General features: G+C 50.3%; 139 protein-coding genes, 2 tRNA genes and 2 pseudogenes (2 of these 143 only partly in view). 26 read left to right on the forward strand and 117 right to left on the reverse strand.

Translation table 11 applies throughout. The features are described from left to right. Positions 1-446, reverse strand: partial view of a stalk domain-containing protein gene (locus tag NYE70_RS11150; RefSeq protein WP_341045983.1) — the 5' end (the start) only. The gene continues 979 nt to the left of window position 1, outside the view; only the first 446 of its 1,425 coding nucleotides appear in the window; its start codon is at positions 444-446; its stop codon lies off the left edge, out of view. Between the two features lie 272 nt (positions 447-718). Here NYE70_RS11150 and NYE70_RS11155 point away from each other — a divergent pair, with 272 nt between their 5' ends. The 6 genes from NYE70_RS11155 (at position 719) to NYE70_RS11180 (ending at position 4,396) form a co-directional block, all read left to right on the forward strand. Further along, a complete protein-coding gene (locus NYE70_RS11155; protein WP_211023295.1) occupies positions 719-1,450 on the forward strand; it encodes an ABC transporter ATP-binding protein in 732 nt (243 codons plus the stop codon). After that, positions 1,447-2,481, forward strand: a complete 1,035-nt coding sequence (locus NYE70_RS11160; RefSeq protein ID WP_341045984.1) for an ABC transporter permease — start codon at positions 1,447-1,449, stop codon at positions 2,479-2,481. Before NYE70_RS11155 ends, NYE70_RS11160 begins: the two co-directional genes overlap by 4 nt. A 63-nt stretch (positions 2,482-2,544) precedes the next feature. Next, a complete protein-coding gene (locus NYE70_RS11165; RefSeq protein WP_341045985.1) occupies positions 2,545-3,213 on the forward strand; it encodes a TetR/AcrR family transcriptional regulator in 669 nt (222 codons plus the stop codon). Between the two features lie 148 nt (positions 3,214-3,361). Next, positions 3,362-3,739 carry a PilZ domain-containing protein gene (locus NYE70_RS11170; RefSeq protein ID WP_213656113.1) on the forward strand — a complete coding sequence of 126 codons (378 nt, stop codon included), beginning with the start codon at positions 3,362-3,364 and terminating at the stop codon, positions 3,737-3,739. A gap of 79 nt (positions 3,740-3,818) precedes the next feature. Beyond that, positions 3,819-3,892, forward strand: a tRNA-Gly gene (locus NYE70_RS11175). Positions 3,893-3,967: 75 nt separating this feature from the next. Then, positions 3,968-4,396, forward strand: a complete 429-nt coding sequence (locus NYE70_RS11180) for an EamA family transporter (protein WP_213656114.1) — start codon at positions 3,968-3,970, stop codon at positions 4,394-4,396. A 303-nt stretch (positions 4,397-4,699) separates the two neighbouring features. Here NYE70_RS11180 and NYE70_RS11185 read toward each other — a convergent pair. The 3 genes from NYE70_RS11185 to NYE70_RS11195 all read right to left on the reverse strand — a co-directional run bounded on the left by NYE70_RS11185 (position 4,700) and on the right by NYE70_RS11195 (position 6,554). Further along, positions 4,700-4,773, reverse strand: a tRNA-Arg gene (locus NYE70_RS11185). A 932-nt stretch (positions 4,774-5,705) separates the two neighbouring features. Then, the gene (locus NYE70_RS11190) at positions 5,706-6,092 is read right to left on the reverse strand and encodes a hypothetical protein (protein WP_290408408.1); all 387 of its coding nucleotides are present in this window, start codon (positions 6,090-6,092) and stop codon (positions 5,706-5,708) included. Between the two features lie 147 nt (positions 6,093-6,239). Beyond that, positions 6,240-6,554, reverse strand: coding sequence for a hypothetical protein (locus NYE70_RS11195; protein ID WP_211023305.1), 315 nt, complete (start codon positions 6,552-6,554; stop codon positions 6,240-6,242). Positions 6,555-6,707: 153 nt separating this feature from the next. Here NYE70_RS11195 and asnB point away from each other — a divergent pair, with 153 nt between their 5' ends. After that, complete coding sequence (gene asnB / locus NYE70_RS11200; protein WP_341045990.1) at positions 6,708-8,552, forward strand: asparagine synthase (glutamine-hydrolyzing); 1,845 nt, start codon at positions 6,708-6,710, stop codon at positions 8,550-8,552. Between the two features lie 69 nt (positions 8,553-8,621). Here asnB and NYE70_RS11205 read toward each other — a convergent pair whose 3' ends face one another. The 3 genes from NYE70_RS11205 to NYE70_RS11215 form a co-directional block, all read right to left on the reverse strand. Then, positions 8,622-9,254, reverse strand: coding sequence for an XTP/dITP diphosphatase (locus NYE70_RS11205; protein WP_341045991.1), 633 nt, complete (start codon positions 9,252-9,254; stop codon positions 8,622-8,624). Beyond that, the gene (gene rph, locus NYE70_RS11210) at positions 9,254-10,015 is read right to left on the reverse strand and encodes a ribonuclease PH (protein ID WP_280520397.1); all 762 of its coding nucleotides are present in this window, start codon (positions 10,013-10,015) and stop codon (positions 9,254-9,256) included. The genes NYE70_RS11205 and rph overlap by 1 nt, the downstream gene beginning before the upstream one ends. Before the next feature lie 153 nt (positions 10,016-10,168). Then, complete coding sequence (locus NYE70_RS11215) at positions 10,169-11,242, reverse strand: GerMN domain-containing protein (RefSeq protein ID WP_211023313.1); 1,074 nt, start codon at positions 11,240-11,242, stop codon at positions 10,169-10,171. Positions 11,243-11,433: 191 nt separating this feature from the next. Here NYE70_RS11215 and NYE70_RS11220 point away from each other — a divergent pair, with 191 nt between their 5' ends. Next, positions 11,434-12,006, forward strand: a complete 573-nt coding sequence (locus tag NYE70_RS11220; RefSeq protein WP_211023315.1) for a phosphatidylglycerophosphatase A family protein — start codon at positions 11,434-11,436, stop codon at positions 12,004-12,006. Positions 12,007-12,154: 148 nt separating this feature from the next. On the opposite strand, the gene NYE70_RS11225 is transcribed toward NYE70_RS11220, so the two are convergent. From NYE70_RS11225 to NYE70_RS11235, 3 genes are all read right to left on the reverse strand, one after another. Next, positions 12,155-13,153, reverse strand: a complete 999-nt coding sequence (locus NYE70_RS11225) for an MBL fold metallo-hydrolase (RefSeq protein ID WP_341045993.1) — start codon at positions 13,151-13,153, stop codon at positions 12,155-12,157. Beyond that, positions 13,150-13,905: a class I SAM-dependent methyltransferase gene (locus tag NYE70_RS11230; protein WP_213656119.1), complete on the reverse strand. Its 756-nt coding sequence runs from the start codon at positions 13,903-13,905 to the stop codon at positions 13,150-13,152. Before NYE70_RS11230 ends, NYE70_RS11225 begins: the two co-directional genes overlap by 4 nt. 161 nt (positions 13,906-14,066) lie before the next feature. Continuing rightward, positions 14,067-15,236: a peptidylprolyl isomerase gene (locus NYE70_RS11235; RefSeq protein ID WP_290408413.1), complete on the reverse strand. Its 1,170-nt coding sequence runs from the start codon at positions 15,234-15,236 to the stop codon at positions 14,067-14,069. Positions 15,237-15,452: 216 nt separating this feature from the next. Here NYE70_RS11235 and NYE70_RS11240 point away from each other — a divergent pair, with 216 nt between their 5' ends. Beyond that, entirely contained in the window at positions 15,453-16,808 is a 1,356-nt protein-coding gene (locus NYE70_RS11240; RefSeq protein WP_341045994.1) for a dipeptidase, read from the forward strand. A gap of 64 nt (positions 16,809-16,872) precedes the next feature. Here NYE70_RS11240 and rbsB read toward each other — a convergent pair whose 3' ends face one another. From rbsB to NYE70_RS11340, 20 genes and pseudogenes are all read right to left on the reverse strand, one after another. Continuing rightward, positions 16,873-17,790: a ribose ABC transporter substrate-binding protein RbsB gene (gene rbsB, locus NYE70_RS11245; RefSeq protein WP_341045996.1), complete on the reverse strand. Its 918-nt coding sequence runs from the start codon at positions 17,788-17,790 to the stop codon at positions 16,873-16,875. 16 nt (positions 17,791-17,806) lie between these two features. After that, positions 17,807-18,775 carry a ribose ABC transporter permease RbsC gene (gene rbsC, locus NYE70_RS11250; RefSeq protein ID WP_341045998.1) on the reverse strand — a complete coding sequence of 323 codons (969 nt, stop codon included), beginning with the start codon at positions 18,773-18,775 and terminating at the stop codon, positions 17,807-17,809. 1 nt (position 18,776) lies between these two features. Further along, positions 18,777-20,258 carry a sugar ABC transporter ATP-binding protein gene (locus tag NYE70_RS11255; RefSeq protein WP_341045999.1) on the reverse strand — a complete coding sequence of 494 codons (1,482 nt, stop codon included), beginning with the start codon at positions 20,256-20,258 and terminating at the stop codon, positions 18,777-18,779. A gap of 14 nt (positions 20,259-20,272) precedes the next feature. Further along, a complete protein-coding gene (gene rbsD, locus NYE70_RS11260; protein ID WP_341046000.1) occupies positions 20,273-20,671 on the reverse strand; it encodes a D-ribose pyranase in 399 nt (132 codons plus the stop codon). Continuing rightward, the gene (gene rbsK / locus NYE70_RS11265) at positions 20,672-21,550 is read right to left on the reverse strand and encodes a ribokinase (RefSeq protein WP_341046002.1); all 879 of its coding nucleotides are present in this window, start codon (positions 21,548-21,550) and stop codon (positions 20,672-20,674) included. Continuing rightward, positions 21,543-22,532, reverse strand: coding sequence for a LacI family DNA-binding transcriptional regulator (locus NYE70_RS11270; RefSeq protein WP_341046003.1), 990 nt, complete (start codon positions 22,530-22,532; stop codon positions 21,543-21,545). The genes rbsK and NYE70_RS11270 overlap by 8 nt, the downstream gene beginning before the upstream one ends. 181 nt (positions 22,533-22,713) lie before the next feature. Then, positions 22,714-22,803: pseudogene (locus NYE70_RS11275) on the reverse strand (helix-turn-helix domain-containing protein); the annotation flags it as partial. A gap of 14 nt (positions 22,804-22,817) precedes the next feature. Continuing rightward, positions 22,818-24,404, reverse strand: coding sequence for a recombinase family protein (locus NYE70_RS11280; protein ID WP_341046004.1), 1,587 nt, complete (start codon positions 24,402-24,404; stop codon positions 22,818-22,820). After that, entirely contained in the window at positions 24,388-24,591 is a 204-nt protein-coding gene (locus NYE70_RS11285; protein WP_341046006.1) for a hypothetical protein, read from the reverse strand. Before NYE70_RS11285 ends, NYE70_RS11280 begins: the two co-directional genes overlap by 17 nt. 37 nt (positions 24,592-24,628) lie before the next feature. Further along, on the reverse strand, positions 24,629-25,099 hold the full coding sequence (locus NYE70_RS11290; protein ID WP_341047580.1) for an ArpU family phage packaging/lysis transcriptional regulator: 471 nt from the start codon (positions 25,097-25,099) through the stop codon (positions 24,629-24,631). 62 nt (positions 25,100-25,161) lie between these two features. After that, positions 25,162-25,659, reverse strand: a complete 498-nt coding sequence (locus tag NYE70_RS11295) for a hypothetical protein (protein WP_341046008.1) — start codon at positions 25,657-25,659, stop codon at positions 25,162-25,164. A 37-nt stretch (positions 25,660-25,696) separates the two neighbouring features. Then, entirely contained in the window at positions 25,697-25,999 is a 303-nt protein-coding gene (locus tag NYE70_RS11300; protein ID WP_341046010.1) for a hypothetical protein, read from the reverse strand. Continuing rightward, positions 26,000-26,206 carry a hypothetical protein gene (locus tag NYE70_RS11305; protein WP_341046012.1) on the reverse strand — a complete coding sequence of 69 codons (207 nt, stop codon included), beginning with the start codon at positions 26,204-26,206 and terminating at the stop codon, positions 26,000-26,002. Next, complete coding sequence (locus tag NYE70_RS11310; protein ID WP_341046013.1) at positions 26,181-26,354, reverse strand: hypothetical protein; 174 nt, start codon at positions 26,352-26,354, stop codon at positions 26,181-26,183. The genes NYE70_RS11305 and NYE70_RS11310 overlap by 26 nt, the downstream gene beginning before the upstream one ends. A gap of 18 nt (positions 26,355-26,372) precedes the next feature. Then, the gene (locus tag NYE70_RS11315) at positions 26,373-26,531 is read right to left on the reverse strand and encodes a hypothetical protein (protein ID WP_341046014.1); all 159 of its coding nucleotides are present in this window, start codon (positions 26,529-26,531) and stop codon (positions 26,373-26,375) included. Next, positions 26,528-26,827, reverse strand: a complete 300-nt coding sequence (locus NYE70_RS11320; RefSeq protein ID WP_341046015.1) for a hypothetical protein — start codon at positions 26,825-26,827, stop codon at positions 26,528-26,530. The genes NYE70_RS11315 and NYE70_RS11320 overlap by 4 nt, the downstream gene beginning before the upstream one ends. Then, positions 26,805-26,969, reverse strand: a complete 165-nt coding sequence (locus tag NYE70_RS11325) for a hypothetical protein (protein WP_341046016.1) — start codon at positions 26,967-26,969, stop codon at positions 26,805-26,807. The genes NYE70_RS11320 and NYE70_RS11325 overlap by 23 nt, the downstream gene beginning before the upstream one ends. Next, positions 26,966-27,556, reverse strand: a complete 591-nt coding sequence (locus tag NYE70_RS11330) for a hypothetical protein (protein ID WP_341046017.1) — start codon at positions 27,554-27,556, stop codon at positions 26,966-26,968. The genes NYE70_RS11325 and NYE70_RS11330 overlap by 4 nt, the downstream gene beginning before the upstream one ends. A gap of 1 nt (position 27,557) precedes the next feature. Beyond that, complete coding sequence (locus NYE70_RS11335) at positions 27,558-27,713, reverse strand: hypothetical protein (RefSeq protein WP_341046019.1); 156 nt, start codon at positions 27,711-27,713, stop codon at positions 27,558-27,560. After that, positions 27,713-28,036 carry a hypothetical protein gene (locus NYE70_RS11340; protein WP_341046020.1) on the reverse strand — a complete coding sequence of 108 codons (324 nt, stop codon included), beginning with the start codon at positions 28,034-28,036 and terminating at the stop codon, positions 27,713-27,715. Before NYE70_RS11340 ends, NYE70_RS11335 begins: the two co-directional genes overlap by 1 nt. A gap of 78 nt (positions 28,037-28,114) precedes the next feature. Here NYE70_RS11340 and NYE70_RS11345 point away from each other — a divergent pair, with 78 nt between their 5' ends. Beyond that, the gene (locus NYE70_RS11345; protein WP_341046021.1) at positions 28,115-28,312 is read left to right on the forward strand and encodes a hypothetical protein; all 198 of its coding nucleotides are present in this window, start codon (positions 28,115-28,117) and stop codon (positions 28,310-28,312) included. Between the two features lie 15 nt (positions 28,313-28,327). Here NYE70_RS11345 and NYE70_RS11350 read toward each other — a convergent pair whose 3' ends face one another. The 27 genes from NYE70_RS11350 to NYE70_RS11480 all read right to left on the reverse strand — a co-directional run bounded on the left by NYE70_RS11350 (position 28,328) and on the right by NYE70_RS11480 (position 47,005). Beyond that, positions 28,328-28,585, reverse strand: a complete 258-nt coding sequence (locus NYE70_RS11350) for a hypothetical protein (protein ID WP_341046023.1) — start codon at positions 28,583-28,585, stop codon at positions 28,328-28,330. Continuing rightward, on the reverse strand, positions 28,585-31,092 hold the full coding sequence (locus NYE70_RS11355; RefSeq protein ID WP_341046025.1) for a DNA methyltransferase: 2,508 nt from the start codon (positions 31,090-31,092) through the stop codon (positions 28,585-28,587). Before NYE70_RS11355 ends, NYE70_RS11350 begins: the two co-directional genes overlap by 1 nt. Beyond that, the gene (locus tag NYE70_RS11360; RefSeq protein WP_341047582.1) at positions 31,089-33,002 is read right to left on the reverse strand and encodes a DNA cytosine methyltransferase; all 1,914 of its coding nucleotides are present in this window, start codon (positions 33,000-33,002) and stop codon (positions 31,089-31,091) included. The genes NYE70_RS11355 and NYE70_RS11360 overlap by 4 nt, the downstream gene beginning before the upstream one ends. A gap of 11 nt (positions 33,003-33,013) precedes the next feature. Further along, entirely contained in the window at positions 33,014-33,448 is a 435-nt protein-coding gene (locus NYE70_RS11365; protein WP_341046026.1) for a hypothetical protein, read from the reverse strand. A 19-nt stretch (positions 33,449-33,467) separates the two neighbouring features. Continuing rightward, positions 33,468-34,154, reverse strand: coding sequence for a hypothetical protein (locus tag NYE70_RS11370; protein WP_341046028.1), 687 nt, complete (start codon positions 34,152-34,154; stop codon positions 33,468-33,470). Position 34,155: 1 nt separating this feature from the next. Then, on the reverse strand, positions 34,156-35,295 hold the full coding sequence (gene dnaN, locus NYE70_RS11375; protein ID WP_341046030.1) for a DNA polymerase III subunit beta: 1,140 nt from the start codon (positions 35,293-35,295) through the stop codon (positions 34,156-34,158). After that, positions 35,292-35,636 carry a hypothetical protein gene (locus tag NYE70_RS11380; protein WP_341046032.1) on the reverse strand — a complete coding sequence of 115 codons (345 nt, stop codon included), beginning with the start codon at positions 35,634-35,636 and terminating at the stop codon, positions 35,292-35,294. Before NYE70_RS11380 ends, dnaN begins: the two co-directional genes overlap by 4 nt. 104 nt (positions 35,637-35,740) lie before the next feature. Continuing rightward, complete coding sequence (locus NYE70_RS11385) at positions 35,741-35,989, reverse strand: hypothetical protein (protein WP_341046034.1); 249 nt, start codon at positions 35,987-35,989, stop codon at positions 35,741-35,743. Positions 35,990-36,054: 65 nt separating this feature from the next. Beyond that, entirely contained in the window at positions 36,055-37,371 is a 1,317-nt protein-coding gene (gene dnaB / locus NYE70_RS11390; protein WP_341046035.1) for a replicative DNA helicase, read from the reverse strand. After that, on the reverse strand, positions 37,368-37,601 hold the full coding sequence (locus NYE70_RS11395) for a hypothetical protein (RefSeq protein ID WP_341046037.1): 234 nt from the start codon (positions 37,599-37,601) through the stop codon (positions 37,368-37,370). The genes dnaB and NYE70_RS11395 overlap by 4 nt, the downstream gene beginning before the upstream one ends. Positions 37,602-37,635: 34 nt before the next feature. Then, complete coding sequence (locus tag NYE70_RS11400; RefSeq protein ID WP_341046038.1) at positions 37,636-38,493, reverse strand: replication protein; 858 nt, start codon at positions 38,491-38,493, stop codon at positions 37,636-37,638. A gap of 14 nt (positions 38,494-38,507) precedes the next feature. Next, a complete protein-coding gene (locus NYE70_RS11405) occupies positions 38,508-38,936 on the reverse strand; it encodes an HNH endonuclease (protein ID WP_341046039.1) in 429 nt (142 codons plus the stop codon). Between the two features lie 16 nt (positions 38,937-38,952). Beyond that, positions 38,953-39,600 carry a hypothetical protein gene (locus NYE70_RS11410; protein WP_341046040.1) on the reverse strand — a complete coding sequence of 216 codons (648 nt, stop codon included), beginning with the start codon at positions 39,598-39,600 and terminating at the stop codon, positions 38,953-38,955. 150 nt (positions 39,601-39,750) lie between these two features. After that, positions 39,751-40,509, reverse strand: coding sequence for an MBL fold metallo-hydrolase (locus NYE70_RS11415; protein WP_341046041.1), 759 nt, complete (start codon positions 40,507-40,509; stop codon positions 39,751-39,753). Beyond that, the gene (locus NYE70_RS11420; protein WP_341046042.1) at positions 40,499-40,783 is read right to left on the reverse strand and encodes a hypothetical protein; all 285 of its coding nucleotides are present in this window, start codon (positions 40,781-40,783) and stop codon (positions 40,499-40,501) included. The genes NYE70_RS11415 and NYE70_RS11420 overlap by 11 nt, the downstream gene beginning before the upstream one ends. Beyond that, positions 40,780-41,001 (reverse strand): hypothetical protein, encoded by a 222-nt coding sequence (locus NYE70_RS11425; protein ID WP_341046043.1) that lies wholly within the window; start codon positions 40,999-41,001, stop codon positions 40,780-40,782. The genes NYE70_RS11420 and NYE70_RS11425 overlap by 4 nt, the downstream gene beginning before the upstream one ends. 119 nt (positions 41,002-41,120) lie before the next feature. Next, complete coding sequence (locus NYE70_RS11430) at positions 41,121-42,038, reverse strand: RecT family recombinase (RefSeq protein WP_341046044.1); 918 nt, start codon at positions 42,036-42,038, stop codon at positions 41,121-41,123. A gap of 14 nt (positions 42,039-42,052) precedes the next feature. After that, a complete protein-coding gene (locus tag NYE70_RS11435; protein WP_341046046.1) occupies positions 42,053-42,205 on the reverse strand; it encodes a DUF6906 family protein in 153 nt (50 codons plus the stop codon). A 4-nt stretch (positions 42,206-42,209) separates the two neighbouring features. Next, the gene (locus tag NYE70_RS11440; RefSeq protein ID WP_341046047.1) at positions 42,210-42,482 is read right to left on the reverse strand and encodes a hypothetical protein; all 273 of its coding nucleotides are present in this window, start codon (positions 42,480-42,482) and stop codon (positions 42,210-42,212) included. After that, entirely contained in the window at positions 42,472-44,058 is a 1,587-nt protein-coding gene (locus NYE70_RS11445) for an ATPase (RefSeq protein ID WP_341046049.1), read from the reverse strand. The genes NYE70_RS11440 and NYE70_RS11445 overlap by 11 nt, the downstream gene beginning before the upstream one ends. Positions 44,059-44,074: 16 nt before the next feature. Beyond that, entirely contained in the window at positions 44,075-44,596 is a 522-nt protein-coding gene (locus tag NYE70_RS11450) for an HNH endonuclease (RefSeq protein ID WP_341046050.1), read from the reverse strand. 51 nt (positions 44,597-44,647) lie between these two features. Then, positions 44,648-44,863, reverse strand: a complete 216-nt coding sequence (locus tag NYE70_RS11455; RefSeq protein ID WP_341046051.1) for a hypothetical protein — start codon at positions 44,861-44,863, stop codon at positions 44,648-44,650. A gap of 10 nt (positions 44,864-44,873) precedes the next feature. Beyond that, entirely contained in the window at positions 44,874-45,131 is a 258-nt protein-coding gene (locus tag NYE70_RS11460) for a hypothetical protein (RefSeq protein ID WP_341046052.1), read from the reverse strand. Between the two features lie 200 nt (positions 45,132-45,331). Further along, a complete protein-coding gene (locus NYE70_RS11465) occupies positions 45,332-45,607 on the reverse strand; it encodes a hypothetical protein (protein ID WP_341046053.1) in 276 nt (91 codons plus the stop codon). A gap of 133 nt (positions 45,608-45,740) precedes the next feature. After that, complete coding sequence (locus NYE70_RS11470) at positions 45,741-45,923, reverse strand: hypothetical protein (protein ID WP_341046054.1); 183 nt, start codon at positions 45,921-45,923, stop codon at positions 45,741-45,743. Next, positions 45,916-46,722 (reverse strand): phage antirepressor, encoded by an 807-nt coding sequence (locus NYE70_RS11475; protein WP_341046055.1) that lies wholly within the window; start codon positions 46,720-46,722, stop codon positions 45,916-45,918. Before NYE70_RS11475 ends, NYE70_RS11470 begins: the two co-directional genes overlap by 8 nt. A 22-nt stretch (positions 46,723-46,744) precedes the next feature. Then, positions 46,745-47,005, reverse strand: coding sequence for a helix-turn-helix transcriptional regulator (locus NYE70_RS11480; protein ID WP_341046057.1), 261 nt, complete (start codon positions 47,003-47,005; stop codon positions 46,745-46,747). Between the two features lie 243 nt (positions 47,006-47,248). Here NYE70_RS11480 and NYE70_RS11485 point away from each other — a divergent pair, with 243 nt between their 5' ends. Beyond that, complete coding sequence (locus NYE70_RS11485; protein ID WP_341046058.1) at positions 47,249-47,950, forward strand: helix-turn-helix domain-containing protein; 702 nt, start codon at positions 47,249-47,251, stop codon at positions 47,948-47,950. Between the two features lie 195 nt (positions 47,951-48,145). Continuing rightward, complete coding sequence (locus NYE70_RS26015) at positions 48,146-48,373, forward strand: helix-turn-helix domain-containing protein (RefSeq protein WP_445323770.1); 228 nt, start codon at positions 48,146-48,148, stop codon at positions 48,371-48,373. 476 nt (positions 48,374-48,849) lie between these two features. Here NYE70_RS26015 and NYE70_RS11490 read toward each other — a convergent pair whose 3' ends face one another. The 5 genes from NYE70_RS11490 to NYE70_RS11510 all read right to left on the reverse strand — a co-directional run bounded on the left by NYE70_RS11490 (position 48,850) and on the right by NYE70_RS11510 (position 52,009). Continuing rightward, positions 48,850-49,449 carry a replication-relaxation family protein gene (locus tag NYE70_RS11490; protein WP_341046059.1) on the reverse strand — a complete coding sequence of 200 codons (600 nt, stop codon included), beginning with the start codon at positions 49,447-49,449 and terminating at the stop codon, positions 48,850-48,852. Then, positions 49,446-50,690 carry an FtsK/SpoIIIE domain-containing protein gene (locus NYE70_RS11495; RefSeq protein WP_341046060.1) on the reverse strand — a complete coding sequence of 415 codons (1,245 nt, stop codon included), beginning with the start codon at positions 50,688-50,690 and terminating at the stop codon, positions 49,446-49,448. Before NYE70_RS11495 ends, NYE70_RS11490 begins: the two co-directional genes overlap by 4 nt. A gap of 95 nt (positions 50,691-50,785) precedes the next feature. After that, positions 50,786-51,007 (reverse strand): hypothetical protein, encoded by a 222-nt coding sequence (locus NYE70_RS11500; protein WP_341046062.1) that lies wholly within the window; start codon positions 51,005-51,007, stop codon positions 50,786-50,788. After that, positions 51,004-51,216: a hypothetical protein gene (locus NYE70_RS11505; protein WP_341046063.1), complete on the reverse strand. Its 213-nt coding sequence runs from the start codon at positions 51,214-51,216 to the stop codon at positions 51,004-51,006. Before NYE70_RS11505 ends, NYE70_RS11500 begins: the two co-directional genes overlap by 4 nt. Continuing rightward, positions 51,209-52,009 (reverse strand): ParM/StbA family protein, encoded by an 801-nt coding sequence (locus tag NYE70_RS11510; protein WP_341046064.1) that lies wholly within the window; start codon positions 52,007-52,009, stop codon positions 51,209-51,211. Before NYE70_RS11510 ends, NYE70_RS11505 begins: the two co-directional genes overlap by 8 nt. Positions 52,010-52,194: 185 nt before the next feature. Between NYE70_RS11510 and NYE70_RS11515 the strand changes: the two genes are divergently transcribed. From NYE70_RS11515 to NYE70_RS11525, 3 genes are all read left to right on the forward strand, one after another. Then, positions 52,195-52,419 carry a transcriptional regulator gene (locus NYE70_RS11515; protein ID WP_341046065.1) on the forward strand — a complete coding sequence of 75 codons (225 nt, stop codon included), beginning with the start codon at positions 52,195-52,197 and terminating at the stop codon, positions 52,417-52,419. Between the two features lie 67 nt (positions 52,420-52,486). Beyond that, positions 52,487-52,840 carry a hypothetical protein gene (locus NYE70_RS11520; protein ID WP_341046066.1) on the forward strand — a complete coding sequence of 118 codons (354 nt, stop codon included), beginning with the start codon at positions 52,487-52,489 and terminating at the stop codon, positions 52,838-52,840. Positions 52,841-53,464: 624 nt separating this feature from the next. Further along, positions 53,465-53,704 carry a hypothetical protein gene (locus NYE70_RS11525; protein ID WP_341046067.1) on the forward strand — a complete coding sequence of 80 codons (240 nt, stop codon included), beginning with the start codon at positions 53,465-53,467 and terminating at the stop codon, positions 53,702-53,704. 331 nt (positions 53,705-54,035) lie between these two features. On the opposite strand, the gene NYE70_RS11530 is transcribed toward NYE70_RS11525, so the two are convergent. The 35 genes and pseudogenes from NYE70_RS11530 to glpK form a co-directional block, all read right to left on the reverse strand. Beyond that, the gene (locus tag NYE70_RS11530; RefSeq protein ID WP_341046069.1) at positions 54,036-54,158 is read right to left on the reverse strand and encodes a hypothetical protein; all 123 of its coding nucleotides are present in this window, start codon (positions 54,156-54,158) and stop codon (positions 54,036-54,038) included. A 255-nt stretch (positions 54,159-54,413) separates the two neighbouring features. Continuing rightward, positions 54,414-54,635, reverse strand: a complete 222-nt coding sequence (locus NYE70_RS11535) for a phage holin (RefSeq protein WP_341046071.1) — start codon at positions 54,633-54,635, stop codon at positions 54,414-54,416. Beyond that, positions 54,632-55,528, reverse strand: coding sequence for a glycoside hydrolase family 25 protein (locus NYE70_RS11540; protein ID WP_341046072.1), 897 nt, complete (start codon positions 55,526-55,528; stop codon positions 54,632-54,634). The genes NYE70_RS11535 and NYE70_RS11540 overlap by 4 nt, the downstream gene beginning before the upstream one ends. A 49-nt stretch (positions 55,529-55,577) precedes the next feature. Beyond that, complete coding sequence (locus tag NYE70_RS11545) at positions 55,578-55,964, reverse strand: hypothetical protein (protein ID WP_341046073.1); 387 nt, start codon at positions 55,962-55,964, stop codon at positions 55,578-55,580. 103 nt (positions 55,965-56,067) lie between these two features. Further along, positions 56,068-56,340, reverse strand: a complete 273-nt coding sequence (locus tag NYE70_RS11550) for a hypothetical protein (protein WP_341046075.1) — start codon at positions 56,338-56,340, stop codon at positions 56,068-56,070. Between the two features lie 118 nt (positions 56,341-56,458). Further along, complete coding sequence (locus NYE70_RS11555) at positions 56,459-58,024, reverse strand: tail fiber protein (protein WP_341046076.1); 1,566 nt, start codon at positions 58,022-58,024, stop codon at positions 56,459-56,461. After that, the gene (locus NYE70_RS11560) at positions 58,025-58,639 is read right to left on the reverse strand and encodes a phage tail protein I (RefSeq protein ID WP_341046077.1); all 615 of its coding nucleotides are present in this window, start codon (positions 58,637-58,639) and stop codon (positions 58,025-58,027) included. Further along, complete coding sequence (locus NYE70_RS11565; protein ID WP_341047583.1) at positions 58,575-59,567, reverse strand: baseplate assembly protein; 993 nt, start codon at positions 59,565-59,567, stop codon at positions 58,575-58,577. Before NYE70_RS11565 ends, NYE70_RS11560 begins: the two co-directional genes overlap by 65 nt. A 137-nt stretch (positions 59,568-59,704) precedes the next feature. After that, positions 59,705-60,046, reverse strand: a complete 342-nt coding sequence (locus tag NYE70_RS11570) for a lysozyme (RefSeq protein WP_341046078.1) — start codon at positions 60,044-60,046, stop codon at positions 59,705-59,707. Further along, positions 60,043-60,438, reverse strand: coding sequence for a phage tail protein (locus NYE70_RS11575; RefSeq protein ID WP_341046079.1), 396 nt, complete (start codon positions 60,436-60,438; stop codon positions 60,043-60,045). Before NYE70_RS11575 ends, NYE70_RS11570 begins: the two co-directional genes overlap by 4 nt. Beyond that, complete coding sequence (locus NYE70_RS11580) at positions 60,435-60,836, reverse strand: phage baseplate assembly protein V (RefSeq protein ID WP_341046080.1); 402 nt, start codon at positions 60,834-60,836, stop codon at positions 60,435-60,437. Before NYE70_RS11580 ends, NYE70_RS11575 begins: the two co-directional genes overlap by 4 nt. Before the next feature lies 1 nt (position 60,837). After that, positions 60,838-61,869 carry a phage late control D family protein gene (locus NYE70_RS11585; protein WP_341046082.1) on the reverse strand — a complete coding sequence of 344 codons (1,032 nt, stop codon included), beginning with the start codon at positions 61,867-61,869 and terminating at the stop codon, positions 60,838-60,840. A 2-nt stretch (positions 61,870-61,871) separates the two neighbouring features. Then, a complete protein-coding gene (locus NYE70_RS11590) occupies positions 61,872-62,078 on the reverse strand; it encodes a tail protein X (protein ID WP_341046083.1) in 207 nt (68 codons plus the stop codon). Further along, entirely contained in the window at positions 62,075-64,978 is a 2,904-nt protein-coding gene (locus NYE70_RS11595) for a phage tail tape measure protein (protein ID WP_341046084.1), read from the reverse strand. Before NYE70_RS11595 ends, NYE70_RS11590 begins: the two co-directional genes overlap by 4 nt. 166 nt (positions 64,979-65,144) lie before the next feature. Then, the gene (locus tag NYE70_RS11600; protein ID WP_341046085.1) at positions 65,145-65,495 is read right to left on the reverse strand and encodes a hypothetical protein; all 351 of its coding nucleotides are present in this window, start codon (positions 65,493-65,495) and stop codon (positions 65,145-65,147) included. 20 nt (positions 65,496-65,515) lie between these two features. Then, positions 65,516-66,031, reverse strand: a complete 516-nt coding sequence (locus tag NYE70_RS11605; RefSeq protein WP_341046086.1) for a phage major tail tube protein — start codon at positions 66,029-66,031, stop codon at positions 65,516-65,518. Positions 66,032-66,048: 17 nt separating this feature from the next. Then, positions 66,049-67,497: a phage tail sheath family protein gene (locus tag NYE70_RS11610; protein WP_341046087.1), complete on the reverse strand. Its 1,449-nt coding sequence runs from the start codon at positions 67,495-67,497 to the stop codon at positions 66,049-66,051. A 6-nt stretch (positions 67,498-67,503) separates the two neighbouring features. Continuing rightward, positions 67,504-67,866, reverse strand: a complete 363-nt coding sequence (locus NYE70_RS11615) for a hypothetical protein (RefSeq protein ID WP_341046088.1) — start codon at positions 67,864-67,866, stop codon at positions 67,504-67,506. Beyond that, positions 67,853-68,374 (reverse strand): hypothetical protein, encoded by a 522-nt coding sequence (locus NYE70_RS11620; protein WP_341046089.1) that lies wholly within the window; start codon positions 68,372-68,374, stop codon positions 67,853-67,855. Before NYE70_RS11620 ends, NYE70_RS11615 begins: the two co-directional genes overlap by 14 nt. Before the next feature lie 14 nt (positions 68,375-68,388). Next, on the reverse strand, positions 68,389-68,955 hold the full coding sequence (locus NYE70_RS11625; RefSeq protein WP_341046090.1) for a phage tail protein: 567 nt from the start codon (positions 68,953-68,955) through the stop codon (positions 68,389-68,391). Between the two features lie 2 nt (positions 68,956-68,957). Continuing rightward, a complete protein-coding gene (locus tag NYE70_RS11630; RefSeq protein WP_341046092.1) occupies positions 68,958-69,311 on the reverse strand; it encodes a hypothetical protein in 354 nt (117 codons plus the stop codon). A gap of 10 nt (positions 69,312-69,321) precedes the next feature. Beyond that, positions 69,322-69,513, reverse strand: coding sequence for a hypothetical protein (locus tag NYE70_RS11635; protein ID WP_341046094.1), 192 nt, complete (start codon positions 69,511-69,513; stop codon positions 69,322-69,324). A 21-nt stretch (positions 69,514-69,534) separates the two neighbouring features. Next, positions 69,535-70,575 carry a major capsid protein gene (locus tag NYE70_RS11640; protein ID WP_341046096.1) on the reverse strand — a complete coding sequence of 347 codons (1,041 nt, stop codon included), beginning with the start codon at positions 70,573-70,575 and terminating at the stop codon, positions 69,535-69,537. A gap of 16 nt (positions 70,576-70,591) precedes the next feature. After that, positions 70,592-70,984 carry a head decoration protein gene (locus NYE70_RS11645; protein WP_341046097.1) on the reverse strand — a complete coding sequence of 131 codons (393 nt, stop codon included), beginning with the start codon at positions 70,982-70,984 and terminating at the stop codon, positions 70,592-70,594. Beyond that, on the reverse strand, positions 70,984-72,066 hold the full coding sequence (locus NYE70_RS11650; RefSeq protein WP_341046099.1) for a head maturation protease, ClpP-related: 1,083 nt from the start codon (positions 72,064-72,066) through the stop codon (positions 70,984-70,986). The genes NYE70_RS11645 and NYE70_RS11650 overlap by 1 nt, the downstream gene beginning before the upstream one ends. Positions 72,067-72,071: 5 nt before the next feature. Continuing rightward, positions 72,072-73,748 carry a phage portal protein gene (locus NYE70_RS11655; RefSeq protein WP_341046101.1) on the reverse strand — a complete coding sequence of 559 codons (1,677 nt, stop codon included), beginning with the start codon at positions 73,746-73,748 and terminating at the stop codon, positions 72,072-72,074. Further along, entirely contained in the window at positions 73,745-73,975 is a 231-nt protein-coding gene (locus tag NYE70_RS11660) for a hypothetical protein (RefSeq protein WP_341046103.1), read from the reverse strand. The genes NYE70_RS11655 and NYE70_RS11660 overlap by 4 nt, the downstream gene beginning before the upstream one ends. 27 nt (positions 73,976-74,002) lie before the next feature. Beyond that, complete coding sequence (locus tag NYE70_RS11665; RefSeq protein WP_341046104.1) at positions 74,003-75,784, reverse strand: phage terminase large subunit family protein; 1,782 nt, start codon at positions 75,782-75,784, stop codon at positions 74,003-74,005. A gap of 67 nt (positions 75,785-75,851) precedes the next feature. After that, the gene (locus tag NYE70_RS11670; RefSeq protein WP_341046105.1) at positions 75,852-76,379 is read right to left on the reverse strand and encodes a hypothetical protein; all 528 of its coding nucleotides are present in this window, start codon (positions 76,377-76,379) and stop codon (positions 75,852-75,854) included. A 259-nt stretch (positions 76,380-76,638) separates the two neighbouring features. Further along, complete coding sequence (locus NYE70_RS11675) at positions 76,639-77,088, reverse strand: hypothetical protein (protein WP_341046107.1); 450 nt, start codon at positions 77,086-77,088, stop codon at positions 76,639-76,641. A gap of 62 nt (positions 77,089-77,150) precedes the next feature. Further along, positions 77,151-77,828 carry a hypothetical protein gene (locus NYE70_RS11680; protein ID WP_341046108.1) on the reverse strand — a complete coding sequence of 226 codons (678 nt, stop codon included), beginning with the start codon at positions 77,826-77,828 and terminating at the stop codon, positions 77,151-77,153. A gap of 64 nt (positions 77,829-77,892) precedes the next feature. Next, positions 77,893-78,081, reverse strand: a complete 189-nt coding sequence (locus tag NYE70_RS11685) for a hypothetical protein (protein ID WP_341046110.1) — start codon at positions 78,079-78,081, stop codon at positions 77,893-77,895. A gap of 277 nt (positions 78,082-78,358) precedes the next feature. Next, positions 78,359-78,808 carry a hypothetical protein gene (locus NYE70_RS11690; protein ID WP_341046111.1) on the reverse strand — a complete coding sequence of 150 codons (450 nt, stop codon included), beginning with the start codon at positions 78,806-78,808 and terminating at the stop codon, positions 78,359-78,361. A 113-nt stretch (positions 78,809-78,921) separates the two neighbouring features. Next, positions 78,922-79,074 (reverse strand): annotated as a pseudogene (locus NYE70_RS11695) (LuxR C-terminal-related transcriptional regulator); the annotation flags it as partial. A 116-nt stretch (positions 79,075-79,190) separates the two neighbouring features. Next, complete coding sequence (glpK, locus tag NYE70_RS11700; protein WP_341046112.1) at positions 79,191-80,681, reverse strand: glycerol kinase GlpK; 1,491 nt, start codon at positions 80,679-80,681, stop codon at positions 79,191-79,193. Positions 80,682-80,929: 248 nt separating this feature from the next. On the opposite strand from glpK, the gene efeO reads away from it, so the two are divergent. The 3 genes from efeO to NYE70_RS11715 are packed head-to-tail and all read left to right on the forward strand — an operon-like array spanning position 80,930 to position 84,951. Beyond that, positions 80,930-81,811 (forward strand): iron uptake system protein EfeO, encoded by an 882-nt coding sequence (gene efeO / locus NYE70_RS11705; RefSeq protein WP_341046113.1) that lies wholly within the window; start codon positions 80,930-80,932, stop codon positions 81,809-81,811. A gap of 3 nt (positions 81,812-81,814) precedes the next feature. Further along, entirely contained in the window at positions 81,815-83,101 is a 1,287-nt protein-coding gene (efeB, locus tag NYE70_RS11710; protein ID WP_341046114.1) for an iron uptake transporter deferrochelatase/peroxidase subunit, read from the forward strand. 14 nt (positions 83,102-83,115) lie between these two features. Beyond that, positions 83,116-84,951, forward strand: coding sequence for an FTR1 family protein (locus tag NYE70_RS11715; RefSeq protein ID WP_341046115.1), 1,836 nt, complete (start codon positions 83,116-83,118; stop codon positions 84,949-84,951). A 61-nt stretch (positions 84,952-85,012) separates the two neighbouring features. Here the strand turns inward: NYE70_RS11715 and NYE70_RS11720 are convergent, their stop codons facing one another. Continuing rightward, the gene (locus tag NYE70_RS11720; RefSeq protein WP_341046117.1) at positions 85,013-85,438 is read right to left on the reverse strand and encodes a DUF1801 domain-containing protein; all 426 of its coding nucleotides are present in this window, start codon (positions 85,436-85,438) and stop codon (positions 85,013-85,015) included. Between the two features lie 139 nt (positions 85,439-85,577). Continuing rightward, positions 85,578-86,024, reverse strand: a complete 447-nt coding sequence (locus NYE70_RS11725) for a MarR family winged helix-turn-helix transcriptional regulator (RefSeq protein WP_211023349.1) — start codon at positions 86,022-86,024, stop codon at positions 85,578-85,580. Between the two features lie 200 nt (positions 86,025-86,224). On the opposite strand from NYE70_RS11725, the gene NYE70_RS11730 reads away from it, so the two are divergent. From NYE70_RS11730 to nagA, 3 genes are read left to right on the forward strand one after another with little or no spacing between them, the layout of a single operon-like run. Further along, positions 86,225-87,097 (forward strand): MurR/RpiR family transcriptional regulator, encoded by an 873-nt coding sequence (locus NYE70_RS11730; protein WP_211023351.1) that lies wholly within the window; start codon positions 86,225-86,227, stop codon positions 87,095-87,097. Beyond that, positions 87,090-87,818 carry a glucosamine-6-phosphate deaminase gene (nagB, locus tag NYE70_RS11735; RefSeq protein ID WP_211023352.1) on the forward strand — a complete coding sequence of 243 codons (729 nt, stop codon included), beginning with the start codon at positions 87,090-87,092 and terminating at the stop codon, positions 87,816-87,818. The genes NYE70_RS11730 and nagB overlap by 8 nt, the downstream gene beginning before the upstream one ends. Next, the gene (gene nagA, locus NYE70_RS11740; protein ID WP_341046119.1) at positions 87,818-88,999 is read left to right on the forward strand and encodes an N-acetylglucosamine-6-phosphate deacetylase; all 1,182 of its coding nucleotides are present in this window, start codon (positions 87,818-87,820) and stop codon (positions 88,997-88,999) included. The genes nagB and nagA overlap by 1 nt, the downstream gene beginning before the upstream one ends. Before the next feature lie 122 nt (positions 89,000-89,121). Here nagA and NYE70_RS11745 read toward each other — a convergent pair whose 3' ends face one another. The 9 genes from NYE70_RS11745 to NYE70_RS11785 form a co-directional block, all read right to left on the reverse strand. After that, positions 89,122-90,450, reverse strand: coding sequence for an IS3 family transposase (locus NYE70_RS11745; RefSeq protein ID WP_211026252.1), 1,329 nt, complete (start codon positions 90,448-90,450; stop codon positions 89,122-89,124). A 156-nt stretch (positions 90,451-90,606) separates the two neighbouring features. Further along, complete coding sequence (locus tag NYE70_RS11750) at positions 90,607-91,725, reverse strand: YhcN/YlaJ family sporulation lipoprotein (protein WP_341046120.1); 1,119 nt, start codon at positions 91,723-91,725, stop codon at positions 90,607-90,609. 128 nt (positions 91,726-91,853) lie between these two features. Then, entirely contained in the window at positions 91,854-92,885 is a 1,032-nt protein-coding gene (locus NYE70_RS11755) for a polysaccharide pyruvyl transferase family protein (protein WP_211023358.1), read from the reverse strand. Beyond that, positions 92,882-94,027: a glycosyltransferase gene (locus tag NYE70_RS11760; RefSeq protein WP_341046122.1), complete on the reverse strand. Its 1,146-nt coding sequence runs from the start codon at positions 94,025-94,027 to the stop codon at positions 92,882-92,884. Before NYE70_RS11760 ends, NYE70_RS11755 begins: the two co-directional genes overlap by 4 nt. Position 94,028: 1 nt before the next feature. After that, positions 94,029-94,739, reverse strand: coding sequence for a glycosyltransferase family 2 protein (locus tag NYE70_RS11765; RefSeq protein ID WP_341046124.1), 711 nt, complete (start codon positions 94,737-94,739; stop codon positions 94,029-94,031). 71 nt (positions 94,740-94,810) lie between these two features. Then, positions 94,811-96,337, reverse strand: a complete 1,527-nt coding sequence (locus tag NYE70_RS11770; RefSeq protein ID WP_341046125.1) for a glycosyltransferase family 2 protein — start codon at positions 96,335-96,337, stop codon at positions 94,811-94,813. Further along, positions 96,337-96,537: a hypothetical protein gene (locus tag NYE70_RS11775; RefSeq protein ID WP_211023366.1), complete on the reverse strand. Its 201-nt coding sequence runs from the start codon at positions 96,535-96,537 to the stop codon at positions 96,337-96,339. Before NYE70_RS11775 ends, NYE70_RS11770 begins: the two co-directional genes overlap by 1 nt. Then, positions 96,534-96,959 (reverse strand): hypothetical protein, encoded by a 426-nt coding sequence (locus NYE70_RS11780; RefSeq protein ID WP_341046126.1) that lies wholly within the window; start codon positions 96,957-96,959, stop codon positions 96,534-96,536. Before NYE70_RS11780 ends, NYE70_RS11775 begins: the two co-directional genes overlap by 4 nt. 225 nt (positions 96,960-97,184) lie before the next feature. Next, positions 97,185-97,679, reverse strand: a complete 495-nt coding sequence (locus NYE70_RS11785; protein WP_341046127.1) for a hypothetical protein — start codon at positions 97,677-97,679, stop codon at positions 97,185-97,187. Between the two features lie 192 nt (positions 97,680-97,871). Between NYE70_RS11785 and rfbG the strand changes: the two genes are divergently transcribed. The 5 genes from rfbG to NYE70_RS11810 are packed head-to-tail and all read left to right on the forward strand — an operon-like array spanning position 97,872 to position 102,164. Beyond that, complete coding sequence (gene rfbG, locus NYE70_RS11790; RefSeq protein ID WP_341046129.1) at positions 97,872-98,987, forward strand: CDP-glucose 4,6-dehydratase; 1,116 nt, start codon at positions 97,872-97,874, stop codon at positions 98,985-98,987. After that, the gene (gene rfbC / locus NYE70_RS11795) at positions 98,984-99,532 is read left to right on the forward strand and encodes a dTDP-4-dehydrorhamnose 3,5-epimerase (RefSeq protein WP_211023374.1); all 549 of its coding nucleotides are present in this window, start codon (positions 98,984-98,986) and stop codon (positions 99,530-99,532) included. The genes rfbG and rfbC overlap by 4 nt, the downstream gene beginning before the upstream one ends. A 19-nt stretch (positions 99,533-99,551) precedes the next feature. Beyond that, positions 99,552-100,319, forward strand: a complete 768-nt coding sequence (locus NYE70_RS11800; RefSeq protein ID WP_341046130.1) for a glycosyltransferase family 2 protein — start codon at positions 99,552-99,554, stop codon at positions 100,317-100,319. A 25-nt stretch (positions 100,320-100,344) separates the two neighbouring features. Then, the gene (locus NYE70_RS11805; RefSeq protein WP_341046131.1) at positions 100,345-101,022 is read left to right on the forward strand and encodes a GNAT family N-acetyltransferase; all 678 of its coding nucleotides are present in this window, start codon (positions 100,345-100,347) and stop codon (positions 101,020-101,022) included. Between the two features lie 14 nt (positions 101,023-101,036). Continuing rightward, the gene (locus NYE70_RS11810; protein WP_211023383.1) at positions 101,037-102,164 is read left to right on the forward strand and encodes a DegT/DnrJ/EryC1/StrS family aminotransferase; all 1,128 of its coding nucleotides are present in this window, start codon (positions 101,037-101,039) and stop codon (positions 102,162-102,164) included. 186 nt (positions 102,165-102,350) lie between these two features. Here the strand turns inward: NYE70_RS11810 and rfbF are convergent, their stop codons facing one another. The 9 genes from rfbF to NYE70_RS11855 all read right to left on the reverse strand — a co-directional run. Then, positions 102,351-103,124, reverse strand: a complete 774-nt coding sequence (gene rfbF / locus NYE70_RS11815) for a glucose-1-phosphate cytidylyltransferase (RefSeq protein ID WP_211023385.1) — start codon at positions 103,122-103,124, stop codon at positions 102,351-102,353. Positions 103,125-103,336: 212 nt separating this feature from the next. Continuing rightward, complete coding sequence (locus NYE70_RS11820; RefSeq protein ID WP_445323838.1) at positions 103,337-104,422, reverse strand: CgeB family protein; 1,086 nt, start codon at positions 104,420-104,422, stop codon at positions 103,337-103,339. A gap of 134 nt (positions 104,423-104,556) precedes the next feature. Then, entirely contained in the window at positions 104,557-105,648 is a 1,092-nt protein-coding gene (locus NYE70_RS11825) for a CgeB family protein (protein ID WP_341046134.1), read from the reverse strand. Between the two features lie 185 nt (positions 105,649-105,833). Next, positions 105,834-106,193 (reverse strand): hypothetical protein, encoded by a 360-nt coding sequence (locus NYE70_RS11830; protein ID WP_211023387.1) that lies wholly within the window; start codon positions 106,191-106,193, stop codon positions 105,834-105,836. Continuing rightward, positions 106,183-106,506, reverse strand: a complete 324-nt coding sequence (locus NYE70_RS11835) for a hypothetical protein (protein ID WP_211023389.1) — start codon at positions 106,504-106,506, stop codon at positions 106,183-106,185. The genes NYE70_RS11830 and NYE70_RS11835 overlap by 11 nt, the downstream gene beginning before the upstream one ends. Next, a complete protein-coding gene (locus tag NYE70_RS11840) occupies positions 106,506-106,853 on the reverse strand; it encodes a restriction endonuclease subunit S (RefSeq protein WP_211023391.1) in 348 nt (115 codons plus the stop codon). The genes NYE70_RS11835 and NYE70_RS11840 overlap by 1 nt, the downstream gene beginning before the upstream one ends. 22 nt (positions 106,854-106,875) lie before the next feature. Then, positions 106,876-107,163, reverse strand: a complete 288-nt coding sequence (locus tag NYE70_RS11845) for a nucleoside-diphosphate sugar epimerase (protein ID WP_211023393.1) — start codon at positions 107,161-107,163, stop codon at positions 106,876-106,878. A 318-nt stretch (positions 107,164-107,481) separates the two neighbouring features. Further along, positions 107,482-108,747 (reverse strand): glycosyltransferase family 2 protein, encoded by a 1,266-nt coding sequence (locus NYE70_RS11850; protein WP_213656153.1) that lies wholly within the window; start codon positions 108,745-108,747, stop codon positions 107,482-107,484. Between the two features lie 128 nt (positions 108,748-108,875). Next, positions 108,876-110,000 carry the 3' portion of a GT-D fold domain-containing protein gene (locus tag NYE70_RS11855; protein ID WP_341046135.1) on the reverse strand. 6 nt of this gene lie beyond the right edge of the window, so 1,125 of the gene's 1,131 nt are visible here — the last part of the coding sequence; the start codon falls outside the window, past its right edge — the gene reads right to left on this strand; its stop codon occupies positions 108,876-108,878.

A 110,000-nucleotide genomic window follows, 5' to 3' on the forward strand; every position in this document is an offset into this window, starting at 1 on the left:
GGCAGCAGTTCTCCGCCCAACGCTTCAACTACAGACGACAGTTCGACGTAAACCGTTCCGCCAATTTGTTGCGGGGCCGTTCCGAATTGCCCGGTTTCTCCGTTTACACTGTAATCCTTGGAGCCGATTTTAAGGCTTAATTCGTACTGTTGGGATGCATCCTTGATAACCAAACTGCCTCCGCTAAGCTTGATACCGGCGCCCAAAGCGTTTGCCAGATCCCGTAGCGAGTAAAGCGTTGTTTTCCCGGATGTCACTGCTTTAACGGAGACTTGAGTACCATCGACGGTAAGTTTAACGGTTGCTGTTTTGCTTTGGGCAGCTGTTGCTTTGGTCCCCGCATTCCCGGCTTTTGTACTGACGGCGGCTCCCGCGGTACCGACTGCCGTGGCTGAGGCCAATAGAGCCGTTGTTAGAACCATACCGAGCATTTTACTGTTTTTCATTCAGTTCACCCTTTTTTTATGATTTTGTGTCCGGGTCCCGCAAAGTACGAGATCTGCAGTCGAGAATTTATGTTACTTTGTGGGGTGATGAATAGGTATATTGTGCTATGCCTTGATTGTCGTACAGAATTGTTAATTCAATTCTCCGGGATTGTAATACTTTGTAAAATATTTAAAAAAATCATCTCTTTCATTTACATTTAGCGTGCTTAAGCATATATTAATAGTGAGTACTCACTCATTTTTATGAACACAACTTAGGAGGCTGCTAAATGTCTCATAATGAATCAGTTATTCAAGCGACCCATGTCGGTAAACGTTTCGGAAAGAAAATGGTTTTGAATGATATTTCGCTCGAAGTCCGGCCGGCCGAGACGTTCGGTTTGCTGGGCCCTTCGGGGTCCGGTAAAACCACGCTAGTCAAGCTGCTGACAGGGATTGATACCGTCAGTTCCGGCGAGGTCCGCATATTCGGGACGGTCATGCCCAAGCTGAGCATGCTTCGTCAAATCGGATATATGGCGCAATCCGATGCGCTTTACACCGAGCTAAGCGCTCTCGAGAATCTCGAGTTTTTTGCGGCTCTTTACGGAATGAAAGGTCCTCGGCGCAAAATCAGGATCAGAGAAGTCATGGAGATCGTCGCCCTTGGCGATGATTTGCACAAAAGAGTGGATCAATATTCAGGAGGTATGAAACGAAGATTGTCGCTGGCGATCGCTTTGCTGCATGAGCCTCCGCTGCTCGTCCTCGACGAGCCGACCGTCGGCATCGATCCTCTGCTGCGGCAGTCGATCTGGAGCGAGTTAAAGGCCTTGAATGCCAAAGGCACCACGATTCTCATGACTACGCATGTAATGGACGAAGCGGAGAAATGCGACCGCCTCGGCATGATCCGAAACGGCGCTCTTCTCGCTGCCGATACACCGTCCGCCCTCATCTCGCAGGCCGGCAAACAAACAATCGAAGAAGCATTTATTTACTACGGAGGTGGAGAGTCATGAAAATTTGGGCAATCATGTTACGCATTCTTCGTCAATTTCGCCGTGATAAACGGACGCTGGCCCTCATTTTCATTGCTCCACTCGTAGTATTGACCTTAATGCACCTGGTATTTAACGGGAAAGATTATGAACCGAACCTGGGTATCGTCCAGATCCCCGCCCCTTTAGTCACAAGCCTGGAAAAACAGGGAGCCACGATTTTTACTTATGAGGACAAGGAGAGAGCAGATCAGGCACTCGACGAACGAAAGATAGATGCGATAATCACCCAGTCAGGAAACGGGCTGGACGTTAAGCTGGAAGGAAGCGAACCGACTGTAAACAAATCCGTACTAATGCTTTTGCAAAAGGTGTCAAGAGAGCGTCAGCCGGATGTGAACGGAGCGGCAGATAAGATGAATGTTTCCTATCTTCATGGATCGGAAGATATGACGAGCATCGACCAGTTCGGACCGATCTTGATCGGATTTTTCGTATTCTTCTTCGTCTTTCTTATCGCCGGGGTGTCCTTCCTGCGCGAACGTACAACCGGAACACTAGAGAGACTCCTCTCGACACCGATCAAGCGCTGGGAGCTGGTGGTCGGATATGTCGGCGGCTTCGGCATCTTCACGGTATTTCAGGCACTCCTGATCTCATGGTTCTGTATCCAAGTGCTCGGGATCCTCATGGCCGGTTCCTTTGCCTTCGTCTTGCTGCTGACACTGCTTTTGTCGATGACCGCTTTAACCCTCGGGACATTGCTGTCTGCGTTTGCCAACAACGAGCTTCAGATGATTCAGTTTATTCCGCTCATTATTGTTCCTCAGCTCTTCTTATCGGGTCTTTTCCCGTTGGAAACTCTTCCGGAATGGCTGCAGCAGCTAAAAATTGTTATGCCGCTAACCTACGGGACCGAGGCGCTCAGTGAGGTAATGATTCGGGGCAAGGGATGGGATACGATTGCAGGGAACATATTCGTTCTGATCGGTTTCTCGCTTGTGTTCATGCTGCTGAATGTGCTCGCCTTGCGCAAACACCGCAAGATTTGAATAGATCCCTCCCCCTTATGTTAATATGAGGTAACAATAGTCATTTCCAGGAGGAATCAAGTTATGCCGCAGCAGGAACCCGTGGAGCCCGTCGATCAGTGGATCCAGGAAATCGTTAAAATGAGCGACGAAAAAATGACCGAAAAGCAGCTCAGAATCGTGCAAGCCGCCGTGGAGGTATTTGCCGAGAAGGGATACGCCTCTTCCTCCACCAGTGAAATTGCCCAGAAAGCGGGAGTGGCTGAGGGAACGATTTTCCGGCATTACAAGACGAAAAAGGAGCTTCTGATCTCCATCGTTTCCCCCATGATGAGCAAGCTGCTTGCCCCCTTTGTCTTGAACGAATTTAAAGAGGTGCTGGAGACCGACTACCCTACGCTGGAGGACTTCCTGTACGCTGTGGCGGTCAATCGGATGAATTTTGCCCGTAAGCACCTCAAAATCATCAAAATTATGCTCCAGGAAATTCCGTTTCAGCCCATGCTCCAGAAAGAATTCAAGCAGCATATCGGAACCAGGGTATTCAAGCGCTTCACGGAAATTATTGAACATTTCAAAGCTAAGGGAGAGGTCGTCGACCTGCCTACCCCTGCCTTGCTTCGTTTTGCCTCGACGGCCATGATCGGTTTGTTTGTTACCCATTTCCTGGTGATGCCGGAAGCTCCTTGGGATGAGGAACAGGAAATCCGTCATACGATCACACTGATCATGAACGGCATGGCCGCGAAATAATATAAAAAGGCGTGACTTAAGGAGAATTTTCCTTCGGCCACGCTTTTTGACTTTTTGTTCATTAAATGGGGCGATAGATTCATGTCCAAATCCCCTCTTTTCGCGTATAATCGGAATATCTTGCCTTTTGGAGGTTCAATAACCAGTCATGAATTCCCGCAGAAACGAACCGTTTCGTTATACGATCAACCCGCCGATGACTTGTTGGATCGAGATTAAATCCATTGATCTCAAACCGGTCAATAGCAAACTGGCTGAGGCTGAACTGATTGATATCAGCAAGTCAGGCTGCCGGATACAGACCGGCCTTAATCTTCATGCCGCAGAGCATTCGATCGGTGCCGCGGTCCATTTTCAACTGAGTGAAGAGAGCTACACTTTTCCCGGAGAAATTCGCTGGCAGAACCCTCATGGGCCCGAGTCGTTTCACTATGGCTTATCCTTGCAGCTGACGGTAGAGGAGAAGGAAAAAATTAATGTCGAATTGCGGGCATTAGCTGCCGCAAGGCGAATCGTAGTCATGTAGTGGGCGATTGACGAATTCGGACGGAGAACGGAATACTTGATCTTTTTACTCCGTATGATATAATATTTAAGTCGCTTATGCGGGTGTAGTTCAATGGTAGAACGCCAGCTTCCCAAGCTTGAGGCGAGGGTTCGATTCCCTTCACCCGCTCCATATTACATAACATCAACCCTTTGGATTCCAAAGGGTTTTTCTATATTTATATCTCGAAAGGAGTTGTTTAACCAAATGCCGCTTTGGCTAATTTATGCGTTATTATCCGCCGTGTCCGCCGCACTGGTAGCGATTTTCGGTAAAATCGGATTGCAGCACATCGATGCCAACGCCGCCACGGCCATCCGGGCCGTCATCATGGCGCTATTCCTGCTTGGTGTAGTTGCCGTGCAAGGCAAGTTTACGCAGCTGGCGGACATCATGGCGCAGAAAAAGGCGCTCTCGTTTATCTTCTTGAGCGGTATTGCCGGCGCATTATCCTGGTTGTTTTATTTTCTCGCGCTGAAGTACGGAAAAGTATCCCAGGTCGGCCCGATCGACAAACTGAGCGTAGTCATCGCCGTGATCCTGGCCTTCGTGTTCCTCGGCGAGAAGATTTCCTGGACCGCCGCAGCCGGCGTCGTCCTGATCGCGGCCGGAGCGCTGCTCGTCGCGATCAAATAGCGGGTACGGCGGAGGAGGATACTCGCGCTCCGGCGCGAGACTCCGCTCAGCCTTTTCCGTGGTGCACGGTTGGCCTTGCTACGACGAACCCCTTGGAGGGGTCCTCACCCCCAGAGACGAAAAAAGCCGGTTCGCAATGAACCGGCTCTTGACTACGTCCCAGGAGGTGTACTCGCGCTCCGGCGCGAGACTCCGCTCAGCCTTTTCCGTGGTGCACGGTTGGCCTCGCTCCGACGAACCCCATAAGGGGTTCTCATCCCATGGGACGAAAAAAACTCTCCAAAAGGAGAGCTTTTAACTTTACGTCCCAGGAGGGATTCGAACCCCCGACCGACGGCTTAGAAGGCCGTTGCTCTATCCAGCTGAGCTACTGGGACATATAGTATGTAAAAAAAGGATGCGTTAATTATTATAACGCATCCTTTGGCTTTTTCAAAGAGGATTATTTTGACGATTTTTAACATCGTCTGGAAGAAAGCGACGAACAGGTTGGTGTTTAACACTGTGTCCTGGCATATATGGCTAAATGGCGTTTGGAATTCAGATGCGATCAATGGTAGGAGATTTAACGGACATGGTGGACCTTAAATCGGCTGATTTAGTCCATTTTGATTTCTAACGGACACAGGAGACGCTATTATCGGGAATTTTCCATGCCAAGTTACTTTTTAAGCCAATTAAGGTCTCTGATGTCCGTTAGATTGCAAAACCAACCTTTTTCCCGAGTTTAAGGTCTCTGGTGTCCGTTAGACATTCCCGGTCAGTTCTGTCTGCCAAGTAACTAACTTTGCTGATATGGTCATACATGCTGGCCGATTACTCTTATATGCCGCACCATGCCACAGTACTCTAAACCACGGTGTACCAACCGAGCCACGTAATAGTTTAATTTAGTTAATGTGAGGTAACACGTAACTAGAAAGTTCGGCTCGGATACGATCAATAGTAGAAGATTTAACGGACATGGTGGACCTTAAGTCGGCTGATTTGGTCCATTTGGATTTCTAACGGACACAGGAGACGCTATTACCGAGAATTTTCCATGCCAAGTTACTTTTTGAGCCAATTAAGGTCTCTGATGTCCGTTAGATTGCAAAACCACCCTTTTTCCCGAGTTTAAGGTCCCTGGTGTCCGTTAGACATTTCCGGCCCGTTCTGCCTGGCCAAGTAACTAAGATTTCTGATATGGTCACAGATGCTGGCCGATTACTCCTCCATGCGACGCACGCCAAGCACGCCATGCAATACCACACCGTACCATGCATTCCGAGCCACCCAAGCCACTCCACTCCACGTAATGGTTAGGTTATTACGCCTTGCGACCCAGCTCCTCTTGCAAACGGGAGGCGATGCCGTCGTGCGCAAGGAGTCGCTGCAGGAATTGTTCCCGCTGGGTCTCCGGGGCGGGCCAGCCGGATTCGCAGAAATCCTCTTCGGCAACCACAGCGGTGGCTTGATGCATGCTGTTGTCAAACCAGTCGGTTTCGAGATCGGCATCGCTCCGGATCATGCGAATGATCTCGTATTCGTTTTTTCCGCCCCCGCCCCGGTCCCCGCCGCCTTCCCCGGAAGACCGCGCGATGTACACAAACAAATCCGGATCTCCCACAGCCCCCGGCCTCACCTGGATTTCCGCGCAGGAGACTCCGTCATATTCCGTAATTCTTCTGAACGTTGCATCTTTAATATAATACATTTGCAGTGACGCCCCCCTTCCCTATACCTTTTCGTGCTCGTGCTCGTGCTCGTGCTCGTGCTCCTGTTCCTGCTCCTGCTCCTGCTCCTGCTCCTGCTCCTGTTCCTGCCCTACTCCTACCCCGGCCCCCATCATTATCTGTATGTGTTAATCCGAATCAAAACCAAGTGAGCTGCGCAATTGCTCGCGTGTCTCTTCCGTTCCAAGCCGGTAAATTTGCCGATATAGTTCATTAATATTGCTTTGGTAGTTGGCGTTGACATCTTCCTCCGGTGTATCGGGCCAAGGAAAGGTGTACGCGATAAAGCCGCTCGTTTCTTTTTCATCAATTTGCTCCAACATATGACTTATCATGTCAGCTTCTTCCGGTGTCGCGCGGATCACCCATTCATAGGGTGCCGCCCCTTGTTCCTCCAGTAATGAACGCCCCTGAAGCGATACATAGTAAGTGTTTTTTTCCACGTCCATCCCTCCTAACCCGGGGAATAATCCCCTTTTTACTCATAGTTTTCCGTAAAGGACAGACATTTTATGCCTCTGCCAGGCATAATTTGATATTACTTTTCACCGGAACGACGAAGAGAATGGAAGCCGTCTTAGAGAGGAGAAACCAGCATGTGCGGAATTACCGGATTTATCGAATGGAATCGAGATTTGACGACAGAATCGAACCTGGTGCAGTCAATGACATCCTGTCTTGAAAAGAGAGGCCCGGACGCCCAGGGAACCTGGATTTCCGGGCCCTGCGCGTTCGGACACCGCCGCCTGAGCGTCATGGATCCCGAAAACGGGGCCCAGCCCATGATCATTCAGGAGGAGGGGGCGACATATACAATTGTATATAACGGAGAAATCTACAACGCCCCCGAATTGAAAGATGAACTTCGCAGAAGGGGCCGTACATTCCGGACCCATTGCGATACGGAGGTACTGCTTCAGGCTTATATCGAATGGGGACCGGATTGCGTCTATCGGTTGAATGGCATATTTGCGTTCGCGGTTTGGGACAGCACGCGGGAGCATGTGTTTTTTGCGAGGGACCGGCTGGGAGTCAAGCCGCTCTTTTACAGTGAAATCAACGAAACCTTGATCTTTGCCTCGGAGCCGAAGTCCATCCTTCAGCATCCCAAGATGGAGGCGGTGATCGGACCAGAAGGATTGGCGGAAATTTTCGTTGTCGGTCCTGCGCGGACACCCGGGCATGGGATTTATCGAAACATGCACGAGCTGCGTCCAGGGCATGTTATGATCTTCAGCCGCGCCGGACTCCGATCCTATGCTTATTGGAAGCTTGAGGCGGAACCCCACGCGGATTCCGTCGACGAGACCGCCGCCAATATCCGAACCTTGCTGCAGGACACTATGGAACGTCAGCTGTTATCGGATGTTCCGGTATGCACGCTGCTGTCCGGAGGTCTCGATTCCAGCGCACTGACTGCATTGGCCGTCGACTATTACCGGCGGACCGGTCAGGGGCAGGTGCATACGTATTCGGTGGATTACGTGGATAACGATAAATATTTTCAGGCTCACAGCTATCAGCCGGGAGCCGATGCACCATGGATCAAGCGCATGGTGGAGGAACTCGGCACGGAGCATCACTGGATCTCCTTCGATACGCCCGAGCTGATCGGCGCATTGCCGGATTCAACTCTAGCCCGCGATCTCCCCGGAATGGCGGATGTGGACGCCTCACTGCTGCTCTTTTGCCGGGAGATCAAAAAGGGCGCGACCGTAGCCATCTCCGGGGAAGCAGCGGACGAAGTATTTGGCGGCTATCCCTGGTTTCACCGCGAAGAGCTGCTGAGCTCCGGCACGTTCCCCTGGTCCGTGGCTACCGACCTCCGGGCCGGTCTCCTGTCTCCGGAAATCCGTGACTGGATTGCGCCAGAACGGTATGTTGCGGACAGGTACAGCCAAGCGGTGGCCGAGGTCCCTCATCTGGAAGGAGAAACGCCGGAGCAGGCCCGGATGAGAACGATGTCGTATCTGAATATCACCAGATTCATGCCGACCCTGCTTGACCGGAAGGACCGGATGAGCATGGCCGCCGGGCTCGAAGTCCGGGTTCCGTTCTGCGACCATCGTCTGGTCCAATACGTCTGGAATGTGCCTTGGGAGATCAAATCGACCGGAGACCGTGAGAAAGGCATTCTTCGCAAAGCATTGGAAGGTATCCTGCCGGACGATGTTCTGTACCGCAAAAAGAGCCCCTACCCCAAAACCCACAATCCGGCTTACCTTGATGTGGTCCGGGGGCAAGTGCTCGCCATTCTCGACGATCCGTCCTCGCCGATTCTTCCGCTTGTCGATGCAGCCCGGGTCCGCGAGATTGCGGCATCCCCCGAATCATCGACACATCTGCCCTGGTTCGGCCAGCTGATGTCCGGTCCGCAGCTTTTCGCATATCTGGCTCAAGTCAATCATTGGCTAAAGACCTACCGCGTGGCGATCCGATAACCGGACCTGAAATACAAAAAGAAACCTTGGCTAGCCTCAAAAAGAGAGGAAAGCCAAGGTTCTATAAATTTATTCTCGCGCCGACGCATTCAGCTTGTCGGCCAGTTCCCGCAGCGCCGCGCCGCGGTGGCTGACCGCCTGTTTTTCTTCCAGTGTAAGCTCGGCGAGCGTCTTCTCGTAAGCCGGCATATAGAACAGCGGGTCATAGCCGAACCCCCCGCCTCCTGCCGGTTCCGAGGTAATCCAGCCTTCAACCGTACCGGTGGCATCGGTAAATTCTCCCGTCGCCGGATCGTACAGGGCGAGATGACATACGAACCGGGCCGTGCTCAGCAGCGGCTGTTCCGTATCTTCTCCCTGCTGCAGCTTCTCAAGCTCCCTCAGCAGCTTCAGGTTGTTGTCCTCGTCCGAGGCTCCCTCTCCCGCATAACGGGCGGAGTAAACGCCCGGATCTCCGTTCAGTTTATCAACGCACAGACCGGAATCATCTGCAAGTACGGGCTGGCCCAGCAGATCGCCGGCGGTTTTGGCCTTTTTACGGGCGTTCTCTTCAAAAGTCTTGCCATCCTCCACGATCTCCGGAACCTCCGGGTAATCGTACATGCTTTTGACGGGTTTGCCGAGAAATTCAAGCGCATGGGCAAACTCGCGCACTTTTCCTTGATTACGGGTAGCGACAATGATTACTGACTCGTCAGCCATTATACGTTAGCCCCCGTTTCGCCGCCCCGGATCTTAAGCGCAATCGGTCCCAAGACTTCACGCTGCTGCTGTATCATTTCCTGAATTCCTTTTTCCGCAAGAGCAAGCAATCCGTCCAGCTCCTGTCTCGAAAAAGGTTTTTCTTCTCCGGTTCCTTGAACCTCGACGAATTGGCTTTGGCCGGTCATCACGACATTCATATCGACCTTAGCCTTGGAATCCTCCTCATAGTTCAGGTCGAGCAGCATCTGTTGACCCACCACGCCAACACTGACTGAGGCAAGATAATCAGTGATCGGAAACACGGGCAGCGAATGCTTCAGGGCAAGCTTGTTCACGGCAATGGCCAGTGCAACGAACGCTCCGGTAATCGATGTCGTCCGGGTGCCTCCATCCGCCTGCAGCACATCGCAATCGATCGTAATGGAACGCTCGCCAAGCGCCTGCAGATCAACTACCGAGCGCAGCGCGCGCCCGATAAGACGCTGAATTTCCATCGTTCTTCCGGTAAGTTTGCCGCGAGCCGACTCCCGTTGATTACGGGTTTGGGTCGCCCGGGGGAGCATGGAATACTCTGCGGTTACCCACCCTTTTCCCTGCCCCTTCATGAACATCGGAACTTTCTCTTCCACCGTGGCCGTACACATAACTTTGGTATCGCCGACCTCGATGTATACGGAGCCTTCCGCATATTTATTTATGTCCACGGTCAATTTCATCGGCCGCCGTTCGTTCGCTTCACGCCCGTTTATTCTCATCATTACTGCCTCCTACGTTTCATGCTGTCTTTATGCTTTCCCTATTCTACCAAAGTGTAGGCATAAAAGCATCATTCCATTCCTCCCCCAATCAAGGGCTTCCGGAACAAAAAAAGAAGACCCGCTACAGCAGGTCCTGTTCTGTAAAATGACTTCTTACAGCGGAATTTCGTTGATGCTTTCCGGGCGAAGCACCGGTTCCCCATACTTCTGGTTGTCCATGCCGATCACGTCTTTTTGTCCGTTCAACCAAATCCGGACCTTTTTGTCCGGGGCATTCTCCGTTACGGTCAGCACCAGCGACTGCAGCATTTGTGCCGGCGGCTTTTCTCCAGCCTCGAACATATCGTCTTCAATGGAGACGGTAATTACTCCATCCTCCGATAACTCCACCGCTTTCAGCACCGTATTGTCCGTGAGCACCCGTTCCAAACCGTCTCCGCGGGATGGCCCTTTGATCAACTCGGTCAATGCGCCCGTGACGGTGTTTTTCTCCGAGGATACGAACCGGGTTACCGGTACGAAGTACTGGACCCCATCCGGCGTCGATGCCGAGAAGAAGACCGTCACCGGCCGGGTCTGAGACAAGCTGATGCCGTCACCCAGCTCCAGATTGATGCCCAGCGTACGGTTGAGCGGCCGATCCAGGGGAGTTCCGTTCACCGGCATTTCATTCAGTTTGGCGCCATCCATCCACAACTGGACGTTTTCGATATCCGGATCGCCAAGCAATGTCCATGTAACGGCCTCCAGAATCTTGCGTTCGTCCGTAGCGGCGTAAGTACCGAACGACTTGTTGAATTCGACGATCGCCAGCTTCTCGTCCTTTTTCAGCGTAACGGCCTGAACCTCCGTGCCTGCCGGCAGCACCCCACTGAATCCGGTAGGAACCGTACCTTGATAAGGTCCTCCGTCAACGAGCATCTCCAGCATCCGGATCTGCTTATCCGTGGCGTCGCCCTTCGGCAGGTGCAAAGAAACCGGCGCGAGCCAGCCCTGCTCGTTCTTGAGATAGACGGTCGACAACGCTTCCTCCGTTGCGATGCTTGTCCGGCCTGTCCCGTTCGCGGACTCCAACGATTGCAGCATTTGGGCCTCGACATCGCCCGGAGGCGGATCGATTTGCGCCGAAGAGCCCATTCCGAACAGACTGCAGCCTGACAACAAAAGCGGGATCGCCAACATCCCGGCGGCGGCCGTATTGCGTAACTGGCGGTTCCATCTAATCATCGGACATCCTCCTAACATGTTCTCGGGATTGTCCAAAAGATGACTTTTTGAACAACCTCTATTACTATGTATACGAGCCCCTTTTTGGAAAAATAACTATATTTTTCACCAAGGTGGACAAACTGCATCTTAGCTATGTTTTCTAAAAATACGCGAGTTTACCTCAAACAGCGGGAGGAGTAGGTGACGAGATGGAACAAGAAGAAAGAAAAGCGAAAGCGCCTTACAGCCTGAACAGTAAAAAAGTAGCCGATGCTACGAAAGTCTGGCTTCAGAAGCGGGGCGTTAAAATCGAAGAGATCGCGGAACTGGTCATGCTGCTTCAGAAAAAATACTACCCGAACCTGACGATGGAGGAATGCATCCATAATGTCGAGCAGGTACTGAGCAAACGGGAAGTGCAAAACGCCGTGTTGACCGGCATTCAATTGGATATTCTCGCCGAACAGGAACTGCTGATCCCCGAACTTCAAGATATGATCTCCAATGACGAAGGATTATACGGTGTCGACGAAATACTCGCTTTTTCCATCGTCAATGTGTACGGCAGCATCGGCTTCACGAATTATGGATACGTGGACAAGCTCAAACCGGGAATTCTGGAACGGCTGAATGATAAAACGCTCGGTCCATGCAACACGTTCCTGGATGACATCGTAGGAGCGGTAGCCGCCTCGGCAAGCAGCCGGATCGCCCACCGCAAGCAAACGGAACGGGAGCTTGAGCACGGCGAAGAAACGCTCGGCAAAGACATTGTTCGTTAATCCGCCAAGGGCAAAAGCACAGCTATGAATTCATCTGTAATTTTGCTATCCATCACGAGCTGTAAAAACACAAGAAGGCCGCCGAGTAATCTCGGACAGCCTGAAAGATGGCGCCCTTTACAAACAGGGCGCTATTTATTTTGACCGATCATCCTGTCGGACCAGATCTCCTATAAAAGCAGCTTCCATCCGTGCCCGGGATTTCAATCGCCCGCCCCTGACGTACCAATTCGACCAGATGGGCCAGCGCCTCCGACATGGCAAAGCGCATTTGGTGAATACCCAGCTCCGTTCCGAACAGGGCGGTACAAATCTCAAAGCCGGTCTGATCCCGTTCGGTCAGCAGCGAATGAATCAGATCCAATCGCTCCTCGTGATGAATTATGAGGTCCTGCGTTCGCTCCGTAAAGTGCGTGAACGGGTTGCGGTGGCCGGGAAATGCCTTAACCACCTTGAAGGCTCCCAACTTGGAGAGCGAATCCATGAACGATTGCAGCGGCTGCGGGTCACTGCCCGGCAGCAAGCTGATATTGGGGGAGATCTGCGGCAGAACCGCATCTCCGCAGAGCATAAGGCGCCGCTCCGGATCGTAAAACGACAGATGGCCCGGAGCATGCCCCGCGCTCTCGACCGCGACCCAATCCCGGCCGCCCATCACCAGCGCATCCCCTTCAGCCCAGTAAGTCACCTCCGGGGATGGCGTAACCTGTGCCAGGAAGCCCTCCAGATGTTCCGGCAGCTGCTCATACCAGGAGCTCGGCATCCCGTGCTTACGGTAGAGCTGTAATAGCGCGTCGTTCACGTTGCTGTCCGTTCCCCACATCCGCTGCGTCTCCTCATAAGCCCTCCTTGACATGAACACCTCGGCTCCGGTCAACAACTGCAAATAACCAGCCATCCCGTAATGGTCCGGATGATGGTGGGTCACCACGATCGAGGCGATCTCTCGGGGAGAAATGTCCAATTCACGCAGAGCGGTTACCCATTCCGATTCGGCAAGATCGGTCCTTGGACCGGGATCCACGATGGTGACGCCTTCTTCGCCACGGAGGATATAGCTGTTGACCCAGCGCAGCGGCGGGGCCATAGAAATCCGGACCCGAACCAGTTCTTCCTGCTCGAACACTTCAATTTCGGACCTGCTCATGCGCATCGCCGCCCAACCATAATCATCCGGGGCGACGTAGCGGCGTTATAAACCTCCTCGTCATAGCCCCCATGAATGTAATCCAGAACCAAACCAGCCTGGGAGAGCATGGAGGCAAATGCCTCGCTCTTATACAGCTTGATCCGTTCCAGGTAATTCCTTGGTTCTTTATGCATTTCAGTACCATTGTCACGGATGTCCGTAATGGTAATTCTTTTCTTTACAAATCCGTTTTCGATAGCGCGCGTCTCCTTAATAAGCTGTCCGTCATCCACCCGCTCCGACGCGGGAACCAAATGAGCGGCCGTATAATCCGGATTGAGAAAGTCGATAATGAACCTTCCTTCCGGCTTCAGGACCCGGTATATTTCTTTTAACACTTTGAGATGCTCTTCGTCCTTCTCGAAATATCCGAAGGAGCTGAACAGATTTACAACGGCGTCAAAGCCGCCCGCTAGCGGCAAATTCCGCATATCCGCCCGAAGCCAGGTTACCCGTCCATCGGGATCGTTCTTCCGGGCTTCCCTGAGCAGGACCTCTGACAAATCCACGCCGGTTACCTCATACCCCGATTCATCCAAAGCCATGGAATGGCGGCCCATGCCGCAGCATAAATCCAATACTTTAGCTCCCGATGGCAGATCCAGCCATTCCATCATCTTATGTACTTCCCGCTTAGCGCCCTGCACGTCGCGGTGTTTATAGACGAGCAAGTAATCTTCGCCGAAGCTTTCCTCGAACCATTCCGCCATTCTGGTCTCCTCCCGACTCATACGCTTTCCTCTGTCTATCTTTTCATAGCCTTAATTGTACCTCCTGAACCATAACGAGACAAACGAAAAAACATACTTCCCCGTATATAAAACAAGGGAGCCGAATGGCTCCCCTTGTCCTGCAGTTCAGATAACAGTCATTATTCTGCTGTATTTGTATCCGTTGTCGAAGCCTCCGCTTTGTCGGTCAGCGTATTCTTGATGTCAGCCTTGCTGCGGATCTCTTCAATCCAAGTTCCAGTCAATTGGCCTACCTGCTGCGAAACAAGCCCCTTGCGGATCTCTTCCTTCTTCTCTTCCAGCGTTGCCGTATGGGCTTCTTTCCGGTCGGTCAGTTTGATGACCTGATAACCGGCTTCCGTTTTCACGGGGCTGCTGATTTCATCTTTAGCCAGTTTGAAGGCCGCATTCTCAACAGCTTCTTCCACTTGCCCGCGGGCAAAGAAATCGGTATCCCCGCCGTTAGCCTTCGTGGCTTCATCCAGCGACTTGCTCTTCGCCAGTTCGGCAAAATCCTTGCCGTCCTTCAGCTCTTTAATAATTTCTTTCGCTTCGTCTTCCGTCTGTACAAGAATCACGGATGTCCGGACTTGCTCCGGCGTATCGAAAGAAGCTTTGTTATCTTCAAAAGTTTGCTTGATTTGCTCATCGGTGACCTTCACCTGCGGCTCAAGCAGTTGGGTCAAAAGCTCATTCATTCTGATATTTTCGCGCAGATCTTCCATGGTCATTGCGCTGGACGCCAACGCTTGTTCCAGGTTCTCTTTGGACCCGAAATTCTCTACGTATTTTTCGATTTCCTTGTCGATCTCGGTATCAGGATACACAATGTTTTGCTTTTTCGCTTCTTGGTCGATGAGCTTCATAGTGATCAGTTTATCCAATGCCTGCTCATTGGCACCGCCTACAGACATTTCGTCATAAAGCTGATCCTTGGTAATTTCTTCACCGTTGACGGTAGCGACAGCCTCGACCTTCTTCCCGGAAACGAGCGGGATGATTACGGCTGCGATCAACAAGACCGCAAGCACCAGAGAGACGATTTGCCATACTTTATTGCCATTGCCTCCGCCGCCGGATTGTGGCGCTTCCGCCTCCGCTTCCGACTCCGCCTCTGCCTCGGAATCCTGTTCCGATATCAGAGCCATCGCTTCTCCTTCATGGACTTGAGGAATAAAGCTATCCTCCTGGACCGATGCCTCCGGATCCTGAACAGGGGCTTGTCCTTCTTCAGCCACGCTCTCGGAGACTTCCGGCTGATCCTCCGGTTCTTTTATTGATTCTAAATCCTTATTCTCTTTCTCATCCATTGATCGATTGACTCCCTTCATTAATAAGACAGCTTTCTCTTCTCTTATGACTTTACCAGAATTATGCCCCCGTTACCTTAAGGAATTATAAAAAAACCGGGACTATTTTTAATTTTATTTTAATGTATCCATACTAAATCCAAACCTGTCATTCGTGTTATGCGGGGAAAAGGTGTAAAATGATGGGGAGAATATGTTCGGGAGGAACTGACAACCATGGATTATCAAGCCTATTTTCAAAGTAAAAAAGATGCGCATTTAAAAGAACTCGGCGAACTGCTTACGATTCCGAGCATTTCCGCCCTGTCTGAGCATAAAGCCGACGTATTGAAGGCGGCGGAATGGGTCGCCGAATCCCTGCGGCGCGCCGGCATGGATAATGTAGAGGTGCATCCCACAGCGGGACATCCCGTCGTAACCGCAGAGCACCTGCATGCTCCGGGTAAACCAACCGTCCTTGTATACGGCCACTATGACGTTCAGCCGGTCGATCCCCTGAACTTGTGGGAAACGCCTCCGTTCGAGCCGTCCATCCGCGACAACAAGCTGTACGCGCGCGGTGCGACCGATGATAAAGGCCAAATGTTCCTGCATGTCAAAGCCGTCGAGGCGATTCTGGCCCAGGAAAAAGAGCTGCCCGTTAATATCAAATTCTGTATCGAAGGCGAAGAAGAGGTGACCAGCCCGAATCTTCCGTCCTTCCTGGAATCCCACCAGGAGCAATTGGCGGCCGACGTCATCCTGATCTCGGATACGGCGCTGCTTGAACCGGGCAAACCTGCGATCTGCATCGGGCTTCGCGGACTGTGTGCGCTAGAGGTAACCGTAAATACCGCCAATACCGATTTGCACTCGGGTACTTTCGGCGGGGGCGTACCAAACGCGCTGCATGCGATCGTCTCTCTGCTGGCGACCCTTCATGATGATCAAGGGCGTGTAGCCGTAGAGGGTTTTTATAAGGGTGTTCATGAATTGACGCCGGAAATCCGCGAGGAATTCGCGAAACAGCAATTTAATGAGGAGCAGCTCAAGCAAACGCTGGCCTTGACCGAACTTTACGGGGAGGAAGGCTACTCCTTTGTCGAAAGAACTGGGGCACGTCCGACCCTTGAACTAAACGGCGTATACGGCGGCTTCCAAGGAGAAGGCACCAAAACGGTCCTGCCGAAAGAAGCGCATGCCAAAATTACCTGCCGCCTCGTAGGCGATCAAGATCCGCAGGACATCATCGACAAAATCGAGAAGCATCTGCATGAGAACCTTCAGAAAGGTGCAACTCTTCAAGTCAAGGCCACCGAGAAAGCCCGCGCTTTCACGTGCGACCCTTCAGATCCGATGCTGCAAAAAGCGGCCGATGCGTACGAAAAGGTGTACGGAACCCGCGCGCTGTTTACGAAGGACGGCGGCTCCATTCCGATCGTGGAAACCTTGTCCCGCGTATTGTCGGCTCCGGCCGTCATGATGGGCTTCGGCCTGCCGGACGAAAACCTGCACGCCCCGAATGAACATTTCAATCTGGAAAACTTCGATAAGGGCCTGCTCACCATCGTGGAATATCTGAAATCGCTGTAAAACACAAAAAGGCCGTTCCCGCGTCAGTTCGTACTGACCGGGAGCGGCCTTTTTTTATCTTTGCCTATTCCTTTGTTACCAGCTTCAATGGCGCCGGGATAGACTTCTCTACCGTTTTGCCTTGAAGTACATCATGGGCGGCCTGTACCGCGAGTTGTCCGATCAGCTCAGGCTGCTGTGCCACAGTGGCGGTCAATTGGCCCGCCTGGATCGACTTCAGCGCATCCTCGTTACCATCAAAGCCGATAACCGGAATATCCTTGCCGGAGCTTCGGATCGCTTCGATTGCGCCGAGCGCCATTTCATCGTTGTGAGCAAATACGGCCTGCACATCTGGGTTTGCTTGCAGCAGGTTTTCCATTACGTTCAAACCTTTAACGCGGTCAAAGTCCGCGGTTTGCTTGGCGATGACTTTGAGATCCTGATCCGCCACTTCATGGAAGCCTTTGCCGCGTTCGCGGGTGGCCGATGCGCCTGCGACGCCTTCGAGTTCAACCACTTTGGCTCCTTTACCGAGCAGTTGCACGATGTATTCCGCAGCCATCTTACCGCCTTTGGCATTGTCCGAAGCGACCAGCGCTTCAACTTCCCCTTGATCCGCGGAACGGTCCAAGGTGATGACCGGGATGCCCAAGTTATTCGCCGATTGCACTACCGTCGAGATCGCGGCCGAATCGGTCGGATTGATCAGCAAGACGTTGACGCCTTTTTGCATCAGATCGTCCACATCGTTGCTTTGTTTAGCCGAATCATTTTGTGCGTCGACAACGATCGTTTCAATGTCGAGCTTATTCGCTTCGTTTACTACGCCGTCTTTTAAGGAAACAAAGAACGGATTGTTCAAAGTGGAGACGGACAAACCGATTTTCATATTTTTAAGGTCCCCGCCCGTTTTGGGCTTAGCCCAGCCCGGCGGTTCCAGAGAACAGCCGGTGGTCAGGATCAGCAGAAAGGCTGCCAGCAGGATCGTTAGCTTTTTCATAGTCAATTCTTCCCCCTTATGCGGATTTCTTGCGGTCGATGAGGACGGCGATCAGAATGACGATCCCTTTGACTACCATCTGGTAGAAGGAAGATACGCCCAGCATGTTCAAGCCGTTGTTCAGCGTACCGATAATCAGTGCGCCGATGAGCGTGCCGACGATACGGCCGCGGCCGCCGGAAAGGCTTGTTCCGCCAAGGACAACCGCCGCAATCGCGTCGAGTTCATAGGAAGTACCGGCGGTTGGCTGCGCCGAATTCAGACGGGAGGTCAGAATCGCGCCCGCCAATGCGGACATCAGACCCGCCAGGGTATAAATCATAATTTTTACGCGGGATACTTTAATCCCGGACACGATTGCCGCTTTTTCATTGCCGCCGATCGCATAGGTTTTGCGTCCGAAGGAAGTTTTGTGCAGCACGACCCACAGGATCGCAAACGTAATGATCATCGTAATCGCCGGCACTGGAATACCGAATTGGTAGCCGCGGCCAAACAATTGGAATGTCATGCTGTCGCCGAGTCCGGTAATCGGATTCCCGTTTGTGTAAACTAGCGTCAAGCCTCTAAAAATCGTCATCGTGGCCAGCGTTGCGATAAACGGCGCCATTTTCCCCTGGGTAATCAGGAGACCGTTCACCATCCCCATCACACCGCCGAGCAGACAGCCGACAATGATCGCGAAGATCGGATCAAATCCGGAAACCATCATGTTCGCCACAAAAGCACTGGATAACGCCAGGATGGAGCCGACGGACAAGTCGATGCCTCCGGTCAGGATGACAAAGGTCATGCCGAACGCGATCAAGGCGTTGATCGACACCTGACGGAGCAGGTTCAATATATTAAGCGGTTCCAAAAAGCTTGGATTAAGGATCGCGACGATGATGATCAATATCGCCAGACCGAGCAGCGGACCTAACTTCTGCGTGATTTGCGAAAGCTGGAATCCTTTGGCTGCGCTTGCTTCATTCTTTGTTGTCATATTACTGTCCCCCTGTAGCCAGCGTCATTATTTTTTCTTGCGTCGCTTCTTCTTTGCTCAATTCCCCTGTAATGCGCCCTTCGTGAACCACGACGATGCGATCGCTCATGCCGAGCACTTCCGGCAATTCGGAGGAAACCATGATGATGGCGACCCCGTGCCCCGTCAGTTCGTTCATTAACTGATAAATTTCCCGTTTGGCCCCTACGTCGACACCCCGGGTCGGCTCGTCCAGAATCAGAAGCTTGGGACCGATTCCTACCCACTTTGCGATAACCACCTTCTGCTGGTTCCCCCCGGACAAATTGCCTGCCGACGTTTCGGAAGTGTGGGTTTTGATTTGCAGACGTTTGATTAACGCTTCTACGAAGGCCTTTTCGCTTTGTGCCGAGAGCAGACCCTTGGAAGTAAAGCTTTTCAAGCTTGGCAGCACCATATTTTCACGGACCGAGAAGTCCAGAACCAATCCTTCATCCTTGCGGTCCTCTGTAATAAATCCGATTCCGAGCTTCACCGCGTCGGCCGGCTTGCGAATAACAGCTTTCTTGCCGAAGACGGAAATCTCGCCGCTGTCCAGACGATCGAGGCCAAAGAGGGCTCTCATCATTTCCGTGCGTCCCGAGCCCATTAAGCCGGAAAAGCCTACAATCTCGCCAGCCCGCACCTGGAAGCTCACATTCTCGAACATGCCTTTACGTGAGGCGTTCTTCACTTCGAGAACCGTTTTGCCAAGCGATGGCGTCCGTGCAGGATACCGCTCGGTGAGCTCCCTGCCGACCATTTTCTTGACCACTTCATCAAAGCTGGTTTCCGGAATGTCCTTCGTATCCACGGTCCGGCCGTCACGCATGACGGTGATCCGATCGCAGATCGTAAAAATCTCCTCCATCCGATGCGATATATAAACGATGGAAACGCCGTCCTTTTTCAGCGATGCAATGACTTCAAACAGCTTCTGGATCTCCCTTTCCGTCAGTGCCGAGGTCGGCTCATCCATGATGATTACCTTTGTGTCGGTCAGCAGCGCTTTGGCAATCTCGATCATTTGCTGCTGGCCAACCGAGCATTCTCCAGCTTCTACACCAAGCGGAATATCGACGGACAATTTCTTGAATTGCTCGTTTGCGAGCGCCTTCATTTCATTGCTCTTCAGTAAACCCCATCGCGAGGAAATCTCCCTGCCGATAAACATGTTCTCCAGCACGGTCATATCCGGCCAAACGTTCAGCTCTTGGTGAATAAAAGCTATCCCCCGGCGTTCCGCTTCTTTCGGGTTTGCAAAATACGTTTCCTCGCCGTCGATGAGAATGGTGCCCTCATCCCGGGCATGCAGCCCGGTCAGTATATTCATTAGCGTCGACTTGCCTGCGCCGTTCTCCCCCATCAGGGCGTGAACCTCACCTTCGCGGAGGTCAAAATCAACCCCGGATAACACCTGGTTGGAACCGAACGCCTTGTGAATCCCTTTCATTTGAATCTGCATAACGGGTCCTCCTTTTAACCGAAATAAACTCCTGATTGTAAAATAATGTTGGCATACGGTTTGGCTTCTCCCGTGCGGATCACGACTTTCGCCTTCCGCGTCAGTTCCTTGAATCTTTCATGAGGACATTGCTCTATGGGTTTGCCCCCAAACTTCTGATCTATATAACGGAAAGCTTCCGGATTGTCCGTCTGCATTTCTTCCGCGATGACGACACTTTCGATCTCCATATCGGCTGCAATCGCGTTGACCGTGTCTTCAAAGCTCGGAGATCCGAGTGTAAGCGCCAGGTCGATCTTTGGCACGCCCTCCGGTACGGGAAGTCCGACATCCACGATGACGATTGTATCCGTATGGCCTAGGTCGGCAAGAACTTTGGATATATGACTGTTTATGATTCCCTGCTTCTTCATTTACAATTGCGCCTCCACTTCCCGGCGGGTCGGCATGCCGCCCTGCGCCCCGAATTTCGTGACCGACAATGAAGCGGCACGATTGGCAAAGCGAACGCTCTCATATAGCGGCTGCCCTTCGGCCAAAGCAACGGCAAAGGCCGCGTTAAAGGTGTCGCCGGCTCCCGTCGTATCCACAACCTCCACCTTATAGGATGGAACGAGCTTTTCTTCACTGCCGTCATAATAACGAACACCCCGGCTGCCCTCGGTAATGAACAGCTTGTTCGGATACTTGCGCAGCGCTTCGGAAACGCTAAGACCCGGGAACAAAATGGCCGCTTCATGCTCATTCGGCGTGATGTACGCCGCATTTTCGATGACTTCCTCCTCTAACGGCCGGGCCGGTGCAGGATTCAGCAAAAGCGGAATGCCGAGCTTTCGGCAAATCCGGCTGACATGGGTTACGGTTTCCACCGGAATTTCCTGTTGAATCATGACCATAGCGGCATCTTCGAATGCTTGGATCGATTTGTCGACATAAGCCGGTGTAACCTCATTATTCGCTGCTTTCACAACAACAATGCTGTTGTCCCCTTCAGCCAGAATGATGTGGGCCGTTCCGCTTTCCATGTGTGTAACCGGTTCCACATAATCGATAGAAACCGCATTCCGTTTAAAGTTGTTTAAAATGTCTTGGGCGAAATGATCGTCTCCCACGCGGCCGATCATCGTTACATCGGCACCAAGCCGTGCCGCAGCTACCGCCTGGTTAGCTCCCTTACCGCCGGGAACCGTTTTGAAGCTTTCCCCGAGTACCGTTTCACCGGCTCCGGGACGCTTGGATGAGGTTACTACAAGATCTATGGATGAACTCCCTATCACAACAATTTTAGTCATTTTTCTCCGCCTTTCTGGTCGTATCCCGCTCCGTAAACGTAACAGGCATCTGAATGGTATGGTTATCCAATGCTTCTTTCTCAATCAATTGGATGAGCAAACGAGCCGCTGCTCTTCCCATTTCGTAGGCCGGCTGCCGAATCGTCGTTAGAGGCGGTGTCAGCAGGCTGCTGAGCGGGATATCGTCAAACCCGATAATCTGCACGTCCTCCGGAACCTTTTTACCGAGCCGCAGAGCTTCATGAAGCACCGCAGCAGCCACGATATCGTTACTGGCAATGACTCCGTCGGTGTCGGGAACCTTGCGAAACACTTCCTTCGCCCAAACGCCCGCTTCCGCGATGCCGAACGATGAACTCTGGATCACGTGAAAAGCGATATCCAGATCCTTCAGTGTTTCCGACGCTCCCCGAAATCGGTCCATCGCCGGCCGAACACGCTCAGGCCCCTGAATCACCGTGATATTTCGGCTTCCGCGAGCTGCGATCTCCTGGGCAGCCAGTCTCCCGCCCTCATAGCCGTCCGAGTAAACGGAGGGGCGATTGTCCATCGTACGGTCCAAAAACACGACCGGAATGTTCAGCTTGCGATAAGCATGGGTGTCCGGATCGTTGGTGGAAGCAATCATGCCGACTACATTATTTTGCACAAAAGTTTGAATATATTCTTGTTCTTTACTTGATTTCTCATCGCTATTGCCAAATATGATCCGAAAGTCATTCTCCTGCATCTCATCCTCCACCCCGCGAGCAAGCTCGGGAAAGAACGGGTTGGCGATGTCGGGCAGCAGCAGGCCGATCAGCCTCGACTTTCGTTTATAAAGGGATCTTGCAACTTCATTCGGCGTATAATGCAGCTCCTTGATAGCGGTTTCAACCTTCTTGCGGGTGTCCTCATGTACATAGCCTGTCTCATTGATGACCCGCGAAACGGTCGCTACCGAAACGCCTGCATGTTTTGCCACATCTCTTATTGTAGCCATCTCAACTTATCTCTCCTCATTGTGGAACCGGTTACACATTTAAAATAACACATTGAATTTGACTTAGCAAGATTTGATTCGCAGGGGATTGTTACCATGTCCGAATTACAAAAAACCTTCTTTCCTTCCCGCCGCAGCGGGTAAGAAAGAAGGTTCACGGTTTTCTGACCTTCAGAAACCGTCAGATTTTCAATTCCCCAAGCTTGATCAGCTCGACAACCGCCTGCGCACGACCTTTGACATTCAACTTTTGCATCACGTTGGAGATGTATTTTCAAGCACACATTAAACAATGTTTAGTATGAGCTTGAATTTACCGTCCTTATTAACTTCAATCCTTTTTACCATGATCAATAACAAGGTCCGGATTTTCTCAATGTCCTCATCATAAGATTTGAAATCAGATAGTTCAGTCAGTGCTCTTTTAATATCCCGAAAGTTCTTCTCTACATCAAGCGTCCGCTTTTCATTAATCCTTATCTTCGATAGCCTTTGCTCATTTTCATTTATTTCTTTCTCATATTCGGATTTTTCAAACTCATACTGAACGCTGTCTATTTCACCCAGTAGATTCTGGCGCCGGATCTCGAACAGCAGTTTACGATTATCCTCGATCTTTCTCTCGAGCTTTTTCTTTTCTTTATCGTAGTTATTATTCGGCAATTGAATAGACACTCCTTCTAGGAGCTTCTTATCTATGCCGTCAGTCCATTTTTTCATTTCAACCAGCACGGTTTTAATGAGCTCGTCCCTTGTTTCGTAATAAGGGATCCATTTACTATTACAGCATCCAATTTCTCCTGTTCTCCTACGCCGAGAACACATCAGATAGCGATACCTGCGTCCTCTAACAAGAGATGACATTGATACCATTGCGGTGCCGCATTCGGCGCAGAAAATAAATTTAGCGAATACATTTACAAAGGATCTTCTGCCGCCTCTTGCGCCTCCACCGCGTAACAACCGGGTTTCCTGTGCTTGATCGTATAGCTCCTGGGAGATTATCGCCTCATGGGTTGGAAACTTCGTCTTCTGCCACTCACTCTTTGGTTTTTGGACAAGTTTTTTTCTTCGATCCATGAGATTAGATAGATCATTGTATGCGACCTCAGTCGTATGCCGTCCGAAAACACTATATCCCGTATAATTTTCATTTTGCAAAATTCGTTGAATACTAGAAAGTCCCCATACTTCACTGCGATATGGAGTGTATACCTCCTGATTTTCATTATCGCCATTGAGGTAGTTGACGATCGCCTTTTCACCCATGCCTTGATTTACATAAAGGTCATAAATGAGCCGGACGACCCTAGCCTGATCCTCAACAATCTCAAGTGTTTTTCTTTTGCCGCTTTTCATTTTAGGATCGTCGATGGTCACCTTCTTGTAACCATAGGGAGGGATTGATCCGATATAATTTCCTTGTTCAGCTGACTGCCGAATCCCTCGGCGCGATGACACACTGATGTCTCCGCTTGAATTTTGGTTTACGACCGATTTGATGCCAAAGAGTAGCTCGTCATCTTTTTTTCCCGAGTCATATCCATCTTCGATCGACACCACTCTAACTTTCAGGACATTGACTAATATTCGTTTTAACGTAATCGCATCCAATGCATCGCGACTAAAACGAGAAAGAGAAGCGAACCAGATAGACCTGACTTCGCCTCTCTTAGCATCTTCTATAATTCGTTTAACATCTTCCCGCTCCACAATATTTGTTGCTGTGTCTCTGTCCTGGTATATATGATCAAGTTCAATGTCTTCCCGGGCAGCAATCTCACGTATAAACGATTCCTGATGCTCAGGGCTATCCTTCTGAGAATCTTTCAGGGTAGAAACCCTCACATAACCTCTATCCTTTGCGACCATTACGCATTTCCTCCGAAATGTATTTGTCCAAAACCTCGTCTAGATTATATGCTACGGCCCCATTTTTTTTCAAGACATTTTCTATGGTGGTCTTTAACAAGGATCGAATAATAGATTGTGTTTGCTCAGGAGTTCCAGCGTAAACAACTTCAATTTCAATCGCGCTTACGGACTTTTTCTTCCCCATTTTTATCACCCTTAATAGGCTATGAGAAGGGGCTTGCCTAACTTGCCCCTTCATCGCATTCTTGTTCCGTTTTCTCAACCAACAGATTCAAATCACTTGCCAATTTATAAAACGCCTTCCACCTGATCTTCCCGTATTTCCCCTCGCTGAGCGGCGGTTGGAATACTTGATTGTACACGTAGTAATCAGTGATATAGTCATGTTCCTTGGTTAGGTAGCGCTCTTCGATCAGGAAACGTTCCATCCGAGGCATTCGCCGGACTACTCGTTCAATCCGATCACAGTACGATTTGCGCTTAGCTTGCTTGTCAACATTGTGTATTGCTATATCTGCCGTTTGATCACTGGTCGTATTGGTTGGGCCGTGTAATCGCTCATTGTATCCGGCCGTTATGCTCGCCTCTCGATCTTCATCATCAATAAGGAACTTGTACATCCGGTATCTTTCCAAAGCATCCTCTACGGCTGCTTGGGTTAGCTTTCGATCAATCTCGGGAAGAAAACTCATTTGCCCCAATTGCACTCACCTCCAGGATGATGGGGATTCCCGGCCGAAGCCGGGGCTTAATGTTACTCTGGTAGCACATCGGAATCCTTATCGTCTACTCCGGCCATCGGATCATCATTCGCCGCAGCCGCAGCTTCCTCGATCGTCATCTGGTTCTTATCCTCCACATCGACCGTGCCGTCCAGGTTGATCGTACCTTTCACACCTTCTCGGTACTTCTTCTGATGCTCTCGGAACTCTTTAACCGTCTGGCTGGCCTTGGCGATCGTCAGAACTACGTCAGTTCCAGAACGGCTATAGAACGCGCTGCTGCTCTCCTCGGACGTGCCGCCCTTAACCTCAAATTCAAGCACCGTCTTTTTGTCGTCCCGGTTCAGCTTTTTGAACTCCGCTTCGACCTTGTAGTCGTCTTCGCCGTCGATCGCCAAGGAAACAACGCTGCGGGATAATGCGCGGAGCTCTTCCCTTTCCTCATCCTCACCCTTGACCCAGAAAGTCATAGATTCCTTTTTGCTGTCGCGTGTTTGTTTATTAAAAAGTGCTTTGATTGTGATAGACATTTGAATTTCCCCTCTCGGAATAATTATTGGAATAATTTCAGTTGGATTTGACAGGTTTCTCGGCTTCAGGATCATGTCCCTCGTCCAATTCCCCATACTCTGCCAAGTCTATGCCGTAATGCTCGCAGATCTTTCGAATGCCCTGGGAGATGTAATGCTGCTTGTGCTCGGGCGACTTGCTGTCGTTGGCTTTTTCGATGGCTTGGCATAAAGTTTCTATGAATTTTACTTGCCGTTCCTCTCTGGCCTGATTACTCTCCTTGGTTACTTCATAGAGGTGAGCCTTCTTCTTGATTTCCTCGAAGTCCTCATAACTTAGAGTTACAGTGGCGCTTTTCATCTACCCGTCCCACCTTTCTTCCTCATCTTCATCCTTGACGAGTATCTTTGCATCTGCCCATTCCGCACCACAGGCACAAATCTCTTCATCTCCGACGGTGATCGGGATACCGTACAACCCTTCTGGCCGGTCACAATACTTGCATTCGTAGTGAGCCATCGTAATCGCTCCTTCGCTCGTACTATTTATTTGGAGTTGTTTTTTCAAGAATGTACTCCGTTCCTTTTTCACCTTTTCCGCAATCAAAAGGGTTAGACATTACCACTACCCAACCAGAATTCAAAGCATCGCTTAATGCTGATGTTGGATTTAGATATCCCTTCGGATATGTTCTCACTACTTTTTGCTGTTTCAATCTGCCCCCCTCCTCGAACTACAAAACAATTTCAAACTTTGCTTTTTGAATGGTACTCGTTGCCCCTAAGTCATTTTCCACAACGTATTGGCTTTCGTTTTCTCCAATAACCGTATATACAACGCCAGTTGTTAGCCCATCGAAAAAGTCCATACCGCCAACATACTTTACTCTCAATTTTCTTCCCTCCTTATTGCACTCTTTGTGCCTACCCCCGCAGCCTTCTCCAACCGCTCAAGTATCTCCAGCACAACTTCCCCGGTACCCAGTTCATAGGTCCATTCAGCTTCGAACCGCTCCCGGATCCAAGCTATGTCTGCCCGGAGTCTGCCAAGCGTGTGATTCTGCTTCCGGAACAGGTTCGCTTCGCCGTGATACTTGCATATCCAGTGGGCTGTATTCTCACGTTCTTCGCAGAGTTGTTCCCGTAACGATGCGATGATTTTGTCTTTATCTTCGATCGGTTCGCTCATTTCCGGCTCCCTTCTCGGATGGGCTTCCATCTGGCCGCCATACGTATTCACGGCCGTCTACTGAAATCACCGACGGTTTGCCTTTGTTGACTTTAAGCACCGTTACCGGCTTGTTGATGATGTCGCCTTTCTGGATTGTCATAACACCTTGCCCCCATGCCGGTGTGGCCGTGTAGCGTTGTAGGCCATCTTTTCGGCGATTGCCTGATCCAGACCGATGTTGTATTTTGCAGCGACGCATCTGACCCCATTTAGGGCATGACCCAAACAAGCTATTGCCAATCTTTCACTTCCACGTGCTCTGTAATTCCATGCTTGAGATAGGTCGAAATGTATGCTGGTTAGATGCTCAGGGAAAGAATTGTATTTTTCATCGGATTTGAAGCAACGTTCGATAGATTCTATTGCCGATGCTTCCAAACGCGATCCCCAGTTATACCGTCCTGCGGTGTCAAATATCCGGATGCAGATGTCGGCCAACTCCGATGGAATTCCGCAGGGTTTCCATGTTTCGTCAACTGGTTCAGTCGCCAGTCTGATCTCTGTACCAGTTTTCTTTTCATACCAAGTCGCGTGAGGTTCAGCTCCGTTCCGGAAATCCTCCAGTGCTTCAGATCCTTCCGAGTGGATCAGGGCGATGATTTCTCCGAAACTTCGATCCTCTTCCCACCAGCCTTTGCTGACGGCGTTTTTGTGCGCTTCCCGAACTAACTCACTGATAAATTTCATGTCATTTATCCTCCCTTAGATCATTTAATTTCCAGTAGTACAGCTTGGAGAACAACTCCATTTCCCGGGTCCACGTGGCGGCTGATGTCTCTTTGAGCCGATCGTATAGGACGCGGTAATCGATGACGATCGCTTCCTTCGACTGGCTTTCACTCATCAGTCCACCTTGTAAAAGGTCAGTGCATCCCATCCGCGATCATTCAATTCTTTGGTCATTACTTCGGCTGCCTTTGCACGCTTATTCCCTTGACCGCCGCTTGTTGGCGTGATCATATAGCCCTGACCAATCCATTGGCGTTTCCCCCGGCAATAAAGACCGGCATCCTTAATAGCTTGCAGCACCTTCACTTCACGTTGACGGGGAATCCGGAGGAAAACTGAATCAAGGTTCGCCGTCCCTCCGTCTCCAACTGCATCAGCTGCAGCCTTTGCCGCGGCGTTCGCCTCTCGTAAATCCGTTACAAGCTTGTTTCTGTCCACTTCTATCACCCTTTCAAATCTCGCTTTTTTACCGTACTATTGATGATGAAAATCCAAATAGAAAAGAGGTTGTTTTGAATGCCTGCTTCGCACGTTAGAATTGGTCGTATCGAAGAGATGATGAACGAACTTGCTTTTGATATGAATCACGCTAAGGAAATGATCACCTTTTATAAAGAAGCTCCAGAGAAAAGAATTTATTGGGAATCTCAATTTGAGTACGTCACTAAATTGAGATCAAGATGGATCAAGAGTTTTAATCTGGATATGGAATAATTTGATCTTTTCACTTTAGAACAAAGTCATCTGCTCCATCTCCACCGGCGCCCGCGGTACCGCAAACCGATCCCAATTCGCTCCCGGCCATGCCCCCGCTCCGTCAGAAGTACGGAAGTAGACTATCTCCAAGCCATCCGGGGTGGCGACTCGAGTAACGAGTCTGGCCGGACCTTCGCGAATGGTGCTCAGATCGTGCGTCCAGTCGCCGGGAGGGGAACTCCGAGCCTCTTCATAGATGGCCCTGCCCTCTTCCCATTTGATCTGCTGCATCATGCCAGCCCCTCGATATCGAACAGCGTTGGCATCTCGACTTCGGCTTCTGCCGCCTTCAGGTACCCGACTCCATCCCGGAAATAATCCGCGTTTAGTTCGATGCCGTATCCTTGGCGCCCCATCTTCACCGCCATGTATGGGACAGTCATCAGGCCACCGAATGGATCAAGAACAAGATCTCCGGGATTTGTGTAGCGGTTTATGATTCGCTCAACGATGTCGATTTGAAGCGGGCATACATGCATTTGCTGGCGGCGCTGGCTCTGCGAAGTGTTAAGAGTCCTCATCCGGTTGATGTCGTCCCATACTTCGTCTGTCCAGGATCCCGGAGCGACCACCATAAACGTCGCCGGGAGCTTCCCATCTCGGTCCAACTTCTTTGCCAGCTCGATATGTTCCTCGTAGCTGTAGACATTGCCCCTCGAGTATTGGCGGAATGCATCCTGAAGGTTCTTGACCGGAGTTGCCGCGAGCTCTTCCTTGCTCAGCAGCCGGTCTCCGCTCGACCTCCAGTATCCATGAGCATCGATTTGCCATTGTGCCCTGGTGTAATCTTCTTTGGTCTTGGTGACCGGATCATCGGCGTAGGCCCGGCTCGTATCACTCGGGAGTTTGCGGAACAGCAGGATATACTCAGGGCATCCTACCCCCATTTTCGTCCCGTCCTTGCACTGCTCCGACCAACCCAGGCGATAAGTTTGGTTGTTTTCCCGGACCACATCTGTCACAACCGTGATCATCCCGAAGTATTGGAACCCGTGCCGCCGGTAGTGATCGATGCACATCGCGTGGAAAGGTTCCATCGTCGGCATTCCGGTACCCGTTGCATTCCCGAACAATACCCGGTCTTTTACGTGGATAGCCGCCACCCTGCCGGGCTTAAGGATCCTTAGCAGCTGCGGCGTTAGGTGATCCATCTGCTCGAAAAACCGCTCGGTGTCCTCGTTATGACCGAAGTCGTTATAACTCGGCGTGTATTCGTAATGGTTTGAGAACGGGATCGAAGTATGGATCAGGTCGATGCTATTCTCAGGCATTTCCGCCGTCTCCAGTACGCAATCGTTGTTTACGGCCGTCCACCGTTCGCCTTGTAACTTCACGCGCTCAACTCCAATCGTGCGGGCCAACTTGTCGATAACCGATGTGCCCGATAATCCATATTTTTTGATGATCTCGACCATCTTGCCGACCAGGTAATCATGCTGCCGCCACTTGTCCATGAGCGTCTTAAGAATCTCGGATTCGCTTTCCATGTAGACAAAATGAATCTGGCAGCGGTTCTGCTGTTGGAAGCGGTGAATCCGGTGAACCGCCTGGATCGTATCGTTAAAGCTGTAATCGATTCCGCCAAAGAGAGCGATATGGCTTTGCTGCAGGTTGGCGCCGGACCCAAGTATCTCCGGTTTGGAAAGGAGAACGGTATATTTCTGAGCCTTCCAATCCAGAACGCGCTGCTCCTTCTCTTCATGTGACAAGCTGCCATACACGGAGGCGACGGTGATCCCTTCGGCGGTTAATGCCCGCTCGATAGCGTCCTGCTCATCATTGAGGTGGCACCAAACGACGACCTGTTTCGGGGTGTTGGCTTTGACGATCTCCACAACCTGGGCAACCCGCGCACCGATGCTTTCCCGCTTCTCCCGCGCTGCATCCTTTAGTCCGATTGCCGCATCCCTGAGGAGGAGTAACTGCCCGTCCTTTTCGGCTCCGGCCGCACTGTGATCAACCGGGAGCTCGTGATACTGCAGGTCCAACGGCGGAAGATCGTAACCCTCATCGGAATATCCGAGGTCCGAAGGCTTAGTGATGAACAGCGCCCAGGTCGATACCCAAAGCCAGAACTCATCCTCCTTGTGCGGGTAAATCGTCAGGTTATTGGCCTTGGTGCTATCCCGCTGGAAGAACCGTGTGAGCGCCTGCCCTGTGTCCATTACCTCGAGGAAGCCGGCATAATGGATCAGCTCCTTGTACTTGTTCGGGCTCGGGGTAGCCGTACAAACCAACTTGAACGGTACGCCTTTGAACTTGTCGAGGAACGTTTGATAGGTCTTGGTGCCGTATCCGCGCAGCACACTCGCCTCATCCAGGACGCAGGCTGTGAAGTAAGTCGGGTCAATGTCTCCGTCCCTAACCCGTTCGTAATTGGTAAGCAGGATGGATCCTGCAGCTGCTTCAACCTCTGCCATGGTCCGAACATACTCTGGCTTCTCCAGCCCCAGCAGGTTCACAGCGTCATTTTCGAACTCCAGCTTCACGCCCAGTGGGAGGACAATCATTGCTTTGCCGCCGCGGTATTTCACCACCAACCTGCAAAATTCCAACTCCTGCACCGTCTTTCCCAACCCAAAGGCTTCGAACAACGCCCGGCGACCACCTCGGATTGCCCAGACTATTGAATCCCGCTGATGCGGTTTGCATATTGGATGTATTTCATCCGGGTAGACGATGAATCCGGTCTCCCTGGCTATCTCGATTTTGGATCTGAGGAAGTCAATGTAGCTCATAGGCTGAATTCCACCTGCCCTACCGCCATCGGCTTATATCGTTCAAGCGTCAGCTGTTGTCCCGATCCCGTGCATAGTTCCGGCAGATTCGACCGAACCAGCGCCGCCGCGAATGGCGGAGGAACTGCATTCCCACATCTTGCAACCTGAGCGCTCTTCGGGTACCGGACGCCATCCGCGTCCACATCAATGATGTAGTTGTCCGGGAATCCCTGTGCTGCGAACAACTCATGGGGTTCCAGCATCCGCATTCCGATGTCAACGATTTGATAATCCACACCCTCGACCGTGACCAACCCGAATCTGTCTTTTGTTGTGACGGTGTGCAGTGGCTCGTCCAGCTGCTGGCCGTTGTCTGCGCTGCCGTAATATTTCAGAAGGAAAGCCCGGACCTCTCCTATGTGCAATCCACCAGCGGTAATTGTATGAACTGGCTCGTCGGCGGCGTGACCGATATTGGTACCGCGCATCTTGATTAAGTGAGATGTGACCAGCCCGAGTGCATGTGCTGCACCTGCCGGGCGAGCAGACCCAGCACCGCTCGTGATAGTGTGTAAAGGTTCGTAAACTGGATGTCCCGTAGCGCCACCACGGAATTTTGTTATATGTGCCGTAACCAATGCACTATGCCCACCGCCTCCAGCAGTGACCGTTCCGATTGGTTCATCAGCGGCACTGCCCACAGATTGACCAAAATGGCGAGCCAGGAATGCCGCTACCACCGCATGTTTCCGTCCGCCAGAAACCACAGTGCCGAGGGGCTTCTGCAATCCAGGAGCTCGCGGAGCTTGCCCCGGTCCCTCGCCGTAACCGATCTCTATAAGCGTGGGACTGACGACCATATGATGATTTCCTGTTGTGATAGTTCGGAGTGGTTCATCTGGCGAGCTGCCGGGATGTCCAGACGTGTTTACCCCAAGAATCGGAGTAACAAGTAGGTGCTCCGCCTTTGTTGTTACCGTAGTCAACGGGTCTGTCGCTTCGTATTGCATCCTATCTCCACCGAACCCAGTCTGACCGATCCGGGCGATGTACGGCGTTACCAACCCCCATCCGTTCGTTGCCGTAATGGTTTGCATTGGCTCTTCTATGCTCTGTCCTCGGAATTGATCGTATTTGTGGTTGACCTTGATGATGTATGGAGTGATAAACGGATTCGGGTTGTCCAGAATGAACCTTTGAATGCCCCGGGCAATCCTGCGCTCTGTATTCATCGCCAGAGGCTTCTTCCGTTCGAAGATGCTCGGGCATGGAATCGACCAATCGATGATCTCCGCAGCTGTCCGCCAAGGCTTAAGCTTACCGGTCTTAACCTCATCACTTTCTGGATCACCGTGCGTAGGTTCTGGCCAGACTATCGGGCGACCGTCTCGGCGGGCTATCAAGAAAAACCGTTTGCGGATAGTAGGGGCCCCATAATCACATGCCCGCAGTTCCCGGCTCTCCACCTTGTATCCAAGGCTTTCGAGTTGCGCCTTCCAATGCTCAAAGGTCTGGCCTTTTTTGCTTTTTACAGGACGCCCCTTCCGTACTGGTCCCCATGTTTTAAATTCCTCGACATTTTCAAGGATTATGACCCTTGGCCGCACTTTTCCAGCCCACTTCAGCACGATCCATGCAAGGCCCCGGATTTTCTTTTCTACAGGTTTTCCACCCTTCGCCTTGGAAAAGTGCTTGCAGTCTGGTGAGAACCATGCCAACCCTATCGGTCTTCCAGCAGCTGCCGCTTTCGGATCAACATCCCAGACACTTTCACAATAATGCTCCGTCTCCGGGTGATTTGCTCGGTGCATGGCGATCGCTGCCGGATCGTGGTTAATGGCGATGTCTACGCTGCGGCCGGTTGCGAGCTCGATTCCTGTGGATGCTCCGCCGCCTCCGGCAAAGTTATCAACGATGATTTCCTGCATGTTCACCCTCCTCAATTCTTCCGATCAAGCCCGAGCGCGATGGCCATCCGGCAGATATCATATTTACTGCGGCCGAGCTTCTTGGCTGCCTCTGATCGTTTCCGGCCATCGTAGTGTTGGAGCATCCACTTCCGCTCTTCGTTACTAATGTCCAGTGGCGTTTCTACCACCGGAGGTGGGGAGTTAGGAGTCTTTCTCTTGATCGTGATCGCATCATCCGTAAGCTCCAACACTCCCTTAGATATTCTGATCAACACACCATCCCGTACGAGCTTTGCTAGCATAGATTGCAACGAGTTGATTTCTATGTTCAATCGCTTCGCCGCCTCTTTGCGGGAAACACTCGAAAAATATGCGTTCAGGATTCGAGCCTCACCCCGGGTGATGTACTCATCCTCGAGTAATTGCGGGATGCTTTCCTTTATCTCAAAGTCCAGTTTTGGCATGATTTCGGCCTCCTTTCGGCTAAAATAAGCACGTCTGTTCTGTATTTTGGGTGTGACTGTCCGCCGCCGCAGGCTTCCCTCGGCGTTTGTTCGTTTTTGATTTTGGTTTTGACTTTGGCTTTTTCACCGTGCTCGGGTCAATAATGGCCATGATGACCTCTTGCTGGTACTTCGGGTATATACTGAGCGCTGCTAGATAAGCACCTGCGATTCCGCGGCTTTTGACGTCATATACTGCCTCGGCAATCCGAGCGAGTACGTAAGCATCTGCGATATTATCCGTCCGAGGCTTATGCCCCCAGTGATCTTCAACAGCAACCATAACGCGGCGCTTAACCTCTTTGCCGTCCAACTTCACTTTGCTTCCGGGTTCGCCTTCCCACTCATCGACATTTACAAATTTCTTGAGCTGGTTAGGTGTTGCCGAAATGAACGTGCCCACCTTCCGATCTGTTGCCAGCCTCGCCGCCCAGTTGTAGCCGGTCGAAACCTTATTGGTATCGAACTTGGCCTCCATTGCAAATCCTTCTATGCAGACATTGTCATCTGGCCTTAAATGGCTGTAGATTTCATTCAGAATCATGTTTATCCGAGCTGGTGCAGAGTCTCCTTTGCCTACAAACTCCGTCCATCCGAGTAACGATCCGTCAGGACCCAGCGCTACAAACCCTGTATGCGTGGCCGGGTCTACTCCCACGTGACGCATATCAGTTGGCCGTCCTATACGGCAGAATCAGGTACAGGCTTTCCTTGCCGTCCGTTGGCGTTACGATGATCGGGCTCATGGCTCCTGTGAATCCCATCTTTACATGCTCGCTGTCGATGACCTTCAGCGCGTCGAGCATGTATTTGCAGTTGAAGGAGATACGGACAGCGTCGCCGTCGATGCTCTCGGCCTCTAGCTGCTCGTTGACTTTGCCGAGCCCGCTCGATGCTGATTCAATGCTCACCGCGCTCTCCCCAGCCGCTTCTATACGAACGATATTCGTCTTCTCTTCACGCGCCATGAGGAAGGCCCGGTCCAGTGCTTCGACAAGGGATTTTGTTTTAACGACCAGTTCACTTTTAAAGCTGGTCGGAACAATCTTCGAAGTGTCCGGGAAGGTTCCGTCCAGTAACCGGGAGTAAAACTGTACCTCTCCAATCCGGAACAGGACCTGACTCTTGCTCACTGATATTCCGACCGGCTCGCCCTTATCGGGTATAATCTTGATCAGCTCATTCAGCGTCTTACCGGAGATGACGAATGTTGCAGGTTTGACCTTCTCATCGATCTCCATGGCCGCCGTCGCCAGTCTGTGACGATCGGTTGCGAGCAGATTCAGCTTCCCAGGCTGTAACTCCCACTTGACTCCCGTAAGAATCGGAGAGCTTTCGTTGGTTGATATTGCAAAGGCCGTCTCTTTGATCAGATCCTTCAGGTCGCTTCCTGGTATGGAGATGGTCTGGCCATCGCTCAGTGCCGGTACCACCGGAAACTCTTCCGGGTCCATGCCGACCATGTCGATCTTGGTCTTTCCGGATTTGATCGTCGTTGTAAAGCTCGCATCGGTTTCGATGCTTACCTCGTCTTTCGGCAGCTTCTTGATGATCTCCACAAAGAACTTTGCCGGGAGGACCACGCTGCCCGTGCGCTCAATCTTAACGATTTCGGCGCCGTCTTGAGTTTCAGCCGGGATGCTGGCTTGGATTGTGGTATCAATATCGCTCGCCGTGAGCGTGACGCCCTGGTCGGTGACATCCAGCTTTACTCCGGTCAGGATCGGTATGGTGGTCTTGCTGCTGATCGCTTTGGAGACGTGCTGGATGGCTTCGTTCAGCCATTGTTTCAGGATGGTAATTTTCACGTCCGCTTCCTCCTTTGCTGGCTTTTTGACTTGCGATATGCAAGCTTCCGATTTTTCTTGCATCGTTCCTTGTATGCTGTTGCAGCAAGCAGCCATTTGGCCCTTAATCGATCAATCTCCTCGACAGGAGTTTTATAGTTATAACTGGCCTCAAAATCTCCAGCAATCAAGTCGGTGTAACCGTACGAATAATGATCTTTGAAATGAGTTCTGTCGTAAGATTGTCCACATTGCTCGATTGATTCAACCTGCCCCCAATGATCCTCGTACCATGAATTTCGCTCTAGTTTATCACCGCAGATAGGGCAAAGATCGGTTTTATATTTTCGTTGATATTTCAAGTGGTTAAGCTTTGATTGAAGTTCATGCCTGTAGTGTGTGGGCAAATTCGGAATCGTCAGAAGCTTGCGAATTGAGACTCTTCTCATCCTTGCACCTTCCTTTCTTAATCATCCAGCCAGGCCGACAGGCTAGGCTTTGGTTTTTCCGGTTCTCGTTTAGGTTCCGGCAGTGGCGGTGGTGTTGTTGTCGCCGCAGGTACGGTTTCAGGCGGCGCCGGATAATACCCCCGTCCACTAGCCCGCTGCCGATATGCTTCGATCACTCGCCACATCCGGTCGTAGGCAGCTTTGTACGTTTCGACTTCATCCGGAGTGCTTAAAGGATCCTCGATCAGTTCGGCGCACTTTACCATTCGGCCACATAGCTCATTGAATTCGTCATCGTTGTCGATCCGATCAGGTATTTTTGCCATTCGCTTCAGCCCGCCTTCTTCTCGTACTCAATGTCAGCGAATTTAGAAAATTGTTTTAGGAATGCCATTTCCACAGTCCCAATGCCAATATTCCGGCCTTTTGCGATAATTATTTCGGCAATCCCCTTTTTCTCAGAGTCTTTGTTGTAATAATCATCTCGGTAAATGAATGTAATGATATCGGCATCCTGCTCCAAAGATCCTGATTCCCTGAGATCTGAAAGCATTGGTCGTTTATCCGGCCGTTGTTCAACATTCCGACTGAGTTGAGCCAATGCAATAACAGTAATCCCATATTGACGTCCCATAAGCTTCAGATTACGGCTCACGTAGGCCACCTCTTCGCTCCGATTTTGAAAATGAATTCCTGATGAAATGAGTTGGAGGTAGTCGATGTAAATAACTATTGGGCACCCGGGGTTATCTTTGACTAAGCGCTTGGTCTCGCTTCGGATGTGATGCAATGTCGCCCCCGGAGTTTCGTCGATGTAGATCGGCAGCCTTTCCAATTCATCCCGGGCGTGACTGTATCTCTCCCAATCCTCATCAGAGAATCCACCTGAGCGCATCTTATGGCTATCGAGATTTCCCAGCGAGCATATGAATCTTTCCGTCACTGTTATTGAAGCCATCTCCGCTGAGAAGATACCGACTACCGCTCCAGCCCGGCCCGCTGCAATAGCGTCATTCCCCATATATGCCGTCTTCCCCATGCTGGGGCGAGCCGCAATGATCTCAAAGTCTCCCTTTTGATGCCCGCCTGTCATGCGATCTAGTTTTTTGGACAAAGTCGGCGGACCAGTCATACCCTTCTTTTTTGCTCGTTCTTGAAGGTCAGATATATGGTCCACTAACACATCTGACATTTTGACTAGCCCTGTTCCTTCCACCCTTGGAGCAAGTTCGGCAAGCTCTTCCAACTTAGAACGAGTCTCAGCCAAGTGTTTATGGACGTCGATCCCATCCTCTACGCCTCTGGCTGCCATAGCCTCCATCAGTTCGGTGGACTTCCGCTGAATGTAACCATTCCTGATGATAGCCTGGTACTTTGCAAATCCCGAAAGAGACGGAACTGAAGATGATAACTGACTCAGATAACTAATCCCACCCATTCTTGCAAGCCTGTTCCCCGACCTGCTCGCCATCAACGTCAAATCAATGGTTCCGTCCTTCTCGTATACAAATTTCATATACTCGAAAATTAATGAGTGCCGATCATCCGCAATAAAGTCATCCGGTGACAAGTAGCAGCTATCCATCAAGTCAGGCTGTAGTAGAAAGCTGCCCAGGACGGAAGATTCAGCTTCATACAGACCGTTCATCGTCGCCCACCCCATTTCTTCATGATGTCGTCAGGCGGTGGAGTGGCGTTTTCCCACCAGTCCTCTTTTTGCTCCAACAGAAAGGTTGTTTCTTGCTTTTGCTGTTCGTAATCGGTGAGTTCTTCCAGATCGGCCCTGATGATGTCGGAGATTTCCGGGAAAAAGTGTTTCGTCTGGATGTAGTAGTGCAGGTTTCTCAAGGCCCGCTCCCCATCGATGTCGGCGAGCATTTCGCACCATAGCCGATGAATCCCTGGATTCTTGCTAAGGTTCGGGGCACTGTTCGGGAAGGCCGCGCAAGCCTTTACCAGGATTAAGCTGACTTCTTGCTCCGTCACCGTCGGCACCCCCTATATGATTTTTTAAAAAGTTGAGGTTGTCCGAAAGTTTATCGTTACCGTTCTGTGCTAATCCTTCAGGATCAACGATAGGGTAGTCCTTCCATCTCTCTTGGTTTAAATAGGTTGAGGCATGCGGTATGAACTTGGTTTCCGTATTAAGAAGATTGCATGTCTCAACGAAATTGAAGGTGTAATCGATAACGATATCCGGATCGAACTCTTCCTTTTTGCAAAACTTGCTCCAGGTCTTTTCTGCGTATGCTTTATTTGCTTTCCTTGGGTATAAAGAATAGAAGGTTTCAAACATAATCTCCTTTTCTTTAAAACCTTTCTTTAAATACTTTCTTTTTTGGGTGTCTAATTCGTCACCACTAGAGCCCTCTAGAGGTGTCTGATTAGTCATCCCTGTGGTGTCTAATTCGTCACCACTAAATAATTCGAGTTGAGTTGTCTTTTTAGACACCTCTACCACCTTCCATGACTCATAGTCTTTATTGAATCGGATAATTCGGGAACGGGTCCCTTTTTGCTCAGAAACGACTTGAACGACATTCATTCTGATGAGCTCAGATAGTTCGCGAGTCACTTGCCGCCTAACCATATCCATCGCTTCCGCCAAGAATGAAATTGACAATTCCGCTTCTTTTTTTCCAAATCCGTATGTGTAGCGCCAGATGATCATGATCATTCGCAACTGGGACCCGTTTAATTTGAACTTAGGAACCTGTTCTAACAGCTCGTTAGATAACTTCGTGAATTTATCAGGTTGTGGGCTAGCCATTCCACCTCACTCTTTCAGCTGACGCCTTCATTTAGAAACATGCCTGCTTCTTCTGGTGTCCGCGCACCTTTCTTGGTGTTGCAGTTTGAACATGCAGTAGCCAAATTTTCAAAGGTCGTCGTTCCACCGCGAGACTCAGGAAAGATATGGTCTGCAGTTAGGTCTTTGAATGATCCGCAATACCTACAGCGATATCCATCTCTCTCGAAGACGTCCTTCTTTAGTTTTGCTGGTATAGCTTGTTTCTTTTTCGTCTTAGTTTTTTCAGTTGGGCCCGATGGCTGGAATAAAAGGTCATATGAGCGCTGAACACATTCAGAGCACAATGTGAAGTCTCTTTCTTTCCAATAAAGAAGTGGACCGATTGTTCGTTCCTCGCACTGATCGCATATATGAACCGCGCGTTCGTCAGAGAAAATTTCGATTGATTCGTTCAGTTTCATATATCCTCACCAACGTTCAGGTTAATTGCTTTGCATGCTCAACGATACGACTGGCGAGGGGCTTTACTCCCTTGGCTAAATCTTCAACAGACGGTGAGCAATACCACTCCTGAATTAAAGCTTCAATCTTTTCCTGCAGCTGTTCCTCCGGCGATTGCTCGACGGTGTAGCCGTTGACCAGGGCATTCAGGAGTTTCCTTCCCGCGGAAGCGGAGCTTGTTCTCCACTTATACAAAGTGGCTGCCCATTCTCCGTCGTCAGGACGATCGGAGACCAAGAAGATATCTTCGGGGCTCCAGCCGTTATCCCGAAATGATTCGATCGCATTGAACACATCCCGGGGAAGCTCCACTTTATCCCTTGGCATATCGACTTCATCTTGAAGCCGTAGCTTCTCTTTTTGCATATCCACGATCGTCTGGGCATGCTTGGCTAGATCGTTAATCGCCTTTTCCCGTTGCTGAAGGATCTTGTTGTATTCGGCTTCGGTGTAAAGGAGCTCCCCGTCTTCCTTCCGGACCGCTTTATGAAAAGGGGCAGGGAGATCGTTTTCTTTCATCATGTAAACTTCTGTAGAAACATGCGAGATGTCATAAATCTTTCCTGTTTTGCCTGCGTACCACGTTCCAATCACAGAACCGTTCGTAATTAAGACTTTTGGCAATGTAATTCCTCCTTAAATATCCGTCTTATTTTCATGACTTGGTGTCTTTTAAAAGGCCCTAGGAATTCCCCATCGATCACAATGATCAAACCGTCTGCGTGCTGGATCACTCCGAACTTCATTTTTGTAAAGTCGATAGGATTCGCCTCCTCAAACGACTTCCAGATGATAATCTCGTTTATTGATAAGTTTTTTTTCAAAGAGCGCCATCCGGACCGCCTGCGAAGCAAGCTCCGGCGTATTATTGTTGCTGCTCAAGTGGGTCAAGTAGATTCGCTCACCCTTGCCCTTGATCAGCTCTTGCAATGCTGCTGCTGTCTGATCGTTGCTCAGATGGCCCCGGTGCGGATCGGTTATTCGGTCTTTGAGATAGGCGTCATAGGGTCCGTTCTCGAGCATGTCCAGATCGTGGTTAGCCTCTATGATGTAGATATTGCCCTCCATCATCTCCAGCATGTCGGAGTCGATGTGCCCGGTATCAAACACTACGCAGGCGCGGTTTCCGCTGTCATCCTCTACGGCGTACCCGACCGGCTCAAGGGTGTTGTGATGGGTCTGGAATGGATGCACGCATAGGCTGCCAAGCTCGATCGTGTCATACTTACTGTATGTCGTTTCAAGGACCTGCCGTAGTTCCCCATCTACGCCGCTGATCTTCTGCCATTCGCCATGCGTTGCATAAACTGGCATGCGGTACTTACTAGCCAGCGTAAGGCCTTTGACATGATCGCTGTGGCTGTGAGTGATGAATACCGCCTGTATGTCGGTCGCTGCATTGATGCCCCTAGCCAGCAGTTTCTTTTCAAGGTCCCGCTTCCATTTGCCGGCATCGATTAGGATCCCGGTGGAGCCGCTTTGGAGAAAGATGCAGTTGCCGTCTGATCCGGTTGCGAGAATTTCAACCTTCATTATCCTGACTCCGCTGTTCAACAAGTGTCCGGGCTATATCGGCGATCATCATTGCCACATTCGCAACATCAGCAGCTTCTTTTATAACTTCTTCGTTTGAAATGCACACGGACAATTCGTGGACCTCTTCATCCAGTTTTTCGAAAAGGTATTGAATTCGGCAGTCCTTCCAACCGCCTTTCCAATCGTTCTCCCGCAGTTTTTCTTCCATTTGCTGTGCAAACCAAGTGACTTCTTCTCTAGGTTCGATCGAAGCCGAACTATCGTTACTCATATCGCTCGCTCCCTTTTCGTTTTCTCTTGCCAGGCTTTGTCTCCCAAACATTCAACCGGAGTAACTTCGAAATGCCGCCTGCCCAATACATAGGAGACAAACAAGCCTGTGCTTTGCTCATAGTACATTCCATTGAGCACCTTCTCGGCCGGTTCCGGCTGCTGGTTGAGATCAGCGCCGCCGAACAGGTCCAGTTGCTCTACCACGTTTTCCAACATTGATCTCCTCCAGTTCCCGTTTGCACATGGGGCATAACCGCCTACCGTGCAAGTATTTCACCTTGCCTGGTTCAATCTCATCTCCACAAATCTCGCAATCAGGAAGGCGTCGATAAATTTCAAAGCGGGAGCGCATCATCCGCAGCCTGCTTCTCGGCGATGTGCAGGTCCATGACTTTCAGGAGAGCTTTGTACTCTGGCAGGGTAGGCTTCTCGCCTTTAATCTTGCCGTGATTCTGGATATATTCGTCCATGCCTTCTGGAGTGGTGATTCCGAGAGTTACAAACTTGCGTTTCATCTCCGCGCGGCATTTCTTGATTTCATCGGTGTCGTCCGCCTGTGGTGTCTGTTTCGGTTCATCTTTCGGTGGCGTACCCGCTGCGTTCGCTTCGTCGGTAATGTCCCTGCGGGCAGGTTCAGTTTCTGGAGTCGCTGTAGATCCCGGTGCTGTGCCGAACTCATCTTCCGAAACCTCAATCCCGTACTGCCGTTTAAACGCCCGTTTGATGGCGTGTTTTACGATCATGTCATCGAAATAGTCCTTCCACATCTGAGCATTTCGCCCTTTCAGCAGGTGCTCTACCTGATCGCGGCGGACAATTACCATGATGTTAGGCGCATCCTCGCGGTAGGCGATGCAGTAGGCTCCGATCGTCTCGCCAGGGTTCATTACGTCAGGCTCGTGCTCGACTTCACCGGTGTGCATCTTCGCCTTGAAGTGGTCATTCTGACGGATTTCCGAAGCGATGAAACCTTTATATTGCGGATGTTTCTTGGCGAGAGCTACAATGCCTTCGACTGCGATTTGCATGCTCATGACAGGGCCGTCCTTGCCGTTGTATACGATGCAGTAGATTTGGTTAAGGAATGGGTCCAGCCCCGTGCGAACGCACGTCTGGACGAAAAGAGCGAACTGTTCGTTGCTTGTGCCTTTGGCAATGGTGGATTTCAAAGTGTCGAGATGTTTCTGGGTATAGCTTCCGACTACAGCGACTTCTTCGTTGATCGCCTGCAGCTGCGTGTTTGGCTTGGTCATATGAATGATGCCTCCTATAAGAAAATGGTTTTAGTGGTGTTCATGAAGCGGTGGACCAGCTCGAGCCGATCATCAAGCGCCTTGCATACGAGCCAGTTGTCGGGGTTAATGCCGGCTTCCTTAATGGCGATCTTCTGGCGACGGGTTGGGTTTTTACCTTGCTTCATGCGGTTAGCCCCGCGCGTAGAACTTTTGAAATGGCTGGCTGTTAGCTTTAGCGTGTTGCTTGCGCTCCCTGCGGGAGAGGATGCGGCCATATACCTTCTTGATCTCCGTGGCAATTCCAGACGGACCGCGGTCGCCGGGACGATAAGGGATCTTTCCGAGAGCTGTTCTCTTAAAGCGACGGTTGGCTTTGAAAACCGCATAGTCACGAGCGGCGCCTGCTTGGATGGCTGAGGTTAATGCGTCTTTCTTGCTTGCGAATGGGCTATTATCTTTCATTGGATATGTCCTCCGTTTCGATTGTGAATTCGCGGCCTTTGACCGCTTGAGCTGTGATTAACTGGCCGTAAATCTTAAACTCTCCGGTATACTCTCCGATGCCATCGACAAAGGTCGGAAGGATGATTTCGGATTGCTTGAACAGCACTTCGGAGAGTTCCAGGCCCGCGGTGATCTTTTCGCCTACCGAGAGGGTGGCGTAATCCTTGCCGTCCATCTGGATGCTGAAATCTGGTTCGTATTCGCCGGAGGTCTTCACATATTTGAAGAGCCGAACTTTTAAGCGAGTGAACAGGGACTGGACCTTCTCAGCCTGCAGCTCTGCTTCCTTGGCGCGGTATGCTTTGATCGCATCCAGGATGAAGATGGATTCCTTGAGTGCAGCCAGTGTTTCGTCTTCGGCCTTCTTAGCCGCTTCGACGTCTGCTTTGAGGTCGGCCCGCGCCTTTTCGGCGTGAATCAGATCCTCCAGATCGTCGCGCTTGCGTTCGAGCTCGCGCATCTCATTCCAGAGGTCAGAGACGTCCACGATTTCCATCCCGGCCAGCTGTTCTTCCAGCTCTTTACGCTTGGCGACCAGCGCTGCATGCTCTGCGTGGAGTTCCTTTTTCCGGGCTTCCTTGGTGTCGGTGACAGCCTTCACGGATTCCTCATCCAGCGGTCGCTTGCAGCTCGGACAGGTGTCTTCGATCGGTTCGTAATAGACCTTCATGTAACGATCTTTGGCGGCATCAACCTGTTGGCGTGTCGCGGAAAGCTGTGCCTGCAAGGCTGATCGCTTATCAACTTCCGACTTTGCCTTTTCAATCTGTGGATTGATGGCCTGGATCTTTTCCAGCAGCGTGGCCGACTCGGCTTTCACCGCTTCAATATCATCCGGCGAGGCCGGCAGGCGGTCGAACTGCTCCCGCAGGGTTTTGGTCCGGCTTTGCGCGGCGATATGTTGCTTTTCGAGTTTGGACTTCTGCCCTCCGGTACCGCCATGAATCTTCTGCAGGTCATCGAGGGAATGCTTTTTCAGCAGCTCGTCCAGTTTGGCGGCAGCCGGGTTCAGTGAAATGTCCTTTACTTTCTGGTCCGGTGTAGTCCGGCTCATTTCAGCGAGAACGTTGCTCCGGGCTGGTGGAACGGTGTTTTTCAAAACCATCTCGCGCTGCTTGGTCCAGTGTTGCGTGAAAAAGTATCCTGGATTATAAAGTGATAGGAACGTATCTTTGTCGAACAGAGCGGCCACAGCCGTCTCAAACTCCTTGGCTTTCATCGGGACTTCATCAATGTAGAAAACATTGGTTCCCTTCTCGTTGATCTCCCGGGCGAAGGTCATTTCAGTACCATCTACTGAGATGGTCAGTTCTGCGTAAACCCGGTCAAATTCGTATGTTGTAGGCGAAGGGTTAAAGCGATTGCCCCACATATCAGTGCCGTAGAAAATCCATACGGGCGCTATATTGAACGTTGTTTTGCCCTCGCCGTTATTTCCAGTAAGCCGGGTAATGTCGCCATATTTCTCATCCAGTTCCCGGATCCCGGCGAAGTTTCTAAGCCCCTGCCGAATGAATCTGAATTGCTTTGTCATTTGCAATCCTCGCTTTCTAATTGACTTTGTCAGTCAAGTAGCTCTGATTTTTTCTAGCAATCTTCGAAGAGTTAGCAGCAAGATCAAATTGAGAGTAAGAACCCACATGAGTTCTTCTTCCATCCTCTGAAATTTGAACTCTCCATTTTTTAGATGCTTTGTGCCAACTTACACCCCTCGCGCCGCTAGTATTGTTTCTTTGATCCTTCCGATTTTGAGCATTTTGTTTTCTAGTCACGTTCCTTAAATTAATCTTTCTGTTATCGAGAGGATCGTGGTTTATGTGATCCACAACAAGTTCTTTTGGTGTCTGCATAATGAATCTGTGTAGCGGTATGACCTTTCTACATCCGTTTCGAACATGATCGCCTCTCACATAAATCAATTCAGATTTCGAGTCTTTTACGGCACACCAAGTCCCGCTAAAGGAATTAATTTTTTCTAGTTGATCGGTATCTATAAGGCATTCAATTTTTCTTCCTTTTCGCATAACGAATATTACAGACACGTCTCCACGAATTTCATATTCGTTTTTCATTTGCACCGCCTCTGTGATAAGATGGTTTCGGGTTATTTTTTATGTCCGCTCTCACTGGGCGGCTTTTTTTCTGTCTACCGTGATGCCGTATTTCCGCTCGATCCGCTCGAGCTCATCGATCAGGTGTGCCCTGATTTCTTGGCTTTCCTCAGATTGAAGCCAGTCCCAAGCAAACAAGTAATTTTGAATATCGATCCGGACTATGGCCGGCAGTTTGTTGTAAATTCCTTCGATCATGAGGGCTGGAAATTGTTGAGGTTCAGACATTGGCATCCTCCTACAACTCTGCGAGCTCTTGCTTGAGCAGTTTGATTTCTTCTCGAACCTGATCCAAGATTGCATCTTTGGCCCTGGTTGCTAATGCCCCAAATTCACGATATTCGATATATGGCCCATTACTTGACTGGTCCAGAATTTTGATGTTGAATTTCCCCGCGCTGTATTCGATCACATGTTCCAAGTCCTTGATTTTTCTCTGAATCTTCCGAGCCTTATCCACCCGCTCGCCCATGTATTTCAGAGTCTGTTCATCCATGCATTTCCCTCGCTTTCATTTGATTTCTGGGCTCAAAAACCCGATTTTGGCAAAAAAATAATAGGCGTTGCGATTTTTGCCTATTCGCAGTCATCACACTTCCGCGGATGACCAGGCTCCTCTCCGTCGATAAATGTGCCGCATTGCTCGCAGAGCAGGCCTTCCAAAATCATTTCAGCAACTTCCCCCATCGTCTTTCCTCACCTCCCTCTCCGTCTTGCGGTTCTTCTGTCCTTCGCATCGATGGAATCACTGGGGTAGCCTATGTTCACGTTCGGAGCGGGGACGTGACCCGCTAGGTTCTTGCTGGATGCCAGGGAGTCGAATTTAACGCCTTGCGGCTTTCCGTATCGCCCAAACAGTTCCTTACGCTCCATCTTGTGAGCTGTGCGGCAATGGTTATTAGTGATTACATCGCCTGTATGGTCGCAATTTGGATAAGGACATCTGACTGTACTACCAATGATTACTGCCATCGCTAGTGCTCCTTTCTTATTTCATGCAAGCCATGCACACCATACTCCCCGCCGCACCCGGCCAACGAAATCCTCGAAGGTAATGCCGTAACGACTAAGAATGTCGAAGTGTTCAAAGTAGGTGCCGAGCTTATCAAGCAGTTCGTCTGACATCTGGATCACCCCACAAGGCCCGGCGAGCCTCCCGGTGTTTGCGATATTCTCCGAGAGCGAACTGAGCTGTTTTTTCATCCCCACGGAACTGAGCGTCCATTTTAACTTCCAGCCAGTAAGCCATCTTCTCGCGGAGATCATTTTCAAGGATCGCATTATTCATTGGATATTGCCTCCATCTCAGTAGATTTAAATTTGTTAATGAAATACATCTGGCCCTTGCCAGTGACCTTTGGCGTTTTATTTACAGTGATGTGACCGTCTGAATGGTTGATGGTTGTTTCCTTGATCTCAAATAATCCCATCTCCATCGATCGTTGCGTCGGCATGTTGTAGTCGGTTCCCTTGCGGCTGATCAAGAATCCATTTCCGCGGAGCCATGCGAACAATCTGTTCTGTCCAATATCAACGCCATTTTGCTTAATGATCTTGGCGAGCTCCCCGACCAGAATACTTGTCCGACTTGCCGTAACAGCATCTGCAAAGAGTACCTTTGGTCTATCAGATTCAATCTTAGAAGCCAGCTTCGCGCGTTCCTCATTGGATTGCTTCAATCGTTGGGCCAAGTCTATGATCGTGTCAGGATTGAGCAAAACCTCTTCGATCTTGGCTGGCGTCATGTAGGCTCCGTGCTGTCGGATCGTCGGGAGGACTTCATCAAACAGCCATTTTTCGAACTGTTCTGCTTTCTCCCTTATTGTTGGGTTTCGTGATTGGTCAGCCGCCTTAACGATGAGCCGGTAAACGTCGCCTTCTGGGATGACATTTGTTTCTTGGTTGCCTCCGGATGAAGGTATTCCCAACTTAGAAACCCCTTTGCAATGATCGATGATCGCTTTGCTAGGATTGGAGTATTCCAGGACCCGTGCAATATCAACGCCGACAAAATGCGGTTTTCCATCTAATTCAACCGCCCGGATTTCTCCGAAAAGCTGATGATTAAATATCTGCGGTTTGTTCATTCGGTTCACCTCATTCTTTTATTTACGGAGAAATCGTTGCCTCTTCCCCATCTTCATTACCGACTGGTAACGGTTCTTCAAAAATAAATAGGTCGTTTAGACCCATCTCTCGACATGCGTTCAAAAGTCCCGCAATAAACTCGTTTCCAGGGGCCCTTTGACCACGCAACACTCTATAAACTTGCACCCGGGAGACGCCAACCTTCTCTGCCAGGTCTGGCTCCGACCAACCCTTGGCCACCATATATTCTTGTAGTTTTTCTAGGTTGATATTTAGACGCATAATGATCACCTCCTCGGCGTATAATATTGTTACCTTGTGGGAACACTTATAAAGTACCACACCTATACCACATGGTAAAACCTCAAAAATGCGAATATTCGTTCCTGTAGGTCGATTTTCATCAACTTTTACCACTCGGTAACATTATTTCGCAGTTTACCTTTACCTATTGGCAATTTTCATGTATATTTACTATAGTCAATGCCAAAGAAAGTATTTTTATGAAATGGAGTGTACCTAATTATGAGTTTAAGTTTTGGGGAGTATTTACGAGAACTTCGTGAATTAAAAGACCTTTCGCTTAATCAATTGGCAGAAAAATCTGGAGTGAGTAACGCGCAAATTTCTAGAATTGAAAATGGATTGCGGGAGTTACCGAGACCAGAAACCATAAAAAAACTTGCACAAGGATTGAACGTACCTGCAACTGAACTTATGGAAAAAGCCGGTTACTTTGATGGCTTGAATGAGGAGAAAAAGGCAGGAGTGAAGAATTACTTTCAAATACAAGAGAATTTAGATGATAAATTGAGGGACTTGGTAACTGCAGCATTTGATTCTGGAAAAAAGACGAAGGTATTTGAAACAATTGATAAGCATTTCGGAGAAGATCTTATTCACTACATGGAAGAGCGAGAGTTGGATAAATTCCCTACAACATTAAATGGGATAATTGAGTTTTTAATTGACTACGACATGAGTATGGAATCGAAAGCTGATTTTATTAATTTACTAAAGAATAAAACTCGTTTAGAAATTAAAGAAAGCTCTGCCTCATACACCACTGAGAGAGAGCTTTTCGATAAATCGCTTGAATTATCCGATAAAGAAATTAAGAAACGCTTTGATTTCAAAGTTGATGGTCGGGAGTTGACTGAGGAAGAGTTTGCACGGATGATTGCTGCTGTTCGTTCTGATCGTCAATACCGGGAAGACATAAAATAATGCGTCGAAGATAGTCAGGGTCCCTACCCAATACCACCGATAACTTAGCTAAATCAATTTCCTTTTTTTCCAATGCAATACCTCCTTGATGTTATATTTTTCCGTAGAGATGTTAAGACGATATTATCACAAACACGAACAAAATACGAGAACATTTGTTCCTAAAATTAATTCTTTAGTACGAAAGGAGTTCCCATGAGTTATGTGCTCGGGGAATGCCTTTTATTGGACCGACTCAGGGAAAAGGGTGTGTCGCGAGCTGAATTTGCAAGGGCCCTGAAATGCACACGAGCTTATGTAACGCAGTTGATCAACGGTGATGCTCATATGTCCCTTACATTTGCGATTAATGCAGCCCATTACCTCGGTTGTCGTGTGACTGATCTTTATGTACTTACCTGGTCCAATGAAGGGCAAGAGTAGAATTTCTACTCATCCCCTGAGCAAAAAGTTTAGTGACACCTAACATCTCTTGACCCCATTCTAATTCTTTTCTTTCGACTCCGTTGTCGCATAATGTCGAAATACATACTTGTAAAATAACCCATCCCTCGTATAAACGACCGGCTGTAAACCGGACACCTTCTGGACAAACCACCACCTTTCATGAGAACACAAAAAAGCCGCTATAATTTGAGTCTTTATCTCCTAGGAAAAATACTTATGTTTAGCTTATACAGTTGCCTGCATAACTCCAACATAGTATTTTTTTTAAAATAACTCCTAGAAAAATTGCTCAAATCATAGCGGCATTAATATGCCTCAAACTATGAATCTTTGATAATTGCCCGCGAAAGTGCGGTGTTAGAATGTCCCCTTCTGCGTATGCTAGGGGAATTAAAAAAAGAAAAATAAGGTATGGTCAATATAATAGCAGATCTACCTGAAATCTGTAAAGTCTATTTGATCTTTTTAAGCATTTCTTCCACTGCAATTTGAAATACCCTGAACGGCCTGACCCCAATGTTATACGTTCCTTTCCCTATAATCCATACATACGGAAATATCTTTTTCTCTGCCGGTTGCCAAGAAGCCCGCTCCCATTCTCCCCCAATGTAATACCGCTCATATCGATTCAACTTTTCGGCCATCACCTTCTCTGTGTATCGGGTCCTTTGAATCTCTACAAACCACGGAGCTCCCTTCCAGATCGTAAAAACATCCGGCTCCGGCAGCCCCTTCCCGCCAAGTTTAGGCTCCACCTGAAATAACCGAGGAGCCTCGATTCGGTTAAGCTGACGATAGAAATCAGCAATCGCTAGGAAATGATTGATCTTCTGTGAATCCTCTTTAATCGCCCGCTCCGCCGGGAAATAGATGTATTTCCTCCGTTCCGCTGAGAACTTTATTACGCCCTCCCGCCGGAGCCGCTTTAACACGATATTTGCCTGAGTAACAGGGTGTTTTGTATGGGAAAAGTGTAGCTCCGCGATGTCATCCCGGGAGAGGCAGCGAAAACGCTCGAGGTCGGATAAGATTGCTTTATCCCGTGCGTTCATAGTAATCCTACCTCGATGCTGGTATCATCCTCCCACGGCACTTCCTCTGGCACATTCATCTCAATCGCAGTTACCAGGCTATCGCCTTCTTGCCTTTGAAATTGCTTGAGCAGATCCCTCGCTGCATCCAACTCTAAATGTGGACCCTGAACGTACCGGCATCCATCGAGCTTAAGCACCATTCTCCCCTTTTCGCTCTGCTTGATTTCCGCCGCCTCCCCGCTGCCGATGGTTATCCTACTGTTAATCTCGTCAGCGTGCCGGAATGCCATCCGGACCGTTAGGTTATTCTTGAGTTTACCGTCCAGGACGTCGGCATCCGGTCGCTGCATCGAGAGTATAAGGTAGACTCCCAGTGCCCGGCCGATCGTGCTGATCTCCTCAATTCCGTCCATGATGTCCCTATCCTTTTTGAGCAGCGCCACCTCATCCACGGCGAGCACAATATATGGCGGACGGTCCCACGCTGGCAAGTCATCGATATGAGCCACGCCGTAACGGTCCATTTGATCACCGCGCCGCCGCATTTCCCGCCGGACCCCCAGAACAATCCTATGCAGCCCAGCTGCGTCCATAACAACCTCCTGAGCGATCCCGCGGAACAGGTGAAACTCAGATCGCTTCATATCGGCGCAATACAGCTCCATGTTCGGGACCGTTCGGATAAGTGTCGTGAGGATCGAACGCAAAGCCACAGACTTTCCGCTCCCAGTCTCTCCGGCAATCAGTAGATGCGGATGGTCAACCATATCAAATGACACGTCACCAGAACGCGTACGGCCCACGTAGACGGGCAGACGCATATCCCGGATGGATTCACCTATCTGATCGGCAGCATAGGTAAACGGGGCGACAGAGGTGCTGAACACCCGCATAACAAACGTCCGTGCATCCTCGCCTTGCTGTAACTCAGTTCCCGGTCCGAAAAACTGCCGAAATAGCCATTCGTTTTTATCTATGACCGCAGGATCCATTCCGACCGGCAACACGAACGCCGCCTCTGTGCGATCCAAATATAAGCTCACCCGCTTGATCAAAGGATAGTTGCGCAGCTCCCTCCCCTTGTACCCCACTATCTTGTAAAACAGCCCTCCCGTCCGAAACAACGTCATGAGACGCCGACGAGCGACTTGGTCCGGCATCCCCCTCCATACCCCCCAGGCAGCCAAGCTACAGCCGCCCGCCCCGAGGATTTTAAGCAGCTGAGCGGTGCCCGCTGCTATCACTCCACTCATTATCATTCGCTCCGCTCCTAACACTTTGCTTTTTTCGCATAACAACGCGCCTTTTAGCCTGTATTACATATGCAATGCTACATATGCAATTACATGAGTATTTACATATGCACTCTGATGTCGAAAAGACGTCCAGCCAAGTGCATTGCATCCCAAAAGTGATACAGGCCGATGCAGACATAAATTATGGTGCTGGCGATGCGGACATATATGACCCGGCCTCCGTGACCAGACCGCTCAATCTTGCGCTCAATAGCATGAGAGATAACCCCCGCTGCCAAAAACTGCACTACCGGCACCATACTCACTCCAAACAGCATCATATAAATCCCTCCAGTGTAAAATCTTGATCGCTCTTATCCTCATGCCCAGAAGCGACGGCCGACACTATCCCGCCGTCCATATCCCTCTGAGCAAGGCGTTTTAAATATCCCGACCGGTTCGGCCTCCGCCGCACATGCTCATAGACCTGCAGCTGATCCGGGTCCAGTACGTTAAATGATACCTGGATGATCTTGATGTCCTTAGCCATACAACCGCCTCGCGATCTGGTAAAATGCACGGACGTTGGCAAAGGCAGGTTCATCGATCAACCTGACCGCAGGAAAGTACTTGCGGATATGATCCATAAGCACCGTCGCCCCGCCTCCGCAGACATAAACCGCGTCCCCGGCCTTCCATCCACTTGCCAATGCTCGGAGAGAAATCTGCCGCCCAAAGTCCGCCGGCTGGACGGATCGGAGCGTCTCCAGCCCGCTGCCGAGAGTAAAGCTACCTCGATCATTAAAGCGCCGATCAACGAGCGTTCCAAAATTGACCGTGCCGCTGCCGATATCGATGACCCGAATGATTCCCCCACCTGGTAACAACAGCCCCGCAGTGACCCCCTCCGCGGCCACCTCGCACCGTCTTATAACAATCACCTTCCGACGGCCATTAACGACCAGCTCATGCCGCCCCCGGAGCATATCTTTGATCGCATCCTTTTCGGCGACCGTATGCATGCTGACCGGTTGCCCAACTACCAACTCATACTCCAGCCCATCACCAAATTGATGCAGTGCAATCAAGATCCGGAGCCGTGCGTCCGGGTGAGCTTTGGTTTCTCCCTTCTGGCTGGCAGCACATTCACTTTCGTGCAGAGCCAGAGTCCCGGCGAACCCGCGCTCGCCGTCGTACTCAAATTCAAAATCATAGTCTCCATGCACCTGTCGGATGTTCCTCTCCCGGTACTCTCCAATTAAGGACGGGTATGCCCGGAGCTGCCGACCGTCATAAAACTTGGTCTTGTAATTGCCCGCATCGATCGCCACTATCATCAGCATCACCTCTAGTTGTGTAACTGGTTACGTAACCGGGCCGGCGCCGAGGTCACTGGTTACGTATCTGGTTCTATATCTACGATTCGCAGCTTGGTCACTATTCTGGTTTATCGCAGAATGGCTTGTATGTTTTTTAATAGATTTGTCCAAACTGATATAAACCAGAATTTTAGATAAGGGGTTTGCATATGTTTGGATTAGGTAAGAAGCGGAGTGAATTTGGTAAGTTCCTGGATAACCATGGAATAAAGCAAGAAGCTGTTTGTAAAGAAACCGGTCTAAACCGCGAAACTTTAACAAAAGCTTGCAGCGAGGAAAATCCAAAGATGAGGATGATAACAAAGAAGGCTCTGGCATCTGCGGCCAAAAAACTATCTGGCGAAAATGTAACCATTAAGGATTTCTGGTCATAAACCTTGTATAGAAACATTTTCCTTGTTTTAGTAAACTGGATGTAACATATTTTTAGGGGGAAAAAATGTGCATTATTTTAAAAAGTGGTGGGTTTGGGCTATCATATTAGTCATCGTGGCCGCGGGAACATTGATTGGTAAAAGTATGTATGACAAAAAGAAAGAAGCCGACCGACAAGCATTAATACACATGGGTGATCAGCTTGACGCGGCTTGGGATAAATATGAAAAAGGAATGCAAGATATCGAGGCTGATGGAGCGTTAGCGGAGGAGTATACCGATTTAATGACTATGATTGTGGATGGCAGGGTTCCTGAAGATGAAATAGATGAGGCTAAAGCGAAGGCCTGTAAGATGGAAAAAGAGTTGATGACAATTTATCCGACTGTCTATAAAGAACCTAGCTCATTATGTAAATGAGTAATTCGAAATTACAACTCAGCTGCCATTCATGGCAGCCTTTTTTATTGCCTCCCCGATCATCGACACATATTTCCCCAGCCTTATACTAATCTCGGACTTCATAACGTCCCTGGTCAATCCTAGGCGGTCTGTATAGCCTCGGCAAGTATAGTAGTAATAAATTACAAAACCGTCCTTGTTGTGTTCCTCTTTGGTTACTTGTATCCCATGATGCTTAAGCGCTAACCTATGTATCTTTAAGTCCATGAAAACCATACCCTCAATGTGTTCGTTGCACAATAAATAAGTATCTCTCAATATTGAGTCCGTGAATTGTAGATCATTTATGCTTTTTTGCACCATCGTATGTATATGAGTAAGCAGTATGTAATCTCGCATCATTCGGCGTTCTTCTGCGGTTATAATTCCAGCCAGTTTGTTCATTTCGCACACCTCGAATAAGAACGTTTGTTTGTATTATAAACCTGCATGTGTTTTTTATACAACTGAAATATTTTACACTTTGTTCTTATTTTGTTCGGTTGTGTATCACAACCTCTTGTTGTATAGTTAAATCACAGCAAGGGACACGAACGGAGCCGATAAGCCGGAGAAACCGGATGAGGAGAAGGAGAAATATCGATGAAAGCATTTGAAGAACTTAACCGCACAAACAGCACTGTTGTCGAAGTTGAGGGGAAAACGTTGAAAACCATCCAAGATCCATCCTCTTCCGATGACGGCACTACATACACGGCTCCGGCGATCGACGCTGCAGGCAATGAGTACATCCTAGCATGGGAAGTCATTGACCCGGAGATCACTGACGAATCCAGCATTTGCAACTGGAAAAAACCTGTCGGCGTGACACTGGTAAAGTAGCACCGCCCCTTGAATATGTAGGAGCTGCGTGGTTGGCCGATCATATTGGGACCACGCAGCAGAATGTTACAAAAACAGCTATGGCAATGCTCAACCCTGCTTATCGCGGGAAGGAACAGCGGTTTACGCGGCCAGATGCTGTCATCAAGGGGCGGACAGGCAACTTAACTCCATTATGGTTGGCGAGTAGATTTGAAGGTGATGAGGAATGATTCAAGATCGCACTTGTCGAGAATGCTCCAATGTATTCCAAGGCGGTCCGCGGGCATATTATTGCCCTGAATGCCGCGCAGAAAGAAGCCGTGAAAGGGATCGGCTACACAAACAAAAGCTAAGGGCCGGCGGCGATGGCATACGAAAGATCGGAAGCGAAGACACCTGTGAGCGTTGTGGCAAACAGTATATCGTACAAGCTGGGCTCCAACGGTTTTGCCCAGACTGCCGGCCTATCCATACCGCAGAATATGACCGAGAAACTGCCCTGCCCTTTTATCATGCCAATAAAGAAACGATTAACCCGCAGCGGAATAAAAAACGGCGTAAACGTGATAATAAATGCGCCTGGTGTGATAAAGAATTTGAACCGATCAACGGCAGTACAACTTGTTCACCAGATTGCAAGAGACAGTTGAATAACGAGCATCAACGAAACTGGTATAGACGACAAAAAAAGCCCACCGACCAATAAGGCCAGTGGGCTTTGTCTTATCTACAGGTTATATCCGGAGCTGTCCGGCTTAGTTGGGTTAGAAAGGATACCGAGTGTAGTAAGAATACCGAGAAATACATTGACCGCGGCGACAACTGCCTGAGCAGTCTCATCAGTGATCGTATACAGATGAGTGATGGTGCCAATGAGCTGCAGGAGCAAAATGACCGCAGACGCCACGCTAACCCACATGGCTACGTTTCTAAATCTACGTTTATTCATTGCAAATCCTCCCCACTTTCAATTTTTTGAAGCTTCATCTCTACCTCTTCGATCCGGACCGTATTACCGGCGATCAGCTTTAAAAAGTTCCGCCGGAGTCGATTCACCACGACGGCCATCTCTTCCCGAGTCATCTCTGCACCCGGCCGGCTGCCGTCAAAGTAGCCATTTGCCACAGCTTCGGCCCAATTCTCTGACGCCCATGTGCTCACCTTATTAATGTCCCGTTGCTCCAACTTCGGTTCCTCCTTCTTTTTCTCGCCCCCGGACGCCCATGCTCTCAGCTCGTCCAGAGTGCCATTGAATTCGTTCAGATCAACATTCCCGGCGATCCCTGGGACCTTGCCGGTGTCGCTGTGTTGCCAGATATCCCACTTGCTCCATGCGGCTACATCGGTCGGTACCTTGGTACTGTAACGGGCGATCCAAATCGGATATTTGCCAAGGCTGGCGTCAAAGTTATGAGCGAAGCTGTTTCCGGTGTAGATCAGCGGCTGCCGTCCGCATAGCTCTTCAAGCTCATTCAAAAATGCGACCGCCACAATATTGATAGCGGCCTTGTTGAGTTTGCCCGGATTATTTTCGTAATCCATCACTGGCGGCAGATCGAACTCAACCCCTGCGGTCTTCATGGTGTTATAAAAGTGGTTTGCCTCCCGGCGAGCCTCCGCCGCCGAAGTTGCATCAACAAAGTGATAAGCTCCAATCAGCAGTCCTGCTGCCTTTGCTCCTTTGGCGTTGGCTACAAACTGCGGATCAACCCGGCCCGTCCCCTGTGACGCCTTAATAAAAGCAAAGGCCCGGCCATCAGCCCGGACCTGCTGCCAGTTAATTTTGCCCTGCCAGTGGGATACATCAATCCCTTGGGCATTACGGCTGTTTCGTGCCTGCATTCCCTTTACCTCCCATATAAGACTTAAGCGGCCCACATGGGCCGCCTTACTACTTGCCAGACAGGCCAATATAGGCCAATACCGCAGCTATCAATAGCGTTGCGATCGATGAGATCATTGGACCGTAAAAAGACCGCCGGATCCATTTCCGGTTTTCATCCTGGTTGTCGAGCCTAGCCAAAGCCTCCTTCGCCTTACGCAAAGCTTCCTCGGCCGTTTCCTCAGTTTTTTCCACCGTCACTTCAAGTGCCTCCAGCTTTTGATTGGCCTGTTGTGCGCAAGCCAGCGCCTCCCTGGACACGTCTTTCACCTCTGCTACGGTGGCGACTAGTGCGGCTAAAGGCTTCAGCGTCTCCTCGATCCTGGCGAGCTGAATTTGTAAAGTAACCAATGTGTTTACATCTTGCACGTCACCCACCCCTTGTTTTGTATCCAAATCACTTCCCCCTGTTCCCCCGCAGTTTGCATCTCTCTCAAACAAAAGCCCCCGGGCAACCCGAGGGCATAAAAAATACGCCTTGCGGCGCTGTCTCTATTTATTATTCTGTTTCAGTTACCTCTTCAAAATTTTCCTCAAGGTACTCATAATTACACACGCCCACCGTTCCCGTGTTCGTCTTATAAACAAACTGGCCTGGGATCGCTACTAACGTAGTCGCCCCATTTTTAAGCGTAATCGATCGCAATGATCCGGATTGTGAAAAGTCCACCGTTAGGCCCATTCCTGTAAGCTGGATGATGTTCTGTATTGATGCAAAATCAACAAATTCGACGGCTTGTACATTGTCCTTACTTTTAAATGTTCTAATCATACTCAACACCCTTCGTTAATTTCGATTCCTCCGGATCGGCTCCGAGGGCAAAATAAAAACGCCTATTGGCGCTGTCTCTGTCGTTATGTTGTTCCGCTTACCGCTTTACTATCATTTTTCACTGTTTGGTTCCGGTAATCGGTACAGCTACGCCTACCCTAAATTCACTGACTATGCAGGTGCTTCCATAGGATGAGCTGCCAGACCCGTAAATAGATATAACATCGTTATTGTTCACGGAAAAATCCTCAACAAACACCGTGGCCCCTGAAGAAATTGACCGCAAAGTACCTATAACTATACCGTTTATATAAACTATAGCATAAACAGGTCCGCCAGAAGGTATTAACCTAAAGGAGACGCGTACAGACCCTTGGGCGAATCCAGTTAGCTTTACGTTTTTCAATGCAACATAGGTTGTACTGCTGGTACTCGCTGAAACATCATCAGCATAGAACACAGCATCCCCTGGAGCAATTGCTCCGTTAAATGTTCCAACTACGCCAAAGATATTAACCCCATTTTTTATATTATTGGGAATTAAATCTAAGTCTCCAGCAACGTACCCGTTCCCGTTATGATAGCCTGCGAGGATTGATTTATTGGCCGTTCCCGGGGTAATAGCTTGTGCCCCTTGATTTGCCATTGTTCCAGCTACCCCGGCTATCGTCGTATCATTAAGCACCTTGGCAGCAGGGACACTTACCTGGGCTACCTTTGCCCCTTTGTATGCCCCATCTGGGATAGTAACGGCTCCCGTGCCGCTTGGAGTTATGATGGCCGCCCCTCGATCTATCATCGTTCCGGTAAAGGATCCCCCGGCATTCGATGCCTTTTTCCCAGCTAATAAATCCGCCGCTGTCGCATCACCAGTAGCCCGGATGATTGACGCCATCTTTGGTATTAGTTGCGCCCAAGACTCCGAAGTGGATGCCGGTACCCCGATGGCAATAAGCGCGGCAACCACTTCCGCTTTACGCTCATTGCCAGACTGAAAAGCCTCATCGGCCCTGGTCTGTGCTGCTGCTGCCGCCTGATTAGCTGCATTAGCCGTGGTCTGTGCGGCCATAGCTGCTTCATTGACAGTTTTGACCGCCTTTGGGGTAGCAGCTAATGCCTCGCTGGTGCTATTCACGGCGTTGGAGAGTTGGACAACACCCTTTTGTGTTGTACTTGCGTCTCCAATCGTTATTCCAGCAATAGCCTCCTCCAATTCTTTCCTGGTCGCATAAACAAGTGACTCATCAATCCCTACTGTAATGTTCGCAGCAGTACCGACAATTACGTTCATGTTTACTGCCTTTTCAATAACCCCGTCACCCTTCGGTGCGATGTAATCCGCGGTTGATCCAGAGTTCGAGTACATATACAAGATTTCGCCGTCATCCGGGTCCATGGCAAAGATGCCAACCTCCCGGAGAAAAAAACCAGTTGTGATGTCCTGGTTGGTCAACGTCGCTCCGATCAAAGCTCTTGTAGTCCCTGGCGGCCGCCTAATCCTTTCGATCACCAAATTCTTAACAGGAGTGATCAACGCTGTCATAGCTTCGATAGATTGTCCGCTAAGGGTCCCACTACCGACGGCCATCTTGGTGTAAACAAGTTGGGTGCCTGCCTGCGCTTTGGCCTGCAGTTGCCGCCCTTTATTAGTTAATGCATAACTCCATGAGCTCACTAAGATCACCTACCCAATTGTTATATAATCGCCGATGTGTAATGTCGCGCCGAAATAAAGGTCATTGGCTTGAATCGTTTCTTCCAAAATGACCGCTTCCAGGTGAGCCGAAAGCCGGCGCACTGAGTCAACCGCCAGGATAAATTCTTGAGCCCTTTCGTTCGTGGCTGACTGGTCTGTCGTGCGTACCCGGAAATTTCCCGGTTCCCCGCCATACTCGAACCATTCTTCAACTTGACCGGTCCCGAAGAGGATTTCGACCAGATCCTCTACAGCTGCGGGCGTACCCTTTCGACGATGGAACTTTAATGCGTTTTTCACCAGCTCCCGCTTTTGCTCGATCGGCAGGTCCGGATCATAAAAATCAACGTGGAATTGCCAGGCCAATTCGTCGGCTTCGTCATCGCCCAGTTCATTTAGTCGGGAGAATCGCGGCATCTTCATGATCTGCTCGGAAAGCCCCTGTAATTGACTGTCCAGCGCTTCGGCTGCCGCCCTGATGTTTGGGTCCTGTTTGAGGTTGTCCGGCAGAATATCGAGCATACTGAGGCTCTTGAGATCAACCATCGGCAAGCCCTCCATATACAACGTTGACGGCCACATCTTGAGCCACTTGCAGTTCATTCACGTTTGTAAAGACCGGCGAGGTGGGCTCCACCCGCAGTGCTCCTGCCGACATCACCCTCCAGATCAGTTCCGATGGATTGATATCTCGACCAAGCTTGGACTTTTGCCAGAGTCGATAAGCGTCCACGGCGGCCGTCACAGCGTCTTGTATGCTGGTTGCTTCGGCTGCTCGCGCACGATCAACATAATAGGTGAACGTGATGTTGTAATTGACTACCGTGGGCGCCTGCACGGTTACATGATCTGTAAGCGGCCGGACTGTGCGGTCATTCAGCACCGCCGATACAGCATCCAGCACATCCTGCGACGGCAGCTCACCGCCCTGTAAGAGAGGCACCACCACGACCTCCATCGGTTGAGGGGATGTGACTGCTACGTCCACAATAGATGGGCTCGCCGTCTTAGCCCAGAAACGATATGCTCCTTCTGGACCGGCTACGGAAAAACTTTCCGGGGCCGAACGGATCCGCTCGCGAAATGCGTCATCCATTTCCGACTCTGCTCCGCCCGAACTCTCCGTTAAGTTGGTGACGCTCTGTATAAACGGCAAGGGATCAATCAGCGTGTTGATCTGGGCCGGGAGGAATCCGTTACCCGCTATCCCAGGTACCGATGAGGATGCTATGACGGTCCCTGATAACCCGCCTGCTGGTATCTCAATTACTCGATCCGTTACAAAGTAAATCGTTCCGCCACTGCCCTGTGGCCCCACTCGGGTACCTGCAGGAATAATAGTGGCCGATGTGAGGGGCATCGACAGGCTAAACTGGAGCGTTGTGATTGCCGCCTCTGATGGAAGCCTAGACACATCGTAGAGAGCCCCTATATGATCCAGCACCGGGCCACTTGCATATTTGAGCAGGTCAATCTTTTTGTTGTGATTGATTAGCGCTTGCTGCTGAATGATGATCTGGGCCAAAGTCATTAAAAAAAGGCGCCTCGGGTCTGCCGGATATAACCGGTTGCCGACGATGCCTTCAAAAATGGTGATGATGTTGTTTTGTATGGCCGTAGGATCTACATCCACGAAGTCAATATCCTTCAATGTATCAAAACTGCTGCTCAAGTCGTCACCTCCTCTGCTAGGATGTATTTAACCACTGGGATCAGTCGGCCGTATACAGCTGATTCTTCCTCTGTCTCGTTAAAATCGATGCTAACGATCTGGGCTCTTGGTTCCTGCTCCATTATTACGGTCGTGATGATGCCACCTAGCCGCGCTTTAAGGATTGGGATCGACTCATCCAATACTCCGGAGTAATCCGTACCTATCCCCCGCGCCCCTGGTGAGGAACCGAGATGTGTGCCGATGATCGTCCGGATGTTCTGTCCGACTTCGGTCGCTGTCGATGCCGGGGCAAAGTCCACCCAAGCTTTTGAGCTCATGTCCACTGTATGGATCATACGTATTCCTCCAAATTGATGGTGAGATCCGCACTCAGCAGATTACCTTTATTGTCAACATCCTTCCAGGTCTGCTCCAGAGAAGTGATTTTAAACTTGTTTACACCGACCCCTTTGCCCCCAATAACCAAAGGCATCGCCTTCCCAGCCCTCTCCAGCTCGATCAGGGCGTCCATCTCCTCACGGGGATTGATACCGTACCGCACGTCCAGACGCACCGTAAACGAGACCGTATCCAGCCCCGGTCCGATAAATTGGGAAAGGGGCTTTTTTCCCAACACCTCATGGTTTGCCCATCGGCCGGCAGAGGAGCGGGTAAAGTCAGTAAACGTCCGAATCTGTTTCGACGTGACCATAAAGACGATGCTACCCAAAGTCCCGATTTGATTCAAATTATTTCACCCGCTCTCTTGATTGACCCGGTCACTTCCAGATCGCCTTCGATTTTGACGCCCCCAGCTGCCTTTACGACGAGCTTTTTAAGGGCCCGGTCATAATAGGCATAGCTGCCATCCTCAAACCACACGCCGCGCTTCTGGTCATCCCCCGGGGGAGAATCCTCATCGTCATAGTAACTGCCGAGACAAAACCCAGCAGGACCGTTCCCGAGATATGCGCAAAGCACGCTCTCGCCTGGCGCGGGTATTGCATTTCCTTTGCCCCAGCCACCTGGTGTAAGCACGGGCAACTCATCCGAAACATGGTCATCATCATCCGGGAATGTGACCCGCACTGTACCGGCTATAGTATCCGTGCTGGAGACTATGCCTGCCTTTATCAAACTGCTCACATTACCACCCCAAGACTTTCCTAATTTCCAGCGTGGTTATATACCCACCGCCGTTTATTTGGTGCCTGCAGCTCTCAATGATATACTTTCCGTCAAAACGCCCCCAGCCAACGATGTCTATCGTCAAGCCGGCAGCCATCCGGATATCACCAACAAGGGTAAGCGAAGCCTTCCCGGCCTCCTTGTTCTTCTCACGGAGACTCTTCCGGGCTAGGCGTTGCGCGGCTGCTGGGGAGTCCACCTGTTGTTTGATTTTAAGGACTGGCCCTGTTTTCGGAGCTCCGGGCGGCGTATAGGTGTATTTGATCACCTTCTTGGACTTTGGAGGTTTATAACTAACCTCGCATGCCCGATATGCTGTGTAGGCCGTCCCCCAACTAAACTGGTACGAGAGGATGTTATCCTTGCCCCGCTCGATTGATGCGACACTCTTCTGTTTTTCGTATTCTGCCTCGTCAAATAGGATGAGTTTGCCTGATGCGATCTTGACGGCGATCCCTTCCTGCTTAGCCTGATCGTTTAAAAAGGCCAAGTCTGATTGCTCGGTCTGGTCCAGCCTGTCGTAGGATGGGTCAACCTTCGCTTCATAAAGCAGTTTTAGACCGGCCCTTTTAGCGACATCCGCAGCGATCGTTTTGAGTTTCGCCTTTTCCCAGGCTTTCGTCCGTTGCTCCCCTCGGGCACTTGACCCAACCGGGAGAGAGATAGCTTTGATTGAGACGACATCAGGAGGACCCATGAACTCGAAGCTATCTACCTCAAACGAGCCGAGCGGGAGGCTCTTGATTTCCCCAGGCTTGCCCCAGTTGATGGTGCGTATCTCAGCTTTAACCTTATCGCCTTCCGTAGGCTGCCAAGGTCCCTGCCATTTACGTTCCCGGTCAGCAAGGGACATCTGCAAGTCATCCATCGTTCCCGGTGCCGCATCGTTATAGGTGAAATCCAGCAGGAAATCTGCGATATCCTTTGTTATCTCCTTGCCGTTATATGTGAGCACAAGCACCGCCCTGCGGGCATCCTGTATCCCGTTCATACTCAATCCTCCCGTTTCCATGGCGGAAGTTCTTCAGCCTGCTGTGCAGGGATCTCCGGGATCGTCAGGACGACTCCAGCCGAAAATATGGCCGTGCCCAAATGTTCTGGGTTAGCCGCCATAATATTGACAGAATACCGATCATCTCCGAACAAACGAAAGGAGATACCGTCGAAGGTATCTCCTTGAATTGTGATGTAGGTTGTCAATTAAAACTCACCCTTTGCTGTTGACGCTTGTGTTCATGCATTTTATTTTCCCAATCACGCTGATTGTCATTGAGGACTTCCTTCACCTCTGCCTTATTAACTGGGCCATAGAAGTTCAGGACAGGGCTATATACTGGGGCAAAGTTACCACCAGAGTTATACCCCAAAGCCTCCCCCGCAGCCGCATATAGCGCGTGAGAGCGTCTGGAATTGTTCTCTGGGATAATCCATTCAGGGCTCCGGCCTTCTCCGACCCATGCCAACTCCGGCGAATCAACATATCCTCCATCGGCATACCCATTAAATCCGGGATCTCGAAGCTGGATTTGTCTAAGCTTCTTCCCAGCCGGAGTTGAAAAGTCCGGGATTGCACCAGTCTGTTGCCAGACCAGTTCGATATTGACCTTCTTGGCGTCTGGGATCATGTCCATTTCTCGATTGAGTTCAGAAACATCCTGCATCGCTGTGTCAAACCGTTGTTTTTCAGCCGTGGAAAGCTCTTTATACTTAGCTGCCTGATCGGCTATAGTCGCCCCAAGATCGAGTTCTATAAGCTTCTTCTGGTTGTCGTAGAGGGATTGGAAGCTTTGTTTAGTCGTTTCGATTTCCTCTTGAGTTTTGCTTATAGCACTTCCGCTCTCTTGGATGGAGTCATAAAATTGCTTGGTAACAAATTGAAGGTCCTGTAACCCCGGACCGACATTCTTGCCAGTTTCTTTTTTTATTTCATCGGACAAATTACGGAGTTCAATGGCGCGTTCGATCTCAGATAAAGTCGCGTCATTCAGGATGGCGTGTTGTTGATTTACGTATTCAGTAAATTGAGCATAACTTTTCCTTGACTTTTCATACGTGCTGTTGAGTTCACTTTGCTTCTGAATCAGACTGTCATATTCCTCTTCGAGTTTCGGAAGATTTGCCTGTCCTTCAATCACCGACATTTCCATTTCTCGACGCTGCATCTCATTGCGCGACTGATTCAATTGATCTGCAAGCTCCAATTGCTCCCGGAATTTGCCGCTCTTAGCTTCTTCCGACCGGAGGATGTCGGGGTTAAGATCAATCAGTTCTTGTTCAACATTAGCCAACTTACGCCGTGCTTCTGTGAGTTGTTCTGCAGGGGTCTGACTATCGTTGATTTTATTCATCAGACGATCATATTCCGTAATAAGGTCACGTGTTTTACGGGTCTGGGTATCAACGGCCGTGTAATCATCATATGCCCTGTTGAGCGCATCACCCATATTGATGAGCTCTTTACGCGCTGCTTCCTGGTGCTTTTTGTATGCAATCACGCCGAGAGACAAAGCGCCAACTGCACCAACGGCCAGGCCAATCGGATTGGTCAGCAAGCCCACGGCCCCGCCGAATTTGCCGACATATCCCGCTGTTCCGAGCAGAGACTTGCCTACTTTGGCAAAATCTTTACCCATGGATACGGCATTTTTGGTCAGCATGCCGGCAGGAACAGCGAGCGCAAGAGTCTTGATCAAATCCTTGTTGTCCGAAGCCCAAGCTGTTAAATCGCGCAGTACTGGAATCAGATCCTCACCGATCGGGATGATTAACTCATCCATCAACTCGCGCCCGAGCACCTTGAGATCATGGGTCAGGTTGTCGTATTTAACCGCGGCCATATCTTCCATGGTCGATTCGGTCGCATGGAATTGATTCTGGACATTCCCAAGCGCGGACACGACATCCTTTTCAAGGTCCTCCCACTGCGTACCAAACAACTCAACGCCGAGAGCATTTCGATAAACTTTGTCGTCGATTCCATTTAGCTCGGTAATGACCCGCTGCATAACGTCCTTGCCCTTGACTGCACCCGTACTCAGGTCTCTGAGGATTTTATTTCCGTCTCCCATCATCGCGGAGAGCGCCTTGAACGTATCCTCAGCTCCTTTGCCGCCCTTTTTCAGGTTCTTGACCATTTCCTTGGCGGTATCCTTGGATACATGCTTGAGCAATTCCAAGTACTGTGACGATTTGGTCCCGCCCTTGATCAAAGCCGTGGTAAACTCTTCGATTCCTTCAGGTGCAAATAGAGCTGCCAGTGCGTCGGCTGTTTTGTCGCTGCCGTCTTGGATCCGGATGTTAAATTCCTTCGCCAAGTCACCCACTTTATCAAGGTTCCAAGCGCCCGCTTCCAAGCCTGCAGAGAAGAAGTCGAACATCTCATTCGCGGAGTAACCGAGTGCGGCAAATTGCGGTGCATACTCGTTTGCTGAGTCCAGCAACTCGCCGGACTTATCCAGCCCCCGCTGTGCCCCTTGAGCAAGGAGGTTCATGGATTCTTCGGAACTAATTCCGAACTGTCGCATCATGGTATCCGATGTTTTTAGTGATTCCGGGATATCGAAGCGGAACACGTCCTGCAATATGATTGCATTCCGAGTGGTTGTCTCAAGTTCTGTTCCGTGCTGCTTCGTTATATTTCGGGCAGTGACCAGGGCGTCAGTAAGCTCATTTACGCCTTCGCCCATGCCTTTCCGAAATAAAGAATCCGATACGTCTTCAAGTTCCTTTAAGTCTTCCGCCGTTGCTCCAGTGGCAGCGCCGAGTTGTCCCGTTTGCGAGTCCAGCTGTCCGATCGTTGAGACCATCTCGCCGATCGAGCCCGTTACCTTGTCGATAATGGCATATGCTCCGGTAAATTGCAGGGTCCGTTCAAACACCTGCCCAAACTCCTGGGCGTTTTCTCGGAGGTCATGGAATGCACCTTTGGCTTCATCGGCTTCCCGCGTAAGCTTGTCGAGGGTCTTTGCTCTCCGTAGCTGCCCGAGGTCCTTCTCAAGCCCGGTTACATCCCTGGAAAGATCGTCAAACGACCGCGTAAGTCGGGGGTCGATTTGCCCACTCAGCTCGAACGACATTTCATATTGCTTTTTGCCTGCCATGGTCAACCCCCTTCCCGCGCTTGACGTTCTTCTTCGTGTAGTTCCCGGTTCGCCAGCAACCACTCATATAACGCCCAAATAGGACGGCCCATCCAACTGTTTGGATCGCCGCCCGTACGTGAGAGTTTAATGGATGTTTTCATCAGTTGTCTGATGGGATTTTCACTTAAACCATAACGGACAAAAAATCACGCGCAGCACCTGTAACTTTCAAAAAGTCTTTCCCTGAGAGTTTTTTCATCAGGTTCGGGTGTACCCCAGAGGCCTTAGCGGCGATCACTGCAAAATAGGCTGGGTGCTGATTCTTGTAAGACATGAAGACATTCTTTTTTCCAGAAACAAAGTCCAAGAAGTCGCCTTCAATATCAATAAAGTCGTCACCGCTCAGGTCATCAAATTTCAGGATAAGTTCCTTGTGTTCGACGTCTTCCCAAACAACAGGCCGAGACAGTTTGATCACCGTCCCGGCCTGTTTAACATCCTGCAATTCATCAACTTTAACTGTTGCTTCACTCATAACCGTTTTTTCTCCTCTCTTTAGTAGCCAAGTGCCTTACGGACATCAAATAATACGTCCTTGCCATTGATTCGGAAAATATAATTTAATTTATCGAGTTCAAAGACTTCATCGCCCTCGATGAAAATTTTAATGTACGTGATTTCGATAGTGTTAGAGGTATCTGTTGCCGCATTCTGCGCCAAGGTTCCGAGATCGATCCCTTTGCTTTGGCCGCGAACAACAATTTTGATTGCCTTAGTGGTCAACCCTTTGTTCACTTCGTACTCCTGGAACGCTCCTCGGAACTCTACCGGGATTTCACCTGCATCGGCGATGTCAAAAACACCTTCGTTGATTGTCCGCCATGCTATCCCCAATTCAAGTGAAGAGTAATGGCCAGGTGAGGGAAGGTCCAATTCCCCCAAGATACCAGCGCCCGATAGTGTATCTGTCATTGGTGTGAGGGATGGAAGTGTGATGTCTGCGGTTGCGCGTTCTTTATTGTTCAAGATCGCACGGAGTCCGACCAGTTTTACCGGAATATTTCCAGCCATATTAGTATTTCACTCCTTTATGCCGCTGTTAATGCGGTCAAATAAGATGCGTCGTAAGCGACGATAAATTCGATTTCTTGGGCCACAGAAGGTGGCGTAATAAACACCCGATAGACCATCTTTCCATTGCCCAGTTGATCGTCAGGATTGTCTGTTGCACGGAATTCAACACGACCTCCAAGGAGGTAGCCGGCTCCAACAAATCCATTAATCCAGATATTCGCATCATCGGCGATCGATTCAATCAACCGACGATTTAGCGGGTTGTCGAGCTTTTGCCAGTGCCGCAGGACCAGATTGTTTTTGATGAACGAAAACATCCGTCGAACCGGAATGAATGCCCGCTGTGCATCTGTGAACTCTGGGTATGCACCAAGACGGTTGCCCCATGCCCGATACCCATCCTGCCAGCGAATCGCCGTAACAATCCCATTAGCATTAAGCATATTAGCCTGGTCATATGGGATATTGACAGGAGTACCGTCAGCATAAATCAAACCGTCAGCGGTGATCGGCTGGTTAGATGGAGTTTGAACTGGGATTCCACCATTCGCCTGATCCGTGGCAACCATCCGGGCGGCCACCAGCGTAGACATGTGGTATACACGTCCTTTGTATGTCGCCATCGGATAGGTGTTGGTTTGAAGATGGTCGGTATACCCGTTATCCTCTTTCCACTGAGAGGCGGTAACATATTTTTGACTGGCATCAAGGTCAGTGATCGCATGCGCTTCGAAAAGACCGTTGATATCTCGAGCCTTTGCGACCATCAATGCCGCAATTGTAGGATTGTCAGAAAAACCAGGGGCAACGATCAAATTCGGCACAAGGGAAGTGTCGAGGAATACATCCTCAATCAATTCCAGACCGGTACGCACCCCAGTCTCAGCGTCAGAGCCGCCGATAATTCGGGCTGCATTAACCGCTGATGGTTTGAGCGACTTGTACCCTACCTGCAGCGAGTTTGTCCCTGCCGGAATCGCACCGCCCGTGATGATGGAGATGACCAGTTTACCTGCATCGTTAAAGGTCAGGGCATAGTCTTTATTCAGTTGATAAGTCGGCTCGCCCCCGGCTGGCCCGACAGTCACCGAAGCTTTCAGGACACCCTCTTTATTGATCATATGGATACCGTCAACAAAAACAGCAGCTTCCGCCGGAGTATCTTCTGTATCCGCCAGTTCAAGCACGTTTACAAATGCCACCGGGCCTTGCTCATTCTCTACAAAGTGAGCGAAGGCCGCCTCACAGAGAGTAAAGGACTCCCAATTGTCCGAATAACCGAGTTTCTTTTTGAAATCGTCGAAATTATGAGCTAAAACCACTCTGTTCACCGCGTCGGCTGGATTAGCTACCAAGTTGATTGGAGCGGTCCCGAAATAGATCGGCAGTGTATTAGCCTGTACAACGGCCGTGCTTCGCTGTGCGAAGGTCTCGGTCGCTTTGATGCCGTGAAATTCAACCATTCTGCATTACACTCCTTTCAACGACTGGATAGCGATATTCAACGCCGTGCCCGTCGTATTGATTTGTTTTTGTGCCTCCCGCAGCTTCGCTACAGGTACAAACAGCTGCTTAATCAGCGGATATTCCGTATACAATGCTTCGTAATACTTCGGATGCCCGCCGATAAAGGTTTGATTCGTTCGGATGGCCATACCGTTCTTCCGGATGGACGGACCGATATAAATCAACTGTTCAGGATCCTTCGTTTCGGCAGCCGCATTCGTTTCAGCCTCAACCAACGGCGCAATTTCCTTCGGAATCCCAACCTGTTCCCGCGGCTCATCTTGCAGCAGCTCCTCTTTATCAGAGCGATTTTTATTCCCAGCCATGCTTCCATGCCTCCTGTTCCATGCTAGGCCCTTCCCATGTGGTGGACATGTAGCCCAGCCAAAACGGGTCAGCCTGCTCTTCGTAAAATCCCATGTTCAGTGGACGGGTCAGCCGGAAAGACCATCCATCCCACGTTTCCCGCAAAAAAGAGGCTTTGACATGCTCCATGAGATGCAATACATCCATGTAGCCGTCAGCCCCTTTTCCCTCACAACCAAATGTAAACTCGATTGTGACCGTCCTATACCCTTCTTCGTTATCCTCGGAGTCAGTGTAGGCGATGACAACAAACGGCCATCTCTCATCACGCTCGTCAGGCAGTGTCGTATTCGACGTTGCTGGCGGAGCCGGCGGAATATCCGTGTCCTGGATTGGTGGTATGGACGTGTCATAATCGGGAGTAGCCCTCGGCGGTAAATCAACATTGTAGATATTCGGCCTGAGCCGGAGCGGCCCCAGGAACACCTCGCTGGTGATCTCCTGCAGGTACTTTTGTAGATCGTGCATTATCAAGCTGGGCGTCATCCCATCACCTTCCCTATTGTTCGGTTAAGCTCATGCGGCAGGCGTTTCTGCATCTCCTCGCCGTAAACTTTCTGGACATGCTCCCGCACTTCCTCATTCCCGGCCATCGAGGGGACAGCAGGTCCGCGGAGCTCCTTGATCGGCAGCCGCTTCCTTCCCTCCCGCTCAAAAACACCCAAGTGGCTTCCAGCCGTAGCGATAAATGCTCCCGGGATGGGCTTCTTTGCTCCGCCCCGAAATACCGCCGCCTTGACCGCCTTAGGTGGTCTTTTTAGCCGTTTCTTTGGAGACACGCCGAACCGGATCAATGGGATCGAGTGCCCTTTTGAGGTGAGTGTCGCAGATAATGTCGACCCCTTCGCCTTCCTGATGCTGATCGTCTTCACGACTTCCGCCTGCTTAACGATGTACTTTTCTTTCACCTTACGTCCAAGCTCAGTCTTCGACCGCTGAGTCGCCCGATTGATGCTGGACAAGGTCGCCTGTCGAACGGCCTTGTCCATTTGCTTGAACGATTTGTTTGCGGCTTTCAGATTGTCCTTGATCTTAAGGAACTCATCCATAGCTACCGCGCTCCATTCGCTTGCAGAACTATCTTGAGAATACCCGTATCATTAGATACTCCTTTGACCGTATACTGCAAAAAGTCCAAATAAAAACTCTGGTCATACCGTGGGGTATACGCCAGAGTTAGCGGATCAATATGGATTATTGCATTGTGGGCTGAGACGCCATCTGCACTTTGAATGGGTTTTCCATCCAGAGTAAACTTTTCAACGATCATCAGCAGTTGCCGATCCTTACGCCCTTTTTGAGTGGCTTCATCGGTAAAGGTGGTGACCGTATGGATCTCCGCGAACTCCAGTGGATTCATAAAGACGTTCTGGACGTCGAGTGCCATTTGCTCCTTAAGGTTCATGGTGACCTCCTTATTCGCCGGCTTCCTTCGCTTTCTTCGCTGCGGCTTCCTTGATAGCCTTCGCTTCGGCTTCCGGATCCTTGATTGCCTTCATTTTAAGGAGGCGATCAACCTCTTCTTTTTTCATATCTTTAGGGATTTCTTCCCCGATTGCGATTTGCTTACCGTTGTGACGGATATTCCATTCGGCAATATATGGCATGATTAATTATCCTCCCTTAAATTATTGCATTACTTTCGCAACATACCACCCATCTACGTTCGCAGGAACGCAGATCGGACGAGACAACAATTGCAATTTACGGCTAGGCGGTTCGACTTCGCTTAACACTTGTGGGTAAACCTTTGCTTCAGCAAACTTAAAATTACCGTCTTCATCGGCGACTAGGTTTGCACCGTACAGGAACTCGAATGGTTTACCATCTGGCAGCATAGCGAGAGTTCCAGCAGGGATGTAACTCACATCGTTCCCCTCTTCATCGGTATAAGAGTTGGTGTAGGACCAAATCTCTAAGTTCGCTTGGCGAAGGTACCCGTGGTATATTACACCTTCTGGCAAAATACGCTGATTCAGATCGCCAACGTCCAGGTTTTCTTTTCCGTTCTCGATCAATTTCAGAACAGTTGGATGATTAACGATCCGTCTTCCTACCTTAGCAGTCGTCAACACGCGGCGAACAGTCCGACCACTTTTGTCCATAACTTCTTGCACCTTTTCAGTGAGATAACCCACGACATCAAAGGAATCATCTGAGAAATCGGAGCCCGACAAAACTTCTTTATTCGTAAAACCCCAGTCAAGGATTTGGCTGACGCCTTCACCGATCTGCTCCGTCTTACCCGTGAACATGATTCCGGAAAGCTGCTGAACTTTACGACGATCGATAGTGTCCGTCAACTCGGCCAGGTCCTTTACGATCAGTTCCTGATAACGTTGTTCTGGAGTTTTAGGATTCAGGAGAGTTTCACCAGCCTGCTTCACCTTCAGGTCGTGCCGAGTGATGACGCGCATCGGTTTCAGGAGCGCGGGGCTATACGTTTTGGATGTGAATCCGGTACGAAGAACAACCTTACCAGGGAGTAATTCGTTCACGTAAGGCGCCAGTGGGCGGTGCCCCTTTTTGGTTTGAATTTCAATCTCGTCAGTGGTGAAGGTCTCACCCTCACTCGCAAATGTGTTCGTCAGGTAATAGGAATCCTGCGGGAATGCTTCAACAACCTGCACCAGTGTTGGAATGTCCAGAATTTCATGATAAGATGGCATACTTTTTTATCCTCCCTTATTTAACTACTCGTTTCGTGATCAGACCGATATTACGCATTGCAACCTCATGCTGAGCCACTTTATCATTGCCTCCAAATTTGAGGGCATCACGGTTAAACTCACCGTCAAGATAAGCCGCCGCGCGCGCATCCCCCGTAGTAGCATCGATTACGGTGTCAGCCAGGATGCAATACGGTTTTTCGGAACCGTCGGTTTTCGTGGAATCAACCGGTACCACAATCGGCGTGCCGGCATACAGGTCGCTTTCGGGCAGTTGGCTCACTCGACCCAACACAGTACCGCGGGTTACTACCCCGGCCCCCGACTTGATGATAATCGCCGTCATTCTCTCCGGCTGAACGCCTCCAGCAAACAACTCGTCATACGATGGGCTTGTATACTCTGGCATTACTTACGACCTCCATTCTTTTTAATGTTTTGAGCCATAGCAACCATGCTGGCTACTACATCTGCCTTTTTCTCTTCTTTGATATCGTCAGGTGTTTTGGCCTCGATTGCCGCCACATCATTGACTTTGCTGTCGTCTGCATCCTGCTTGCGCTCTAAAGCTACTTCTCCTGCTCTTTTCATGGATGCCTGCATCACCTTCATGGCGACGTCCTGAACAGTTTCGCCGTTGGTGATTGCCTCGTTAATAAAGGCTGCAGCACCTGGCGCTGTAGCAAATTCTTGCAAAGCAGAAATGCGATTGCGCTCGGATGCCTGAGCTTCGTCTGTGATCTGCGCGTACAGATCGGGATGCTTTTCTTTCAATTCGTTGATATCCATGATCTTTTGTTCCTCCTTGTTTTCATTTCCCGCCTTAACGGTGGTCGTATCTTTGTTTGATGCTTCAGGAGTAGCGCCTGGCAGCATATTTTCTTGGATCAATTTCGACTTGATTTTGTTCATAATCTCATTTGAGAACAGAGGGGCTGACATGGAGGCAGCGACCTTTTCTGTTTGAGCAAACATAATCTCATCAGCGAATCCATGCGCGAGAGCTTCCTGGGCGTTGAAGAAAGTCTCACCGTCCATTAATGCTAGCAACTCAGTACGATCTTTGCCTGTCTTGTGTTCATAAGCGGTAAGCATTCCTTCATCAACACTGTTGAGCATCTGTGACGCTTGGTCAAATACGTGTTTATTCCCAGAAGCCACTGTTAAAGAACGGTGGACCATTATCTGAGCTGTCGGCGACATCATTACGGTCTTTGCTCCACACATAGCAACGGATGCCGCGCTTGCAGCAACGCCCACAACCTTGGCTGTCACATTACCGGAATATTCACGCAAAGCCGTGTAAATCTCCGATCCCGCCCAAACTTCGCCCCCGCCTGAATTGATGTATAATTCCACATCCTCACCGTTGGCTTCCTTAAGTTGTTCGTTTATCAACCTTGGGCTCACATAATCCATTTCGAACCACTCATAAAACCAAGCATCGTTATTTGGCACGACCGTACCGTAAAAATTAATTCGTTTCGGCATTAGTTTCATTCACCTCCTTCCTCGTCGTCATTGTCCTCGTCTCCTACATTTGAAGGATCAGACAGTGTAACAGGGGCCGCTCCCTCGGTAAGACCAAGTTCTCTCAGACGAGCCAACTCATAAGCACGCTGTTGCACGTTCTGCTCCCATGACCCGCCGTTAAGCTCAGCTGTTTCGCGTTCAGCCGTTGACATGTTGTATTCAATCCGAGAGATGGCAGCGGCCACTTCCTTGGTCGGATCAAGTAATCCCTGAGATGGACCATGCCATTCTGCCCGCGTATAGGCAGCAAAAATAGCCGGATCATCAAAGATGCCGGGTGCGTCAATTCTTCCTTTGGATACTGCCTCCACAAACCATTCTTCATAGATTGGTTGACAGAATGTCTTTGCGAGCCAAGAGCGGCGCATACGGTACATTTTCCATGCTTCCAATAGCGCCCCGCGTGAAGCGGAATAAGAACTCGTGAACTGCTTTGTCAGAATCTCGTATGGTAGTTCAAGGGCTGCTGCCATCTGTTTAAGCATGGCCCTCACAAACGCCTCATAGTTTGGATTCGGCCTTGTCGGGTCTGCGAACTTGACGTCCTCGCCGGGATCTGTCCGCATAATAGCACCTTGCCCGAGCTTGATTTCGTCTCCTGTTGCACCAGGCACATTATCGACGCCGTCCAAGTCCTCATCATCCATGCCAACGCCGTCAAACGGGGGGCCTCCCTCATCATCAGCTGGGGTAGTGATAAAGACCGTGTACATTGATGTAATAACCGCAGCCGCGAGCTCAGCGTTCGTGTACTGGCTAAGCTGTTTCAATGATTCGATGATCGGTGCGATGATCGGAATACCTCGCCGCTGCCCTGGCCTTTCCGCCTCAAACAAGTGCAGTACGTTTACCCGGCCACTACGTACGCCGTATTTTTCAACACGGACCCAGTCGTTAGCTCCACTTTGAGTGTATCCGCTGGATCCGGGGTGACGGTTACTGAAGTGATAAGCGACGACCATTCCATCTGCATCCACCTCAACCCCTGATTGAATGCGATCTCTTTCAGTAAGTGCCTTATCCGGTGGAGTAGCACATCTGTCCGCTTCGATCAGGTTCACCTTTAGGTCATAAACTGACCATTTTTTCGGTTTGCTCGGCATCAAAGCAAAAACGTCCCCACTCATAAGCGTCGAAAGGAATGCTAAGCCTTGTAGTTCATAAAAGTCATTAAGCCCAGCTGCATCGCACTTAGTTGTTTCTGCCCATAGGGCCCATTCTCGCTGAATTGAACTGCGGAGTTTTTCTGCTTGTTCTTTCGTCAGACCTAAAAATCTCGAATCAAATGCCGGGTTAAGTCGTAACCCAGTGCCAACGATATTAGTCCGCAGGCCCTTGTGAGCTGCAGCCACAATATCAGAACCCATGTGAAGGTCACGAGCCCTCTCTCGCAGCTTAGGGACGTTCTGATGAATATCCGTGTCAGCATCGCCAGCAGGCGTTTTCCAGAACATCATAGAAGACTTGGTGGTACTGGCTCCATGTTTCCCGTACCCTCGTCCATTACTGCCGGAGCCCCCGATGAGGCTGTTTGTGACCTTTCGCATCGCCTGTTGTCTGACAATCTCCGTCCGGGCTTGCTCCCGTTTGGCTGCAATTCCAGGTGCAAAAACATTTAGTGTTTTATCGATGATGTTCATCGGTCAACAGGGTAAAACCCCGACGTTCTTGATCGACGTTTACCGCCATTCTCATACGCATCGATGATTCGACCATACTTTCGTTTCATCATCTGGATTTCTTCCATGGGAATTCTCGTTATCGACCGACCGGCGATGGAATAAGCAGCTCCCGTGGAACGCGCATCTTCAGCATCATTCCACATTTTGTACTTCGCTTTGGCTTCTTCATATGTTATCCTTGGCATTTTCCCTTTCCACCTCCTTCCAGTGGTTTAGATACTGCTGCTAGTGTTCTTTTTCTTCGTCCTTCTTGCCTTCTGAATTTGAGTCATTCCGCTCGGCTTAACCCTTGGTCCATTGGGCTGTCGTTCAACCGGCAAAGAGAGGTTGGGTCTGATCATTTCAAGAACCGCCCTATTGTAAACAGCAAGGTCAAACGGCTCGTTTCGATCCCTAATCTTGACCCATGCTTTATATTTGACACCTTCCTGAACGACTATCTTCTGCGTCTCTGAAGTCAGGCCGAGGAAATATTCCTCGTTGTATCCTTTGTCCTCACCAGGAAAGTGACAATAGAGCGGACCAGGCTTATCAACTTTTAGCGAATCGAACACCTTAACCTTTCCATCGTCTACACCAAGCTTGATCAAGACAGCTTTTTCAAGTTGCGTTTTAGTATGGCCGGCGATAAATGGGATGTCGTGTGCCGTTTTAGCCGACTTACCAACACCCTTGATAGCGAAAATATTCCGGTAATTTCTGGCCTTCGTGAACGTATATACCTCTTTGGTATAATGACCGCCTGAATCCATAAAAGCTCCCACGATCCGGAACTCTCTACCGTTCGGCCCCGTCCAAGATCGGCAAAGGTACTCATCGAGTCGCCCCCATATCTCTTCCCGGTCCAAATCTCCGTAAATGCGATGGTATTCAATGCGCCAAGACTCTTTGCCAGCTCCCCAACCAATTACTTCGATTTCAAAACGATCATCCTGGGTGTCAATAGCAGCTGTAAGGATTTTCACTCCTTCCGGAACATCGTGTTCATAGTCTTCTCGTCTTGCTGCAAGGGTCTTTTCATCTACGCCCTTAACCTTGGTTTCCCAAGGTTCTCCTAGAACCGTGTTCACGAATACCTTGAGCTTGTCGACTCCCTCTCTTTTGGCAACCAAAAAAGCCTTCGCAACCTCGCGCCAATCTGACCACGGGCTGGAAAGCTGATTTATATGGAATCCGCGACGGGTGAAATGCTCTTTCTGAGCGATCCATTGCCCTTCTCCGCGCTTCCAATCCTTTTCCGAACCGAGCATTCCGCAGTATGCGCAGCGATGTTCAGCCTTGGTTACGACGATTTCGCCAGATTCCGAGACGTAGTGCTCGAATACGATACCTCCATCCTTCCCGCTCTTAAACTTGAGGGGTTGGAGTTCATCGCAATGCGGGCAGGGCAAGCACCATTGTTCCATCGTGCTATCCTCGTATAGCTGATAGATCCGAGATGTCTCCTTATCGACCGGAGTCGATACAAACAAATGCCGGCGCTTGTGCTTAAATGTTTTGGTCCGAGCTGTAACCAGCGCTATGGGGTCCCCCTCTTTACCGGACGATACTGGGAAGCGGTCAACCTCATCGCACAATACAAGCTGAACCGGACGGGATGCGAGGTTGTCCGGTGCGTTCGCTCCGACAATCGCTAGGTAACCTCCTGGGAAAGACTTCTCACTAATGGTATTACTACTGTCGCGGGACTTGGCGACCCCGACCTTTTTCAAAAGGACAGGCGAGTTCTTAACCATCGGTGTAAACCGGGTTTTCGAATAGGAGTCAACCATGTCGTCTTTCGGTAGAACGTGGATGATTGGGCAGGGCTCCTGATCGATATATGATCCGGTCACGTTCAGTAAAAATTCCGTTTTGCCAACCTGAGCCGAGGCCATGATCACGACTTCCTCCCACTTTTCAATGGAGTTCATAATCTCGCGTTGATATGGCGCGCGATCAGTCCGCCACGGTCCCGCTTCCGCGCTGCTTTCAGTAGTCAAAACCCTGTTCATATCCGCCCATTCTGAAACGGTCAGCCGACGTTTTGGTTCCCACTGCCTGTTTGCTCGAACAAATAGATCACGCGTCTTCTGGGCTACCATGTTCTATTTCGCCCCCAATCTTATCCGGGGTGTATTTTGCCAGGGCAGCCAGTGCGGTTTCTATTTCGCGGCGTACAACCGATTCAACTACATCCGCAGATTCGTTTTCGCATTCGGTCGCAATTCGACCTGGCACCCCCAGCAGCCGGGACTTTGTTGTGAGAATCAAATCTGAGAGCAAACGCTCGACGTCAGCAGCTTCATGCAGGTTCCCCTTCATCTGCTCAAGTTCCAGCGCAGCTTTCTCAGCCTTCGCTTTCTCGTGCTCGGTCTTATAGTCGATCAACCGCGGCTTTTTATCGTCTTCTTTGCCACCAGAAGCGTGCTCAATGTATGCCTGTATCGCTTCCCCGAGGATGTACTTTCCGCGATCGATCTGCTTGAGTACTCCTTCGCCGGTGATCTGCCGGACCCACCGATCTGATTTGCCGATAATGGCCGCCAATTCCCCGGTACCGACGACCCTCTCATGCAGCTTATCTGCTTCCGTTTTCTTTTTGGCCATTATCTCACCTCAACTTCCGGTTTTTATGATTTTTCCGTTCCTGCTCGCCTGGTCGCTTAATTCGAAGAATTTTTTTCAATCCTCCCAATCCGGGACTTTTGAAACGGAAGCGGAACTGAAATTTTGAAAATAAATCTAGCGGAAAATCGGGGTCGTTCGCACCCGCACCTAATTTTGACCCCCAGAAGGACCCACGGCGCTCAGAACCGCCCTATTTTCGACGTTTCAGCCCTTCCATGACTATTTATTCATATTCAATTCACAATCGCTCCACAGTGCTGTTCTGTGCGTCTGACGATGTGTATAGATCGAGATCTACTAATAGCGACCGTATGACCGCATGTAGCTCGTCATGTACCTGAAGATTAGCCCTTGCCGCTTCTGTGAGCGCCTCGATAACCTTTACCTTCAGCGTGACCTTCTCGTGTAATTCAAACAATCCAGCATTCTTTAACGGGGTAGCATAGGATGTCCCCGAGCTTTGTCTCTCGATCGACGATCCCCCCTGTGGTGGAGGTCCAATAGGTCCTGTCCTCTTTGGTTGATGTCCATTATTCATTTCATTCACCCTTCCTTCTGGATTGATTTGCGCAGTGGCAGCATTAAACAGTTGCTCTGCCGTCTGGCATCCCAGTTGATTCACCATTTCGGCAAACAAAGTATTTAGTGTGGCTTCGGCTTGTTCTATGTCCGATTTGGGCATATCCATCTCCCTTTCATTGCATATAAAAAGGCCACTCGCAAATGAGTGACCTGTACTGCCGTATTCGGTTAGAACTGATCATACATCCCCACATCAAACCTTCTATGTGATGCATGCAGGAACGCTATGATATTCCCGTTGTTATTCTTGGGCAGATGCTCGAAATGATCTTTCACCTGTTCTTCCCAATCTGCTGCACTTACCTCGTATGATCTTAGATGCTCTATCTGATTGATTATCCATTCTCTCTGCTCTTCGGTCACTTCAACATGCTGTTTTTTCTTTTTCTGAGAGAGGTATTTCAGATAGGTTTTTATATAAGGATCATCATCTCTTTTAAGAGCGATGTATCTTTTAAATCTTTTATCATTCGTTATTATATAATCATTCGTTATTAGCGTTGGATTTTCCACAACTGGAAAACCCGATTCTGGACGTAATGACGGGCTTTCGTATAAATCAAGCTCCCACGACATGATCTTACCACGCTCATTTTTGACCGGGTACCGATGGATGTATCCCAGCTGCTCGAGTTCCTTCATGCCGGCGCGGATACTGTCCTTTCCCTCGGTCGTGTGCTTGGTCAGCTCGTCTATGTAGAATTTGAAATTGTCCGGCTTGGAGAGCATGTATGCCAGGAGGCCGCGGGCCTTAAAAGAGAGACGTTCGTCCTGCAGCGGTGCATTCAGGATCCTGGTAAAAGGCGGCGCTTGTTTGCCTGATTTATTGACTCGGTGTGTTGCCACCTCACTCCCCTCCGGTTAATCAAACTGCAAAAGAAAAAGCACCGGTTAGGGTGCTTTCTTGTTCTTATTCTGTCGGATTATTGACAGCGGCGAATATAGCTTTGAAAGAATTTATGATAGCTTCATCACTTAAGTGCTCTTTCAAGAGTTCTTGTTTCATTGTTGAATTACCCGCTTCGCCAATCACTTGAGCTTTAGCTTTTATAAGCTCTTGAACAATTTCACCAGTAACTTCATGGTAATTTTTAGACACAGTATCACCTCCCAGCATCATATTTCGACACCAGGAAGTCGTTTCCTGCTATTCCCAACAATAGAAAGGAGAACCGGTTCGGACCTTTCACCATTGTGAGTTTGCCAGCGACTTGGCCGGCGACGTTACAGGGCGTTCACGCCCCTTTGGTGTCCTCTTCTCGATTCTCCATGTTATAAGAATATCAGTTTAAAAGTCCAACAACACGCAAAGTTCCCGCATTTTTCCCATAATCTTTCCTTCGAAAATTAAAAAACAGATTTGATTAATGACCTGCTTATCTGTTTTTAAGCATAGTCGCCATTGAGTATAAAAGAGAGCTATCCAGGTATTGAGTATGTGTCCAATCTGGACGACCAACCCGGCCAGCTATAAGAGTTACGCCGTGCCCTTGATCGAACACCACATGAATCCATTCGGCCCTTCCGCCAGTAAGAACATCATTCTTGCTGATCTTCGAAACCCCAACTGCGATGAATCCACCAAATTGAGCATCTTCTTTCTGCTTTTCATCTATAAAGCTCTGGACCTCTGCAACTAATTTTTCATTGCCCTGAGATATTTTAAGCAGCAGATCAGAATCAACCTTGAAATCGCTGTACGAGGACATAACGCACCTCTTGGAGTTTTTGACACGACTTACAACTCCTTGGATATCCTCGTGTTCGCGATATTTCGGTTTATAAATCTTCAACGTTCCCGATTCATTAGCCGTACTCTTAGCCATTTTATTGTACGCCCCTCTTCATTGGAATTGTTATCCACGCAAACTATGTCCCCTTTGAATTGTATGTAATACATAAAAAAAGAAGCATCACATATGTTGTGTGCTTCAAACTATACTACATTGGAGATATGGTTGCGTACGGTTTTCTCGCTGATAAACAGCTGGCCCGCAATGTCGCGCGTCGTTTTATCCTGCACGAGGAGTTCGAAAACTTCCCGTTCACGATGTGTCAACAGAAATTTGCTGTTACGATCGCTGCTCTTCAAAATGCGTCACCCCTCCTTGCTCGGGTTTTATGGTTTAACAAGGTTAAGGGATACAGTCAACACATATTATGAAGAAACAGGGGCAATGGTGCCGTAAGACTCTAAAATGGGCGGGTCTATTTAAAAGCCATCGCGGCATGCACCGCTTTCTTCCATCCTCCGTATAACGATTCCCGAACCTCCGTCTCCATCGTTGGCTCAAACCGCCGATCAAGACTCCAGGTCCGGCAGATTTCGTCCCGGTCGCTCCAATAACCTACCGCCAGCCCCGCTAAAAAGGCAGCTCCCAGAGCCGTCGTTTCTCTCACCACTGGACGCTCCACCGGCAAATTCACGATGTCGCTCTGAAACTCCATCAAGAAGTCGTTCGAGACGGCGCCTCCATCCACTCTCAGCTTGCGGACCGTAAATCCGGAATCCTGCTCCATCGCTCCAAGGATGTCCTTGGTCTGATAAGCCAGCGATTCCAGGGTCGCCCGGATAAAATGCTCCTTGGTTGTTCCCCTCGTCAAACCGAACACCGCTCCCCGGACATCGCTGTCCCAATAGGGGCTGCCCAGTCCGACAAAAGCGGGTACCACGTATACACCTTCCGTCGAATCGACGCGGGCAGCGTAAGCTTCGCTGTCCTTCGCATCCCTGAACATGCGCAGGCCGTCTCTGAGCCATTGAATGGCCGAACCGGAGACAAAGATACTGCCTTCCAGCGCATATTCCACCTTGCCGCCAATCCCCCATGCAATGGAAGTAATCAAGCCATGTTCCGAGGCCACGGGCTTCTCGCCTGTGTTCATCAGCATGAAGCAGCCGGTGCCGTAGGTTGTCTTGATCATCCCCTTCTCGAAGCAGGTCTGGCCGAACAAGGCCGCCTGTTGGTCGCCGGCCGCACCGGCGATCGGCACTTGTTCCCCGAAGAAATGATAAGGGATTGTCGTCCCGTAAATTTCCGAGGAAGAGCGGACTTCCGGAAGCATGGCCTTCGGTACGTCGAGCAGCTTGAGCAATTCATCGTCCCAGCATAAATCATGAATGTTGAACATGAGCGTCCGCGACGCATTGGAATAATCGGTTACATGGAGCTTACCGCCCGAGAGCTTCCAGATCAGCCAGGTATCGATCGTTCCGAAGAGTAGCTCTCCCTTCTCCGCCCGCGCCCGGGAACCCGGCACATGATCAAGGATCCACTTCACTTTGGTGCCGGAAAAATACGGATCAATCAGTAATCCCGTTTTCTTCCTAAACGTATCGTTCAGGCCCGCTGATTTTAATTGTTCGCAAATATCCGCCGTCTGGCGCGATTGCCAAACAATTGCCGGATAAATCGGGTTACCGGTCTCTTTTTCCCAGACTACCGTCGTCTCGCGCTGGTTCGTAATGCCGATTCCCGCGATTTGCCTTGGCTTGATACCGGATTCGGACAGACAGGAAGCGATAACGGCAAGGATGGAGCCCCAAATCTCATTTGGCTGCTGTTCCACCCATCCCGGCTTGGGAAAATACTGCGGAAACTCACGCTGTGCGGAATGAACGATAACGCCCTCCCGATTGAATAAAATCGCCCGCGAGCTCGTTGTCCCTTGGTCCAAAGCAAGGATATACGTTTCCAACCACCATTCCTCCAGTCCGTAAATAGTTGATATTTTTTAATAACGCTTACAATGCAGCTTTTTTAATAATAACTCGCCGCCATAACAATTCGCCACTCCCAGGTGCGTTAGCCGAAATAATTTTTATTGACGGAGCAACCGATTCTGATTATGATGTTAAACGATACTGATAATCATTATCAATTAATTCGAAGGCACTTGTTATCTATCACCATATTCCAAATCAACGTTTAAAGGGGATGTATTCGATGAAAAAACAACATTACTACGTGCCTGTTGCCGCTGCGGTATTAACCGCCGCTCTTCTGCTATCTGGCTGCAATTCAGGTGATAAAACGGCCAATACATACAATAGCTCCGGTGCCGAAGCCGGAACAACAACCGAAGCAGCCGCTGCCAACGATTCTGAGTTCACCGCTGCTGTAGAACAGTACCGGGCTTATGTAATTCAAGAATGCGATGCCTTTGTAACGGAAACCGAAAAATTCGTGAATGCGGTAAACGGCGGCGATATTGAAACGGCTAAGTCACTCTATGCCCCTTCACGTATGCACTACGAAAGAATCGAACCGATCGCGGAGGCATTAGGGGATCTTGACCCGAATATCGACGCCCGCGACGGTGACGTAGAAGCTTCGGAATGGCGCGGATTCCACCGCCTGGAAAAAGCCCTATGGGAAGATAAAACAACAGAAGGGCAGCAGGAGTTTGCCGATCGGCTGCTAAGCGATGCCAAGCTGCTTCGGGCCAAAGTTGAGACGGTAGAAATCGATGCTTCTCTTCTGGTGACCGGGGCGGTGGAGCTGCTTAACGAGGTCTCCACTTCCAAAGTGACCGGAGAGGAAGAACGCTATTCCCGGACGGATTTATATGATTTTGCCGCAAATTTGGAAGGCGCCAAGAAAATATATGAGCTCTTGCAGCCAAACTTGGCGGAAAAGGATGAGAACCTCGACAAGCAAATCGCCGATCGTTTCACGGCGCTTGAAGCAGAGCTTGCCCCCTTCAAAGAAGGCGAAGGATATGTCTCCTACGATAAACTCCAGGACAGCGATGTCCGGAATTTAAGCCAGAACCTTGACGCTTTGGCCGAGCCATTGTCCCAAATGGGCAAACTGTTGGGAGTGTAACTTATGGAAGATTTAAACACGGCAGACAGCCTGCTGAATAAACGCCTGAGCCGCAGAGAGATGCTTAAAATCGCCGGAGTCGGCGGAATCGGCCTGCTGCTGGGCGGCGGGGGCGCCTACGGAGCTCTTGCACTCAAGGAAACGCTAGCGAAAAACTCCGCTCCGTCGAAGGGCGATGCATCCGGCAGTCGAGTCGGATTTTATGGAGAACATCAGGCAGGTATCATTACGCCTGCCCAGCATTTTTTAAGCTTTGCTTCCTTCGATTTAACGACAAGCTCACTGGCGGATGTGCGGCAACTGTTCCGGTCCTGGACGGAGGCGGCAGCTGCCATGACCTCCGGCGATCTAATCGGAAACAGCAATAACAATCTTAACCTGCCGCCTTCCGACACCGGGGAGACCGCGGGTCTTTCCCCCTCCAAGCTGACCATTACGTTCGGGGTCGGCCCCTCCTTCTTTGACAATCGGTTCGGTTTGGCCGGGAAGCGGCCGACTACTTTTGGAGAACTTCCAAAATTCCGGGGCGACGCGCTTCAAACGGAATGGTGCGGCGGCGACATCGGGGTGCAGGTCTGCGCCGACGACCTGCAAGTGGCATTCCACGCGGTCCGTAACCTGGCTCGTATCGCCCGCGGCACGGCCGTTCTGCGCTGGATGCAGGACGGCTTCCAACGTACAGGACCGGCTGACCCATCCAACGGAACGCCTCGTAATCTAATGGGATTCAAAGACGGGACCGGGAATCCGGACATCGCCGACGCTCAGGCGATGAAGGAGATCGTCTGGGCCGGCTCCGGTGACGGGGCGGCCTGGATGAAGGGCGGGAGCTATCTCGTTGCGCGGCGCATCCGGATGCGCATTGAGATCTGGGACCGCTCCACCTTGGATGATCAGGAGCGAACCTTCGGTCGCCACCGCGATACAGGGGCGCCGCTCGGTATGAGGGACGAGTTCGCTCCCCTCGATCTGAACGCGAAGAATACCGCGGGTGAACCGGCGCTTCCGATGAATTCCCACTCCCGGCTTGCGCACATGGATGGGGCGACCAAAATATTGCGTCGGGCCTATTCCTATACGGGAGGCATGGATGCCAAAACGGGGCAACTGGATGCCGGTCTCTTCTTCATTAGTTATCAGAGGGATATCCAGAAGCAATTTATCCCCATGCAGCAAATTCTGGCCGCCAGTGACAAGCTTAATGAATACATTGTCCATGTCGGCAGCGCGGCATTTGCCTGCTTTCCAGGAACCCGTCCAGGCGGGTATATCGGTGAGACGCTTTTTTAAGGAGAGGAAGAAAAATGAGTTCCAAAATCAACCGCATCATACATGGCTTGCGTCTCCGGCACTTCCCCATGCGGTTATCGCGCCTGCTGGGATGCTTAATTATTTCGGTTATGCTGCTAGCATCTCAAATCGGGCATGCCGGCGCTGAAGAATCCGAGTCCATGGAGTCGCTTCTTCCTCTCGTTGGCGGCGCGCTTGTCGACGCCGGATCACAGGAGTGGGAACAAGCTTCCCGGGAGCTGGAGCAATTCGAAAAGTTATGGAACGAAATCATGGGTGCCGGCCGTGCGGATGATTTTGACAAGCAGATCCAAACCCGCTTGGCCGCAGCCCGAACGGCGCTGGATAATAAAAACAAAGAAGACGCCAATGCCGCACTTTCGGCCCTTGCTAAAAAAGTAAACGAATATGTAGATACCCATACCGAAGACAATAATTTGTCGGTCGGCAAGGAGTCCGCCGGGGAACTGCTGTCTATGGTCGAAAAGACACTGACCCCCTTACAATCCGGGGACATCGAGCAAGCACAGTCGCGTTTTAAAACGATTGTTCAAGGATGGAGCAAGTTCGAAGGGCCGATCCGCAGTGGGAATTTCGCCGTATACAGCGAACTCGAGACCCACCTCAGCCTGATCCGAATCGCTTTGCAAGCCGAGCCGGTCAAAAGCGAACAGGCGATAGCAAAACTTCAATCGCTAACAGCATTGCTGCAGGATTATTCCGAAGGAAAATTAGACGTTCAGGATAGTAGCGCCGACGAACGGGAAAGGAAAACGTTGCGCGATGCCCTGCCTTTGCTCCGGCAAGCCCTGCAGGCAGCCGAGGCGAAGGATGCCGATACGGCGTCATCCCGAATGCAGGAATTTATCGTTCTATGGCCGTCCGTGGAAGGGGAAGTTTCAATCTCTTCAGCGACTTTATACACCGCCACCGAAAATGAGATGTCCGAGGCGCAGGGTTACCTTGTATCCTCTCCTCCCGATACCGTGAAAGCCGTGGAAATCATCAGCCGCATGATCAACGATCTTGAACCCATTTCGGACAGAGGGTCTTATTCGGCATGGGATGCGGCACTAATCCTTCTACGTGAAGGCCTGGAAGCAATACTGGTGCTGGCGGCGCTGCTCGCTTTCCTTAAACGTTCCGGAGATCGGTCAGGACGTGTCTCCATCTGGGCTGGCGCCGGCACAGGACTGGTATTGTCAGGAATTTTGGCCGTTGTCCTTACTCTGGTAGTTTCCGAGGCCATCTCCGGCGGAACCCGCGAGCTTATCGAAGGCGTCGTCGGCTTGTTCGCTGTCGTTATGATGTTGACAGTGGGCCAGTGGCTTCACAGTAAATCAAACGCCCAAGCTTGGAACAAATACCTGAATGAACAGGTTGGAGGAGCGCTAGCCCGTGGAAACCGCTGGTCCCTGTTTGCGCTGGCTGGGCTTGCCATTCTTCGGGAAGGGGCCGAGACCGCCGTCTTTTATATAGGAATGGCTCCTTCCATCGAACCGAAACAACTGGTTACCGGTATCCTGGGAGCTTTGGCCGCCTTGACGCTTCTTGGCTTTTGTATCATCCGCTTCACTGTGAAACTGCCGGTTCGCATGTTCATGCTCACCGCAACCGTACTGATTTACTATCTCGTAATCCGTTTCCTGGGGGAAGGCACTCATGCCCTGCAGATTGCCGGGGTAATTCCCGGCCACAACTATCGCCTTCTGCCTTCGGTCGGCTGGATCGGCGCTTACCCTACATGGGAAACCTTTATTCCGCAAGTCATTGTGCTAACATTCATACTTTGGCGACTGTTCGCCTCAAATCTGCGGAAATCATCCCGACAAGATAATATGAGCCTTTAGAGTAAAAAAACGCCCCCCTGTATAACCGTTGCAAGGGGCGTTCCGCATTCTCATCAAACAATTATTCTTCCGCAGGATAGGTTTCTTTTAGAAACTGCACGGACTGTTGAATTAGTTCCTTCAAAATATCTTCATTAATATCCGCCACTTTATTAATATAGACGCAGCCTTTTCCGGCCGTATGCTTGCCCAGTTGCTCCAGCAGCGCTTCCCGCGCCGTATCGCCTGTTGCAAAATACAAGCTAATCTTTGCCTTTCTCGGGGAAAAGCCCACGAGCGGCGCATCGCCTTCATGCCCAGTGGCGTACTTATAATGGTAGGAGCCGAACCCGATTATGCTGGGGCCCCACATTTTAGCGGGATAACCCGTCGTTTCGCTGAAAATATCCAACAGCCGATAGGCATCTTCGCGTTTTTTCGGTTGATCTACATTTTCGATAAATTCGATGACGCTGTTTTCGGTTTCCTTTGTTTTCAACTGATACATCACAGACCCGCCTCTTTTCTCCACACTGCAGACTGATCGAGTTTAACCTCGAGTCTAAACCTTCTATTATTTAACGTTTTTCGATTTGAAAAGAAGCCTGCCGCAAGGCAAGCTTCTTTTCGTCTCCCTCGAATCATTGTCATTCTTCCGATTTCGGAGTATCATTCTGCGCAAACTTTTCGATGACCCCGATCAGGACTTCCAATTCATGCGACGTCAAATCGGAGAAATAAGTTCTCAGAACCTTGCGCGAACGATTCCCCGCTTCCTTATAAACTTCCGCCCCAAGCTCGGTGACCGACAAAAGCACCGCCCGCCGGTCCTGTTCATCATGCCGCCGCTCGATGTAACCACTTTGAACCAGGCGATCGGCCATCACCGTAATCGCACTCGGTTTTACCTCCAGTTTGTCGGACAAATAACTGACATTACAGGAGTTATTTCTGGCGATTAACGCAAGCATATGAAATTGAGGGCCGGTTAGGCCAAGCTCGCGGTGCTGCATGATTTCGCTCTGCATCTTGCGAAACGTCTTGGACCAAGCGTTCAGAATTCGGTCGATGTACTCATCCAGATTATAATCCAACGATAACCCACCTCTACGGAACATAGATGCTCACCCTAAGTGTAGTATGTACCTACCGAAAAGACAAGGATTCTCTACGTTTCGCGGCAAATCCGCTTGCTTTAAAAGATAGAATGTCTTATGATGAAATCAAAATTATTTTCATGATTTTTATCAATAATTTAAAAATTATTTTCGTACAATATAAAGAGGGTGAATCTATGCAAAACCCAATCCTGCACGCGCTCTCGAACAACCTAGAATCACTTCCGCCACAAGAGAGACGGCTGGGGGAATATATTTTAAAAGCTCCTGCATCCGTAATTCATCAGGGAATAACCGAGCTTGCATACACTTGCGGTATTAGTCCGTCCACGGTGACCCGATTTTGCAAAACCTTTCATTTCAGAGGATTTCCCGACTTCAAAATGAAGCTGGCCGGCGAACTCGCCCATAGCCCTTCGGAATCGCAATATCAGGATGTGATCGCGGGCAACGATCTTCATAAAATCGTACAGGCCATGGAGGCGAATCACCTGGCATCCATTACGGATACCACGCGACTGCTCGACATGGATGAGCTCCGCCGGGCCGTCGACACGCTGTGCCAGGCAAAGCGGATCGATCTGTACGGGGTGGCGACCTCCTCGATCATTGCCCAAGACTTTTATCAAAAGCTGGTCCGAATCGGTAAAAACTGCACCGCCTTCGCTGATTCTCACATGCAGATCACCTCGGCCTCTTCCCTCGGGAAAGGGGACGCCGCCCTGGCTATCTCCTACAGCGGAGAAACTCCGGAAACCATTGATGCCCTAAGATGCGCCAAGGACAGTGGAGCCGTCACAATCTCGTTGACCCAATACGGCAGCAATGGACTCGCAACTCTGGCCGACATATCTTTATTCTCTTCATCTCTGGAGGAAGGTATGCGGCGCGGGGATATGGCTTCGCGAATCGCGCAGCTGCATGTGATCGATATTTTATTTACGGGCATGGTAAGTATGGAATTTGAGGATTACATTCCGAAGCTGGAAAGCTCATATCAAAATGTTCAAATATACAGAAAACATAGGGAGGGCAACAAAAATGCTTAACATTATCAAGGTCAAGGACGAGCAATTGTTTAACGAAACAGGAGCCGGCATCATCGCCAGTCTTCTTCAATCCAATCCCCGTGCTATTTTGGGGCTGGCCACCGGAAGCACCCCTGTCGGGGTGTACCAAAAGCTAATCGAACTGCACCGTGAAGGCGTCGTCAGCTTTAAACAGGCCAGCAGCTACAATCTGGATGAATACATCGGCCTGGCTGAAGATCATCCGGAGAGCTACCGCAGATTCATGAACGAGAAGCTGTTTAACCATATCGATATTTTACCGGAGAATACCCATGTTCCTTCCGGAACTGCCGAGGATCCTGCCAAAGCGGCGGCCGATTACAATCGCCTGCTGGAGAATGCCGGTCAGATCGATCTTCAACTGCTCGGTCTCGGTCATAACGGGCATATCGGTTTTAACGAACCAAGCGGGGAGTTACAAGGCCCGACTCACATTGTGGAGTTGGATGCGCGGACACGGCAGGCCAATGCGCGTTTCTTTGCTTCCATCGATGAAGTGCCTACCCATGCGATTACGATGGGAATCGGCTCTATTCTGCAAGCCAAGCAAATTCTGCTGATGGCCAAAGGAGAAGACAAGGCGGAGATCGTCGCCCGGGCCCTTAAAGGTCCGATCACGACGCAATGTCCGGCTTCGTTCCTGCAGACTCATCCGAATGTAGTAGTCGTCCTGGATCAAGCCGCAGGAGGTCTTGTCTAATGAACAAGGGTACATTCCGAATCATTCATGCGGAAGTCGTTACCCCGCGGGGGATTTTTCATGATGGAGCCGTTGCGGTGCGGGACGGCGTCATTACTTATGTAGGCTCGACCGCAGGTCTACCTTCCGATCCGAAGGATTCCCAAGAAACGATCGATGCTGGAGGCAGCTATGTGCTTCCGGGATTTATCGATGTTCATGTGCACGGCGGGATGATGCAGGACTTCTCCGAACCGAGCAAAGAAGCGTTCGATGACATAACCAAGCTGCACTGCAGCCAAGGAACGACCTCAATGCTGGCCACCACGATGACGCTTCCCAAAGCGGTCATTGAACAAGTGCTGGAAGAGGTTCATCAGTACATTCACAGTGAAATGCCATATGCAAAGCTGGCGGGCGTCCATCTCGAAGGACCGTTCATCAGTCCAAAATGGCCCGGCGCGCAAAATCCGGCTCATATTGTGCCGCCTAACCGCAGCTGGGTAGAGGCCTGGGAAGAGCAGTATCCAGGTCTTATCAAACAAGTAACCTTTGCTCCGGAACGCGAGGGCGCACACGATCTGATCCGGTTCCTGCGTGAGAAAGGCATCGTAGCCGCAGCAGGTCATACGGATGCGACTTATGAAGAAATCATGGCTGCCGTCGAAGTAGGCTTGCACCATGCCGTGCACACCTTTAACGCCATGACCCCGCTGCATCACCGTAAGCCTGGCACAGCAGGCGCAATTCTCAGCTCCCCGGCGATCAGCGGCGAAATCATCGCCGATGGCATTCACGTGCATAAAGCCGGAATCCAGCTGCTTGCCAGCGTGAAGACCAATCACAATCTCATATTGATCACGGATGCGATGTCCGCTGCCGGTCTCGGCAACGGCGAATACAAACTCGGCGATCTCCCTGTCATCGTGAAGGATAATGTATGTACCTTGAAGGAAAGCGAAGGAACATTGGCAGGCAGTACGCTGACCATGATTCGTGGATTCCGCCATCTCGTACAGGAAATCGGGCTGAGCGTACAACAAGCTTCTGAAGCTGCGAGCCTCAATCCGGCCAAGCTGATCCGCATCGATCATTTAACCGGGTCGGTCGAGACTGGCAAGCAAGCCGATTTGCTGTTGGTGGGTAAAGGCAATCTGGATCTGCAAAAGGTTTGGGTGGAAGGCCGCTTGTTTCAAGAATAAAACAAACCTAGTGGGATTTACTTGAATTGCCCATAAATATCTACAAGCATTGCGTTAAAAATAAAAAGCCTGAGGCCATATAAACTGGTACCCTTGTCAAGGACACTTAAAAAAGAGAAGGCTTAGGCAACAGACAATAGATGATTCCTGTACTGAACAGGGGTCATCTTTTTTAATCCCCATTGATACCTGTGATGGTTGTAATATTGAATATAGCGGTCAATTTCGTCTTGCAACTCTTCAAAAGTGATGCAACCTCGACTATCTACATGGTCTTTCATGTGGCCAAAAAATGACTCCTGCGGGGCGTTGTCCCAACAGTTTCCTCGTCTGGACATGGACTGACCTAAACCTTTCTGCTTCAATAGCTTTTGGTACGTGGGGCTTGTATAATGGCTTCCCTGATCTGAGTGGATGAAAGCCTCTTTATGTAATTTAACACGTCTTTGTTTCATGAGTTTATCTATAGTTTGAGTGGCAATGGATAAATCAATTCGCTTTGAAAGATGATGTGCCAGTAGTTCCCCCGTAGAAGCATCCAATATAGTCGACAAATAGCCTACCTCCGTACGGTTGTAGGGAAGATACGTAATGTCGGTAAGCAAGACGAACCCCGGAATACCCTTCTTGAAATTCCTCTGTAACTGGTTAGGAAGAGTTCGATGCTCCAGGGTAGCTTTGGCCATACGTTTGTAGGGGTTCGGCTTTCTATGCGGACACACCAGGTTTAGTTTTTTCATTAACCGGCGGATTCTCTTTAGGTTGTAGGTGATACCAAATTCATTCTGAAGAACCATCTTTATGGAGCGAGACCCCTTTTTGAACCCTCTCCAATAGAATGCTTTCTTAATCCAGCCACCTGCCACGACGTCGAGTCTTGCACGTTCTAAGCGGGCGTCTGCAGCCTTTACATAGCTGTAATACCCCGAACGAGATACGTTAAGGAGTTTACAAAGATAGCGAGTCATACGCCCAAGGCCTTGGTCTACGGCCTCTGCAATTAACTCAAATAATTTAGTTTTGCTCAGATTCATTCCTTTTGCTACCAACAACCTTTCGTTCGAGTCTAGCTTTTTTAGTAGTTCAAGTTGGGACTCCAGGAGTTTGATCCGAGCATCTTGCTTGGCAATGACCTCCTCTTGCGTCAGTTCTCGCTGCAAGGGACGCCCCGAGCTGCCTTTACGAGAATCCGTTAAGCCAACGATTCCATCGCGTTTATACGCTCTCCGCCAACGATCAGCACACTGTTTTATACGACTCATCCCTATGACATTTACATCAAATCCATTGGCCTCAAAAATCTCCCTAGGCGTTTTTTGTAACATATTTTGATCGATGAAAAGCTGCTTAAATTCATCTGAATAAGTTATGGCCTTCGCACTTACATTCACCACGTACTTGTTTTGTGATAGGACCTCACGGTCCTCTTCGGTAAATCTCTTCTTGCTCATGCAATCCCCCCCCGATGCTTATTCCAGTATACAAAAAGGTACCCACAGCCTGAACACCTTTTTTCAAAGTGTCCAAACTATGGGTACCAGTTTAATAGCCTCCGGTTTCTTTTATTGGCCAAGCTGCATTAATCCCAAGTCTCATATTGGACTTGCTTAGCGCGTCACACCGCCGGAATAGCCGTTTCTGTTGATACCGGTACCATTCGTTCCTCCGTTAATTCCGTTAGGCGTTGTCGGAGCATAGCCGTTCGGGCCTGTCATCGTTCCGGCACGCGATGGAAACACCCGCTGAATCGTGCGCTCAAAATCGGCGATGAATCCGTGAAGAGTAGCTCCGCCCCGGGAATGAGTCGCATAATTGCCGACTTGGCTCACGAAGTCGGAGTTTCCGGAAACATACACGTTGCGGATATGGGGAGCCGTCTTTTTAACGATACTGGAGACCTGATCCTTCACTTTTTGCGGAACATTGTCGGTCACTCTTCCCGCTTCAGTTCCGTTACCGAGTCCATGGAAGGTTCCTGTTCCTCTTGTTCCCATGGTTCCCATGCCGGTTCCCGTTCCTCTTGTCCCCATAGTTCCCGTACCGGTTCCCATTCCTCGCATATTGCCGTTTCCGTTCGTGCCGTAGATGTTGTTCGTCCCATTCATCCCACTCATCCCAGTTAAGCCACGTCCATCGTAATCCAGCCCGTTACCGACTCCACGGCCAGTCGTCAGGCCGCTGCCGTTATCGTTGCCGGCGCGAGTTATATCAAACAAACTGCCGGCTGTCCCGGAACGTCCCGTCAATCCGCGGGCCAACCCGTTGTCTCCGGCACCGCGGGTTCCGTAATCCGCACCATAAGGACCTCCGAAATTGGTGGTTCCCCGATTACCGGTAATTCCCGTTGTCATCCCTGTCGACATGCCGGACATCCGGGACCCTGTCCCGTTATTCATTCCGTGAAGCGTCAGGGCCACATAAGCATCCTTGTCAGTCACGACAACATGGGCGGTCTGAACATCGCGTAATCCGGCCACTTTATTGCTCAAGGCAGGACTGTACTTCAGCGAAGTAATCCGCTCCGTTCGTCCGTTGCCGGCACTGCGCGAGAACAGACGGTTTCCTTCGGGAAGCGAATTTACGTCATAATTCCGCCCGTCGTTGTTCCGTAAGCTTTGTGTCCGGACATTATTGTTATCCGTACGGTTTCCGCAGGCCGTAATTCCGACCATGCCGGTAATAAGAGCAGCGGACAATGACAATGTGATCATCTTTTTCATACGCATCGAATGAACATTCCCCTTCCATAGCTATAATGACTGCAGCTATAGAATGGCCCTTGCGCAGATTCGATATCCTGAAAAGTTTTGACATCCCGCACGGGTATTTGATAAGGCTTTAGATGATAAAACGGCTACACAATGAGGCTCCGGTCAAAGGGAATCGTGAGCAGCGGGCTGTATGTCTGGCGATGTGCCCGGATCTTCCTGATTACGTTCTTTCGTTCACTCTCCAGCCAGGCGGAGCTATTTCGCAAACTTGCCGCAAGATCCGGGGTATCCGTGGGTATAATAAAATCAAGCAAATCGACGGATTGTACAAAATCGAAGCATTTGAAACGGTAGCCCAGAGTAATGAACGGCAAATCGGCCGCATACGACAGCAAATTGGCATGGAGTTTGAAATTGACGGAAAAATGGCATCCGGCCAGTTTCTCCGTCAAAGGAGCGGTTCCAAGCAGTTTTTGTTCCACTTCGATATCGGCGTCTGTTCCGATTTTGCCCGCCAGCCTTTCCAGCGACGCACGGTCCGGTCCCCATACGGGATAAAGGTAAAGACTGTAGCCTTGCCTGCTCCATTCCCGAGCCGCAGCGGCCAGTTCGTCCTCCACCCGGATTTCGTCCCTTCCAAAGAGCTTATTGTAAGTGGTACCCCAATTTATGGCGATCTTCCGTTTCGTCTCTGATTTGGGAACGCTCGGCACCGGAAGTAAAATTCCGGGGTCTCCGCTGACTATGGCCCCTTCCAGAGGAATCCCTGCCGCCTCCAGCACCCGGTAGGTCAGCGGCCCGCGAACCCCAAAATAGAAGGCTCCCTTCACGAGCTCCGCAATTTTATTAGCTGTTTTCTCGTCCAGCCACTTGCCATTCAGTGCCGCCGGTTGCTCAAGACAGTCAAAGCCGGTGCCCCAAATGGCCACTTTCTTACCGGCAAGGAGAGCATTATGGGCCAAGTCGACATAACCCGGGACCAGCAGGGAACCTCCCCCCAGGATTACCGTATCGTACAGGTTCATATCGTTCACTGGAACTCCCGGCTTTGAAGGAATGAGCTCGACCGATTCGGCATGATAGCGCCCATCGAAATGCTGTTTAAACAATTCCCACAACAATTCGTCACCAAGGTTTTTGAAACCGATCCAGCCTAGGTATAGAACTTTTTTCATTCCTTTCCTCTCCTGTTCCGTGTTGATTTTTCATCCAATAGTTGCCTGTAGACCTGTAAAGTCGATAGGGCGGTCTTCTCCGCATTGAAATCTTTAACTACCCAATCTCTTCCTTTTCCGCCTAAATACATCAAGCTATCTTTATTCGATATTCCTTTGCGGAGCGCTTCGATCAAAACGAGTCGATTGGCGGCCCTAAGAGAACCATGATCTCCAAAGTAGAGATTCCAAGCGGTATCGTAACAATCAGGTCCTACCCACCCCAGATAACCGGCATTGCCTGCGGCAAGAACCGGCTTGGCGCAAGCCATCGCCTCCAGAGCAACCCTTCCCGTTCCCACTACGCAATCGCTCATCCTGTAGTAATCCGGCATATTGTCCTGATTTCCAACCATATGAATGAAGGAATTGCCCGCCTCCAAATGGATGCGTTCCTTAAGCCGTTCCAACTCTCCATATTGCAGACCGCCCCCTACCACTACGACCTCAAGTGACGGAAAACCCGAAGAACGGAGATGTTTGGAGGCCGATAAAAAGTTGGAACATACACTCGCCTTACCCCAAGCCAGACGGCTTGCATAGAGGAGCACCGTAGCATCTTCGGAGATCCCCAGTTTATTTCGCAATTCTCTCGCTGCCGATTCCGAAGGGGAGAACAGATTGATATCCACCCCGTTAGGGATTAACAGGGAATCGATATCCATACGCTGCAAATAGGATTGAACCGGTTTACTTACGCTAATGATAGCGGTAGTCCGGCTCAGCACATCCTGCAGTTCGTTTCTGGGATAATACATGCCATGAACCGTAAAGACGACGGGAATACCCAGCCTTTCTGCGGCAAGTGCGGCTATTAGCCCTGAAGGAGTTTGATGGAGATGGACGACCTGAATGTTCTCTTCAACCATTAAATCCGCCATCTCCGCAACGCTTTGCTCAAAAGCCTCCGTTCCGGGAAATGCCCGATGAGTCAGCTTCGTCACGAACTGTCGCTCAAACTGTTTGGTGAGCGGACCGCCTTCCCCTGTAATTACAATATGGGTACCGGCTTCTTTCATGATCCCGGCTATGCTCAGAACATGGGTCTCGGTCCCCCCGTAATCCATGCTGTCCATTACCATAAGCACCCTTATTCCGCCCAACTCATTTGCCCCCTTTTCGGGAGTAAAATTCACGTGACCGTTGATCGGGGTGCAACCGATAGTAATAGAGAACATCTCTTAAATTATCGATTTTCGCCTGATTCGCCAAACTTTTCGCGATAAACTCGTAATCTTCGGCACCGTCCATTTTGCGGGTAGGTCCGCCCATGGAGTCGAACAGTTGTCCCCGGAACAAGAGAGTTCCGTGGCAAATGCAATGGCGGCCTTTATTATAGGAAGTCATAATATGTTCTCCATATTTAAGCCATTTCGGTTCCGTATATTGGAGGTTCCCCTCAGCATCAACCTTGAACGCCGTATAATTGGATCCGACCAGATCAATATGAGGGTTTGCCTTTAAATGCTCCACTTGTTTGTGCAGCCGGTCAGGATGCGACCAATCGTCCGAGTCCTGAACCGCAATATATTCTCCTCTGCTCATAAAATATCCGTGAGACAAGGCGCCGGAAAAGCCAACATTTCTCGGGAGCGGAATAAATAGTGCCGAACACGCCGGCGGATAGGAACGTCCTTTAAGCCACCGTTCGATTCTTTCCCTGGAATGGTCCGTAGAATGATCATCAATGATAATCAGCTCCCACGGTTTGTAAGTTTGCTTCGCTATGCTGTTCAGGCATTCTTCGATGTAATCGGCTTTGTTATAGTTGGTGACTACCACACTGACCAACCCGGAAACACGGGGATAACGCATCGGTACACCGCCTTTCGCAGCTTATTTTGTAAATACGCGCATGAACCCGTCATGCGCGTGATCTCTTTCTTCTATTTGTTATATTCATTCAAATTGAGCATTGCTTCGATATGGTCGCCTACGATCTGGCTGGCTGCCGGAGACAGTCCGGAAACGGCTATATGTTTGTCCGGTCTTACCCGGTTTCGTTTCTCCAGATAAACTCGTCCGGCCAGCACCGGCTTAAATCCGTGCGATAAGCATGCAGAGAGAGCTCTGGGCGGACACTGCAAGCATTCCGGCCCTACCCGCTGCAATACACGCCTACTGATTGCAAACGGAACCGTCGTCATCGAAGAAGCACCGAGCGCCTTTTGTCCCAAGGCGTTATTCAAGGCGTATATCGACGAAATCACCGGATCGTCTATCCCCATTTCCAGAAGATAATTCCTGTCGTTCAAAGCGACATCATACCCCCGGGAAATGGCCAAGGCGAACGGATACAATTCAGCCGCGGACATAACAAAGTCAGCGTCAACGAACAGAAGAATATCGCCTTTGGCGTGAAAAGCTCCGATTGCCCGACCGCAGTCGGTTCCCAGGCCTTCAGCTAAACGAACCGTTTTAGCCCCTTTTTCAAATGCCAGTGGAGCGGTGTGGTCACTCGAACCATTGTCGACCACGATGATTTCGGCAGGCTCCAGGCGCCGGACTTGCCGGACTACATGGGCAATCGTGTCAGCTTCATTGCATGCCGGAATAATGACAGAGAGGCTCTTTCCCCCGTACAAGCCGGAGACGGGTAATTTGGCTCCCTCCTGGACAACGGCCAGCTTCTTCCGTTCCAGCACTTGCCGAACGATATCGCGCCTCCGTTTGCCGTCCGTATGGCCTCCTCTTGGCGATAGGGACAACTTCTCCAAAGCACTCAAGTGATCATCCGCGACAAGCCGATCATACCTTGTCGTTTCCGAAGGAAGTCCACCAAACCACTCCGGACGAAAAGAGCGCCCTCTTTCTTCCTGCATAAGCACTGTCCGTCGTTCAAGACGCAGCCCGCTTTTGATTAGTTTGGCCATCCCCATAGCGGGGTTGGCCGCGAAATCTCCGGCGATCAAATCTGCCGCCTGGCCCGATAATACAAAGGGGAAAGCATACAGGCTGCTTTCCCGCAAATCCGGCCTGCCGAGAGTCCGGTTCCACCAAACAGCCCAAGCCCGTTCCGGATTCGGGTAAATATCAGTCTGCCGCGGCCGGTCTTCCGAAAGAAAGACCGCTTGAGCCGCACCATATAGCACCGGTTCGACCAACTTTCTAAGCAAGGCAGGTTCCAACTTCATTTCTGCTTCCAAATACAAAACGGCGTTTGCGAAAATCCGGAAACCGCCCGGAACAACAATCGGGCGGTTTCTGGATAATGCCGGGTCAAGCACGTGAACTTTGCAGCCTGAGGAAGAAACTGCTGCAGCTGCTTTCTCGGCTAAACCGTTTGCCAATACAATGATTTCCGCGGGCCCTAGCATCCGGCAAGCTTTAACCGTTTCACTTAGCCCCTCCCCGGTACCGGAAGCAAAGACAAGAATCGAAAGTCTGCGCGTTCCGTTCACGGCTTCGTTCATTACACCGCCCGTACGTAAGCGACGGCGGATGTCAGAACAGAAACTGCTCTAGGGTTTCCATAACCGCCTATACCGCTCGTATTTAAGCGGATAAAGGTGTCGTCAGAAAATACGAGGGTGCCTGTAATCGTATCGACCGCGGTTGCTACCTGCACATTCTGGCCTACTAAAGCGGCGACTCTTCTGGCAAAGCTATTCATGCTGCTCCCCCTCCCAATCCTTCAATATCGATGGCCAACGTGTTGGCGAAATTGACGATAACCGTACTGCCTTGGGCTTCCGTCAACACCACGTGCCAGTTGCCAACTTCCGTAATTACACCTTCAACCGTTCCCGCTGTCGTTGTAATCAGAACATTGTTGTTAAGATTTCTGCGAGCAATAGCTTCAAATGGCGAAGGAGTAATGATTCCCAAAGCTTCTAGAATAGCATTGATAATATCGCTGATGGAAGAAGACGAAGACGTTATTTGGGAAGTCGTTCCTGTCTTGGACAAGCCGGCAAGTAAATCCGTCAGCTCCTTAGAACCGGAATTCGACCCTAACAGACGAGCCAGCGGACCTGGCCGCACAGCCTTTTCGATCAAACTTACCAAATCTTCCAAATTCGTTTGGGCAGCCATGTTCTCAAAACCTCCATTTCAGTATGGTATAGCTCTATTAAGAGCTCTTACACTTTCATATATATACAGAACACTTGAATACGGAAACTAGCAGGAGCGGAATATTGTGCAAACTGTGCCGGAGTCTATCAAACGGCTCGCCCCTTGGTTTTTAAAATTAAAGAGGCTTTCCCTGGAGGTTATGCTTCACACCTTTCGGGAAAGCCTCTTTATCAAAACATAAAATCAGCGCGCATTATTTCTCAGTATGGCCTGCAAGGAAGCCAGAAGCGAGCTTCCGTTCAAGTTAAATGAACCTGCGAGGTTTTGAACAACAGCGCTAACTTCTTCATAAAACGGACGGATCATGGAAAGGGCCGCAGCAGGATCGACATTCGGATCCCTGATCAGGGATTGAATATGACTCAGTTGTTTCATCAAGTCATTCAAAATTTGTTCATTCAGACCGGCGGAAGGAGTTCCAGCTCCTCCATCGTTGGCTGCCTCGGCAAAAACCGAACGCAGTTCGGATTTCGTTCCCTCATCTAAATCAAGAGCTGCGATTTGTTGTTGGTACTGACCGAGGGTCTCCTGATCGGCACCGCCGTCTCGAACGGATTCCGCATTGGATTGCACCTCGCCCAATTTGCGGAAAATTTTGCCCAGCGGATGATTTTCATCCATTACCTGTCCTTGAAGCAATGTCATAATTTGCTGCAATCTGATTTCTAAATCACTCATTGGGTATTCCCTCCCTTCTCGCTGCTATATTATGCAGAAAACACGGCCGTGATTGGATGAATACATATTTTTCGAAATTAGTAATTCTATAGTTTTTTGCCAGTTTCAAGTCTATCCACTCAGCCATATGATGCCTATGAACAAATAACTAACTTCATTGATTCGAACAAAAAGGAGAGGGGGGATGATGAAATGAGGCTCGACAAGCTGGGGCTGGATCCGGACTTCTGGAGAGGGAAAAAGGTGTTTCTTACGGGGCATACGGGCTTTAAAGGGACCTGGCTTAGCCTTTGGCTCCATGCGATGGGCGCCTCGGTCACCGGGTATTCTCTGCGTCCTGCCACTCAGCCTAGCATTTATGAAAATTGCCGTATGGATGAAATTGTTTCTTCCTATATTCACGATATTCGCGATTACAACTCTTTATCGGCCGCCCTGCAAAAGACAGCCCCCGATATCGTGATCCATATGGCCGCCCAGCCCCTTGTCCGGGAATCCTATGCCGAGCCGGCCGCGACGTTCGAGATCAACATGATGGGTACGGTTCATTTATTGGAAGCAGTCAGGCAGGCCGTACAAAATGGCGCTTCGATCTCGGCGGTTGTCAATGTCACCTCCGATAAGTGTTACGACAATCAGGAGTGGACATGGGGATACCGGGAAACCGACCGCCTTGGAGGAAGGGACCCCTACTCCAGCAGCAAAGCCGGATCGGAGATCATTACGGACAGTTACCGGAGAGCCTTCTTTAATCCTCTTGATTCCGGTGCCCCGAAGGTATCTGTAGCAACGGCGAGAGCCGGCAATGTCATCGGTGGAGGGGATTGGAGCAAAGATCGCCTGGTTCCCGACAGTGTCCGTGCGATCCGGAACAAGAAACCGATTATGATCAGATACCCCGAAGCTATCCGGCCGTGGCAGCATGTGCTGGAGCCTTTGTACGGTTACCTTCTGCTGGCTCAAAAATTGACAATCTCAGGCGCCGCCTTGTCCCGGGGGTGGAATTTCGGCCCCGATTACGGAAATGCAGTTTCCGTGCAGCTGCTAGTGCAGCGTCTGTGCGAAGAATGGGGAGAAGGAGCTTCCTATATTACGGATCCGATGACGGACCATCCGCATGAGGCCCATTACCTGAGCCTGGATAGCTCACTGGCCAGACAGACCTTGGGATGGAAGCCTCAATGGAACCTCGGTGCAACCTTGACTCGAACCGTCGAATGGTACAAAGCCTGCCATCGGAAACAGGATATGAGAGCATTCAGTCTACGGCAGATCGACGCTTATATGAAAGGAGGGCAGACGGAATGATCATCACTCCGTGCAAACTGCAGGGGGTTTACGAAATAACCCTTCACCCCAATAACGACCACCGCGGCCATTTCACGCGCACCTATGATCAGAAGATCTTCAAGGATCATGGACTGGACTGGGACTGGGTACAGGAGAACCGGTCCTTTTCCCAAAAAAAAGGGACGTTAAGGGGGTTGCATTTGCAGCACGGGCCTTACGCAGAAACGAAGCTCATTCGGGTATGCAGAGGGGCGATCTATGACGTTTTCGTCGACCTGAGACCGGATTCTCCCACCTATGGCCATTGGGACTCCATTCTGCTGACGGAAGAAAACAACAAAATGATTTATATCGGAAAAGGTTTTGCCCATGGCTTCTGCACACTGGAAGAAGATTGCGAGATCGTATACAAGGTGGACCGTCCTTATGCCCCTCAGCATGAAGGCGGAGTTATCTGGAACGATGAAAGCCTGCGTATTACCTGGCCCATTCTTAAACCGATCATTTCGGAAAGAGATTTGCGTCTCCCTACGCTCGAAGAGTTCAAACGCCGGCAGGCGTAAAAAGTAAAGGAGAGATCTTATGAAGCCGTTAGTAAGTATTTTGATTCCGACTTTTAACCGCCCGGATTTTTTCGAACAGGCTTTGAGAAGCGCCATGGTCCAGACTTATCCGAACATTGAAGTTATTGTCAGCGACAACAGCACCAACAAGCTTACGGAACAAATCGTCGCACGCTACCAGGCCATGCCGCGCGGATCCGTCATCCGCTATTATCATAATCCGGAAAATATCGGCCCGATCGCCAACCAGCAAAGAATCCTCAAACTGGCCCAAGGCGAATTTATTAACTATTTGAACGACGACGACTTGTTCCATCCGCGGAAGATTGAAAAAATGATGTACTATTTCCTGACGCGCCCGGACGTTGTACTCGTTACCTCCCAAAGAAGAGTTATCGATGCCAAAGGTAACCGCGTCTATGTCCCGCCTCTTGGGACATTCAAGCAGCTCTATCCCCGAGATACGATCGTGGGCGGCAGAAAGTTGACAAGACTTATGCTGTCCACTCAGACCAATTTCATTGGAGAACCTACGACCGCCTTGTTCCGGAGACGGGCTCTTACTGAACCTTTCGGCGTTTTGGGAGGCAAACAGGTATTCTTTGCCGTGGATATGGCATCCTGGTTCAATCTGATGACCCATGGCAACGCCGTTTATATGGTACAGCCTCTAAGCTACCTGCGCTTCCATTCCGAACAACTGTCCCAAAATGAATACGCCCTAAAAGTCGCCAAGATGGATTATAAAGTTTTTGAAAGATTCGCCCAAATGCACGGCTATAAATAACCAAGGATAGAAAGGATCGTTCAACATGAGTGAAATTTTACGAACCTTCAAACACCCCCCGGCAGGCGACCTTTCTTCCCACTGTATCCCCATTATGGTAAAAGGCGTCGCACGCGGCAGATTGCGGCCGATAACGATGGCTACCGTTCACAATGAAGCCGAGATCAAGCTGATTGCCGAATGGAGGGAAGCTTCCTCGGCCTGGTTCACGACCCGGTTTCCCCTATCTGAAGAAGGGACCCGGCAATGGATCGAACAGCAGGTGTTGAATGCGGATGACCGGATTTTATTTTTTGTGGAAGATGAGGAAGGTACGCCTGTCGGACAGGTAGGGCTGCTCCATTACGATGAAACTGCCAAGCAATGCGAATACGATAATTTGCTGCGCGGACGGAAGGGGAAATTCGGTAATATTATGAATTACGCCCTGATTACGCTCGGTATTTGGTCGATCGAAGTGCTGGACGTCCAGGTCGGCTATATCCGTGTAGTTGCGGATAACCACCGGGCGATCCGTATTTATCAAAGCTTGGGTGCTGAAGAAGTAGAACGAAGCCCGCTGGTCAAATCAGAAGAGAACGGCGTCACGCGCTGGCTTCCCGCTCCTACGGAAGTGGACGGAGAGCCTGAGCGCGAACTGGTCACGATGAGGATCAAGCGGGAATCGTTTTTGGAAATACTGAGGTCCAATCATGCGGAATGAAAGGCGGGATGGACATGAAAGTCAGACTCTTTAAACCTTCCGTCGGCAAGGATGAGCTTGAGAGTATTCAAGACTCGTTCAACAGTGCATGGCTTGGTTTAGGGCCGAAGGTTACGGAATTCGAACGGCGATGGAGCGGATACATCGGTTCACAGGAATCGGTAGGTGTCAACTCCTGCACCGCAGCGCTTCATCTGGCCTTATCCGCCTACAGGTTCCCGGAAGGTAAAAAAGTATTGGTTCCGGCTTTGACATTTGCTGCGACGGCCATGGCTGTCCTGTACAATCGGCTGATCCCGGTCTTCGTCGATATCGACGAGAGCACGCTGGGCATCAGTCTTGAGGATCTGGAGCGGAAGGTCGACAAGGACTGTGTCGCCGTGATGCCCGTTCATTTCGGAGGGCATCCGGTGCCTATGGACAGCTTGGTGTCTTGGGCGAAATCGCACGGCCTGAAGGTCATTGAGGATTGCGCTCATTCGGCGGGCGGCAAATACAAAGGCAAGGCATTGGGAACATGGGGGGATATCGGCTGCTTCAGCTTTGAAGAGAAGAAATGTATGACGACCGGAGACGGCGGCATGATCTCCTCCGATGATCCCGAATTGTTAAAGCCCCTGCGCCAATCCCGCTGGATCGGCATCAATAAAGACACCTGGGAGCGCTATGAGGAATCTGAGCTGGGACGTCCGGATACGAACAGCTGGTATTATGAAATCTCGGACATCGGCTATAAGTATAATATGAATGATTTAATGGCTTCCATCGGACTCGTTCAATTGAAGAAGCTGGACCGCATGAACCAGCGAAGAGAAGAAATTCTCCGGCAATATTTGGCCTCCATTCAAGACCTGGCACAAATCGAGGCCGCCTTCCCTTACCACCTGCAGGACTCTTCTTATTGGGCTTACATGGTGCGTGTGCAAAACAGGGAATCTTTTATCGAGCATATGAGGGATCACGGCATAGCTACAAGCGTTCATTACATGCCTTTGCCTAAGCAGCCTCTGTTCATGAAATATCCGGCGGAAACCCCGGTTGCCGATAAAGTATGGAAGGAACTTGTCACCTTGCCGCTGTTCCCCGACTTGACCGCTGAGGAGATCGAGTATGTAATCGCTAGTACCCGATCTTTTAAATAACGAGTAACGGATCAGACCTCATACTTGAATAGAGCGGTGCTAAACAAAAAGGAAGGGCAGGAGTTATCTCCGGCGCCCTTCCTTTTTTAGTCCCTGCAGCACAACACCCGCCAAAGGATCATTTTATCGTTCAAAATGTCTCTTTGGCGGGTGTATTCTTCTCTTGCGTTAATGAGTTTCCCCAAGCTACTTCCATAATTTCCATGGAGCTTGCCCGGAGTCCCAAAGGGATTGCAAGTGCTGCTTATCTCGCAGCGTATCCATGGCGTACCAGAAGCCGTTATGCCGGTAAGCAAGCAGTTGTCCGGAGTTGGCCAGATTAACGAGCGGTTCCTGTTCGAAAACCGTTTTGTCGTCGGCCAAATAATTAAACACTTCCGGCTGCAAGATAAAAAAACCGCCGCTTACCCACTTACCGTCCCCTTTCATCTTCTCGTTGAACCTTTGAACTTTGCCGTCTTCGCCGATGGTCAAGGCTCCGAACCTGCCAAGCGGCTGCACGGCGGTCACAGTAGCCAATTTACCATGTGACTTATGGAATGCCGCAAGATCGGTCAGAGGCACATTGCTTACTCCGTCGCCATAAGTTAGCATAAACGGTTCGTCGCCGACATAGGATTGTACGCGTTTGAGCCTTCCTCCCGTCATCGTCTCTAAGCCGGTATCGATAAGAGTAACCTTCCAGGGCTCGGTCCGCGTATTATGAAACTGGGAATGTCCGTTTCTGTAATCAAAGGTAATGTCGGAATCGTTTCGCACATAATTGGCGAAATATTCTTTGATGACTTCGCCCTTATACCCCAAACAAACAATAAAATCATTGAATCCATAATAACCGTAGATTTTCATGATATGCCATAAAATCGGCTTGTCACCGATCCGAACCATCGGTTTGGGCTTGGAGTCGGTTTCTTCGCTGATCCGGGTACCTAACCCTCCTGCCAGAATAACAACTTTCATGATCATTCTCCGTTCTGTCGAGAAGTTTGGAAGAAAGTAAGCACGGGTTCAAATGAGGAGTTCTGGAACAACCTCTACAACAGTATATGTGTCGTTTGCTGGTTTGACAGGTACACCTATATTGCAGGCTTACCCACCAATTTGTCGGGAGCGAAGAATCATGAGAAAGCGGCATCCCCAGGCGAATTATTGAATAATTTCGAATCCGGTATTCAGCCGAAAACATGGAGCAAAAGTTCATTCAACCTGTGAGCATACGTGTGCTCCCGCAGGGTCCGGTCCAGCCCTCGCAGCACAATTTCACGCCGCTCCTTCTCATGACTCAAATAATAATCGATTTTCTCGATCAGCTCCGACGAACTGCTGAACGTCTCAATTTCTACTCCCGGCGTGTAAAAGTTCACGATATCGCTGCGGATGTCGACAATCTGCAGCGTGCCGCTTGCCGATATTTCAAACGTCCGTGGATTGGGAGACACCGCTTCGATCATAGCCGTGTTATTGTTGACCGAAGTATCGTTGAACGAACGATGCAGGTTAATGGCTATTTTACTGCTGCTGTATATAGCGGCCGTATCCAAGGGTCCCATCCATTTATCCGCTTCCACCCGTCCCGGATAAGCGCCCGGTTCAAATAAACGGTCCCACCAAAATCCGTTGATATGAAGTCCCCGATCCATCAGTTCATGGATAACCGGTTGAAAGAATTCTACCCGGTTCCAGAAGGCGCTGCCGACAAACGACAGATTGCGGGGGTTCTCCGCGCGCTCGCGAAGCGGCCGGTAATAGCCGGGATAGGCAGCGAAAGGAAGATAGTAAACATTGGCGCATCCCCGCTGACGATAAAAATCGACGCAATTCAGTTCAAGCGTAAAGATGTAGTCATAGTGCATGACGAGATCGGCGGTGATATCCGTATAGTAAGGATCATCCGTCAGCCAAAGGGCCGTCCTGATTCCCATGTTTCGGATCGAATCCACATGTTCTGCGGACAAATGCCACCCGTCCAAGGCCAGAACCAAATCGGGACGCGCCTCCTCCGCTTGCTGTGAGACGTTCTGGGTCGGGTCCGTGACCGTAACGGTTGCCGCAAGAGTACGAAGAGTCTCAATGATTCCTTCATCCACGGGAGAATACGGATACCCTTTGCCGGAAGTCACATACATAACATGAATCTGACGGAGCGGAAATGCCGGTCCTGGACGACTGCTTATCACATCCATTCTTCCACGCAAATATCCTTCATCGAATCCGGCCTGAAAGCCGGCATTTCTGCCATCCTGCCTAGCAGGAGCGATTACAGGAACGGGCGTTGCTGTTACTGCGGTTCTTACCGCTCTTGCGTTCCTTCTTCTTGCAACTCCTCTTGCAGTACCTGTGAGGCGATCATGTTTTGACAAAGTTTCCACGCTCCTTGAATGATTTGCCTGATTTACTGCAGGATGGCAAGCATCCGTGCAATACGGTCTGTATAAGAATGCCGCTGTCTGGTCGTCCAGAGCGATCTCCAGGCCATCTGGACCCGTTCTTGTTCATGTTCCAGGTAATAATCGATTTTGGCTCTTAATTCATCCGCCGAGGCAAAAGTCTCGATATCATAGCCGGGGCGGTAATGCTGATGAAGGTCCTCCCGCACATCCGTAATCTGTAAAGCTCCGCAAGCGGCGATCTCATAAGTTCGGGGATTGATGGAAAGCCCGCGGAGATTCGCCGTATTCGCATTGTCTTGACCCGCTTCCGTAGGCCGATGCAAATTTATTACGATTTTGGCCCCGTTATAGTAAATCCGGGTTTCCTTCTGTTCGATCCATCCATCCCGGATATGGGGCTGGAGAAGGTCGAGGCGACTGAGCCTGTTCCATAAACTCCCGACGATCACCACCTTTTTTTGCGCCAGATAAGGGGCAAGTTCGTCAAACAGGGCTACGCGATTCCAAAAGGCGCTTCCTATAAAACAGACGTCGGACTGGTAGGAGCGTGGCGCATGCATCGGCGCGAACATTTCTGAATCGGCGGCAAGCGGCAAATAATGAACTTTATTGCAGCCACCCTCCCGGTAGAAAGGCACGCAGGAAAGCTCATGCGTGAATACGTAGTCGTAGTGCGTTGCCAATTGTAGAGACTGATCGGTAAAATACGGATCATCCACAAACCAGACCGCCGTGCGTATGCCCCAGCTTCGGATCAGATCGATATGCTGGCTGTGCTCGGCGGGAAATACGTGCATAGCATTCAGAACCAGTACCAAATCCGGGCGGAACTGTTCTGCCCTTTGCAGCATTTCCTTAGGACCCGTCACCTCCAGTTCTCCCGTCAATGTCTGAAGAGCCCGAATCATGCCTTGATCCACGGATTCAAATCCCTGTTGAACATAAAGCACACGGAGCGTCCCCTTCGGAGCCGCCGGGGTTCCTGTGCGCTCCATGACTGCCCGACAGCCTCCGAATCGGTATCCTTCGGCCCATCCCTGATGGTGTGCTGCCGATTTGCCGGTTTTCCGGAGTCGTTTTCTTGCACTGTTCACGGCATTCAATCCTATCTATGGGTTAATCTCTTGACCTTATAACTATATGCGGAGGGCTAATCCACCGGCATGGATGACTACCCTGACGTTTCTAAAATTGGCGAATGCCCCTGCTTGTCCCAAGCAAACAAAAAGCTTTTCCCTATATTAGAGAAAAGCCTTGGATAAAATCAGTAAGGAATCATTTACTTGAACTCTTGCTCCTGATATGCCAATTTATGACCGTCTTCAAAGCCTTTGGCAAACCCGGAATTGAAACCGTTTTGATAGGATTCGTTGTACCCCTCCTGATATAAAGCGGCAGGGTCGCCTTGTTCCACAGGAGCTGGAACCGGGGCCGGGGCCGGTTCCGTAGCCGGAAGACGCCGCCGTACCGCTTTTCTCCGACGTGTTTTCCCGCGAATCAGCTTCCTTTTTCGGGATTTGATCCGACGTCCCTGCATTCTCTTTCCAAGCGTTCTCCTAACGCGCTTCAAACGGCGTTTCGAGCGTTTTATTCCGCTTTTTCTTTTGCTTAATGTCGTACGTCTCTTTTTAAGCGCCATTTCGTTCATCTGCCTCCTGTTTGCTTGTAAATGATTCCAAGGGTGTTACCTTATCCGCGTTCAGCCAAGGGGCTGTGGGGATGCCTGTATATTGGCGATGCAGCTCGATATTCGCAAGCATGGACGCCATGGCCTGTTGAAACCGCGTCATCCGGTCTGCTTGTTGGATGAAGGAACGGGCCGTTTCTTCGGAGCAGGCGGACACATCCGCCATGCTGTCAAGAATGCGGGCCAGCGCATTTTGGCTTCTAGAGATGGAGATGATCAGTTGGAGCTTGGCTTCCCTCTCGCTCAGTAAAGAAGGGGTAAGCATCACTTCTCCTCATCCCCGAATCCCGAACCCCCGCCAAATAAATCTCCGAATCCTCCCGAATCGCCCCCGCTGCTCTCGGCCGAAGAAAGCAATGACTTCAAATTGCTGCATAAGCCATTTTCCATTTTAGTCAGCCCTTCAATAACCTCCACCATTTCGTCATGAACGCCAAGCGGCTTTGCAAGCTGGCTCTCGTGGTCGCTAAAGCTATGCGCATGCACATGATTCAAGCTCCAGTTGCGCACCTTCTCCGCCTCCAGTGCTTTGGCTTCGAGCATCATGGACACATTCCATTGAATTTTGGCCATGGCATCCAGCATATTGAGATAGGCATGCTCCCTGCTCATTTGATCACCTCCGCTTCTTCAGCTATTCCTCTTCCGAGCCCTTCAGCTCAGCGATGACTTGGCTCAGATTTTCCGCCATAGCCTCTTCCAAATCGGCAATTGAATTCAAATAAGAGATCAAGCTCTTGTTGATGGACGAGGAATTATCCATCAGTCCTTCCACACCTTCGAAATTTGGTTCCTGATCCGGAAGCGCATGTACGATCTGCGACAATCTGACGGTGATATGGCGCTCGGCGTCAATGATACGGGCCAGTTGCTGGTGTGAATGCCCCATATGCATAATGATATCTGTTATTTTCTGCTCCACTTGTCAGCCCCTCCATTTAACCTAAGAATCGGGACTCCGTCGTTTCAGACATAAAAGCCCCGGCATTCTACTGATTTCAGCATATGCCGGGGCGTCATTCCGCGTTCCGCAATAATACCGCGGTCCGCTTAAATTTATAGTCTGGGTTCAAAAAGTCAGGTTTTCAGGATCAAGAAGGTTGGATGAAGCTAGGGACTGAGTAGCGGAGCGTACAATAGGGTACGTGAGCAACGGAAGGCCCGGCTGAATTCAAGATTCGACGTCGAATCCGCTTCATGATCTACATCGTCATGGAAAGATGACTTTTTGAGCAACCTCTTATAGTAGTGACGATCTTAGTTGAATCGGGGGAAGGACATACGGTCCTTCCGGGATAGCTGCAATTTCGTCCGGGGAGACCGGACGGGCTCTGTCCGCCAGTCCCCAAACCTCGGCGGCATACGGGGTCCAGAACAAACGGGCCATTCCCCGATCCATTTGATACAATTGACCGTCAGGCAGCTTCATCACGGAGCCTTCGCCGAACCGTTCCGCTGGCGACATTGCCTTCGTTATCGCTTGCACCGCCTCCGGCAGCTCCCATTCCCCGCCATACGGAATTCCCTGCAACGTACGCTGCGACAGTCTTACGGCGGATAGGGACGGAAACTGTACCGCTAACGATGCGGCATCGGCTCCCTTGATTCTGTACCTGGTTCCCTGTTGCAGCCAATACAGAGTGCCGGTTCCGCTGCTGGCTAGAACCTGTACAGGACAGCCCTCTGACCGGATTTCGACTGCGGGTCCGGCCCCTTCTTTGCCTCGCTGCGCTTCAACCTGTCCGAGCCGCTCATGTACATTTCCCCATTTTAGATGGAAATAGTCCTGGTTCGCTCTGCTGATTTGCGATACATCCCGATGATCCAGGCTTTTCATCGTCTCGCTGCCAAAATGGTGAATGAAGGCGTCTCCGGCAATCATCAGCTTCATGCCTTGCAACCGGAGGCGGATCATCCAGTCATCATCCTCGTAATTGCCCACCCGGTAGCCTTCATCAAAGTATCCGGTCCGCATCATGGTTTCGCGTTTCATCAACAAACAAAAGCCGACCAGCCGATCGGTTCTCCTCCATCGCTGCGGATCCTTCCGGTTATGGTTGGCCGCAAATTCCCACATATCCGCGATATCCCGGTAAGGTACGTCGATTTGCTGCTCGCCCCCGATATAATTGGTAACAGGCCCGACGGCCCCGATATCAGGACCGCTGTTCAAACAATCGAGCATGTTGGACAACCAGTTCTCTGTAACGAGCACATCATTGTTCAACACCAGCACCGTACGCCCTTTCGCCATCATTAATCCTGTGTTAACGGAGCCCGCAAACCCCGCATTATCGGCATGCACCGCTAAGCGTACTTTACGTCTGCGCCGCAACGCTTCCGAAGTTCCGTCGCTTGATGCATCATCCACCACAATTACTTCATAAGGGAAGGAGGTATGGGCTTCGATGCTGTCCAGACATTGCAGCAACAATTCCTTCTTATTGAATGTCGGAATTATGATGCTGGTTCCTTCAAACGGTTGCTCAAAGTCCACATATCCCACGGCTCTTCCCTTCTCATAACCGGCTTGATACCCCTGATCGAATAAAGGGAGGGGAGCCCCCCCTCTTTTCCTGCTATTCTTTCCACGCGTGGGTCTATGTCTATTTGGGTTGTGCATGTGCCCTCCTTTCAGCGAAGCCCCTGTTCTCCGCTCTCCAGCTTGTTGGCCAAATGACCGAAATCCAATGCACACTTGCCGAGCCGACTGGCGATTTCGGTACAAATCAGAACTGCGGCGATCCCCGCCGCCACCAGAGCTATGTCAAAACTATACCCGGATGCTTGCTGCACGGCTGCCTCTGCATCATAAACGCCTCGAATCGGGGTCACGAGGCCGACGACTTCAATGCCTTCCCGCTGCAGCACTGACGCCAGTCCTTCAGCCCGATTTCCGGCAATCAGTACTTTCCTGCCTCTTAGCAAGGGCAACATAAGCCCCTCTTCGGCAAGCTCATAGTTTACAGTAGAGGAAGCGAGACGCAGTCTTGCCGGATCAAGCCCATAATGGGATAACACCGGAAACAGTAAGCCCTGGAATGAAGAGTGGCGGGAAATGGGAACACCGATAATATCGGCTTGGCGTAGCGCGCCAGCCAGCTTCTCACGAATATCATATGCCGGCAGCTCTACTCCGGCATATGGAAGAAACGGCCCTCTCCGCCGCGCTTCGTTCGTAGGAATAACAATATCATGGGCCAGCGTCAGCAATTCGCCGTCGCCAAGCCGGACAAGCGACAAAGGCTGCCCGCTGTCCAAGGCATCGCGCAAAGCGCTGGCCGCCTCCGACGGAGTGAGCAGAGGAAGGAGCGAGCCGGGAGCGAGATGCCTGATCCCTGATGCGATCAAATCCTCCGCAGTGACGCCAGGGAGTATCGTATGAGGAGGAAGCAAGCGGGTTACAATGGCCTCCCCTCCTTCAAAGTAACCCTCACGAAACCCTGATTTATAAGAATCGGACAAATTCGGATCAGGTTGTACTTCATTCAGAGTTTGTCCGTTCTCTTCCACCCGGTTTTGAAGATGTCCGGCATCATGCGCCTCAGTCGGTTGCATTTCCTTCAAATCCAAAGCCGCCATTTTCTCAGGTCTGACTTGTCTTTTACTCGAGCTGTTTCTTGAACGGAGCAATCCCCCGCTCAAGCTTCTCCGCCGCCGGTATCTCCTGAGTAACCTGCCTGGTCTTTTTCTTCTTTGCCCACGGGGTTCCCGGATTCTTCCGGGGACCCGTTTGCTCTTGCCCGAGATCCTTTTATT

The sequence above is a fragment of the Paenibacillus sp. FSL R5-0407 genome (assembly GCF_038009185.1).
Taxonomy (GTDB): Bacteria; Bacillota; Bacilli; order Paenibacillales; family Paenibacillaceae; genus Fontibacillus; species Fontibacillus vini.

Bases quoted from the DNA above. Each gene is read 5' to 3' on its own strand.
- NYE70_RS11155 (WP_211023295.1), top strand. From the start codon at position 719: ATGTCTCATAATGAATCAGTTATTCAAGCGACCCATGTCGGTAAACGT.
- NYE70_RS11160 (WP_341045984.1), top strand. From the start codon at position 1,447: ATGAAAATTTGGGCAATCATGTTACGCATTCTTCGTCAATTTCGCCGT.
- NYE70_RS11165 (WP_341045985.1), top strand. From the start codon at position 2,545: ATGCCGCAGCAGGAACCCGTGGAGCCCGTCGATCAGTGGATCCAGGAA.
- NYE70_RS11170 (WP_213656113.1), top strand. From the start codon at position 3,362: ATGAATTCCCGCAGAAACGAACCGTTTCGTTATACGATCAACCCGCCG.
- NYE70_RS11180 (WP_213656114.1), top strand. From the start codon at position 3,968: ATGCCGCTTTGGCTAATTTATGCGTTATTATCCGCCGTGTCCGCCGCA.
- NYE70_RS11190 (WP_290408408.1), bottom strand. From the start codon at position 6,092: ATGTATTATATTAAAGATGCAACGTTCAGAAGAATTACGGAATATGAC.
- asnB (WP_341045990.1), top strand. From the start codon at position 6,708: ATGTGCGGAATTACCGGATTTATCGAATGGAATCGAGATTTGACGACA.
- NYE70_RS11205 (WP_341045991.1), bottom strand. From the start codon at position 9,254: ATGGCTGACGAGTCAGTAATCATTGTCGCTACCCGTAATCAAGGAAAA.
- rph (WP_280520397.1), bottom strand. From the start codon at position 10,015: ATGATGAGAATAAACGGGCGTGAAGCGAACGAACGGCGGCCGATGAAA.
- NYE70_RS11215 (WP_211023313.1), bottom strand. From the start codon at position 11,242: ATGATTAGATGGAACCGCCAGTTACGCAATACGGCCGCCGCCGGGATG.
- NYE70_RS11220 (WP_211023315.1), top strand. From the start codon at position 11,434: ATGGAACAAGAAGAAAGAAAAGCGAAAGCGCCTTACAGCCTGAACAGT.
- NYE70_RS11225 (WP_341045993.1), bottom strand. From the start codon at position 13,153: ATGAGCAGGTCCGAAATTGAAGTGTTCGAGCAGGAAGAACTGGTTCGG.
- NYE70_RS11230 (WP_213656119.1), bottom strand. From the start codon at position 13,905: ATGGCGGAATGGTTCGAGGAAAGCTTCGGCGAAGATTACTTGCTCGTC.
- NYE70_RS11235 (WP_290408413.1), bottom strand. From the start codon at position 15,236: ATGGATGAGAAAGAGAATAAGGATTTAGAATCAATAAAAGAACCGGAG.
- NYE70_RS11240 (WP_341045994.1), top strand. From the start codon at position 15,453: ATGGATTATCAAGCCTATTTTCAAAGTAAAAAAGATGCGCATTTAAAA.
- rbsB (WP_341045996.1), bottom strand. From the start codon at position 17,790: ATGAAAAAGCTAACGATCCTGCTGGCAGCCTTTCTGCTGATCCTGACC.
- rbsC (WP_341045998.1), bottom strand. From the start codon at position 18,775: ATGACAACAAAGAATGAAGCAAGCGCAGCCAAAGGATTCCAGCTTTCG.
- NYE70_RS11255 (WP_341045999.1), bottom strand. From the start codon at position 20,258: ATGCAGATTCAAATGAAAGGGATTCACAAGGCGTTCGGTTCCAACCAG.
- rbsD (WP_341046000.1), bottom strand. From the start codon at position 20,671: ATGAAGAAGCAGGGAATCATAAACAGTCATATATCCAAAGTTCTTGCC.
- rbsK (WP_341046002.1), bottom strand. From the start codon at position 21,550: ATGACTAAAATTGTTGTGATAGGGAGTTCATCCATAGATCTTGTAGTA.
- NYE70_RS11270 (WP_341046003.1), bottom strand. From the start codon at position 22,532: ATGGCTACAATAAGAGATGTGGCAAAACATGCAGGCGTTTCGGTAGCG.
- NYE70_RS11280 (WP_341046004.1), bottom strand. From the start codon at position 24,404: ATGGTCGCAAAGGATAGAGGTTATGTGAGGGTTTCTACCCTGAAAGAT.
- NYE70_RS11285 (WP_341046006.1), bottom strand. From the start codon at position 24,591: ATGGGGAAGAAAAAGTCCGTAAGCGCGATTGAAATTGAAGTTGTTTAC.
- NYE70_RS11290 (WP_341047580.1), bottom strand. From the start codon at position 25,099: ATGAGTTTTCTTCCCGAGATTGATCGAAAGCTAACCCAAGCAGCCGTA.
- NYE70_RS11295 (WP_341046008.1), bottom strand. From the start codon at position 25,659: ATGTCTATCACAATCAAAGCACTTTTTAATAAACAAACACGCGACAGC.
- NYE70_RS11300 (WP_341046010.1), bottom strand. From the start codon at position 25,999: ATGAAAAGCGCCACTGTAACTCTAAGTTATGAGGACTTCGAGGAAATC.
- NYE70_RS11320 (WP_341046015.1), bottom strand. From the start codon at position 26,827: ATGAGCGAACCGATCGAAGATAAAGACAAAATCATCGCATCGTTACGG.
- NYE70_RS11325 (WP_341046016.1), bottom strand. From the start codon at position 26,969: ATGACAATCCAGAAAGGCGACATCATCAACAAGCCGGTAACGGTGCTT.
- NYE70_RS11330 (WP_341046017.1), bottom strand. From the start codon at position 27,556: ATGAAATTTATCAGTGAGTTAGTTCGGGAAGCGCACAAAAACGCCGTC.
- NYE70_RS11335 (WP_341046019.1), bottom strand. From the start codon at position 27,713: ATGAGTGAAAGCCAGTCGAAGGAAGCGATCGTCATCGATTACCGCGTC.
- NYE70_RS11345 (WP_341046021.1), top strand. From the start codon at position 28,115: ATGCCTGCTTCGCACGTTAGAATTGGTCGTATCGAAGAGATGATGAAC.
- NYE70_RS11350 (WP_341046023.1), bottom strand. From the start codon at position 28,585: ATGCAGCAGATCAAATGGGAAGAGGGCAGGGCCATCTATGAAGAGGCT.
- NYE70_RS11355 (WP_341046025.1), bottom strand. From the start codon at position 31,092: ATGAGCTACATTGACTTCCTCAGATCCAAAATCGAGATAGCCAGGGAG.
- NYE70_RS11360 (WP_341047582.1), bottom strand. From the start codon at position 33,002: ATGCAGGAAATCATCGTTGATAACTTTGCCGGAGGCGGCGGAGCATCC.
- NYE70_RS11365 (WP_341046026.1), bottom strand. From the start codon at position 33,448: ATGCCAAAACTGGACTTTGAGATAAAGGAAAGCATCCCGCAATTACTC.
- NYE70_RS11370 (WP_341046028.1), bottom strand. From the start codon at position 34,154: ATGCGTCACGTGGGAGTAGACCCGGCCACGCATACAGGGTTTGTAGCG.
- NYE70_RS11385 (WP_341046034.1), bottom strand. From the start codon at position 35,989: ATGGTAAAGTGCGCCGAACTGATCGAGGATCCTTTAAGCACTCCGGAT.
- dnaB (WP_341046035.1), bottom strand. From the start codon at position 37,371: ATGAACGGTCTGTATGAAGCTGAATCTTCCGTCCTGGGCAGCTTTCTA.
- NYE70_RS11395 (WP_341046037.1), bottom strand. From the start codon at position 37,601: ATGCTCGCCGACATCGATGGGGAGCGGGCCTTGAGAAACCTGCACTAC.
- NYE70_RS11400 (WP_341046038.1), bottom strand. From the start codon at position 38,493: ATGGCTAGCCCACAACCTGATAAATTCACGAAGTTATCTAACGAGCTG.
- NYE70_RS11405 (WP_341046039.1), bottom strand. From the start codon at position 38,936: ATGAAACTGAACGAATCAATCGAAATTTTCTCTGACGAACGCGCGGTT.
- NYE70_RS11415 (WP_341046041.1), bottom strand. From the start codon at position 40,509: ATGAAGGTTGAAATTCTCGCAACCGGATCAGACGGCAACTGCATCTTT.
- NYE70_RS11420 (WP_341046042.1), bottom strand. From the start codon at position 40,783: ATGAGTAACGATAGTTCGGCTTCGATCGAACCTAGAGAAGAAGTCACT.
- NYE70_RS11425 (WP_341046043.1), bottom strand. From the start codon at position 41,001: ATGTTGGAAAACGTGGTAGAGCAACTGGACCTGTTCGGCGGCGCTGAT.
- NYE70_RS11430 (WP_341046044.1), bottom strand. From the start codon at position 42,038: ATGACCAAGCCAAACACGCAGCTGCAGGCGATCAACGAAGAAGTCGCT.
- NYE70_RS11435 (WP_341046046.1), bottom strand. From the start codon at position 42,205: ATGAAGCAAGGTAAAAACCCAACCCGTCGCCAGAAGATCGCCATTAAG.
- NYE70_RS11440 (WP_341046047.1), bottom strand. From the start codon at position 42,482: ATGAAAGATAATAGCCCATTCGCAAGCAAGAAAGACGCATTAACCTCA.
- NYE70_RS11445 (WP_341046049.1), bottom strand. From the start codon at position 44,058: ATGACAAAGCAATTCAGATTCATTCGGCAGGGGCTTAGAAACTTCGCC.
- NYE70_RS11450 (WP_341046050.1), bottom strand. From the start codon at position 44,596: ATGAAAAACGAATATGAAATTCGTGGAGACGTGTCTGTAATATTCGTT.
- NYE70_RS11455 (WP_341046051.1), bottom strand. From the start codon at position 44,863: ATGTCTGAACCTCAACAATTTCCAGCCCTCATGATCGAAGGAATTTAC.
- NYE70_RS11460 (WP_341046052.1), bottom strand. From the start codon at position 45,131: ATGGATGAACAGACTCTGAAATACATGGGCGAGCGGGTGGATAAGGCT.
- NYE70_RS11465 (WP_341046053.1), bottom strand. From the start codon at position 45,607: ATGGCAGTAATCATTGGTAGTACAGTCAGATGTCCTTATCCAAATTGC.
- NYE70_RS11470 (WP_341046054.1), bottom strand. From the start codon at position 45,923: ATGAATAATGCGATCCTTGAAAATGATCTCCGCGAGAAGATGGCTTAC.
- NYE70_RS11475 (WP_341046055.1), bottom strand. From the start codon at position 46,722: ATGAACAAACCGCAGATATTTAATCATCAGCTTTTCGGAGAAATCCGG.
- NYE70_RS11480 (WP_341046057.1), bottom strand. From the start codon at position 47,005: ATGCGTCTAAATATCAACCTAGAAAAACTACAAGAATATATGGTGGCC.
- NYE70_RS11485 (WP_341046058.1), top strand. From the start codon at position 47,249: ATGAGTTTAAGTTTTGGGGAGTATTTACGAGAACTTCGTGAATTAAAA.
- NYE70_RS26015 (WP_445323770.1), top strand. From the start codon at position 48,146: ATGAGTTATGTGCTCGGGGAATGCCTTTTATTGGACCGACTCAGGGAA.
- NYE70_RS11490 (WP_341046059.1), bottom strand. From the start codon at position 49,449: ATGAACGCACGGGATAAAGCAATCTTATCCGACCTCGAGCGTTTTCGC.
- NYE70_RS11495 (WP_341046060.1), bottom strand. From the start codon at position 50,690: ATGATAATGAGTGGAGTGATAGCAGCGGGCACCGCTCAGCTGCTTAAA.
- NYE70_RS11500 (WP_341046062.1), bottom strand. From the start codon at position 51,007: ATGATGCTGTTTGGAGTGAGTATGGTGCCGGTAGTGCAGTTTTTGGCA.
- NYE70_RS11505 (WP_341046063.1), bottom strand. From the start codon at position 51,216: ATGGCTAAGGACATCAAGATCATCCAGGTATCATTTAACGTACTGGAC.
- NYE70_RS11510 (WP_341046064.1), bottom strand. From the start codon at position 52,009: ATGCTGATGATAGTGGCGATCGATGCGGGCAATTACAAGACCAAGTTT.
- NYE70_RS11515 (WP_341046065.1), top strand. From the start codon at position 52,195: ATGTTTGGATTAGGTAAGAAGCGGAGTGAATTTGGTAAGTTCCTGGAT.
- NYE70_RS11525 (WP_341046067.1), top strand. From the start codon at position 53,465: ATGAAAGCATTTGAAGAACTTAACCGCACAAACAGCACTGTTGTCGAA.
- NYE70_RS11530 (WP_341046069.1), bottom strand. From the start codon at position 54,158: ATGGATAGGCCGGCAGTCTGGGCAAAACCGTTGGAGCCCAGCTTGTAC.
- NYE70_RS11535 (WP_341046071.1), bottom strand. From the start codon at position 54,635: ATGAATAAACGTAGATTTAGAAACGTAGCCATGTGGGTTAGCGTGGCG.
- NYE70_RS11540 (WP_341046072.1), bottom strand. From the start codon at position 55,528: ATGCAGGCACGAAACAGCCGTAATGCCCAAGGGATTGATGTATCCCAC.
- NYE70_RS11550 (WP_341046075.1), bottom strand. From the start codon at position 56,340: ATGATTAGAACATTTAAAAGTAAGGACAATGTACAAGCCGTCGAATTT.
- NYE70_RS11560 (WP_341046077.1), bottom strand. From the start codon at position 58,639: ATGAACTGCAAGTGGCTCAAGATGTGGCCGTCAACGTTGTATATGGAG.
- NYE70_RS11565 (WP_341047583.1), bottom strand. From the start codon at position 59,567: ATGACTTTGGCCCAGATCATCATTCAGCAGCAAGCGCTAATCAATCAC.
- NYE70_RS11570 (WP_341046078.1), bottom strand. From the start codon at position 60,046: ATGATCCATACAGTGGACATGAGCTCAAAAGCTTGGGTGGACTTTGCC.
- NYE70_RS11585 (WP_341046082.1), bottom strand. From the start codon at position 61,869: ATGAACGGGATACAGGATGCCCGCAGGGCGGTGCTTGTGCTCACATAT.
- NYE70_RS11595 (WP_341046084.1), bottom strand. From the start codon at position 64,978: ATGGCAGGCAAAAAGCAATATGAAATGTCGTTCGAGCTGAGTGGGCAA.
- NYE70_RS11600 (WP_341046085.1), bottom strand. From the start codon at position 65,495: ATGAGTGAAGCAACAGTTAAAGTTGATGAATTGCAGGATGTTAAACAG.
- NYE70_RS11605 (WP_341046086.1), bottom strand. From the start codon at position 66,031: ATGGCTGGAAATATTCCGGTAAAACTGGTCGGACTCCGTGCGATCTTG.
- NYE70_RS11610 (WP_341046087.1), bottom strand. From the start codon at position 67,497: ATGGTTGAATTTCACGGCATCAAAGCGACCGAGACCTTCGCACAGCGA.
- NYE70_RS11615 (WP_341046088.1), bottom strand. From the start codon at position 67,866: ATGGCTGGGAATAAAAATCGCTCTGATAAAGAGGAGCTGCTGCAAGAT.
- NYE70_RS11620 (WP_341046089.1), bottom strand. From the start codon at position 68,374: ATGCACGATCTACAAAAGTACCTGCAGGAGATCACCAGCGAGGTGTTC.
- NYE70_RS11625 (WP_341046090.1), bottom strand. From the start codon at position 68,955: ATGGATGAGTTCCTTAAGATCAAGGACAATCTGAAAGCCGCAAACAAA.
- NYE70_RS11630 (WP_341046092.1), bottom strand. From the start codon at position 69,311: ATGAACCTTAAGGAGCAAATGGCACTCGACGTCCAGAACGTCTTTATG.
- NYE70_RS11635 (WP_341046094.1), bottom strand. From the start codon at position 69,513: ATGCCATATATTGCCGAATGGAATATCCGTCACAACGGTAAGCAAATC.
- NYE70_RS11640 (WP_341046096.1), bottom strand. From the start codon at position 70,575: ATGCCATCTTATCATGAAATTCTGGACATTCCAACACTGGTGCAGGTT.
- NYE70_RS11645 (WP_341046097.1), bottom strand. From the start codon at position 70,984: ATGCCAGAGTATACAAGCCCATCGTATGACGAGTTGTTTGCTGGAGGC.
- NYE70_RS11650 (WP_341046099.1), bottom strand. From the start codon at position 72,066: ATGCCGAAACGAATTAATTTTTACGGTACGGTCGTGCCAAATAACGAT.
- NYE70_RS11655 (WP_341046101.1), bottom strand. From the start codon at position 73,748: ATGAACATCATCGATAAAACACTAAATGTTTTTGCACCTGGAATTGCA.
- NYE70_RS11660 (WP_341046103.1), bottom strand. From the start codon at position 73,975: ATGCCAAGGATAACATATGAAGAAGCCAAAGCGAAGTACAAAATGTGG.
- NYE70_RS11665 (WP_341046104.1), bottom strand. From the start codon at position 75,784: ATGAACAGGGTTTTGACTACTGAAAGCAGCGCGGAAGCGGGACCGTGG.
- NYE70_RS11670 (WP_341046105.1), bottom strand. From the start codon at position 76,379: ATGGCCAAAAAGAAAACGGAAGCAGATAAGCTGCATGAGAGGGTCGTC.
- NYE70_RS11675 (WP_341046107.1), bottom strand. From the start codon at position 77,088: ATGGATATGCCCAAATCGGACATAGAACAAGCCGAAGCCACACTAAAT.
- NYE70_RS11690 (WP_341046111.1), bottom strand. From the start codon at position 78,808: ATGGCTAAGAGTACGGCTAATGAATCGGGAACGTTGAAGATTTATAAA.
- efeO (WP_341046113.1), top strand. From the start codon at position 80,930: ATGAAAAAACAACATTACTACGTGCCTGTTGCCGCTGCGGTATTAACC.
- efeB (WP_341046114.1), top strand. From the start codon at position 81,815: ATGGAAGATTTAAACACGGCAGACAGCCTGCTGAATAAACGCCTGAGC.
- NYE70_RS11715 (WP_341046115.1), top strand. From the start codon at position 83,116: ATGAGTTCCAAAATCAACCGCATCATACATGGCTTGCGTCTCCGGCAC.
- NYE70_RS11720 (WP_341046117.1), bottom strand. From the start codon at position 85,438: ATGTATCAGTTGAAAACAAAGGAAACCGAAAACAGCGTCATCGAATTT.
- NYE70_RS11730 (WP_211023351.1), top strand. From the start codon at position 86,225: ATGCAAAACCCAATCCTGCACGCGCTCTCGAACAACCTAGAATCACTT.
- nagB (WP_211023352.1), top strand. From the start codon at position 87,090: ATGCTTAACATTATCAAGGTCAAGGACGAGCAATTGTTTAACGAAACA.
- nagA (WP_341046119.1), top strand. From the start codon at position 87,818: ATGAACAAGGGTACATTCCGAATCATTCATGCGGAAGTCGTTACCCCG.
- NYE70_RS11745 (WP_211026252.1), bottom strand. From the start codon at position 90,450: ATGAGCAAGAAGAGATTTACCGAAGAGGACCGTGAGGTCCTATCACAA.
- NYE70_RS11750 (WP_341046120.1), bottom strand. From the start codon at position 91,725: ATGCGTATGAAAAAGATGATCACATTGTCATTGTCCGCTGCTCTTATT.
- NYE70_RS11755 (WP_211023358.1), bottom strand. From the start codon at position 92,885: ATGAAAAAAGTTCTATACCTAGGCTGGATCGGTTTCAAAAACCTTGGT.
- NYE70_RS11765 (WP_341046124.1), bottom strand. From the start codon at position 94,739: ATGCGTTATCCCCGTGTTTCCGGGTTGGTCAGTGTGGTAGTCACCAAC.
- NYE70_RS11770 (WP_341046125.1), bottom strand. From the start codon at position 96,337: ATGAACGAAGCCGTGAACGGAACGCGCAGACTTTCGATTCTTGTCTTT.
- NYE70_RS11775 (WP_211023366.1), bottom strand. From the start codon at position 96,537: ATGAATAGCTTTGCCAGAAGAGTCGCCGCTTTAGTAGGCCAGAATGTG.
- NYE70_RS11780 (WP_341046126.1), bottom strand. From the start codon at position 96,959: ATGGCTGCCCAAACGAATTTGGAAGATTTGGTAAGTTTGATCGAAAAG.
- NYE70_RS11785 (WP_341046127.1), bottom strand. From the start codon at position 97,679: ATGAGTGATTTAGAAATCAGATTGCAGCAAATTATGACATTGCTTCAA.
- rfbG (WP_341046129.1), top strand. From the start codon at position 97,872: ATGAGGCTCGACAAGCTGGGGCTGGATCCGGACTTCTGGAGAGGGAAA.
- rfbC (WP_211023374.1), top strand. From the start codon at position 98,984: ATGATCATCACTCCGTGCAAACTGCAGGGGGTTTACGAAATAACCCTT.
- NYE70_RS11800 (WP_341046130.1), top strand. From the start codon at position 99,552: ATGAAGCCGTTAGTAAGTATTTTGATTCCGACTTTTAACCGCCCGGAT.
- NYE70_RS11805 (WP_341046131.1), top strand. From the start codon at position 100,345: ATGAGTGAAATTTTACGAACCTTCAAACACCCCCCGGCAGGCGACCTT.
- NYE70_RS11810 (WP_211023383.1), top strand. From the start codon at position 101,037: ATGAAAGTCAGACTCTTTAAACCTTCCGTCGGCAAGGATGAGCTTGAG.
- rfbF (WP_211023385.1), bottom strand. From the start codon at position 103,124: ATGAAAGTTGTTATTCTGGCAGGAGGGTTAGGTACCCGGATCAGCGAA.
- NYE70_RS11830 (WP_211023387.1), bottom strand. From the start codon at position 106,193: ATGGCGCTTAAAAAGAGACGTACGACATTAAGCAAAAGAAAAAGCGGA.
- NYE70_RS11835 (WP_211023389.1), bottom strand. From the start codon at position 106,506: ATGCTTACCCCTTCTTTACTGAGCGAGAGGGAAGCCAAGCTCCAACTG.
- NYE70_RS11840 (WP_211023391.1), bottom strand. From the start codon at position 106,853: ATGAGCAGGGAGCATGCCTATCTCAATATGCTGGATGCCATGGCCAAA.